Raw genomic sequence first — 115343 nt, 5'->3', positions numbered from 1 at the left:
TGCAATTTGAGACAGCGTAACATCAACATCGCTGTCAGCATGTACATTGTACCAAAAATCATCTCCTAATCTTTCACTAATCGTACTTGATTTCTCTACAACTTTAACCAGCCATTCATGAGTCACTAACATATCATATTATACCCTAATATACGTAAAAACTCTCTTAACCCCTTATTAATGGGGGTTAAGGGGATTAATGAATTCTCAAACCATTTGTGATAGTTGCTGAACCAAAATGGCAAGGTATTTTAAAATTAATACCACCTGCAATAGCTTCTAGCTGTTCAGGAGTCAAGCCTTCATTTGATGGCATGTAAGGTAAAACTATATAAGCAATGTTGGGGGTTTCTTCAACTACATTAATGCTAAAGTCTTCAGGCAGTAATTTTCCTAATTCTTTTTCAAATTCTACCTTGGCAACCGCAGAATTACTAATTAGTTCTTGCTTGAAAGCTTTATCTTTTAATGCAGGAATTATAATTTTATACCCGATACTTTCGCGTTTATTTTCAGTACTCATGACTTTGTTCACTAATATAATTTAGATTTGCTTTCAAAATAGCCTCTTAATATATAATATGTATCAGTCACTCAGTTTATTCACTTTTAAAATTGATTGAAGCGCAAAGAGTACTCGAACGAGGACTAGGCGTGATGAATTACCAGTTTTAGTATAAGCATAGATTTCACGGCAATCGTTACGAGGAGAACTAATTTATGAATGAAACACCAAAGCACATCATTGGCTTGGTATTTTATCCTGGCATGACGGCACTTGATATCATTGGTCTACAGCAAGTTTTCGCAACCGCATAACGGGTGGAGGACCTACTAAAAAACCTGATAAAAACTGGTAATAACCTATAAAATCATTACCATTACCAGGCGCTTCAGAAGAAGCTATTGATTTGCACTCTTTATCTTTGATTCGGTTCTCTGGAATAAAGAGTAGTAAAAACCGAACAACTAAGAAGTTTTGAAAGAAGAAGCACGTCAACTTGTTCAAAAAGGAAAAGTTCAGCGTAACGAGCCAATTTATACATTGTGTAAATTTATTCCTGGTCGTGATTGGGTTTGCATAGAGCTTGAGTTAGAAGAAAATGATTTTCTCCTCCGCGATAAAATTATTGATTTATTTGGTAACGAAGAATGGGATAATAATAACTAATTGTGTTTTTTCTGTTTTTTGTTTATATCCCCGACGAAAACAGAAGTTGTCGGGGATATTTGGTTTTTAAGAGTGTTTAGTTACTTCTAATCGCGTCTTAAGTACAGAATCTGGATTGAGACTAATCGAATCAATGCCTTCATTTATTAAGAATCGCGCGAATTCAGGATAATCGCTAGGCGCCTGTCCACAAATACCAATCTTACGTCCGTGTCGTTTAACGGTGTGTATAGCATTTGCAATCATTCGTTTCACGGCTTCGTTACGTTCGTCAAATAAATGCGCTACTAACTCAGAATCTCTATCGAGTCCCAAAGTTAATTGTGTTAAATCATTAGAACCAATTGAGAAACCATCAAATATTTCACTAAATTCCCCAGCTAGTAATACATTACTTGGTAACTCACACATCACGTAGACTTGTAAATCGTTTTCTCCTCGCACTAAGCCATGAAGAGCCATTTCAGCAAGTACACGCCGTCCTTCTTCTGGGGTTCGGCAAAATGGTACCATTAAAATTACGTTCGTTAAACCCATTTCGTCGCGTACTTTCTTCATTGCTTGACATTCAAGTGCAAATCCTTCGCGATAACGTTCGTCATAGTAGCGCGATGCTCCACGCCAACCAATCATTGGGTTTTCTTCTTTGGGTTCAAATTGGTTTCCTCCCAAGAGATTGGCATACTCATTACTCTTAAAATCGCTTAAGCGGACGATTACGGGTTTGGGATAAAATGCCGCTGCAATTGTAGCAATACCAGCAGCTAATTTATCAATAAAAAATTGCGTTTTATCTTCATATTGAGAAGTTAGTACAGCGATTTTATCTGCTACAAATTTATCATCTAATTTATCAAAATTTACCAATGCCAAAGGATGTACTTTAATTTGATTGGCAATAATAAATTCCATCCGTGCTAACCCTACACCATCATTTGGTATTGCACTAAAAGTAAATGCTTCTTCGGGGTTTCCCACATTCATCATGATTTTTGTTTGGGTAATGGGAAGTTTTTCTAAGGCTATTTCTTCGACTTCATAAGGTATTAAACCTTGATAAACTCTACCAGTTTCACCGTTTGCACAACTTACGGTTATCTCTTGCCCAGACTGAATTACTTTTGTCGCATTACCACAACCAACTATTGCTGGAATTCCCATCTCTCGTGCTATTATTGCAGCGTGACATACTCTCCCACCTGTGTTTGTAACAATTGCACTTGCGCGCTTCATAATTGGTTCCCAATCGGGGTCAGTACGATTTGTTACCAATACTTCACCCTCTTGGAATTGATTAATTTGACGTATGTCTAAAATAATTCGGGCTTTACCTTGTCCAATCATTTCACCAACAGCACGACCAGTTACTAGTTCCAAACCTTTTTCTCGTAATTTATAAGTACGTAAAATATTCTGTGATTTTTGTGACTGTACTGTTTCTGGGCGTGCTTGAACAATAAATAACTCGTGGGTAATTCCATCTTTTGCCCATTCAATATCCATTGGAGTGTAAATACCCCGAACTTTTGAGTAATGTTCTTCAATTAAACAAGCCCAATGTGCTAGTTGGAGAATTTCATCATTAGTCAAAGCAAATGCCGCTCGGTCACATTGCGATACAGGTATATTTTTAGTCAGCTTAGAACCACTTAAATCATAAACCATCTTAATTTCTTTGGTTCCTAATTGCTTCTTGATTATTGGGCGATATCCTTGTTTAAGTGTGGGTTTGAAGACTAAATACTCGTCGGGGTTAACGGCGCCTTGAACAACGTTTTCACCCAACCCGTAAGCTGCTGTGATTAATGCTGCATCTTTGAAACCCGTCTCAGTATCGATAGAGAACATTACACCTGATGCGGCTAAGTCTGAACGCACCATTTTTTGCACACCTACCGAAAGTGCAACATTAAAATGATCAAAACCCTTAATTTGGCGATAAGAAATTGCCCGGTTGGTAAATATTGATGCAAAGCATTTATGACATGCTTCAAGTACTGCTTTCAATCCGTGGACATTAAGGTAAGTTTCTTGCTGCCCTGCAAAACTCGCATCGGGTAAATCTTCCGCAGTGGCACTCGAACGTACTGCAACATCTGTATCCGAGCCATATTTCTCGCATAATTGTTGATATGCTTCGGTTATTGCATTTTCTAATTCTTTTGGAAATGGAGTAGAGAGCATTAATGCACGTGCTTGCTTACCCCTTTGGCACAGATTATTAACATCTTCAACATTTAAATCGGCAAAAATGTCTCGTAATTTTTTCTCTAAATCGGCATTTTCTATGAAGTAACGATAAGCATAAGCAGTAGTTGCAAAACCAGTAGGAACTTTCACACCTTTCTGCGCTAGTTGCTGAATCATCTCTCCCAATGATGCATTCTTACCTCCAACAATAGAGACATCTGCAATATTAACAGTTTCAAACGGTAGAACCAGTGCATGTAGCGAATTTTGATTTACTGTTTGTGGATTTACGGATGTTGATACCATGAGACAATATCCTTTTTAAAGTGATGGAAGCTGGGAACTTAAAAAAGCTACATTTATTGAGAAGGCTCTTGAATTAGACCTGACATTGTTATTTGTACTTAAATAAGTTGAGGAACTTGTGAGGAAGTTGATAACTGTGATAACTTTTGCTGGTTATTTTCCTACATAAATACCTAACGCGCGTGCTGTTTCGACTAAATAACTATTCGCGCTTACAAGCAAGGGACTTTGAGCAAGAACATTAGAAAGAGGTATGGCTTCAACTTTTCCATTGTGCCATCCAACCATCTTACCTGTATCGCCTTGTGCAATTAAATCTACAGCAGCTTTACCATTCTTCAGTTGCAACTAAAATGTTAAAAATTTGAGGAACTTGTGAAGGCGCCAATTAAAGTTTATCAGCAGTTGCAAACTCTGGTTTCTTCTGTTGTATGCTTGTTAACTCCAGAACCTTTTTATAATGTTGGATTTAGATACGAAGATTTCTCTCAAGTGACTGATGAGCAGGTTCGTTGTTTAGTTGAACAGTTCGATTCGAGATTTTCTACGGTCTAAAGGCAGGGTGGCTTAAGCCACCCTACCATTTTACGCGGTTGTGTTCTTCGTGAAGCCTTGGTTCTACCGTTGCAGTTCTTGCTTATTGGGCAACGTAATCAACTGTGCTTTTGTCTAATTCTTCGCTGGCACGTCCTCGCATTGTATCTTGAACATGTTTTTCATGCAAACGTTCTTCAGTCATTGCCTCCCGTGCTTTTTCTTGGAATGTCAAATCAACTTTGACAACATTACGTTGAGATGTTTGAGCTTTTGGTAAAGTTAAAGTCACCACACCATCTTTTACTTCTGCTTTTACTTCCTCGTGTTTGACATTTGCTGGTAATGGGATAATGCGTTGAAATTTTCCGTAACTAAATTCAGAGCGATAAAATCCTTTACTATCGCTCGTTTTTTCCTCTTGATATTCACCTGCAACTGCAACTGCATTTTCACTGACTTGAATGTCTAAATCTTTAGCATCTATTCCCGGTACTTGTACTTTAAGGATAATCTCTTGATCTAATTCTTTAAGCTCAATAGCCGGGTTCCAATTTAGACCATCAAGTGTAGGGAAGACTTTATGCATTTGTTCTGGATGCATAATTTCATCAAACAAGCGATTTACGTTTTGACGTAAAGCATTCAACTCTTTCAATGGTTCCCAGTGTATTAAAGACATATTTATATTCCTCAAATACGCTTTTACTTTTTCATAGTAGAGCCTGATATTGGCTCTACTATCAAGTTAAGATAAAAATTTGAGGAAGTTGTGAGGATTGCGATGAAGTTAAATATTTTTAGGACTTACGCACAAAAACCTGGTTTCTAGGATTTTTGCGTAAGTCCTGATTTTAATGGAAAATAGGATTTTCAAAAGCAACCGCAATAAGGCGCCTTATAAACCGTTTGCTCCCCTCATCGGCGATTAAAACTAATGGCGGACATATTAGCAAAGTTAACAATTGTAAAGGTTGTAAAGGTGCAGTCATAAAGATTTGTTGCAAGGTGGGAGAGTAAATAATTGATAAAATTAATACCCATTCGACTGCAATTCCCAAGCGAAATATCGAAATTCTTTCGGAACGGCAGCCAAAAACTAAAAATTGCGTTGATCAAAATTACTGCCCAGATTGCCCAGCCAGGTTCTGGGGTGGGTTTGTGAAATAAAAGGCAACGTTCCTGCGACCCATAATAAAAGCGCCATGAAGTGAGTTAATTGGTTAACAAAGCGTAATAATAAAGGATGTCTTTGACTTGGTGGTAGTTCATTATACCCGTATCTTACATCTTGCACCAGGCCCAGAAACCGGGCTTCTTGACAAATACTTTGCTAGAAAACGTTGATTTTTCGTACAGAAGCCCGGTTTCTTTAAGCTTATTGAGAATGATGCATTCTGGTGAGGTATTGTTTAATAAGTAGATTAGCTTCAGCATCACTCAGCCCTTGGGGAGTGGTTGTCGGGTAGTTTTAGGTTCAGGTTAAATTTTAAATTTGATGGGCTTGTGAGAAATGTTGAAGAAGAGTTAAGATATGTGAAGAAAATTCAACTATGTGGCGGGCTACTTTGTATTATCAATATGGAAATACATAATAATTTTATGCAAAATACGTTCCCCTGAAACTAAAAGCTCAGAGTTATACAAATAAAGCTTGCATCCCGCTGGCTAACTGTATCTATAAACGATATAGTTTATTTTTACGATCATCAACTATAAAAGTGTAGTTACCATCGCTAAAAATTTAGATAATGAAAATTTTAGTTATCGAGGATGACCTGCTTGTTTGTGAAGTGCTAAAGCTCATCCTTAGCAATCAAAACTATGCAGTTGAGACAGCAGCAGATGGTGAGGCGGCTAAAGATTTAATTCAAACTTACGAATATGATTTAATACTACTTGATGTTATAATACCAAAGTTGGATGGTATTAGCCTTTGCCGTCAAATTCGTGACTTAGGTTTACAAACCCCAATCTTATTATTAACAGGACGCGATAGTAGTCACGAGAAAGCAGTCGGTTTAAATGCAGGTGCAGATGATTATCTTGTTAAACCTTTCGACCAAGAAGAGTTGATAGCAAGGGTACATGCTCTTTTACGTCGTGGTAAAGTGTCTTCACAGCCTGTATTAACAGCTGGAGAATTAAAACTTGACCCGACTACCTGTCAAGTTACTTATGGTGATGAAATCTTAAATTTAACCCCAAAAGAATATGCGCTTTTAGAACTGTTAATGCGAAATAGTAAGCGGATATTTAGTTGCGGAATGATTTTAGAGCATTTATGGTCTTATGAAGAAGCTCCAGGCGAAGAAGCTGTTCGTACTCATATTAAAGGGTTACGACAAAAATTAAAAGCAGCAGGGGCATCTAGCGATTTAGTTGAAACCGTTTATGGAATTGGTTATCGATTAAAAATATCACAACACCAAAAAACTGAAAAATCTACCTCTCAAGTTAAAACTACTTCTTTTAAACAAAAAAATATTTCAACAATTGCTCTATTATGGCATAAATATAGCTCTAATGTTGTTGAACAAGTCAATATTTTAGTAGAAGCTGCTGAGGCTTTGAAGGCTAACAATTTAAATTCAAATTTACGTTCATCCGCACAAAACGTGGCGCATACTTTTGCTGGCTTTCTAGGAAGTATTGGCTTGGACGAAGGTTCTCAAATTGCCCATAAGATTGAGAAACTCTTACAGTTTGAAAATGATTTAGATACATACGATACAGCAAAAATTAATGAATTAGTAAAAGCTTTAGTACAAGAAATTGGGCAGTTTTCACCACTCACACTACACTTAGGGCAAAAAGTACAAAACGAACTTCCATTAGTGTTAGTTCTTGATAATGAGTCAGTAGTTGCGGAACTGCGGAATCAAGCAATAAATAAAGGTTTACAAGTTATTGGTGCAACCGATATTAATACAGCCCGTGCTAAACTTTATAGTACACATCCAAGTATTGTTTTGCTTGACCCGACTGTTTGCGGAAGTTGGGAGGATGTTAGTAGCTTACTGACAGACCTTAAACAACTTAAACCACCTGTACCTGCTGTAATTTTTACAGAGAAGACCGATTTTGCTAGTCGTTTGCAAGCCGCTCGTAAGGGTGGAAATACTTTTTTGCAGAAACCGACTACGCCAACCAAAGTCTTAGAAGTTGTAGCACAAGTATTAGAGCAAGATGAAAATTTTGAGACTAATATTTTAGCCGTCGATGATGACCCCAAAATTCTAGAACTTTTACAAGTTTTACTGTCACCTTGGGGATTAAAAGTACATACTTTGGATAATCCCAAAAACTTTTGGGAAGTATTAGAAGCAACGAAGCCACATTTACTTATCTTGGATGTAGAAATGCCAGATATCAACGGTATTGAGCTTTGTCAAGTAGTTCGTAATGACCCTTATTGGGGTGATTTGCCAATTGTTTTTTTAACGGCTCATACTGTTTCTGATATTATAAATCAAGTATTTACCGTAGGCGCCGATGATTTTGTGAGCAAGCCAATTGTAGGTACTGAACTTATCGCTTGCATTCTTAACCGTTTGGAACGTAATAAATTATTGCGACGTGTAGCACAAAGCCAATCTTCTGTAGACCGCAATTCTTGTTTATACTGGCGTACTATATTTGATGCGGAACCAGAATGCGTAAAAGTACTTGCTCCCGATGGGACTTTACTAGAAATCAATCCAGCAGGATTTGCGATGATTGAAGCAGAAAAAGCTGATGATGTAATTGGTCGCAATATTTACTCTTTAATCACCCCAGAATATCGCGATGCATTTGAAAAACTAAATCAAAAAGTATTTGCAGGCGGTTCTGGAACTTTGGAATTTGAGATAATTACTTGTAAAGGAAACCATCGATGGCTGCAAACTCACGCTGTACCTATGCAGCAACCTGATAAAAGCATAGTAGCAGTCTTGATTACACGTGATATTACCAAACATAAACAAGCTTTATCAGAATTGAAGAAAATCGAGAAGTTGTTCCAATCAAGTTAATCAAAATGAGCGAATAGTTACTCGTCCGTCTTCCATACGCAAAATACGGTCGGCAATATCTAAAATACGGCTATCGTGAGTAACAAGCAATACAGCAAATTTCAGGTATATGAGGTACATAATAATGCCCAAAACCTTGTAGAGACGCGACATGTCGCGTCTCTACATGCACCGCACGTACACTAAATCCGCTGTATTTTACTTCCTTGTTGCTTGGCTAACCTCACAATCTCCTCAACATCTTTTTATAACCTATATAATATATGCCCTTACCGTTAGAGGAAACAAATTATGCCAGTTGAAACACAAGACGCAGCTGAATTACCAGTTATACGTATCGGCAGCGAAGGTGGGGCTGTAACACTTCTACAGGAACTGTTGGAATCTCAAAGCTATCGCACAGGTGGAGTTGACGGAAAGTTTGGTTCAAAAACAGAGCAAGCAGTAAAAAGATACCAAACTACTTTTGGCTTGGTGGCAGATGGAATAGTCGGCGCCAAAACTTGGGCTAAGTTAGGTGACAGACTTATAAATCCCTAGTTTAGGTTTTATAACATGAAACCGCTTGATATAAAACTGACTCGTGACTTATAGCGTCAACGAGGCCAAATCATTACCATCGCGCTACTTGTCGCGTGATACAATAACAAGATTTTACGCACAAACCTTTACTTGTGGAAAGCCGAGAAGTTTCTTATGCCAAATATTATATTACTACATTCAGGGAGAAAAAGGCATTGGCTATTTCACAGAAAGCCAGTCAGAAAAGATTATTCATTCGCTTAAAAAACGCGAACGCCCATCGACTTTAGTAATTAGAGGCGCCTGTACTGGATTCTACCGATATTATTAAGTATTAACCCTGAAGCAAAGATATTCAAGTAGAAACATTTGGTACAGGTAAACTAGATGACGAGGAAATTGTGCAAATATTAGAGAAGCATTTTGATTTCCGTTTAGCTGGTATTATCAAGCAGTTTAATTTGAGATTCTTACCTTTGTTGAGAAAAGATGGTTTTTATGAAAAATTAGCCGCTTATGGTCATGTGGGTAGGATGGATATCCGCTTGCCGTGGGAAATGACAGATAAAGTTGGTCTTTTTTAACAAATATTTGCAAATTGGCATTCTTCACAACTTCCTCAAATTATTTGTCTATAACATAATTGTGAAGTATTGAAGATTTAGCTAATGCTAGTTTCAGAGAACAGCAGGAACTTACCTCAATACCTTTCCGCTTGGGCGTGCATATTAACACTCAGAGGTTTTAAGTATGTTTAATAAAATTTTGGTTGCAGTCGATACTCATGATACTTGCCAGCCAGTTGTGGATAAAGCTTTATTGCTAGCACAGTTGACTGCTTCAAATTTGATGTTGGTCAACGTAATATCACCCTTTGATGAACAGTATCCCCCGATATATGCTTATCCTAATACTGCTGTTCCAGCTTTATACGGAGAAGTTGTGAAGGAATACATTCAGCAATCAGAAAACATTAAACAAGATAAAATTAAGTTTTTAAGGCAACTTTGTCAGCAAGCAATAGACTTAGGTATAGATGCAGAATTTAAAATTTTGTTTGGTGACCCAAGCCGAGTTATTTGTGAAATAGCTCAGACTTGGAATGCTGATTTAATTATTATAGGTCGTCGCGGCAGAACTGGATTAAGCGAGTTCTTTTTGGGTAGTGTTAGTAATTATGTTTTGCACCATGCTCCTTGCTCTGTTCTAACAGTACAACAATCAGTTCAAGCCAATAGTCAAGAATTGCAACAAGTAAAAGCTGCTAATTCTCTGCAAGTGTAACACCAGAAATTACCAAAAGTTTCTAAAGTGTTAGAGTCGGCGAATTTTAAGATTAAATCATTGCGTGCGATTCCATTTTCTCTGAAAATGCCTTTATTGGTATTGTTCAAACGCAGCCTTGAAATTGAGGCAATCGTGAGGAAATTAACAAATATGGCGCCTCTACAATTTACTCACAACATCCTCACATTTATTTTTTAATATCGACTTAGAAATCAAAATACAGAAGTTATTCCCATACAAAGGAAGAACCATGATGATTCCTCGCTGCAACATCCGCAATATCGGTATTTCTGCTCATATCGACGCAGGTAAAACTACCCTTTCAGAACGGATTTTATACTATACCGGAAAAATCCACAAGATTGAAGAGGTGGATAGTGGTGGTGCAACGATGGATTATATGGAATTAGAGCGAGAAAAGGGTATTACTATTACCTCTGCTGCTGTTACCTGTTTTTGGGGTGATAAGCAGATTAATTTAATTGATACACCTGGTCATGTGGATTTCACAATTGAAGTCGAGCGCTCTTTACGGGTTTTAGATGGAGCAATTATGGTGTTGTGTGGGGTTGCAGGTGTACAGTCACAATCTATTACCATCGATAGACAAATGAAGCGCTACCAAGTACCCCGTATCGCTTTTATCAATAAACTTGATCGCCTTGGCGCCAATCCTTTCCGGGTTGTGGATGCATTACGGGGAAAATTGGGCTTAAATCCGGTTGTACTACAATATCCAATTGGCTTGGAAGATGAGTTTGTGGGAGTTATCGATTTAATTGAGATGACTGCCAATTATTTTCAAGGGGATAACGGAGAGATTTGGCAGAAACGACCAATTCCTTTTGAATTGCAACAACCAGCACAAATTGCACGAGACAAACTTTTGGATACTATTTCTATCCATTCGGAAGCAATGATGGCAAAATTGCTTGCAGGTGAAGAGATTCCCCAACAAATGATTTGGGATGCAATTCGTCAGGGAACCTTGACACTAGAATTTACACCAGTGTTAATGGGTTCTGCTGTTAAGAACAAGGGTGTGCAAAATTTACTTGATGCCATCGCACTATATTTACCTTCCCCGATTGAGCGGGGTGGAGTTACGGTGACAGATTTGGCAGCAAATAAACAAGTACAAGTTTATCCCGTTCAGGATGCTGCGGTTGTCGCAATGGCATTTAAACTTATTGATGATGAATTTGGGCAGTTAACTTATACCCGACTTTATTCGGGAGTTTTGAAACCGGGTGACAAATTATATAATAGTCGTACTCAAAAGCAAGTTCGTGTTAATCGCTTGGTGAGAATAGAAGTTGATAAACGTCAAGAGTTAGAAATTGCCGAACCTGGAGAAATAGTTGGTCTAATTGGTGTAAATTGTGCTTCGGGAGATACGTTGTGTTCCCTTGGAACGAAGATGTCTCTGGAAGGAATATTTATTCCGGAACCAGTAATGACAATTGCTATAACTCCCAAGAGCCAGGAAGATATCGAAAAAATTAGCAAAGCTTTGCAGCGCTTTACGAGCGAAGACCCGACTTTGCATGTTACCACAGACCCCGAATCTCATAAAACCCTGATGTCGGGGATGGGAGAACTGCATCTAGAAATATATTTAGAAAGAATGAAAAGGGAATATCACACAGAGGTTTATGTGGGCGCCCCTGCGGTTGCATATCGAGAAACGATTACCCAAGCAGCAAACTTTGATTTTACTTTCAAAAGGCAAACAGGTGGCGCCGGACAATTTGCCCATGTGGTGGGTAGATTGGAACCATGTGAGGAAGCTTTTATTTTTGAAAACCGAGTTATTGGAGATGAAATTCCCCAACAATTTATTTATGCTTGCGAACAAGGGTTTGAAGATGCTTTGAAAACAGGATGGTTGAAAGGTTATCCGATTATGGGGGTGAAGGTGATTTTGTCAGGAGGTTCTTACCATTCAATTGATTCTCATGAAATGGCTTTTAGATTCGCAGCAAGACAAGGTTTTGAAGAAGCATTTGCGAAAGCTAAACCAATACTTTTAGAACCAATGATGCTATTGGAAGTGCAGACACCGAGCCAATTTTTAGGTAGAATTCAAGGTAAATTGCTAGCTCGTCGTGCATTATTGCTCGGTTCGGACACTTTAGATAACGATGTGGTTATACATGCAGAAGTTCCTTTAGCAGAAATGTTTGGATATTCTACTGAGGTACGCTCGCTTTCCCAAGGGATGGCTACTTTTTCGATGGAATTTTTTGAGTATCGGCAATTAGCTGAGAATTTAATGGGTCAAATTTTATGAATATGGAAAATTATCAACAGATACAAAATTAATGAGGTTTTATGAAAATAGATTATTTAATCGCGGGTAGTGGTTTATCAGCATTAGTATTTGCTGCACTAATGGCAAAATCTGGTAAAAAGGTTTTAGTTTTGGAAGCGCATGAGCATCCAGGTGGATTTGGACACACATTTGAATTGGCAAATAAGTATAGGTTTAATGCACAACTGCATTATGTTTGGGATTGTGGTGAAGGACAGACTGTAAATAGAATTTTAAAAAGGTTGAACATGGATAAAGAAGTAACTTTTGAACAGTATAATCCAAACGGATTTGACCAGATGATGATGCCAGGTTACTTGCTCGATATACCCTCAGATAATAATGAGTTAATCAAAAGACTTGCTGTTCTTTTCCCTAACGATGCAGATAACAACAAAAGATTTATTTTGGAAATACAAAAAGTCAGAGAAGGGTTACGTAGCTTAACTTTTCCAATCAATTTTATGAAGCTAATTAAAAACTTTGATGAAGCATTATGCGCTTTAAAGTATTTAAATAGTACACTCCAAGATGCTTTCAATAAATTTAAATTACCTCAAGAAGCACAAACATTACTAGCACTGCAATGGGTTGATTTTTTATTACCACCAGACCAACTCTCGTTTTATGCCTGGGTAATTTTATTTACTGGATACCAACAAGGCGCCTTTTACCCCACAAAACATTTTGAACATGTAATTAACTCATTAGTAAAAGTAATTGAAGACAATGAAGGTAAAGTTCTTCTTAATTATGAAGTTACAAATTTTTTAGTTGATAAGCAAACAGTGACAGGAGTTAATGCAATTAATCGAATAACCCATCAAAACCATGAATTTATTGCCGAAACGACTATTTGTAATATTGACCCCAAAAAGGCTGCTCGCATGATTGGGATAAATAAATTTTCTTTGGCAGTGCAAAAAAAACTAGATTATGAATATTCTCCTTCTAATTTCATGGCTTATTGCGTTGTTAAAGATATCGATTTACGAAATTATGATTTTGGCAATTGGAATAGATTCTATTGTGGACATCGCGACTTGAACGAAGCCTTTTATCAAATGTATGAAAAGCATGACTATTCTAATCCTAGTTTTGCTATTACCACACCGACACTGTTAACCGAACACGAACGCGACTGCCCAGAAGATTGCCAAATTGTCGAATTTTTAACTGTTGCTAACTATAATTATTTTAAAAACCTGAAAGATAATGATAAAAAAGCATATCGCCAAAAAAAACAAGAAATTTTAGACCATATACTTGATGTGGTTGAAAAGAACTACATTCCAAATTTCCGGAAATATATAGTTTTTCACATTACAGGTACTCCGACTACAAACGAGCGATTCTGTTGGTGTCCCCAAGGTAATTCTTATGGTTCTAATTTAACACCTCAAAATATGGGCATTGGTAGATTAACTTATAAGACATCATTAAACCGCTTCTATTTCTGTAATGCTTCATCTGGATACCCAGGATTTGCTCCTACTTTTTGGACTGGGGCGATGTTGTACCAACGATTATCGAATGATTGGTTTTTACCATAATAAATAGGATATTAGTCATGAAAATTGCAATTATTGGTGGTGGCGCCAGTGGTATGGTGACAGCATACTTACTCAATAAAAATGGACATCATGTAACAGTGTTCGAGAGACAACCTGTTTTGGGTGGACATATTCGGACAATCAATAAAAATGTTAAATCTCATCAATTTCCAAATAACTTATTTTTAGAAGGTGGTGTAATCGAATTCCCTTTAAAGTTTTATAACTTCTTCAATTTAATGAAAGAACTAGAGGTAGAGCTAGAATCCGTTGATATTGGCTCGTCATTGTTTCTCAAAGATGGAAGACACTTTCTTTCTGGTTCTGCAATCCGTAAAAATTATACTGGGTTCCAGAGACTAATCGAATTTCTAAGACTCGATACCATTTATGCTCGCTCTACTGGTTTCTGGCTAAAAACACATCTTGCCCAAATTCCAGATTTATACGACAAGCCAATGTCTTATTATTTGAAATCTTCATGCATTCGGAATACTTGGGTAAAATTGCTAGCAATGTATAGTTATTCGATGCCGTTTGAACTCATAGACAATTTTCCCGCAGAATTAGCAATTCCTGTTCTTAGAGATTACATGTATACAGGATGGGTCAGAATTAAAGGAGGGGTATATTCATACATTGAAAAAATATTAGATAAATTTAATGGTGATATCTTACTAAATGTCGAAGTTGCGAATATCTCCAGAAAATCGGATATTGTTAAAATCGAACTAGTTGATGGAGAAGCATATACCTTTGATAAGATTGTGTTTGCCACACCACCTGACCAAGTAATGAAATTATTATCCGACCCAACAGATGACGAAATCAAAAGATTTTCCCAATGGAAGAAAAATGAAGCGCAAACTATATTACATACAGATACATCTATGTACCATCGATACGAGATTAATAAATTTTCGGAATTTGATTTTTTTGAAACTGAAAGTGGGTGGGGATATAATGCCTACCTTAACCAGCTTTGTGGGGTAACATCAGACCAAAAATACAGCTTGGCATTTAACTTAGATAGTATTATTGTACCAAATAAAACCATCCATATTTTCGACCATCATACACCACTATATACCGTAGATTCTTTCAAATATAGAGATGAAGTAGTCATGACTAATGGTGAAAATAATACTTACCATGTGGGAGCATACTTAGCAGATGGATTACATGAAGGCGCCGTTACATCTGCAATTCGGGTTGCAAATGCCATCGGTTATTAGTTATGAACCCATATACAGAGGTGAGTTTTATACTTTGAGATTAGATGATAAATGTGAGGATGTTGTGAGTGCTTCTAGAGCTACCGTTATCTATTAACGAGCCAGGGCAAACAAAATATATATACCTCATCTCTAAACAGTCCTCACAAAATCCTCAACTTATTCCTCTATAAGTAAAAATATAAGGGAATTAAAACCCGTGGGTAAATACCAATAAATTGAGGAGCATTTATATGTTAAAAGCAGCCGATATCATGACAAATGATGTTGCCACAATACGCAGTTCGGCAACAGTGAGTGAAGCTGTAAAATTGATGAGAGCGCGCGATTGGAGAGCGTTAATCGTAGAACGCCGTCATCCTCAAGACGCATATGGAATTATCACTAATTCAGATATTATTAGTAAGGTAATTGCCTATGGTAAAAACCCTTCTAAAGTACGAGTATATGAAATTATGACAAAGCCATGTATTACTGTCAATCCTGATTTAGGAGTAGAATATGTAGCCCGTTTATTTGCAGATAATCATTTGTTGCAAGCACCTGTTATTCAAGGAGAATTAATCGGTATAATTTCGGCTTCTGATATTATTTGCAAAAGCGAGTTCATAGAGCTGCCCCGGACACTTGTACTTGAACAAGAACTACAAGAAGCAATAAAAAAATCTCGTGAAATTTGTGCAAACACTTCTCCACGCTCAGAGGAATGTGCTGCGGCTTGGGATGTGGTTGATGAGCTTCAAGCTGAAATTGCCCATCAAGAAGCAAAACAACTTCATAAAACAGCATTTGAAGAATTTTGTGAGGAGTTTCCAGAAGCTTATAGAGAAAGACAGTTTGATGATTGGTGTAGTGGTTGATAGTGTTTAAAATACGTAAAAATACAGTTATGTATCTCGAAAAAGCAAAATAATTATTAGTTAGCAAGATAGATGTGCTAACAATGATTATCTTTTAGGAGGGGCTATGAAATCTAAATATAATTTTTCAATTGAGCAAGACATTTTTAAAATTTATGTTGTTATTCTTTTAACAGCATTAGCAGGAGCAATATTGTGGGCTAGAAACTATACACTACAAGATATTAATAGTCAACAACCTATTGCTTCGCAAGTTAAAAAAATGCCAAGTACTAAAAATCAAAGCATTCAACCTCCCGCACTAACTAATCCTACACAAGCACCTAAAGTTAACCATCCTGCAATTAATCAACCAACTAATCAAGTTCAAGTTACTGTACCTTTTATAAAGGTAACTCAAAAACCCAAGGTAGCTATTAATCGACTGGAACCAGAAGCTTACTGGCTAAAATTTGAAGGAGAACAAATTAAGTTAGTATCACAAAAAGTGGTTCTGAAAGAAGGAGTTTCTAGAGAGATTGCAATAAAACAAGCATTTAATAGTCTTCTTACTAATTATCAAACTACAGAACTAACTACGACTATTCCCCAAAATACTAAGCTATTGAGTTTAAAAATTGACAAAAATAAGATTCATGTCAATCTCTCAACAGAATTTACAGATGGTGGTGGTAGTGACTCAATGATATATAGAGTAGCTCAGGTCATTTACACAGCTTCAAGTATTGACCCTAAAGCAAAAGTGTATATTTATGTAGAAGGACAATTGCTTGATGAGAATCATCCACTTGGTGGTGAAGGACTAGTTTTAACTGAGCCTTTAACTCGACAACAGTTAGCTGAAGATTTTTCGATTAATTAATTTTTAACAATTGCCCTAGGCTGATAACTAAGGAATTTGAAATATGTTTCACAAAATTTTAGTTGCAATTGATAACTCTGATATTTGCCAGCCCGTTTTTGAAAAAGCTGTATCGCTTGCAAAATTAGCAGATGCTCATCTAATGTTGTTCAATGTCATATCACCCTTCGACGAACAATATCCTTACCCTGCTTATATTAACGGTAATTTCATTGCCCTAAATTTGCATGAAGAAGCGATGAAAGAATATATGGGAGAATGGGAAAAACTTAAACAAGACGGAATTAATTTTTTAAGTCAACGTTGTCAACAAGCAAGAGATATGGGTGTCAATGCAGAATTTACACAGCACCTTGGCGACCCCAGTCGAATGATTTGCGAATTAGCTCGTAATTGGAACGCTGATTTAATTATTCTTGGTCGTCGTGGTCATACTGGTTTGAGTGAGTTACTCTTGGGTAGCGTTAGTAATTATGTATTGCATCATGCTCCTTGTTCTGTTCTAACAGTACAACAACCAATAAAACTTAATACAGAAGAACTCCAACAAGTACAAACAGCCTCTGTCTAATATTGCAATAAGTAAGTAATGAGGACTTCACAATGTTCAGTTGATGAGGTTGTATCTAGTTAAAAAATTCAAAGGAGATAGTGTTGTGAGCAGGAGTGTATTATTTCCTTTTTTAGACAATCGCCCATATATCGCGCGCTCTTACCGTGCAAATATATTACACTGCTTGGTATTAATTTTAGCGTGTTTTGCTGCCGTTTGGTTAGGATTAGTACCATTAATTACACCACCATCTGTAGTCTCAGCCAATGACCTAATAACTGAATTTTCTGCTGTGCGGGCAATGGAGCATTTACGGGTCATAGCTAAAGAACCCCACCCGATGGGTACTCCACAACACCAAGCCGTTGAACAATACTTAGTTAATCAACTGAAGGCGATGGGACTAAAACCCCAAGTGCAAAGCACAACTAGCTGGACTTCGGGACAAGAATGGGTAGGTGAAGGAATGCCAGCTAATTATGTGTGGGCTGGTAATGTTCGTAACATTCTTGTCAGGATACCTGGAACGGCAAACACCCGTGCCATTTTACTAACAGGTTGGTACGATGCTATGCCCACTACACCTGGTGCAGGTGACGGCGCCTCTGGGGTGGCAGTAATTTTGGAAACAGTGCGGGCAATTTTGGCAGGACAACCCTTGAAAAACGATATCATTATTTACCTTGGTGACGCTGATGTAAATGGGTTGCTTGGACCCAAAGCTTTTATCAAAGAACATCCTTGGGCAAAAGATTATGCAGTCGCAATGAGTTTTATTAGTCACGGCACTCATGGCGCCTCAGTGTTGTATTACACGACACCAGAAAATGGTTGGTTAGTAGAGCAAACCCTAAAAGTTGCACCCCATCCACTGCTATATTCTTTTGTTACGGATTTGAGTAAGCTGACAGGAGCAGGTGACTTATCAGAATTCCTTAAGGGCAATACTGCCGGATTAAGCTTTGCTTATTTTATCGATATTTTTGTCAATCACAGTGCCTTAGATAACCCGCAAAGAGTTGAAGAACGTAGCGTCCAACATAACGGTTCCTATGCATTGGCTCTAACGCGACATCTTGGCAATTTACCATTAACAAACCCAATTCGGGCGCCGCAATTAATCACCTTTAACATCTTGCCTAATTTAGTAATTGTTTATCCTGAGACTTTGGTTATGCCACTGGCAGGACTGGCGATAATACTATTTATTACTGTGGTTGTGATGGGTTTGCGTCGTCGGCAACTTACTGTTGGTGGAATTTTTGTTAGCGCTGTTTTATTTTTAGCCAACTTATTCACTATAGTTATACTAACAAGTTTGCTGTGGTCGGCAATCAAGCAATTTAACCCTAAATTTCACATTTGGTTGATAGGAATTTATGATGGCGAACTTTATCTAATTGCCTTCATTGCCTTTACTGTAGCGGTGATGGCTACTCTCTATAACCTTGTACGGGTAAGATTACATAAAAGGCATAGCGCTTTTAATTTAGTTGTGGGGGCACTATTGTGGTGGTTGCTGCTAACTTGCTTAACTAGCTTCGCGATGCCAGCTACGAGTTATTTGTTTACCTTGCCGTTGCTGTTGAGTTTATTAATTTTGGCTTGGGTGTTTTTTGCACCAACTATTGGAATGCATCCTTGGCTGCAAATTATCGCGTTGGTGTTGAATGCAGCAGTAACCTTAGTTTTACTCACACCTGTGATATACCTGCTTTTCATCATGACTACAGGTAGGATGGAGGCAGTATTAAATATACCTTTGATTGGCATTCCCATCCTGTTTGTCGGGCTAATTATAGGTATACTTCTGCCACATTTACTTTTTCTACTTACCAACTTTCGCACTCTTGGGTTGCATCGTTGGTCACTACCTGCTATGGCCGCACTTTCATGTGTATTACTCCTCGGATTTGGGATGGTAAATTCTGGCTTTAGTGCAGAACAGCCACGAACTAACCATATAGCTTACATACTTGATGCCGACAAAGGAAAAGCGACTTGGGTAAGTGCTGGTGAAAAATTAGACACTTGGACACAGCAATTTTTCTCAAAAGGCGCCAAGCAAATTCAGTTTGAAGCTATGCCCAGCTACTTCCCAGGAAGAACTTGGGTTGCATTCGAGGCAACTGCACCCAAAATTAAATTACCTGTACCTCAAGTTACTGTGCTGAAAGATACTACTAATAATGGAGTACGAGAATTGCAAGCGAGCGTCAGTTCACAACGCCAAGCATCCAATGCAATAGTCGATGTATCGGCGCCAGGAGATATTATAGCAGTGACAGTTAATGGCAAATCTGTTGCTTGGAATCAGGTTCCAAATAACTTACGCCGAAATTTGAGATTCATTTACTTTGCAATTCCCAATGACGGTGTTGAGCTAACACTATCGATAAAGTCTAAGAAAGCAATAAATATTAAGGTAACAGATTATTCCTACGGGCTACCGCAAATACCAGGAATGTCAATTAAACCGCGTTCTGCTGATATGATACCCGCACCATTTGACTTTGCAGACCCAACTATTGTTACTAAGTCTTTTAAATTAACATAAATAAAACGGGAGCTAAAGGAGGAATTTATGGTAGAAAATGTTTGGACTCATTATGGCAGATGGTGGGCTGTAATTGTTTGGATAATTATGTATGGTTTATTCTTGGCTTTTATCCCTTTTTATAAAAAGAGTCAGAGTAAACCAGCAAGTGTTTATCTTGCCTTTATTGTAGCCTTTGCCTTAGAAATGTTTGGAATACCAATGAGCTTGTACTTCGTGACTTGGTTATTTGGTTTCACACTTCCCGAAGGATTTTTGTGGGGACATACCCTTGTTAAATATATTGGATTTTGGGGAATGTATGTTGGACTTTTATTGAGTGCAATCGGCGCCTTAATGGTAATTCTCGGTTGGAAGGAAATTTATAGACGCTATTGGAGTAAAAAAGAGGGAAGAGGAAGACTAGTAACAAAAGGTATTTATGCATACATTCGCCACCCACAATATACAGGTTTTCTTCTAATTACCTTGGGAATGCTGGTAGAATGGGTAACAATTCCCTTGTTAATTATGTATCCTATCCTGATAGTTTTATATTATCGACTTGCCAAAAAAGAAGAGAGGGATATGGAGCGAGAATTTGGCAGGGAGTACATCGAATATAAGCGTAGAACTTCTATGTTCCTACCATTGCCAAAAATTAAACAATTTAGGCGAACGAATACACATTAAAAGCAGAAAGCTCTTGCTGCTCTAAAAAAGCTGGTTGTTTCAAAAGCTATTGGTTCGTGTCAATAGTTTTGGTGTGTTGGCGCCTGCCGTGACGGTATAGTAGGGTGTGTGACGCTACGGAAAAATTCCACTTCTTATGAAAAGACTTGTAGCGTCACGCACCGACTAGTCGATGATGCGTCAAAGTAGATGATTTTTTATTTTATTGAAGATTGTAATAGCGCCCGCACCCTAACTACCTGCTTCCCTCACAAGTTCCTCAAATTATTTTTGTATAACATAAATATGGCTACTTAATTAAGTTTAAGTAATTGCAGCACATCCAAAGAAGCGCGGTATCTGTTATGAAAAGAGAAGCAATGGATGCTTTAGAAGCATTAGTTGATAAGTTTACATTGGGTGCCATTTTAGAGTTGCTAGAGCGGATATGCCATAAAAAGGCAGAAAATCTCAGAAATAATTGGGAAGATGAGGCTTTGGCAAAATTATGGGAGAAAGCTGCAAGACAAATTGAACAAATAAATGTTGATATTTAGCTATCAGCAACACCACTTGCCGTGACTTACTCTATGTTTTTTTCTTATTTATTTTTGTACAAAATAATTAGGTGGTGATAAAATTATGGCAAAAATTCTACTTGCGCTTGGTGCATTGCTGACAAGTGTATTGTTAGCGTTAGTCATAGTCGAGGCAAGGAACAACCAAGAAGTTAGAGGGACTTTCAATTAAATGAATACTCAAACTTTTCTTGTGGGGGTGAGCGTCCTCGCTCGCCTCAATTCTGGAACGGGCAAGGATGCCCATTCCACAAGATATTTCTACAAATTAATTTCGACTTTGACGACAGAATTATCATCACTGTTATATTTTAGAAAGCCAAGTTTTTCACAAATCCGTTGCATTCCTCTATTCTCAAGCAGAATAGAGGCGCCAATTCCAGTTAAATTTTCATCACGTCCAATTTGCAGCAGTCGCTTGAGTAATTCTGTTCCTAATCCTTGGTATTGAAAGCGGTCGCTAACTAACATGGCAAACTCTGCTGTATTGCTGCCGTGTATTTTACTCAGGCGCCCGACTGCTAAAATTTCGTGTTGTTGAGTTTTTGGATTTTTATAGTCAGCTACAAGTACCATTTCTCGGTCATAATCAATAAAACAAATCCGTGTGAGACGTTCGTGGGCTATACGCTGAGTCAGTTTAATCAAATGAAAGTACCGAAAATAAACACTTTCTTCGGATAAAGTTTTATGAAATTGAATCATTAACGGCTCATCTTCAGGACGAATAGGACGAATTGTCACGGACATACCGTTTTTCATTGTCCAGGGTGAGACATATTGTGTGGGGTAGGGACGAATTGCGAGTTTTGGTAATTGGGTTTCGCTTGTATTTAAATCGTGGAGGACAATACGAGCATCAAGGGCTACTAAAGAGTTTTGAATTGTTTCTTTTTTGGTTAAATTGATTTCTGATTTTGCTAAAAGAGGGTTAATATCAATTTCTTTAATCCAAGGTTGCTCGACCACAAGTTGACTAAACTGGACTAAAATCTGTTCTAAAGCTTCTATGTTGATGGGTTTTCTACCGCGAACGCCTTTAAGGGCTTTATATATATGGGTTTGCTCCATTAAGAGCCGTGCCAGGGTAGTGTTGAGTGGGGGAAGTCCTAACGCAGTATCTTGAAATATTTCAACTAACTGTCCACCAGAACCAAATAGTAATACTGGCCCAAATTGTAAGTCTATACTGCTACCAAGAATTAGTTCGTAACTATTTTTTAGGTCTACCATTGGTTGGACGGTAACGCCTAAAAAGTTTTGAGTATTGATTTCTTGAATTTGGTAATACGCATTTTTTACAGCTTCTGCATTTTGCAAATTCAAATGTACTCCACCCACATCTTTTTTATGGGTAATATTTTCAGAAAATATCTTGATAACAACAGGATAACCTATTTTTTCGGCTAATTCAACTGTTTGCTGTGGAGTTGTTGCAATATATGTTTCAACTGTGGGAATATCATAAGCAGCAAGAACTTGTTTTGATTCCACCTCTGTAAGTAAAGTTCTCCCAGCTTGCCTTGCTTTTTGAATAATCGTTTCTGCTACGACACGGCTGCATACGGATGTATCTGTATTTTCACAGCCAATTAGTATGGGGGTTTCGTACAAAGAACGCAGGTTATAGCTATAACGCCACATATAGTTAAATACCCGTGCTGCTGTATCGGGAAATAGAAATGTAGGAATCGAAGCTTGATTGAGAATTTCTGCTCCCGCTTGTACATCAGCATCACCCATCCAACTCGCAAGTATAGGTTTACCAATTTTGGCATAAGGTTTTAATAGACGCGCGGTTTGGGTTGGGTTGGTCATTGCTTGGGGTGTAAGAATTACTAGCAACCCGTCACTATTTGGGTCTTTGGCTGCAATTTCAACTGCTTGAATATAGCGATTGGGGTCGGCATCCCCTAATAAATCTATAGGATTACTGTGGTTGCCATGAGTAGGCAATATTTGATTAAGCGCATCATAAGTTTGCTTTGATAATTCCGCCAACTCCCCACCATTTGTTATTAGTGCATCAGTTGCCAAAACTCCTGGACCTCCAGCATTGGTAATAATTGTCAATTTTGAACCCTTGGGACGAGGTTGTTTTGCTAACACTTCTGCCATGTCGAATAAGTCGGAGATGCTATTAACGCGCAATACTCCACATCGCCGCAATGCAGCATCGAATACTGCGTCACTTCCCACTAATGCCCCTGTATGGGAGGTTGCGGCTTTTGCTGCAGCTTCTGTACGTCCAGCTTTGATTAAAATTATCGGCTTGGTCAAGGCAACTTCCCGCGCGGCAGAAAGAAATGAGCGGGCATCACCAATCGATTCCATGTAAATCAAAATACTTTCTGTATTTGGGTCTTCACTTAAGTAATAAATTAAATCCCCCCAACCAACATCAAGCATAGAGCCAATTGAAATAAACGAGCTAAACCCAACATTCTCACGAAAACTCCAGTCCAATATTGCCGTACACAAGGCGCCACTTTGGCTAATAAATCCAACTTTACCAGGTAACGCCATACTACTGGCAAAGGTAGCATTTAAACCAGTATGGGTGTTAATTATACCTAAACAATTTGGTCCAATCAACCGCATTTTGCTTCGACGCACTTGTTCTAACACCTGCTGTTCTAAAAAGGCGCCTTGTATACCCGTTTCCTTAAAACCTGCCGAAAGAATAATTGCCCCTTTAACACCTACATCAACACACTCAGCAATTACAGATGGGACAGTTACAGATGGTGTCGCAATAATTGCTAAATCTACAGCTTCTGGAACGGTGGCAATATTTGGGTAAGTTTGAATACCGAGAATACTGTGATGTTTAGGATTGACTGGAAACACTGTACCGCCAAAGGAGTTGCTAATTAGATTCCAAAGGACAGTACGTCCAACACTATTTTCTCTTTCGCTTGCACCAATAACAGCGATAGTTTTGGGAGCAAAGATAACATCGAGGGGATGATGTTCTTCTCGAAAAATATCATAAGCGCGGTCACTTGCCATTTGTATCGACTTCATAGCTTCTCACTAAGTAAAAAATTAAAAATTAAAAGCTGCTGCATCTGTATAACAGCCGCGATAAGCAAGAACATACAATTCTTTCAAATCGCTAATCAATGGATAGCGGGGATTGGCGCCTGTACATTGGTCATCAAAAGCTTGGTCTGCCATTTTTTCAACAAGATTAAAAAACTCTTTTTCCTCCAGACCCAAAGCTTCTTTTATCGTTTGGGGAATATCAACTTGATGCTTGAGATTTTCCACTACTTCCACTAACCGTTCTACTTTTCATCTGGCGTATCGCCACCTAAATGTAGAAAGTCGGCGATTTGCCCATACCATACTCATGTGGGATTTTTGGTTTAACATAGCTTTGTAAATAGTAAGAAGCGCGCGTTGCACACATTTGCTCTTACTTTGAGTTATAGGCAAATATTTTGAGGAACTTGTGAGGAAAGTTAAAGCATGGGTAGAATTATAGCCATCAAAATTTAGCAATAGTATAGAATAATACCTTTAAATTAAGTAAGTGGGCACTGCCCACCATACCAAATCTACTGCTCTGGGGATGTGTTCCCTAAGAATCTGGTATAGATAAGATACTGCCAGGTCTAGACAATTTTTACATGATTGGGCAATGGGTTGAAGTTGGTGGTAGTGTGCCGATTGTTGCTATGTCTGGACGTAATATAATTCAGCAAATTTGCTATGAGGATAAAAAGGTATTTATAACTACAACTCCTGCTTATGAAATCGTGAAGTCCAAAGTTGTATAGTAGTTGTTAAGTTTTATCAATTATTTTACTTGCTCACAAGTTTTTCACATTCTGATTTTAGCTTTAAGATAGGAAACAAAAGCTGAATATAATATGTTTCGATCTTAGTAGATACCTCACATCACTATTCTAAGGCTACACATGGAGGTGGAATATGATGTTTGATACTTCAATACCTGAAATTATTACGTACATTATTCTCAAAATCAGCTTGTTTATTGTGCTGCTGTTACTTTTGGGCATTTTTACTGCTATCCCTGTTATTTAAAATTTAATCAACTAGAAAAGCTATCTGCTAGTTGTTGAAAAATTTCCTCACAACTTTCTTGATTATTCGATAGGAGGTATAAGCAATGAGTACTGTTATTCAACCTCGTCCAGAGTTGGATTTTGGCAAATTATGGGGTAGTTTTTGCCAATGGATAACAATGCCAGTAAGTTAAAAATGAAAAAAGGTTGGAAGATTAAATAAAATTATTACTTCCTACCTTCTCCCAAAACCCTATTCTCAAAATACTAATTACACAGTAGCAAAAACTTGATTTTGAATTTGGTATTTAAGCTCAGTATCCTGATAAATTTCAGCCCGAAGTGGACTATAAATCATTTCGTACCAAAAATGTCCGACTCGTGTATCAAATTCGTTTGGTTGATTTCGCATAAACAAATGCAGGCATTTGGCAAACTTACCAGGTAACAACTGGCATGAGAAATTGCTAGGGTTTCCCTCATAAGGGTGTACCAAAGACTCGATATGTAAATTAGTAGTTAAACCATAAGCAGGGTAAGGCGGTTCAGTAGAACCTAATGCAAACCAATCAGGTACAGGAAATACTTGCTGTATATCTTGTGTATGTCCCATATTCATGTGAGCAAAATAGTGCAACCCAAAGTTGAGATAAACAACTTCTGGACTATCTATAATCCGATCTTCTTCTGCCTTTGGTTTTCCTTTGACAAATAACTCTTCAATTAGATAGTCGGCGCCTGCGTATAAACTAATTACTCGGTATAGTTTACATATTAAATGCCGATTATGGCCTGTAACTGGGTCTGCACCCATATAATTGAAAGGCTCCGAAGCAATAGTAATACTAGCTCGTACACAACCGCTCGATTGCGATACTAAACTATACGAATGGTTGTACAAATGAACTTGATAGTAAGGTAATTTTGGATCAGAAACACCTGGTAATTGAAGTGCAGCCACCTGCATACACCGTTTCTCTGGGTCTTGACCTAACCATTCACCCCTTGCCGCAGGGAAAGGGTCTAAAATTTCTTGGTGGTCTAGCTGAATACTCGTTGCTGAACCAGAAAACCAATTCCGCTCATTATCTTCAGGCGCAGGTATTAAATTAAACCAGACAATCAGACGACTGTTTGACAGTCTAACTCCACGTTCGCGTCCGTCTGCTCCATAAACCACTTCCACAAATGGCTCACCCGAATTTTGAGGCATTGGCTTTCCTCGGTCTAGTTTAATAAAGCCCGAAACAAACATATCATCTTCTGAACCTGGCGGAATCGGCTTTGATAGAGAGAAAATTAAAGTATCACGCTCCAAGCTCTCTGGGTCAACGTGGTCAACTTGGGCTTTTATTGGTGCGTGTGAAAGGTCACGTAAGTCACTTAATACTAGTTCTTCTGGTGGAATTTGAAATTGTTGATAAATGGGTTGCCAAGGAAGGGTAATAAAACCGCTTCGCCAATAATTCGATGGGTTAAAAACGGCTAATAAATTAATAGATGCCATTGATATAGCCCTCAGTGTTAGTTTTATAATTTACCTACTAGTCAAACGCCTGCTGCGGTTTTCTAGAGATTTTTTGAGATTAAAAAAATAATTTGAGGAATTTGTGAGGAATTTAAAATTTTTAGTTAAATCTGTGCTTTTTGTAGTTTTAACAACCAAACTAAAGCAATACCTGTTATTCCACCAATCACGGCGCCCATTGTTGCTCCAGTCGCAGCGGTGATAAGAGTAGTTAGAACACTTAAACTATCCCTTACCATCCCGGCGCCAACAAATGCTATTACTAAACCCAAAGCCCAAGCAAGAGCATTTACACCTACCCACCAAATTGAAAAACGAATTTGAGTCCTTAGTACAAGCCATTGGCAGAATCCTAGCACTACTCCTAAACCAGCACCAACCAAAACTAATCCTTGGATAAATACTGTTATATTCGAGGTGCCAGCATAAGCAAGTGCCATCAAAGTACTAATAGTTAGCCCAGTAAACCAAGCCAACAAAGAGCCAATTAATGTAGCTACAATCCATTGAGCAGAATGTTGAATATAACGACGAAGAACAAGCCATTGGGCAGACCCTAAAATTATTCCCTCTAAGGCGCCAAGTAAAGTAAAAGTACCCTGAATGTAACCAACACGACTGATTACAATACCTACTACAGTTACTATCGCTAAATTCATTAAAGAAGCAATCGATGTTGCTAGCACCCAACGTTCCCACAAAATTAAGCTATTCCAATGGCTTATACGGCGCCGTTTCATAGTTGCTACCTCACAATTTCTCCCGCTTGGCGTTACGCTATATCTCGGTTATAAGTGATTAATTTGAGGAAATTGTGAGGAGATTTTATACTTAGTGATATAGTTTTCTTGTACTATATCTAGATATATGTGAACCACTTTCATTACTTACTTAGTTGGTAGATAATAACTTGAATGTAAGTTACTACGTTTTACTCCATTAAAATCAATCGCAGGGAATCTAAACATACATACCAAGGCAAGGGTCGGTCTTTAAGTGTCACCCATTTTTCTTTAAATATCTCTGCTTGCAAATGATAATCGCTTTTGCTTTCAGGAGGATTGTGTAATTTTAAAAATAATGTCATTCGGTGCGGTGTTTCGATGCTATTTGCTAACCAACATGAAAATGTATTTTCTTGATTAGAATCGTTGGTGAAAGTAATTTGATGCGCGCGAATGGCAATATTAGAAGAATTATAAGGGATTGGTTCGATTACTCGCAATGTACAACCCCAATCAATAGCTTCTACTTGTTCTAACTGTTTAACAACTGCTGTGGAAAAGTTTTTACAACCTGTAATTTTAGCAACGGTAACAGTTTGTGGTCGTTCAAAAATCTCATGTTTATAACCATATTGTATAGCTTTGCCTTGCTCTAATACCAATAAATTTGAACAAACTCTATAAGCTTCTTCCATATTATGAGTTACGAATAAAGATACACCACCGTAATCAGCAAGTTTTGCAATCATTTCTTGTTCGAGTTGGCTTCGTAAATAAGTGTCCAACGCTGAAAATGGTTCATCTAATAGCAGCGCTTCGGGTTGCGAAGCTAATGCTCTTGCTAATGCGACTCTTTGTTGTTGTCCTCCAGAAAGTTGATGGGGATACCTATTACCTAGTCCTGGTAATTGTAGAGCTATTAAGTGAGCTTCTACTTGTTGTTTAATTGCTTTACTAGAAATTTTTTTTTGTAAACCAAAGGCAATATTTTCTGCTACTGTCATATGAGGAAACAGAGCGTAATTTTGAACTACAAAACCTATCTTGCGCTCGCGTGAAGGTATATTAATTTTACGTTCAGAGTCAAATAGAACTTTTCCATTCAAAGTTATTTTACCTTCTGTTGGTGTTTCTACTCCTGCCAAACAACGTAAAATCATACTTTTCCCGGCGCCTGAACCCCCCAATAACCCTAAAGGTTGGTTGTCTGCATTGAATGATACTTGTAATTCAAAATCTGGAAGTTGTTTATAAATATCAACGATAAGGCAAGAATTCGTAGAGACGCGATTCATCGCGTCTCTACAATTTATCGCGTCTGTATAATTTATTTGGTCTTGAGTAAATTTTTCTTGTTTTTTAGGTCTTACTTTTTTCTTACGTACTTCTTGCCAAACATTTGCTCCAATAATTCCTGATAATGATGTACACATTATTACTAGCGACCAAAACAAAGCCTCGTTATTTGCTCCCCCTTCTACGGCAAAGTAAATCGCTAATGGCATTGTTTGAGTTTGACCTGGAATATTACCTGCTAGCATTAATGTGGCGCCAAACTCTCCTAAGGCACGAGCAAAAGCTAATGTTGTCCCTGCCAAAACTCCTGGTAACGATAGAGGTAATATAATGCGCCAAAATATTGTTGATTGTTTGGCGCCAAGAGTTTTCGCTACCAATAAAAGATTTTCGTCGATTTGTTCAAAAGCCCCTAACGCTGTACGATACATTAATGGAAAAGAAACTACAGTTGCAGCAATTGCGGCGCCGTACCAGTTAAAAACAACACTAAACCCAGCGAATTTATCTAGAAATTGCCCTGCTATTCCATATTTACCAAAAAACATCAACAGCAAAAAGCCAACTACTGTAGGAGGTAAAATCAACGGAGAAACAAATATTCCCTCAATGAACGATTTGCCTTTACCGCGATATCTCAGCATCCAATAGGCAGCAGCAATACCAGCAAAGAAGGTAATAAATGTTGCTAGTAAAGAAGTTTTTACTGATAACCAAAGGGGAGTTAAATCTTGAGGCATAGTTATTTTAAATATTACTAAGGCAGGATAAATCCGTATTTATTGAGAATGCTTTTAGCCTGCTCACTAGATAAATACTGTACAAACTCTGTTGCTGCTCTCACATTTTTACTCTGTTTCAACACTGCCATTGGATACACAATAGGTGAATGATATGTTTCCGAAGCTGCAACGACTATTTTAACTTTGTTAGAAATTGCCGCATCAGTTTGATAAACCAAACCTGCATCAGCATTACCAGATTCTACGGCAGCTAAAACTTGACGCACATTATTAGCGTAAACGAACTTGGATTTCAATTTGTCATAAATCTTTAACTTTTGCAAAACTTGTTCAGCATATTGTCCTGCTGGTACACTCCTAGGTTCACCAATCGCAATTTTTCTAATATTGTCTTTGCTAAGGTCAAAGAAACTTGTTACACCAGTGCTATTTCTAGGGACAATCAATACCAAACGGTTCTTTGCTAAAACGTCGCGAGTACCTGGAACTAACTTTCCTGCTTGCTCCAAAGTATCTACCTGCTTTTTCCCAGCAGAGATAAATATATCAGCTGGGGCGCCTTGCTGAATTTGTTGCAGCAAACCACCAGAGGCGCCAAAATTAAAATTAATTATAACTTCTGACTGACTTTGTTGGTAGTTAGTCTTTATTTCCTCCATCGCATCCTTTAAGCTAGCTGCTGTAGATACCAACAAAGTAGGGTTAGATTGCGCTACCAAAGTTGATATCGAGGGAATTAATAGCGAAGCCCCTATCGCCAGTAACATACTCGCAACCGCAGCACCAATGAAAGCAACAATCTGTCTTCTATTCATCATTGTCGTAAAATTAACGCTTAGTAGTATATTACCAACCTTTTACCAAAATACCAATTAATTTGGTAAAAATTATTTTACAATATCTACCACATAGCACTAAAATTCATTAATAAGATTCCCAATGTTTGGCGCTTATTATTTTTGCATCTTTCTCATCGAGGTAAAATTTGTATATTGGTTCTCTTGTTACCTCACAGCGTAAAGGTTCCAATATTTTAGTAAATGGGTTCCAAACTAAGGTTATATCTCTTTTTGCTTTCTTTTTTTGGAGAGTGCAGGTGATATGTACTGTTGGTAGATGTAATACAATAGCGCTATATAATTCAGCAGAGACTTTGAGTGTGTAGCGTTCTTTGATATCTTCAAGCTTTCTTTCTAGCTCACGATTAGTTGCTTCAATGCGTGCTAACTCTTTATCTTTATCTTCACCTTCTAGATTTTTATTTTTTATCTTGGTGGCAATTTCTGAGCTAATGGTACCGTAATAATTTTTTAATCTGTCTTCGTCTCTTTCTCTAGCTCGATTTAATTTGGCTGACCATTTTTCTAAATCAGTTTTAATTAACTCTGCTGATTTTGTTTCAATTATATTAGATAATTCTAAATCTGAAGTGGTTTCTGGAAGTAAACAATCATCGACTGGAACTAAATCAGATTCCCATAGTAACGCATCACCAATATCGACAGGCGCCACTCCGGTAAATTCATTTATAATAAACGAAACCATTCCGATTCTTTTTTCATCGGCTTCAGCAACATATGCTACATTACAAAATATATAACGAGTTGTTTTTGGCTCGGCGCCGACGTAACGCATTAAGCCATTAAGTGGTACTATCTTTTGAGTAACTAATTTCTCAAACCCAGAAGCTTTCAAATAACTTTCATACTTAACTTCCAAAGCAGTAACACTACCAACACCAGCAAGAATATCCAAAAACTTATTTAAAAGCTCAGAGTGGTAACTAACAAATTGACTGTTAGGAGTATCAATAACCGTGCTAAATACAGTTTCCTCATCAACACCCAAAGAGCTTGCAACCTTTTCTGGTAGAACAACCTGAATAGTTTTCTCATTAACAACTTCAGATAACCCATCACAAACAGAAACAACCTTCTCCAACGTATTAATAATTGGGTCAGATATAATAATCATATAATAGCACTCCTCTTTTATATTTATTCTTTGCGAAATGCAGCGTACTTTGCGGTTCGTTTATCTAAGCTTCAAAATCTTCACCAAAAATTTGCTCATCCAACTCTTGTGTCTCTTTATATTTATCTTTAGCCTTAAGCAAATTATCAGCTAAATTTTCAAAAGCAGTATCTAACTCAGGAAGCGACTGATTTTTTAGCCAAATATCCATGATTATCTCACCAAAATCGAAATCATCATCAACGTTGCCTAAAATAGTCTCAATTTCACCAACCACCAGTTCAAACATATTAATCTTATCATGTAATATTCTCAATATATATTCTTCAATACTATCTTTCTGACAAAAGTTAAAAATAAACACATCCTGAGTTTGCCCAATGCGGTGAATTCTACCGATACGTTGTTCAATTTTCATTGGGTTCCAGGGTAAGTCATAATTAACAATACAATTGGCAAATTGAATATTGCGTCCTTCTCCCCCAGTTTCTGATGCGAGCAAAACATGAACAGTATCCCGAAACGCTTCAATTGCTGCATCCTTTTGTTTTAATGTCATATCTCCCAAAAACTCAGCAAACTCAATACCTGCTTCTGTAAAGATTTGTGCCAAATACGCTGAAGTTGGTCGATGTGTAGTAAAGACTATAGTTTTCTGTGATGATTTTTTTAATAGTTCGACTAAACTTTTAGCTTTTTCAACTTGCTTAATTTGCCCTGCACGTCGAATTAAAGTCTTTAATTCCTCATTATCTAACTTCTTGGAAAGATTTTTTAAAGATTCCGATAGCGCATTTATACTAGAACCTGCGCGCATAAGTAAGTTTGTACGAGATAACTTATCAAGGTCTTCGGAATGTACACGTAAAAAGTTACTCAAATCTTGGTAAAGTTTCTTTTCAGTGTCACTAGGAGTAACAGTAATAGTAGTAGCAAATCTTTTAGGTAACTGGACATCGACTAAAGAACGAGTGTTGCGTATCATGACTTCACGCATAAGACTCCGCAACTTTTCTTGATTTTTCGGTACTCTGCCATTTTTGCTGGAAACGTATTCTCGCTTAAAGTCCGCTTCAGTCTTAAGTAAACCTGGTTTTAATAAAGTGAGTAAATTAAATAGTTCCACCAAAGAGTTTTGTACTGGTGTTGCGGTCAACATGAGAATAAATCTTTTATTTAAAGCATTAACAACTTTCCAGTTTAGGGTATTGCGGTTTTTCAAATGATGTGCTTCATCAACTACAACTAAATCCCAGCTACGTGATGTTACCAAAGGGTAATGTTTTGCAGATTTTGCGGTATTGAGAGATGCTACAATTTTTTGATTAGCTGTCCAAAATTCTTCGGGGTTTTGTTGTCTACTATCATCATCGGTAGTGATGGAAGAAATACCAAACTTGGAAGCTAGTTCTAATTGCCATTGAGAAACCAGCGAAGCGGGTGTTAGTATCAATATTGATTGAATCATTCCTCTGGCTAGGTATTCACTAAGTATTAAGCCTGCTTCAATAGTTTTACCTAATCCTACCTCGTCAGCAAGTAATGCACGTCCTCCTAATTGTCGCAATACTTTTCTAGCTGTTTCTATTTGATACCAGTGTTTGTCAATTGCGGTAAGTGCTGGAAGGCAAACTAACTGGTCGTAGTCTGCCATTAGTGATAATTTGAAGAGTTCGTTACGCGCATTGTAGTATTTTATGTCATCGTGTTGACGCTGTTTTAGAGCTGTCATGGCTCGTGAAGGATTGAAGTTGAAGCTGTATGTGTCGTTCATTCTTCGTAGTTGATGTGGTGTGTGTTGGAAGCCACAACTCATTTTCCTTCATTGTTGCGGTTTGGAACACTAGTATTAAAAATTTTTAACGAAACCCAATATATTTAAATTTAATATGTTGGGTTCCGCAAAGCCTCCACCCAACCTACAATAGTCCTCGGTAGCGGATGAAGACTAGGATTACTGCCCATGAACCTAGTGCTACTTTTGCTGCTACTAGGATGTTGAGGATGGGGAGAATTCCACCACTGAATAGCGCTCCTAGTTCTCCGTGTGGTAGTTCGGCGCCTGCTAGAGTAACGACTGACAGTACAATGAAAACGAGTACTGAAAGTTTTTCTAATATGGCAGCGTGCCATCGTTTATAAATTGCCTGCATCCATTCTGGTGGTGCGGTAATAGCTACGAGACCAATAGCGGTTCCACCTGCTACACCTGCTGCAAAACCACCACCGGGACTGAGGTGTCCTCGAATTGCTAGTTCGATACCTACTAATGCTGCAATAGTTGCTCCTAAACGTGCTAATATTACAGATGGTTTATCTGTGAAATGATGGACTTCAGTAGAAGGCTTTTCTGTTGCTAGTAAAAAGTTGGCACCTAATATGGAGATGGTAAATACTACCACCTCGAAGATGGTGTCATATAAACGATTTCTGAAAATGATTCCCGAAACCGCATTAGATACACCACTATCTTTGACCACTGCATCGACAATAGATATAGGATAGTCTGGCGCCGGATTGGCGATGACAAGCATTTTGATATATAATGCTATCCCTGCTAATACGTAAATCCATTTCATTGCTGTTCCCCCAAATGTGACGCACTTACATAAGTCAGGGTTGTCCCTGGTGATGAAAGTTCGGCTTGCATGATGTCGTAGATGCGTTGCAGTCTGATTACGGTTTGTATTGGTTCTTCATTATTTAATTGTGAGTGGACACAGGTCGCATGTACTTCTTTTTCCATCAACGCGCGATGTAATGCTTGTGTATCAGTGTATGGTACTAACTCCAAACGCATATGGCGTTTGTTAAAAATTGTTCGGATGTTAGCTATAACGTTTTCCAGTTCAGAGGTATTTTTATCTGTTTCTGTTGTCCCTTTTAGCACACCTAAACGCATCACCATTGATGAGCGTACTGCCACAGCATACAAAGTAATGGCAAGCATGGTGCCCATTAATGCTTCGGTCAACGCAACATCTGCGGCGCCTAAAATTCCATACACCATTGCCGCAATTGCTCCTAAAATGCCACGAATGACCAATGCATTATAAGGATTTGCTTGAAGTACTAACATGCAAGCAGACAAAGGTAACAGAGCAATGATGAAATATATATAAGTATCAGTCATTGCTTACCTCACTAGGTGCTGTAGAGCAGTATGCTAGTACGTACCCTAACATGGTGTTCCAAATTGCCAAACAGATAATGCCAAGGATAAGTAGTGGCCATTCATTGGGTCTTTTTAACAATAGTCCTACGAGAATAGCAATTGACCCTAAAGTATCTGCAACCGAAAGACTGTGCAGCTTGTATAATACCGAGCGATTACCCAGTAAGAAAGAAGTTCCCCAAAACCAGAAGACAATTCCTACAGTTATACATGTATAACTTAAGATATTTATCATACATCACCCATTCTCTTGATTACATTTGCTAGCAGCATAAACCCAGCATTACCCACACTTAAAATAATTGCGGCAACGACACCAATCATCCAATCATCACGTAAAACAGAAACGACTAATACTATAATTGCCGTTTTGCTAGAAATACTTGCTAATGCCAGCATTTTTTGCCAGATATCATCGTCTCTCCAAGCTTCATAAAATGGTATAAGTAACGCCAAAATCATTGCAATTAATACTATGTTTAAGTTCATGGACTTCTCCTGCGTCGAATTTGGTGAACTTCGTACCAACCTTCTTCGTGGTATTTTAAAACAATGGTCTTGGGTGTAAAAGTAATTAAAAATACATCCAAGAAAATCATTCTGGGTGAGCGTTTTGATAATACTCGCTCCATAACTACTTCTTCATATTTATGAGGACGAACGAGTAACTCAAACGCTTCTATATATGCTTGTGGAACTACTAATATAATTTTCCACAGCATTGGGAACCAATCTTTTAATGTTTCTCTTGTCGCGTTGGTGCGTGGTAATAAAACAGCGATGCAAATACCAATTATAGTATTCGCGACTGTAAAATTGGCGGTAAGCAAAAACCAAATTAGTAGTCGTAGTACAAAATGTCCAATCATGCGGCAAATCTCATCCAGAACAGCAGAATCAAAGTTAAGCTCATAAAACCAACAAGATGCTCAAATCGCTCAAGCATACGCGGCAGTTTCACAAATGTCCGTTTGAAAATTAATACATACGCCAAACAGCCAATACCTACTATTGCCAGCGCTTTTACGATATTCGCAACGGTATATGCCTCGTAATAAAAAAGATTTGTGACGACAAGGGCGCCAATCAGAAAGATTACTGGTACCAAAAAGTTGGAGCGTACCTCTTCTTGTCGGTTATGCGGCAGAAATATAAATCTGGAATAAGTAATTGCCGTTCCGACTGCGGCAATATTCATGATGATTGATTGCCAAGGCAATAAATTTTTCATGGTTAACATCTTCGCCCCGAAGCCAACCAACAAGGGAGTGCCCGAAATTGATAAGCTGGTAATAACTAGAGCAATCCATACCCCAGTATTAATTGGCTTTTGTTGCAGTAGCTTGAGATCACGGGTTGGCAAGGCGCCTGCTGATAGAAAAAGCGCCGCTTTAACTATTCCATGTGCAAGCGCGTAAAAGCCACCTACTACTGGTGCAGCGAGAATCCAGCCTAACTGCGAAATAGTACTTAGCGCTAGCATACGCTTGGTATCTTTTTCAAAAATGGCGTAGATTACTCCTAAAAGAGTTGCCGAAATTCCAAATATTCTGACAATTGGCTCGATTTCCTCTACAACTAAAGCACAACGTAGCAATGGAAGTATCCCAGTTTTAACGACAACTCCCGATAGTAACGCTGACACAGGAGTCTCTGATTCTGAGTGGGTTAAAGGTAGCCACAATCCCGATACAAAAACCCCTCCTTTTATCAATAATCCCAGAAATATCAGGGCTAATGCTTCTGGAGGCGCCCCACGCAACCCAACAAAATCAAACGAATGATTTGCTTTGTAAACCAACGCGGCGCCTACAAGATAAAACAACATCGCCGTGTTGCTAACAAACAAATAGCTTAAACCAACCCAAAGCGAACGGTCGGTGCGGGGATAAGCAATTAGAAGGAACGCGGCAATACCACTGACTTCTAACGCCACATATAAACTGATAAAATCAGAACAAGCAAAGGCGGCATTGACGCTACCATGCAAAATGATGGTTTGTGCGTAAAAGAAAGTCGATTTATCGGTACGCCAACAGTAGAGTAAAACAGCAGTCGTTACCAGCGCATTGGTTAATATAAAGTAGCCAGTCAGCTGATCGACTAGTAATATGACACCGAAATGGTCTACAAGCTGTAGTTTAATAGGGGAATTTTCGACAAATAGCTTTAACGCATAAGCACCAGAAATAACGGTACCGCATAGTGCGAGAAATTTGTCAAGCTTGGGGAATAGATAAATGACGAACCCCAGAAAAAACGGTAGTGCAATCCATGCGATTGTAATGGTGGTCATGGTGTATTATTCTTCTCAATCTCATTGGTTTCTAATGTCGGATTATCACGTGCCAACTTCATGACACCAACAAGCATTAACGCCTGAATCGAGAAACCGATTACAATCGCAGTTAAAATAATTGCTTGGGGAACTGGGTCGGAATAAGCACCATTTTTGACGGATGAAGAAACAATTGGCGTGAATAAGCCCTCTCGCGATGCAATTAGCACATAATAGGCAATAACCCCTGTACTCATTACATCCATAGAGATGATTTTCATCACCAAATTTTTTTTCAGAATTATGCCAAAAAATCCGCATAACACTGTAGCGAATACGAATGCTTCTAACACGGGAATTGCCTGTTTGGTAGGGTTAGCCGTAATTACCTTGCAAAAAAGATACTAATATTGAGAATAAGTTATGTTAGGTATTCAAAGCAAGAAATTGGTGCCTATAAAAAATAAAACGCGCTCTTTCCATATCTAAATACGAATGTATATAAAATTCTTATGGATAACCATAAAAATATCTATAATCCTTAAAAGTTTTTTACAGACATCTACGATTATAATTAGTAAGGTTTGCTGCGACTACATATTTAGTTAGTATAGATGTATGCCAGTTGTAATTGGGTAACTTTTGATGCTTTCACAATGTATTGAATAAAATCACTCCTCATAATTTACTGAGTATGTTGCAGTAAAAATTGAGAAATTATTTTGTGCTTGTTAGAGAAAGTAAGCGCACGTACTAAATATCCAAATTAAATACTCATCGATATGAAAATGCGAAATGCGTGCAAAGTTTGTAGGGTTACCCTTACCATCGCTTTCGTAACGTTGTAACGCTGTTCGGCTGCTAATAAACATCATATAGTGTTATCTTAGTATTTAGGAAACAATGCATTTGCGTGTAACCAAGGCGCGATAGATAAAAGAGGCGATTTTTGAAGTTAAGTAGCTAAAACTGATGAATCTAGAAACATTGTCAAGATTGCGAAGTTTATGTCCAGATGAAGCAACATTCAAGCAGATTAAACAGATTTTAGCAGGCGAAGTCCAGCACTACGAACAAGAAATCGCAAAAGCGAGTTCCTTAATAGAACAACAGAAAGCATTATTCCATGTAATTACCCGTCTGCGGCAACCTTTAGATTTGGAAACAATTTTTCAAGCTACTGCTACTGAGGTTCGTCAGCTTTTAAAAGCAGATCGGGTGGCAATGTTCCGCTTTTATCCAAATTCAGGTTGGGATGATGGAGAATTTGTTTCTGAAGATGTAGACCCAGCTTTTGGGTCAGCGATGGGACAAAAAATTCATGACCACTGTTTTGGGGAACAGTTTGCAGTTCATTATCAACATGGTCGAGTTCAGGCAGTAGCAGACATCTACGATTATGGATTGAGCGATTGTCATATTAATATACTGTCCCAATTTCAAGTTCGGGCTAATTTGGTTGTGCCACTCCTTTTAGAGCAAAATTTATGGGGATTGCTTTGTATTCATCAATGTAGTGCCGCGCGAACTTGGCACTCAAACGAGATCGATTTTGTTGGCCAAATTGCTAACCATTTAGGGGTTGCGCTCCACCACGGAGAGCTTTTAGCAGAGCTACGAGTCGAAATTATAGAACGACAGCAAGCTGAGAAACGTGTTCAAGGCTTGAACCAGGAGTTACAACAAGCCATTACTGATTTGAAGGTAGTTAACAAAGAACTCGAAGCTTTTAGCTACTCAGTTTCCCACGACCTGCGGGCGCCTTTACGTAGTATTGATGGTTTCAGTTTAGCACTGCTCGAAGACTGCCTAAACGAATTGGATGGAACTGGGCAAGACTATTTACGGCGTATTCGGTCAGCGACTCAGCGGATGGGGCAATTAATTGATGACCTTCTTACTCTATCGCGCGTGACGCGCAGCGATATAAATTTAAAACCTGTGGATTTAAGTATGTTAGCTAGCCGCATCTGCACCAATTTACAACATCAGAGCGAGCGGCAGGTGGAATTTGTAATTCAAAATAACTTGGGAGCTACTGGGGATACTAATTTACTACAAGTTTTATTAGAAAACTTACTTAATAACTCTTGGAAATTTACCTCTAAGCACCCCCAAGCTAAAATTGAGTTTGGAGCAACGCAGAAAGAGGATGGCACTAAGGTTTACTTTGTTCGGGATGATGGTGTCGGCTTTGATATGACGTATAGTGATAAATTATTTGGACCTTTTCAGCGGTTGCACGGGATGCAAGAATTTCCAGGTAATGGAATTGGGCTTGCCACTGTACAAAGAATTGTACACCGACATTCAGGTCGAGTTTGGGCTGAGGGGAATGTGGAACAAGGAGCTACTTTTTACTTTACGTTAACCGAAGAGGCTGGAGCATGAATGTGATTGCAAGTAACAAAAGTATCCTTTTGGTTGAGGATAATCCTGATGATGAGGCATTAGCGATTCGCGCGCTCAAGCGTCATCACATTGGCAATGAAATTGTGGTAGCCCATGATGGTGTCGAGGCTTTAGATTACCTCTTTGGCACTGGAATTTATAAAGGACGCGATATTAATATTAAGCCAACGGTGGTTTTATTGGATTTAAAACTGCCCCGCATCGATGGACTTGAAGTTTTGCGACGTTTGCGAGAAGATGAACGTACTAAGCTTTTACCAGTGGTGGTTTTAACGACTTCTAACGAAGAACAAGATTTGCTCAATAGTTATAGCTTAGGGTGCAACAGTTACATCCGTAAACCTGTTGATTTTATGCAGTTTTCAGATGCAATTCGGCAGTTGGGAATGTATTGGTTACTAATGAACGAAGTACCACCTTTATAGCCAAGTAATGTTGTAGCGAGGCGCCTTTCATGAACTTCCACCTACGTATTATCATTGTCGAGGATTCGGAAGATGATAGCTCAACCATCACTTCAGCAATAAATTCACCTTTTTCACTCATAACCACGCTTATATACGGGCATAATTAACACCACTGTAAAGACGGTTTTGACTGTCAGGGTAACTACTAATTGTAGTTGTAATCTCTAAAATTTTCCTTAGTGCCCCTTGTGTTTCTTTCATATATCACTAGTGGCTCCCGTCCGCTAGTCGGAGGCTTATATCTTGCACCATTTTCAACAAGCTCAAAGAAACCGGGCTTATTGAGAAAAATTTTGCGTGCGTACCTTTAATTTGTCGTTCATATGCCCGGTTTCTCGGACTGGTGCATTCCGGTGAGTTATTCCAATTTCAAGAAGTAATTTGATAAGATGAGAAAATGGGTTTTAGCGTTTTTAATGCGTATAACTCTACCACTAAGCAGCATTACAAAGTTTGTACTTTAATATATTAACTGTCTATCCTAATATATCTTCGATTAAAACGCGATTTTACTCTTCAACAAGCAATTATAAACAACTAACTTTAACTAATAAATCATTAGTGAAAAGAACTATAAACCTTACAGATATAAAAATCTTATATAAGTTAAAAGAAAGATTAATGAATTTCAATACACAGCAACTTAAGTTAGCAAATAAAGTAGTTTTGGCGCCGAACAAGAGTACATTATTAACTTATCGGCTGACATTACCAAGTTGAGTTTATCAACGTGGTAAAAGTGTATTACGATATCGGAAAGGGGTAAAATTCTATTTTGGTAGTGGCTAGGAAACGAGATAAGTGTATATTATTGAAGTGTTATTCAAATTTTATTATTTTTATTAATGTTTTCCTTTGGAGAACGAGCTAAAAGATGGAAAATCAACTGAATTTTATTGGGCGACAATTGGCTAAAATATCAGCTATGGCTTCCCCTGCCTTGTTATTTATCGGTATAGTTGCTCTATCATTCGGTTCTATCTTTATTAAATGGAGCGAAAACGAACTTAGTCCCGATGCTACTGTATTTAATCGCTTTTGGCTAGCTACTATATTTTTTGCCCTATGGCAGTTTGCCAAGGTGATAATACAATTTAAAGCAAGGGAGCCAATACAACAGCAGCCTTATACATATCAAAATTTGTTAATATTGTCAACTTCTGGAATTTCGTTTGCCTTAAATCTAGTTTGCATCGCTTGGTCACTGACTCAAACTAGTGTTGCTATTTCTACTGTACTACATAATTTGGCGCCGATATTTACTAGCTTAGGAGCATGGTTACTATTTAATCAAGGCTTCAACCGCCAATTTGTCATTGGAATGATTATCGCTTTTGCCGGAGCGATTGGCATCGAAATCGAGGAACTCTCTACTGCTACCAGCAATTTAGTTGGAAGTTCAGTCGCAATTTTAAGTGCGATTTTTGCTGCTGCTTATTTGCTAACTGTTGAAAACTTGCGAACCAAATTCGATTCGGTGACGATACAATTATGGATATGTGGAATTTCTGTTATAGTGATGTTACCCTTGGTTTTATTGAGTGGAGATGAAATTTTTCCTTCTACACTCTCAGGGTGGGCTTGGGTGATTAGCCTAGCTTTGGTTTGCCAAATTGTTGGTCAAGGGTTATTGACGTATAGTCTTAATAAGTTTTCCTCGGTTGTTGTTTCCTTGGTTCATTTGTTAGAGCCAATTATTAGTAGCCTTTTTGCTTGGGTAATATTTTGGGAAAGGTTAAGTTTTTCAAATTGGATAGGTTTTGTAATACTGCTTATCGGTTTGTATATAGCTGTCTCTAGCCAAGTTACTGTCGAAACAGATTAACTTCATTATACCTATTATTAAAGCAGTTGATGATTATAATCCGCAAAAAAAATTATTTTGGTGTTGAAATGTGGTAATGAATTAGAGGTAGATATGTTAGTCAATTTAGTAATTTCTCCCGTCGAGTCTTATAAACAAATTTCTCGAAGATGGGAGGATTTTAAACCGTCTCATCAAAGTTTTTAGTCAACATTACCATAATTACTCATGCAAAAATCCAACGTAAAAAACATTTCTCCAGCGACTCGCTACCAAAATGCAGCGATTCAATATTATTTAGAACTAACAAATTCTCCATTCCTACATTACGGGTATTGGGAATCACCACCAGTAGCTAATCAGGAACTGACTATTAGTCAGCTGCGTATTGCTCAAGAAGCTTATTCAAATAAACTTTTAAGCTTTATCCCAGAGGGAGTAAATTCTATTCTTGATGTCGGTTGTGGAATAGGAGGTAATGCTAGTTATTTACTGGAACGTGGTTTTACGGTAGAAGGACTGGCGCCAGATGGACTTCAGGAGGAAATGTTTTTAAAACAAACAAACTGTAAAGCACCATTCCATTTAACCAAATTTGAAGATTTTAAGACAACAAATTCTTACAATCTCATTCTTCTTAGCGAAAGTAGTCAGTACATAGCGGCTTCGGATATTGCTCAGTGTGCATCACGTTTACTTAGCTCTGATGGTTATTTGTTACTTGCGGATATGTTACGTGTTGACGATAAGTATAATGAAGGTATTTTTTCTAATTGTCATGTGGTTACAGAGCTTAATACTGCGTTAGGGCAAGCTGGATTTGAGCTAGTTAAAACTGAGGATATTTCTAGCAAAATTACTCCAACTATTGATTTGTGTATTGACAACTTTCGGACTTTTGGGTTATCGACTGGTAAATATATTGGAAACGTTTTAAATATTGCGGTGCCTCCATTGTACGGAGTTTTTAACTGGGCATTTAAACGCTGGCTGGAAAAACCAATTGTTGAAGGATTACAAGCAAAGTATATTTTTGAAAAACATTTATGTTATCAAATTCAATTATGGCGCCTGGTTAAAACTTAGGCTTGAATTTAATAGGAATGCGCTTGCTAGTCAATGCGGTTATTGAATAGTGTTTATATTTAATGGGATGCAGTTAAATCTACTGTATTCCATTTTGCACTTTTTATAATTATTGTAATTAACTGGAAATTCTGTTATACATATCTCTTGACGCTTGGCATTTTAGTAACTACTATGTCAATGAATATGTACTTTTCCTTACACAGCTTAACTTGGAGGTATCCTTGAATTTCACATCCCTAAAAATGACAAAATTGGCAATAGTTGTAAGTTTTGTCCTTATTGGAAATATTACCACAATAGTTATACCATCAAATGCACAGGTTGCCTCAGAACGTAGCATTAATAACAATGCTGAGTTAAAACAGTTGCTTGATGAAGGACGTAGATTGCTTGATATGGGTGATTATAATGGCGCTATAGACAATTATCAGCGTTCGTTAACTATACAGCCAAGAAATGCTTCAATTCATTCTGGAATAGGTATACTATATGTTAAACAGGGTAACTTGGCTGCTGCTCGAACAGCTTTTCAACGTGCGGTTCAGCTTGCCCCTAATAATCCCGATTACCAATACGCTTTAGGATATATCAACGCTAATTTAGGAGATTATGCGAAAGCAAAAGAAGCTTATCGAAGAACTGTACAATTAAATCGGCGCCATTTTAAAGGATATATGGGTTTAGCGACTGTTCTCACACGTTTAGGTGAAAATACTAACGCAATGTGGGCATATCAAGAAGCTGTAAAAATAGAGCCGAATAATCCTTTGGTTTCTGATTTTCGCAATCAATTAAAAATACTGCAAAATAAAAAATAATATTCTTTGATAAATTGGTGCGTGACGCTACTAATGTTATAACTACGTTTGTATTTTTTGATAGCGTCACGCACCCTACTAATTTGTTGTTCGTAGCTTACGAGTATTATCAACCAAACTTTGAGCAAATTGTCAAATCTTTGAGAAAGTTTTTTGTCTACAAGTTTACCTTCTGGGCTAAAGGCTTTCCAAACTTGCCCAATCTTTATCTACTCTGGTATGACCCATCAAATTGAGCAACAGTTTGTTCTTATAAATTTATTGTTAATCTCCTAATTATTTTTGATACAGACGAAATAAACTCTATCTAAATCATGGGCTGCAACATTACGCTCTACACTGTAACAGTTTACTGTTGTAAAACCAACATTTTTGAGCATAGAAATTATCTCTTCCTGCTCATAACCTCTGACTAACCAAGTATTGTCTGCACGCTGCCAGTTATCCTCGATTAATTGAAAGATAGTAATGTGAATGTTTCCGATTTTTTCTTCAGGTTTATAGAGGCGTTTTAACGCCCAGGCATAATCATCTTTGACATCGCCAATCATAGAATTGTTCCAACTTCCTTCATATGTTTTATCCAAGCGTAAGTCGAACATAAACCAGCCATTTTCTATGAGAGCAGCATATACGTTTTTAAAAACGCTGGATAATTCTTCATGATTAATGACATGGTTAAGACCATAATCTACGCAAACAACTCCATCAAAGTTAAATGGGAATTTGAAAAAGCGCGCGTCTTCATGAATAAATTTACTATTAGGTGAGTTTTCACGAGCATAGTGTAAAACCTCTGCGGAACCATCAATTCCAGTAACTTGATATCCTTTGTTTTGTAGCTTTTGTGCTAATTGTCCCGTACCACAACATAGCTCAAGAATATTTGCCCCTTTAGACAGATGTTTTAGCAATAATTCTTCTAAATGCGGTAGTGCAGTCTCGCTGCTTTCTGGTCCCCAAGCTTCATTGAGTATCCGGGCAAAACTGCTATATTCAGAATAGAGAGTTTTGGAAGACATAAAATGTTTCTCCTGTGTTGATATTGAACTGGAAAATAAAATAATTAGCGTATGTTTGGCTAAAAAAGGTTAACTTAGTGCTACTGTTGTGGTTTCAAAGTTCTCTTGAGTTGTTTGATGACTCTTTGTAGGTAAAAATTCTCCCTTTCGTAATTCTTCGACACTATCCTTAACAGCAGAAAGGACGTAATCAATATCTTCATCGGTATGGGCTGTGGATAAGAAACCTCCATCTCCACGCAATAAAATTCCTCTATCGAGTAGCTGGTAGTATAACAGTTCAAAACTCAATGAAGATGCATTAGCTTCCGCTGATGTAGAATTGCCTGCATATGCACGACCGAAAAGCGAGCCAAAATTTACCATACGGACGGGTAATTCTTCTTTTTCAAAGTAATGATTAAGTCTGTTGACAAATTTTGATGTACGTTCGTTCAACTGCATATGAAGGGCAGTTTCTTTTTTTAAATGCTTAATTACGGCGCCTGCAGCAGCTATAGCTAAGGGGTGTTTACAAAATGTACCGGCAAAAAATGTTGTCTTTACTTGGGGATAGGATAAATCTCCATAATTCCATGTACCACCGTCAATTGTATTTAAATAATCGGATTTGCCAGCAATAATACTTATTGGCATACCGCCACCAATAATCTTGCCGTAGGTAGCTAAATCTGCTTTTACACCGAAATGTGCTTGCGCTCCACCAGAGTGAATTCGGAACCCAGTAACCATTTCATCAAATATTAAAGTGATTCCTAACTCTAGTGTTAATTGTCTCAGTTGCTGAAGAAATTCTTTGGGTTGTAAGTCTGGTCTGCGACTTTGCACTGGTTCAACTAAAACAGCGGCTATTTGTTGAGCATTTTGCTTAATAACTTCGAGTGATTGTGCATTGCCATAATCTAAAATTAAAACATTAGTAGCAAAGTTGGCTGGTATTCCAGGAGAAATTGGTACTATTTTTGCACTGCCATTTTTTCCGTTTACTTCTACTAAACTTTCATCAAAATGGCCATGATAAGAACCTGAGAATATGACAATTTTATCACGCCCTGTTACGGTTCTGGCTAAACGAATAGCTGTCATTACAGCTTCTGTTCCTGTGTTACTAAACGCTACCCGCTCCAGACCTGTCAGTTCATAAATTCCTTCAGCGACTTCACCAATTAACTCTGGTTGAGTACCAAGTTGGATGCCTTTTTCAAGTTGTTCTAATAAAGCTTGTTTGATGAATAGTGGGTTGTGCCCGAATAAATTTGTGCCATAGCCCATAATAAAATCAATGTACTCATTGTTATTGACATCCCATATTTTTGAACCTAACGAGCGTTCGCTTACAATGGGATAATACATTTCTTTGGTCAGCAAATCAAAGCGAGATAATACTTTGTTGTCAGCTAAATATGGACGGTAGGTTTGAGCAAAGCTTTTTGATTTATTAGTACGGTGATTGAAGCGAGAGATTAGTGCTTCTAAATGTTGTTTCTGACGCAAATTTAAGCTTGTTGAAGACATATTTTTAGTATTTATAGTTATTTTTGGATTGTAAAAAACCACTGTTAATCAGATATGAGAAATACGTATTAAATAATTCTTGATTAACTGGTGGACAATTAATCGAAGTTGTTGCAAGATCAGCAAGTGTATCTTGACAGTCTAATTCCAACTCGCTTGTGAGCGTAGTAGCATTATTTGTGTCTTCAGTGAACATAGATATTAGTGGATATAAAGCGTTTTCCTCGAAATTCTTACTACTAAGTAGTTCTGCTTGCCATTTGGACTCTGGAATTTCTACGAGTGGATAACCATAGGAGCGTATGTAGTTCACTATTTGGCGCCAATGTGCAGGTTGAGGGTTTACTAAGTGAAAGATTTTTCCCAATGACTCTTTTTGCCGGGATAAATGAACAATTGCTTGGCTCACATAATCTACAGGGCTAATATTAACAGTAGTGTTACGGTCTGGAACTTTACCAAGTTGAATACAACCTTTAATCGTTCTAAAGGTATGGTCGTTTGTATTGCAGGCGCCTGTTTTGCTGCTTCCTGATATGCGCCCTGGCCTGTAAATGCTGATGGGAAGACCGCGCGAACGAGCAATTGTAACTAATTTTTCTGCAACCCATTTACTTTGTGTGTAGCCAGTAGATGGGACTTGACTATCTTGTTCTCCATCTACAACAACACCAAGAGTAGAAATGAAATGTACAGGTTTAAGCTTAATTTGACTTGCTAATCTTAAAATTTCCTGGGTTCCTAAAACATTAGCCGCTTTGAGTGCAGAGTAAGGATAAGTAAAGTTAACTAACGCTCCATTATGATAAATAGTATCAACTTTACTTGCTAGTAATTGAAACTCTTCTTGAGACAAACCTAACAACGGTTTAGATAAATCTCCAACCACAGAAATAATTCGCTGACTAAACTTTTCATCCCAAAGCAAGTAGGATTCTAAACTGCTTTGAATTTTCTGCTTTCCATATTCAATATTGTTCGCGCGCACTAAGCAGTAAATATCCGCTCTCGTTCGTTGTAAAAGTTCATTAAGTAAAAAAGCTCCCAGAAAACCTGTGGCGCCAGTTAATAAAACAACATTCTCTAAAATATTATGGTTAAAGGTGAACCCATTTGAGCAAATTGTCGGGTCTAAAACAGCATCAGCGATAACTGTTGCAAGGATATTACTAGAGGGTGTTTGCTGATTCTCAATTTTTGCAGCTAATCCTGCGACAGTAGGAACCTCAAATAAAGAGCTTATAGACAAATTTATCTGGAATGCTTTCCTTACTTGAGCAAGCAACTGGGTAATCAGTAAAGAATGTCCTCCCAATTCAAAGAAGTTATCGTGAATACCTACTTTTTCTAAACCCAGAAGATTTGCCCAAATAGAAGCTAACTGTTTTTCTAGTGAAGTCCGTGGCGCCATGTATTGCGCTTCTAAATCAAGATGAGTTTGCACGAGTGCTGGTAGCGCTTGGCGATCTACCTTTCCATTCGGTGTTCTTGGTAGGGTTTTTAGCAGTACAAAAGCAGAAGGCACCATGTATTCTGGTAAGTGTTGCTTTCCAAAATTACGTAGTTCTTTAAGTAGTTCATTAATAGGTGTGGAATGAAGATTATGGCGGCGAAACTCAGAGCTAGTCACTATATACGCTACCAGGCGCTTATCCCGCTGTGCTTCCTGTGTTGCTAAGACTACAACCTCTTGTATAGCTTGGTGTTGCTTGAATATTGTTTCAATCTCTCCTAGTTCGATACGGAAACCACGTATTTTGACTTGGTTGTCAATGCGTCCAACGAATTCTATATTACCATCTGTTAAATAGCGGGCTAAGTCCCCTGTTTTGTAAAGCTTTTCTCCTAAAACCGATGTAAAGGGATTGAGAATAAACCGCTCAAAAGTTAACTCTGGTCGGTTTAAATACCCTCTAGTTAGAGGGGCGCCACCAATATACAGTTCACCCGCAACACCAAAAGGTACAGGTTGTAGTTGATTATCCAATATGTAAACTTGGGCATTTGCAAGGGGTTTTCCCAGAGGAACTGTTTTGGAGGCGAGATTTGAAATATTAGATGAAGAAGGGGTTGGATTCACGTGATAAGTTAGTACACCAACGGTTGTTTCTGTGGGACCGTAATGGTTAAGAATTTGGCAGTTAGGTGCTTGTTGGTGGATAATGTCAATTAAATCCCAACTGCTAGCTTCGCCACCTAAAACTAAACACTGTCGAGGCAATATGGATGATGTCGGAGAAGATGCCATCAGCGTTGCAAGGTGAGAGGGGACAATTTTAAGACAATCGATTGGATGGAAGAGAAAGTAATCTGCTAATGCTTGCGGGTCTGCGGCTCGTTCTTGAGATATTATATGTAAACATCCACCCGTATACAAAGCAGGAAAAATTACTGTGTTACCCAAGTCTGCTGCAAAACTAGAAATTGTTGCAAAACTTGCACCTGGGTGTAGGTTTAATTTTTCCACAATTGCATATAGGTAATTTACAAGTTGCCGATGTTCAACAGCAACAGCTTTGGGTTTACCTGTGGAACCAGAGGTAAAGAGCGCATAAACAAGGTTTTCAGGTTGCACATTTGTTTGAAGATTATCAAAAGGTTCCTGTGCAATAATTTCTCTACTCGTATCTAAGCAGATTATCTGAGCGACATCAGCAGGAAGTTTTTCCACTAAAGACTGCTGTGTTAACAAAATTGATGCTTGAACATCCTGCAAGCGAAAAGCTAAATTGGCTTTTGGTAATATTGGTTCTAGCGGTAGGTAAGCAGCACCCGCTTTAAGGATTGCTAATATTCCAATAATAATATCAAGCGAGCGTTCTACACATAACCCTACTATATTCTCTTTTTCAACACCTAATCGCTTGAGGTAAGAAGCTAGTTGATTTGCTTTGGCATTCAGTTCTGTATAAGTCAAATGTTGGTTTTCAAACACCACAGCTATGTTGTTTGGGGTTTGTTCTACTTGTTGTTCAAACAGTTGATGAATGCACTTATCTTGGGGATAACTAATTTGGGTATTATTAAATTCAACTAATAACTTATGACGTTCTCGAACAGTAAGAATTTCTAATTTACCAACAGTAGTTTCTAAATTTGAGGCAGCGCTGTTTACTAAAGTGTGAAATTGTTCTGCTAAACGTTGAATGTTTTCGTCTGTATATATATTATCATTGTAGTGAAACTGAGCAACGAGAGATTTTGGCTTGTGCAAACAGCTAAGTTTTAGTTTGCAGCAGTCAAGGCAGACGTAATGTTTATAAAGGGATAAAGAAACTTCACTTGTGTGATACTCTTCGGGCAATTCCTCAAAGTCAAAACTAATTGATGAGTCGGCGCCACCAGAAATAGTAAAGTATTCCTGATATTTATCAGCTTGGCTAATCTGTGAGCTAATTTGATATAAAACTTCAGAAAATTTAAATTCTTTATCTATTGAAGAAACAATAGGCAACGATTGAGCTAATAACCCCATTGTCTCATAAACTTCTTCGTATTTTCTCCCCAAAAACAAAGTATTAATAATAATATTTGATTGTGTAGTAAGTCGCGATATGAGTATATGGAAGCAGGTGAACAAAAAGTCCGAGAGCTTCATGTTTGATTTACTAATCGCAGCATCAATTTTTTCTAAGTAATCTGATAAATCTACAGAAAAAAGCTTTTGGGTAAATGGAATAGTTTGATCAATTTTGCTTTCAAAGGGAAGGATAAGTGGTTGTTGAGTTTTCAGGTTTTGGTTTAGCCAGTAGTTTTTTCCAGCTTCTGCATCTTCTTCTAATAGTTCATTTTGCCATTCCGAAAATTGGATATATTGTATCGGTTCCAACAATCCTGTTTCTTCTGATACATAAGCTTGATAAATTTCGTGTAGTAGGTTCTTGAGTGTCCAACTATCTGCACATAAAGAGGGTAAAGTAATTAGCAGTATATGTTGATTCTCTGAAAGGGTTATCAAAAACAAACGCAACGTGTTGTTTTCTAAATTAGAAATAAGACTTTTTTCCTCCTGAAATAATTCATTAAGTTTTAGCTCTTGTTCTTTCTGTTTACTTAAATTAATATTACGCCATGTCTGTGTACTTATATCAGCTATAACTTGGATAGGAATTTTTACACCTGGTCGGTGGTGAAAAGTTGTACGAAATATTTCATGACGATTAATGACTTTTTGTAATGCTGATTTTAATAGTTTTTCGCTAAGGTTTCCAGTAATGAGAATTGCTAGTTGTGAACAGTAGATATAGCCGTTTTGTTGTGACGACCACAGACGTTGTTGTTGGGGGGAAAGACGAAACCCTTCTAATGTTTGATTTTGCATTTTTAATTAATAATTAATTGGTAATTATCCCGATTGTAGGGTGGGCACTGCCCACCTTACTTTGCTATCGCACGGTGCATTGCGGTCAGTAGAGACGTTACATGTTTAGTCTTTACAACTGATGTATTTCTCCCATCGCTACAACAATTTTTCTTTGTCCTTCATAAGGAAAGCGACCGTGTGCCGTTAACATGTTGTCAAGCATTAGCACGTCTCCTTTCTGCCACGGAAAACTAATTGTAGCTTGTTGATAAACTTCATTGATTTCTGACATTACTGCATCTTCAATAGGAGAACCATCACTGTAATAGACATTACGGGGTAAGTTATTTTCACCAAATATTGACAACAAAGATTCCCGAACTGTTGAGTTTAAGCATGATATATGGTGTAACTGAAGCTGATTAAAAAATACTGTTTCTCTTGTATGGGGGTGTTTTGTAACAGCTTGTCGGATTTGACGAGTTTTTAAGCTATTGTTTGCTAGCCATTCAAATTCAATTCTAGCTTTTTTACAATAATTTTCAACTACTGCTTTGTCAGTGGTGCGGAAAAATTCTTGCCAGCTTACGTCTAAACCTTCAATGTAGTTACGAACATACATTAATTGCTGTTTCTCAAGTTTTTCTCGTAACTTGGGGTTGAGTAATTGATAAGCTTTGCGACAATCTACAATTGGTGTTTCTCCTCCGCGCGCTGCTGGTTGTACGCAAAAAAACCATATTTTGAGAGGAAACTGATGTAAATGAGAACTTTCATTGTGGAAAAGAATAGCTTGGTCTGCGGGGTAAGGTGTGGAACCGTAAACTTTATCACTTACTCCCTCGCGCGGTAAATCACCATATTCAGCGAATAAATTTGGACAAATAGCTTGAGCTAAGTTTTCAAACGTTAATACTGAATCAATATTGCAGTTACGAAAGAGAATAGCTCCGTGATGTTGTAACTTAGTTTCTATGAATAGCCTATTGTTTTTAGCCCAATTGATAATGTCAATATCATTAATAGCAGGCTCTATTACTAAGGGTAAGCTTTCATCTGGATCGAGGAAACATGTTTTAATTAATTCTCCTTGTGGTAATTTTACAGCTTTGGGTTTAACCTGCATAAATTTTTTAAGTTTACTCTCTTCTTGTTTAGTTTCTGCCATAATCTGTTTTCTCTTTTCTGCTTCAGTAAGTATTTCTAAAGTGTTGATACGGGTATCTGGCTGGGCAACGATATTATTTAGTAACGTTTCAAAGTGTCCTGTCATGCGTGTTATTGCTGCTGCATCGAACAAGTCAGCGTTGTAATGCCAGCTACCAACAATTTCTTGTTCTGTTTTTGCAACAAATAATGCTAAATCAAACTTTGCCGTTCCATAGTTGACTTCTAGGGGTGTTATTGTTAGGTCTGGCAGTTCTAAATTCTGTTTTGGAACGTTATCCATAACGAATAACACCTGAAATAAAGGTGTGTGGTTCAAATGTCGCTCTGGTTGTAGTTCCTCTACTAACTTCTCGAAGGGCAAATCTTGATGAGCATAAGCTCCTAAAGCGACTTCGCGCACCCTTTGTAACAGTTCTCGAAAACTGGGACAACCACCAAGGTAGGTGCGTAAAACTAAAATATTGACAAAAAAACCAATTAACCCTTCAGTTTCTGCTTGGTTACGATTGGCAACATCAGTACCCACAACAATGTCATCTTGCTTACTATAGCGGTATAGTAGGGTTTTGAAAGCAGCAAGCATTGTTATAAATAAAGTTGCATTTGCTTCGCGGCTAAGGGTTTGAAGTGCTTGCGATAGTTGGACAGATAACTTGAAACTATGGATGATGCAACGATTGGTTCCTTTTTCAGGTCGTGGTTGAGAGTAGGGAAGTTGTAGTACTGATATTCCACCTAGTTGTTGCTTCCAGTACGCTAACTGAAGAGCTAACACATGTGATTGTAGCCACTGTCTTTGCCATACCGCAAAATCTGCGTATTGTAAAGGTAGTTCGGGTAGCGATAGAGGTTTTTTGTTAACTGAAGCTTTGTAAAAATTTACCAGTTCCCCGACAAGCACTCCCATTGACCAGCCATCAGAGATGATGTGATGCATGGTACACAGCAGTATGTGTTCTGCAGAGTTTAACTTTAAAAGAGTAACGCGCGCGAGTGGACTGCAAGCTAAGTCAAAAGGTTGCTCAGACTCCTTTGCTATCAGTCTCAGTACCTGAGCTTTCTGTTCTGCTTCCGGCAGTGTCTGCAAATCTATTATTGGTATAGTTAGTTGCAACTTGGAGGCAATCACCTGTACAGGATACCCATCTATAGCGATAAACGACGTGCGTAAAGCTTCATGACGTTTAATAATTTCGTTAAGACTTGTCTCCAAGGCTGCTATGTTAAGGGAACCCTTCATGTGTAGAGCGTTGAAGATGTTATAGCTATTATCTAGGTGTAACTGCTGGAGAAACCATAGTCGCTGTTGGGCGAAGGACAGAGGTAATTCAATATCCGTTAACCGTGCAACAGGTAGTATAGGCGTCGCTTGCAATTCCTCTTGTTGAGAAAATGCCTGAATTTTGGCGCCTAGTCCTGCTACGGTTGGTTCTTCAAACAAGTAGCGCAGAGGGACTTCCACTCGGTAAACTTTGCGAATACGGGAAATAAGCTGGGTGGCAATGAGGGAGTGCCCACCTAAATCAAAGAAGTTATCATCAATACTAACTTGTTTAACACCGAGAATATCGCTCCAAATCCCCACCAATATCTCTTCTAAAATAGTACGCGGTACTTTAAAATTATGCTGTTCGATTGTTGCTATGTCGGGTGCTGGTAAGGCTTTTCGGTCTACCTTGCCGTTAGGTGTAAGCGGTAGGGCTTCAACAAACACAAAGGCACCTGGTATCATGTACTCTGGTAATTTTTGTTTGAGGAAGTGGCGTAATTCAGGAGATGTTATAGGTGTATCAGTAACGATATAAGCTACTAAGCGTTTGTCACCCGGTACATCCTCTCTAGCTAAGACGACAACCTCTCGCACTACTTGATGTTGAACCAGTGCCGTCTCAATTTCAGCAATCTCAATTCGGAAACCGCGAATTTTAACTTGGTAGTCAGTGCGTCTAATAAATTCAATATTCCCATCAGGTAAATAACGAGCTAAGTCTCCAGTTTTGTATAGGCGCCCTTTTTCCTGACTATATGGGTTGGGAACGAACTTTTGCGCCGTTAACTCAGGACGGTTGAGATACCCGCGCGCTAAGGAGGCGCCACCAATATAAATTTCTCCAGCAACTCCCACAGGTACGGGCTGCAAATTTACATCTAAAATATATAGTTGGGTGTTAAGAAATGCCCGTCCAATCGGTACTAATTGTTCACTCGCTAACTCTGAGTGTGTTGTAGCTTCAAACCAAGAACTATCGATAGTCGCTTCGGTGGTGCCGAAAGAGTTAATCAAACGAGTTTGAGAACCACAAAAGCTACGGAATTTTTGATATTCTTGCCCATACCAAACATCTGAACCGCACACTAGTAGTTTCATAAAATCAAGCCTAAGTTGACTTTGTTCTAAGTACTCTACTAGATTTCGCAACACTGCGGGTACAAACTCAGCACAGTCAACCTGTTGCAAAACCATCAAATTATATAATTCTTTTGGAGATAGCAAAAATTCTCGTTTTGACAGAACTAATTTACCGCCGGAACACAAAGCCCTTACCAAATCACCAGAAAATACATCGAAGGAGAAGCTTGCCATCTGGAGGTGACAAGTTCTGGTTGCTCGCAGTTGGTAAGTTTGTTCCCAAGCAAAATAAGCATTAACCAAACTGCGATGCTCAATCATCACCCCCTTAGATTGTCCTGTGGAACCGGAAGTGTAAATTACATAAGCGAGATTTTCCGGTTGTAATCTGCTATTAACGGGATTTGACGGTGGTTGCTGGGCAATTACATTCCAGTCTGCATCCAAACAAACGATTTGCGCTTCATGATTTGGTAGTAAGTGTCTTATTTGCTCTTGAGTCAATAGTATCGACACATTTGCATCTGCAATCATAAAAGCCAAGCGTTCCTGTGGGTAATCTGGGTCTAGGGGTACATAAGCACCACCTGCTTTTAAGATGCCTAAAATACCTATTACCATTTCTAAGGAACGTTCTACACAGATGCCAACTAGCATCTCTGGTTTCACACCAAGGGATATTAGGTGATGCGCTAATTGATTTGCCTGTTGGTTAAGTTGATCGTAAGTTAATGACTTTGTGTCGAATACTACAGCCACTGCATCAGGCGCCATTACTACTTGTCTCTCAAACAGATGATGAATGCACTGCTGAGTATCAAACTTTGAACTTTGATTGAGTTCTACTAACAAATAATTGCGTTCTGCTGGTGTCAAAATTGACAATTCTTCTAAGCGTTGATGAGGATTGGCAATTATACCTTCGAGCAATGTAACAAGATGCCCTAGCATTCGTTCAATAATATCAGTGTCAAAGCCATCGCCATTAGTGTAGGCAATCTTAAGCAACAACTGTTCACCAGGAACTACACTTATGGTTAAAGGATAATTTGTTTTATCAAAGCTACAAACATTACTAATTTCTAAACCGATAGCAGGTGACTGCAAGGAAGCATCGATTGGGTAATTCTCAAACACCACGATACTCTCGAATAAAGGCAAACCTCTAGGAACTTCACTCCATCCTTGTATTTCCACAAGCGGAGTATACTCATACTCGCGCGCTTGCACTTGTTGGGTTTGGAGTGAGCGCAACCAAGGAACCACAGATCCTTTAGGGTTAACTTTGATTCTAACTGGCAATGTATTAATAAACAGCCCTACCATCGACTCAGCTTTGACTAAAGTGGGGGGACGACCAGAAACCGTAGCTCCAAATACCACATCTTCCTCACCACTGTAGCGACTTAACAGCAGAGCCACTGCTCCCTGAATAAAGGTATTTAATGTTACTTGATGCTGATGCACCAAAGTTTGGAGAGCAACGGTGCTGCTGACAGACAACTTACGCTCTTGCTCACAGTAACTTTTTTCCTGGATAGACAAACGTTGAGAAACTAAGTTTTTCCTTAGTGAGGTAGGAGTTGTGAAACCCTTAAGTATTGAGCGCCAAAATACTTCTGCCTGAGTAACATTTTGCTGCTGTAGCCACTCAATATAATCTCGGTAAGGACGGGGTTTTTCTAAGTAGAGATTTTCACCTTGGCAAAAAGATTTATAATAAGCAATTACTTCTTTTAATAGTAAAGGTACAGACCATCCATCGAGCAGTAGATGGTGATGACTCCAAATAAAATGATAAGTTGTTTCTTGTAGGCGGATTAGCGTGAAGCGCATTAGTGGCGCCTTAGAAATATCAAAACCGCGCGAACGGTCGTTTAATTGTAAAACTTCCAATTGTTTTTGCTGCTCCAAAGGAGAGACACCCCTAAAATCATGCTCCTCCCAAGGTAACGTCACCTGCCGACCTACAACTTGAATAGGTTTTTCTAATTTTTCCCACACAAACGCCGTTCGCAAAATGGGATGAAGCTCCACAACCTGCTGCCAAGCTCGAACAAACGCATCCACATTCAAAGTTCCATTGATATTGAAACTCATTTGCTCAATATATACACCATCTTCAGGAGCATAAAGACTGTGGAAAAGCATCCCCTGTTGCATAGGAGATAAAGGATAAACATCCTCGATATTCTTGTGCTTCATCTTCATTACTTCCTTCTTAGTTAAATGAGATTTGCTCGAACGCACCATCAAGTTCTTCCTGATTCAACTCCACTAGAGGAAAGTCTGAAGGAATAAAGTCACCCGTTTCAGCAGATAGGCAGTGAGCAATTAGCGCTCGCAAAGCTTCGATAAATCCCTGTGCTAGTCCTTCAATAGTGGATTGGCAATATAGACTTTGACTGTAAGTCCAAGATAATTGCAGCCTACCCGACTCAATGCCACCATAAATCTCTATCAAATACGAGCGATTGTTTCGCAAACTTTGAGAGGCACCGCTCGACTCCCGTGCTAACTTAAACAATGAAGATTCAGTTAACACTTGGTCGAACTGACCCAAGTAATTAAAGCTCACCTCAGCTTGGGGCAATGACCGCAATAACGTAGCAATTTCCACATTACTTAAGTATTTTAAAATACCATAACCTATACCCCGATTAGGAATAGCACGTAACTGTTCTTTTACCATCTTTAAAGCATCTCCAGGATAGCTAGCTTTATCAAAATCAAGCCGCACGGGAAACACAGAAGTGAACCAACCCACTGTTCGCGATAAGTCGATATCTGTAAATAGTTCTTCTCGTCCGTGTCCCTCTAAATCAAAAAGTAGCGATTCTTCTCCCGTCCACTGGCTAAATGCCTGTACTAGCGGTGTTAACAACACATCATTGATTTGAGTTCGGTAAGCAGCAGAAACCTGTTGCAGTAAGGCTTGAGTTTCTTCTACACTCAAAGCAACTTCCACGGTGCGCGCGTTTGCTGCTGTATTTTGTCCTCCTAAATAATCTACTCTTAAGGGCGCCACGGGTTGACGTAGCGATGTTAACCAGTAATTTAACTCTTGTTTTAGCGCTGACGATTGGGCATATTCTTGCATCCGGTACGACCATTGTTTAAATGAGGTTGTTTTTGGCGGCAATTTTATAGCTTTGCCTTGAATCAGTTGCTCATAGACAAGCTGGAGGTCTGCCAACAAAATTCGCCAAGAAACTCCATCTATTAGTAAGTGGTGAATGGTGAAGAACAAGCGCTGTACATTTCCTAAATTAATTAGGGCAACTTGCAGCAGTGGAGCTTCTGATAGGTTGAAACTAGCTTGCAACTGCGTCATCGCAGATGCTTGTTCATCTGGGGACATTGAAGAGACATCTAAGTTGGTAATTGATACTTTTGTATAATTATCAATTATCGGGCGCCAACCAGATGCTTCTTTGATGAAACAAGTTCGGAGAATGTCATGATGCTCAATTAAAGACTGCACCGCTGTCTCTAATATTACTGGGTTGATATTTTGGGGAACTTCCAGCAGCACCGCTTGATTCCAGTGATGGGGGTCGGCGAAATCTTGTTCAAAGAACCAGTGCTGAATGGGAGTTAGGGGGAAAGAGCCATTGACTGGGCCTTGTTCAGCTTGGATAAGCTTGGTTGTACTCACTACTGCTGCTAATTGGCTGATGGTCTGGTATTGAAATAACTGTTTGGGTGTAAAATGCAGCCCTGCTTGGTTCGCTTTTGAAATAACTTGCAGACTCAGAATAGAATCTCCACCCAACTCAAAAAAGTTGTCGTTAACACCGACTCGTTGCAGTCCAAGTACTTCAGCCCAAATTTGAGTTAGTTGTTTTTCAATGGTCGTTTGCGGGGGAACGAAAACTGATTCCTGTTCGTAAGCTGGTAGTGCTTGCATATCTATTTTACCGTTGGCTGTGAGCGGTATAGCATTAAGCAATATAAAGATTGTAGGCGCCATATACTCTGGTAACTTTTCTTTCACCCAGCGACGCAGTTTATCCTTAATTTCTAAGTCAGCTTCCTCATAAAAGGAATTAGGCACAATATAAGCCACTAAGCGTTCTTTGCCACGTTCATCTTTTGGTGCTAAGACAACAGCCGCTTTTACTTCTGGGTGTTGAGTTAATATCGTTTCAATTTCTAAGAGTTCGATACGGAAACCACGTATTTTGACTTGACGGTCAATTCGACCGAGAAATTCTAGGTTGCCATCCGGTCGATAACGCACCAAGTCTGCTGTTTTATACAAGCGAGACGCATTTTTATTAACATCTTTACTAAAAGGATTGGGAATAAATTTCTCGGCTGTTAAATCTGGTTGGTTGAGATAGCCGCGCGCTACACCAACTCCACCAATATACAGTTCACCTCTGACACCAATAGGAACTGGTTGCAAATATTTATCCAATACAAAAGTTTGAACATTTGGTATTGGGTATCCAATGGGTATTTGTTGCCCAAAGTCTACTGCTTCTTCCCCTATATCGCACATTGTGGCGACAACGGTTGTTTCTGTAGGCCCGTAACTGTTTACTAGCCTTATAGATGAATTTACTTGCTGTCGCCAAGTTGCTAGTCCCTCGCTACTGGCTCTCTCCCCACCAATAATTACCAATCGCAAAGATTCTGGTAATATTAATCCTAGTGTAGATAATTCCGCGACAATCTCATGCCAAAAGGCAGTTGGTAAATCTAATACCGACACCGACTGTTGATAACACTGTTGTAAGAAATTAGATACGGAATTTAACATTTCTTCAGTTCGCAGTACCAAAGTTGCACCCCGCAATAAGGTAGGAAAGATTTCTTCCGCAGCCGTATCAAAGCTGATAGACGCAAATTGCAATACTCTATCGCTGGCTTTAATCTCATATTCAACAGCAGCCATTGTAGCGAAATTTACCAAAGACCTGTGGGAAATTAATACACCCTTTGGGGTTCCAGTAGAACCAGAAGTGTAAATTAAGTAAGCTAAATTGTCGGGTGTTGCTTCGCTAGTTAAATTAATTATACTTTTTATATTTTCCTGGCTTTCACGGTCAATTTCTTGCCAATCTGTATCCAGACAAATAACTTGGGCATTATCAAATGGTAATGGCGCCACAGTTGATTGTGTCAGCAATATTGGTATTTGTGCATCTGCTACCATATACGCTAACCGTTCTTGAGGATAATTTGGGTCTAACGGTACATAAGCTGCACCTGCTTTGAGAATTCCGAGCAGTCCTACTAACAAATCTAGAGAACGTTCCACGCAAAGGCCAACTAAAACCTCTGGTTGCACACCTTGTTTTTGCAGGTAAGATGCGATTTTATTGGCACGCTGATTTAACTCTCGGTAAGTCAACTGAGAATTCCCATACACTACCGCAATAGCATCGGGGGTAAGCTCTACCTGTGCTTCAAACAACTTGTGAACACACTGCTCTTGATATGCTGCAACATTTTGATTTCCTATCAATAATTGCTGCTGTTCCTTTTCGGTTAACAAAGGCAAGTTTGAAATACGTTGGTCAGGATTAGCGACAATTCCCTCTAGTAAAACATTGAAATGTCCTAGCATCCGTTCAATAGTGGCGCCATCGAACAACTCAGTGCTGTATTCTAGCGAACCCGTTAGCCCAGTATCAGTTTCCAAAATGCAAAGAGTTAAATCAAAAGTTGCCGTTTGACGTTCCTCCTCTAAGGGGGTGATAATTAGCCCTGGTAACTGTAGTGGCTCAGAAGGCGTATTCTGGAGAATGAACATTACATCGAATAGCGGGTTTCGACTCAAAAGCCGCTCCGGTTGAAGTGATACTAATTGCTCAAAGGGTAAGTCTTGGTAAGTGTAAGCTCCTAAAGCAACTTCTCGTACCCGTTGCAGCAGTGAGTTAAAGCTAGGGTTGCCTGCTAAATTAGTACGCAACACCAGGGTATTGACAAAAAAACCAATTAACCCTTCTATTTGAGCGTGGTTGCGGTTAGCAATCGGCGAGCCGACAACTATATCATCTTGCCCACTATAGCGATAAAGTAACACTTTGAACGCTGCTAACAGCGTCATAAAAAGTGTTGCAGATTTTTGAACGGAAAGGGCTTTCAGAGCATCAGTAAGTGTTTTAGGCACTATAAATGACTTTGTTGCGCCTGTGTAAGTTGATACTGCTGGTCGCGGATGGTCGGTGGGTAGCTCTAGGGCAGAGCGAGTACCACCTAGTTGTTGCTGCCAGTATGCAAGCTGAGTTTCTAAAACTTGTCCTTGTAGCCACTGTTGTTGCCAAAGGGCAAAGTCTGCGTATTGAATAGGTAATTCTGGTAACGGAGAATTTACCCCATTACTGAAAGCTTGATAAAGTGCTACCACTTCGTGAATCAACACTCCATTAGACCAACCGTCAGAGACAATATGATGTAACGTGAACAAAAGTACATAATCATCTTGATCGAGTTGCAGTAATGTTGCGCGTAGCAATGGACTTTGCGTCAAGTCAAATCCGTGTTGCGCTTCTTTTTGTATAAGGCGCCTCGTTTCAGCTTCACGTTCGGTTGGTGGAAGATGGCATAAATCCACCACTGGTAATTCTAAATTTATAGATGGAGAAATTATCTGTATTGGTCGTCCGTCGGCAATGGCAAATTTGGTTCGCAATACTTCATGGCGCCTGATTATTTCGTTGATGCAACTAGACAAAACTGCTACATTCAGCTTTCCAGTTAGGCGAACAGCCTTGGGAAGATTGTACAATGAGCTACCTGGCTCTAACTGATCGAGAAACCATAGTCGCTGTTGAGCAAATGACAAAGGTAACTCCCCAATTCGGGAAGCGCGCGCAATTGGTGGAGCTTTTAATTCCATTCCCCCACTCATCGCACTTTGAATGCGTTTTGCTAAATCAATGAGTACTGGTGCTTCAAACAACCAAGGTAACGGTATTTCGATTTGAAAAGCTTCTCTTAGTCTAGATATAAGCTGCGTTGCTAACAGCGAGTGCCCGCCTAATTCAAAAAAATTGTCATGGATGCTCACCTGCTTACACCCCAAAATTGTTGCCCACAACCCAGCTAATACTTCTTCAATAGGATTACGAGGAGGCAATACAGTTTTTTCCGATTCTGTGGTTTTTTCTAGTGCCAGTAAAGCTTGACGGTCTATCTTGCCATTTGGTGTTAGTGGTAAAGCTTTCAAGATTACGAAAGCAGAGGGAATCATATACTCAGGCAGTTTTGCCATCAAAAAGCGACGCAGCTCGTCTTTCAAATCAACTTGTAAATGATGCGTTACTACATAAGCAACCAAACGTTTATCATTATTTTCTGTTGCCCACGTCAAAACTACAACTTCTTGTACCTGGGGGTGTTGCAGTAACGTTGCTTCAATCTCTCCAAGTTCTATACGAAAACCGCGAATCTTAACTTGGTTGTCAATTCGCCCCAGAAATTCCAAATTTCCATCATTGATATAGCGAACCAAATCACCTGTTTTGTATAAACGTTCTCCCGGTACATTACTAAAAATATTAGGGATAAATTTTTCTGCTGTTTCTTCAGGGTGGTTATGATAACATCGAGCGAGATTAGACCCACCAATATACAATTCTCCTGCTACACCTATAGGTACAGGCTGCATCTGCTTGTCCAGCACGTAAACTTGAGTGTTAGCAAGCGGGCGCCCAAGAGGTACTGTAGGTGTTTGTGTCTGTACATCCTTGACTGCATAAGTTAGAACACCCACAGTGGCTTCCGTCGGTCCGTAATGGTTAAATATTAAGCAGTTCGGCGCCAAAGACTGAATTTTCTCAATCAAACTCCAACTAGCAGTATCACCACCCAAAATTAAGCGCTGAGTCGGCAAAATAGATTGAGCGTGAGTAGATGCTAATAAGGCATCGAGGTGAGAGGGGACAATTTTTAGACAGTCGATAGGATGCTTTTGACAGTATGCTGCTAGTGCCTCTGGGTCAGATGCTCTTTCAGAAGATATTATATGAAGACACCCACCCCTGCATAAAGCAGGAAAAATTGCAGTGTTGCCCAAGTCGGCTGAAAATGTTGATACAGTTGCAAAACTAGCATTATTAGGTAACTGTAGTTTATCTGTAATTGCATTTAAATAATTTACCAATTGCCGATGCTCAATAGCTACACCTTTCGGCTTACCCGTAGAACCAGAAGTGAAAAGTACATAAGCTAAATTATTTGCAGTAGCCAAGCAAGTCAAATTCTCGTCGCTTTCGTGAGCAATAAGGTTCCAGTCTGTGTCTAAATGTACTACCTGTACTAAATTAGGAACACTATTAATATCTAACAAATGCTCGTGAGTTAACAGTACAGATACATCAGCATCCTGCAAGCGAAAACCAAGGTTCTCCTTTGGTAATTTAGGGTCTAAAGCTAAATAAGCTCCACCTGCCTTGAGAATACCTAATAGACTAACAATCATATCTAAAGAACGCTCAACGCAAATTCCTACTACTACTTCTTTTTGTACTCCTAACTTTCGTAGGTAGCTAGCTAATTGATTCGCGCGTGCGTTTAGTTCTTTATAGGTTAATTGCTTGTTTTCAAAAACAACAGCAATTTGGTTTGGAGTACGAGTTGCTTGTTCCTCAAATATTTGATGAATACATTTGTTTTGTGGATAATCAACATGGGTTTGATTGAAGTGAATAAGTAGTTCGTCAAGCTGATTTTGTGGTAAAATTTTTAATTTACTTATTATAATTTGTGAATTTTCAACTATATTAGTTAACAGAGTCTGAAATTGTTCTGCTAGGCGCCGAATGTCCTGTAGTGAAAAGACGTTAGTATTATAATCAAACTCCAAATTTAAACAAGCTTCTGTCTCAACACAAGTTAGTTTAAGTTTAAATGGTTCAATTTGGTTACATATTTTCTCAACTAAGAAAGAAACATCATCTAAATTATAATTATTGTTAATGTTAACAAACTCAAAAATTACTGGAAACTTTAGTTCCTTATCTGTTTCCCAAACAAAATAATCTTGCCATTCTAAAACTGCTTGATTAGCTTTATTTACTTGTTCTAAAACTTCTTCAAAACTTAAATTATCTGTTAACAAACAGGAAATTGGTAATACTTTAGCAAATGCTCCCAAGGCATTATTTAACTCTTCATACTCTCTACCATCAAAGACAGTACCCACAATCATCTCTGTATTTCCCGTCAGGCGCCAGAGTAACACCTGCCAACATGAAAGTAAAAATAAATCAATATCTTGTATCTGTTGTTTAATTTTTTGGGTGAGAGAAGCAGGGAGAGTTAAATTAAAAGATGCTACTGAAAACTTATCTGTTTGATGATATTTATCTACAAAATTTAGTGTTAAAGAATTGAGACTAGAGAAATCTAGCTGATTCCAATAATCTTTACCAGATTCTGCTTGTGGTTCTTCAAGTAATTGGTTCTGCCATTCTGAAAATTGAATATATTGTACAACTTCCGTTTGATTTAGTTGCTCGTCGTCTAAATAAGCTTTATATAAATTACTCATTTCCGTAAATAAATTGTGGTGAGTCTTGGTATCAGCACAAAATGCAGGTAAAGTCAAAAGTAGAATATGCTTTTCATTTGATAGATTAAGCAAACTTGCACGTAATAAAGGAGACTTTTCAAAATCAAATTTATGACATCTTTCTTCCTGAGAAATAGTTTCAACTTGTGCTTCTATAAATACACACTCTTTCAAATTAATCTCACGCCAAGCAAAAACACTTTCATTCTCTACAACCATCACCGGAACTTTCATGCCTGGAAGAGAGTGAAACGTTGTTCTCAGAATATCATGACGACTGACTATTTGTTTTAAAGCAAATTTTAAAGCCTCTGGTTTAAGCTTTCCTGCAATACTAATCTGGCTTTGAGTTATACAATTTGAGGATGACTTTTGTAACAACCAAAGATGTTTTTGATGTGGGGAAAGGCGAAAACCGCTGAAAGTTGTAATTGTCATATACTTTTTCCCTTATAATATAATATTTTCATCTCTCTTGTGGAACGGGCATCCCTGCCCGTTATTTAACTATAAATCAATTGTTTTAGGCACAATACTAATAAACTTTTCCCTCTTAAAGGTTTGACGCTCTCTTCGTTGCATATTTTGTTCTTTTTTCTCAGCTTCAGTAAACATTTCTAAAGTATTTATCCGAGCATTGGGTTGCACTACAACATTGTTGAGTAGCGTTTGAAAATGATTAGTCATGCGCGCAATTATAGCAAAATCAAAAAGGTCGGCATTGTATTTCCACTTTCCGACGATTCCTTGTTCTGTTTCGGTGAGAAATAAAGCTAAATCAAACCTAGCAATTTTGTTTTCTACTTCTAATACATTTAAGGTTAGTCCTGGCAATTCCAAAGCTGGCATTGGAGCATTTTGCAGCACAAATAAGACCTGAAATAATGGTGGTATATTGCTCAAATTTCGCTCAGGCTGCAAAGCTTTAACTAATTGGTCAAAAGGCAAATCTTGATGAGCATATGCTTCTAATGTACAAGAACGTACTCTTTTAAGCAACTCTCGAAAACTGGGATTTTCACCAAGGTAGGTACGTAATACTAGTAAGTTGACAAAAAAGCCAATTAATGGTTCTAATTCAGCCCGATTACGGTTGGCAATATCAGTACCAACAACAATGTCATCCTGATTAGTATAACGTTGTAGTAATACCTGAAAACTAGCCAACAAAGTCATAAATAAAGTGACACCTTCTTGACGCGAAAGGGTTTGCAGCGCTTGGGATAAATGAGAAGGAATGACAAAGGTTTGAGAAGCACCTCGGTTGGTTTTAATTTCTGTGCGGGGACGCGCGGTCGGTAATTGTAATATAGGAAGATTATTACCTAATTGCTTTTTCCAGTAAGTTAATAGTGTTTCTAGTGTCTCACCTTGTAACCATTGACGTTGCCACACTGCAAAATCTGCATATTGGATGGGTAATTCTGGTAGTGGAGAAGGTTTTTTGTCTAAAAAAGCTGTATACAGTGCTGCAAACTCCCGCACGAACACACCTATTGACCAAGCATCGGAGACAATATGGTGGATAGTGAACAAAAGTATATGTTCCTGTTCTGAAACGCGCATTATAACGCAGCGCAACAGTGGTGCTTTAGCTAAGTCAAAGCTACGTAGAGATTCTTCATCGATTAGTTGCTGTATTTCTGCTTGCCGATCTACTACTAGTACTTTTACAGTTACATCTGGGGTAATAAACTGAAATGGTTGCCCATCCACTACCGAGAAGCTAGTACGTAATAATTCATGGCGCCTGATTATTTCATTAATGCTCTGCTCTAAAACATCTATATCTAATAAGCCAATAAGCTGCACAGCGAAAATTTCATTGTAATTTAAGCTGCTTTGGTTTATTTGCTCTAACAACCATAGTCTAGTTTGAGCAAATGATAGCGGTAAATAATAATCACGCTCAACACACTTAATCGAAGGAATTTCCTGTTTGATTGAGCTATTAATAACTGTGGCTAGTGCAGCTACAGTTGATGACTCAAACAAACATTGTAACGGTAAATCTATATCGAAGGTTTTGCGAACTCGTGAAACCACCTGAGTAGCTAGCAGCGAATGTCCACCTAATTCAAAAAAGTTGTCATAAATACCAACTTGTGGAACATTTAGAACTTGAAGCCAAATTCCTGCTAATAATTCTTCCACTAGATGACGTGGTGCAACAAAAGTATTTTGTAGCCCTTCTAGATGTAAGTTGCTACTGTTGGGTTTAGGCAAAGCACGACGGTCTAATTTACCATTCGGTGTTATGGGTAGTGTTTCCAGTTGCACAAAGACTGATGGCACCATATAACTAGGTAGTTTATTCTGGAGATGGCGCCGCAGTTGGGTAATTTCTGGTAATTGATTTGATTCACTTAAATTAAATACTACATATGCTACCAAAAGCTGATGGCCAGGTTCATCCTCTCGCACTATCACAACACTGTTATTAACTGCTGGATGCTGGTTGAGTAAAGTTTCAATCTCTCCTAGTTCTATACGGAAACCTCGGAGTTTGACTTGATTGTCAATTCGTCCTAAAAACTCAACGGTTCCATCCGGTAGATAGCGCGCTAAATCACCAGTTTTGTACCAGAGCGAACTTGAATCTTTTTGCAAAGGGTGAGGAATAAACTTCTGTGCGGTAAGTTCCGGTTGATTTAAATAACCACGAGCGACCCCAGCACCCCCAATATGCAATTCACCCATAACTCCTACAGGTACTAACTGGTGGTGTTGGTCGAGAATATATAATTGTGTGTTAGCAATGGGACGACCAATTGAGATAACGCCCTCCTCTAACTTTTGTGATACCTTTTGTACAACTGACCAAATCGTAGTTTCTGTTGGACCATATAAATTCCACACTTCGCTTGAACGTTCCAGCAACTGTTGAGCAAGGCAAGAGTCAAGAGCTTCACCACCGCAAAGAATTTTTAATTGTCTATTCAATTGTCCACCTGTTTGCCACCCAGCAGCTAACAGCATTCGCCAGGTTGCAGGTGTAGCTTGCATAACTGTAACGCTAGAAGAAGTTAATTTTTTTAGTAGCTTAGTTCCATCAATGGTGTCTTCACGACTAACTATAACCAAACGGGCGCCGACAATTAGTGGTAAATATAGTTCTAGTGCAGCAATGTCAAAAGATAATGTGGTTACTGAGAGCAACGTATCTTCTTGGGTTATCCCTGGAGTTTGGCGCATGGAAGTTAAGAAATTAACTACAGCACCGTGGGGAATTTGCACTCCTTTGGGTTTGCCAGTAGAACCGGAAGTGTAGATTACATAAGCTAGGTTTTCTGTAGTGGTGCAGTGGATAGGGTTGCAAGTATTTTCTTGAACTATTTTCTCCCATTCAGTATCTAAGCATACTAATTTCGCTTGATGTTTCGGTAAATTTGCAAGTAAGTTTTGTTGAGTAAGCAGCACCGACACTTGAGCATCTTCTAACATGAAAGCTAGGCGTGCGTGCGGATAAGCAGGGTCAAGCGGTACATATACACCACCTGCTTTAAGAATACCTAGCAGCGCGACTATCATGTCAAGGGAGCGCTCAATGCAAATACCTACAAGTACCTCTGCTCCTACACCTAAAGCTTGTAAATAGTGGGCTAATTGGTTTGCTCTTGCATTCAGTTCTCGATAAGTTAATTGCTCCTGCTCAAATACTACTGCTACCTTATCAGGTGTTTTCTCTACCTGCGCTTGAAATAGCTGATGAATACATACTTGAGGGTAATCAACTTTAGTACTATTCCACTCCACCAATTGTTGATGACACTCTGCCTCAGTCAATAACGGCAAATCTTCTAAATGCTGCTGCTGATTAACAATCATACTTAATAGCAAAGTACGAAAATGTCCTAGCATTTTATTTATCGTACTTTGTTCAAAGTAGCCGCAATTATAACAAATCTCTAGTAATAACTCTGAATCTACCTTCACCGATGCGGTGAGGGGATAATGGGGGTGTATACAAGTACGAATATCAGAAATATTTAAACCGACTTGTGGGGTTTGAGAAAAACCTATGGGGTAATTTTGAAAGTTAAATATGTTTTCAAATAGCGGTGCAACAGATACATCGCTCCACTGTTGAATTTCGACTAAAGGACAGCACTCAAAGCAACGAGTTTCATTTTGCTGTATTTGCAACTGTTTTAACCACTGTAAAAGTTCTTCTTTTGGATTAATGTAAACTCGCATCGGCAGAGTATTTATCAACACTCCCACCATTGACTCAGACCCAGCCAAGGCGCCTCTACCAGATACAACAGACCCAAAAAGCACATCCTTCTCCCCACTGTAGCGACTGAGAAGAATAGCCCAGGCGCCATGCATTACAGTACTCAATGTCAAATGTTGCTGTTTAGTCCAAGACTGTAAAGCTGCTGTTTCTGCCGTTGATAGCTGCAACTGCTGTTGTGTATAGTCTTTATCTTGACTGGAATTGCACTTAGGCTTTTGTACTGTCAAAGAAGTGGGAGCAGTAAAACCTTGCAAGCGCTGGCGCCAGAACGTTTCAGCAGCAACTAAATCTTGTTGTTGCAGCCAAGCGATATAATCGCGGTAAGCACGAGGTTGTTTGAAGTGAAAATCCTTACCTTCATTCAAAGCCTGATACAATTTAAAAACTTCATCCAGAAGTAGAGATGCAGACCAGCCATCTAACAACAAATGGTGACGGCGCCAGATAAACAGGTAATCTGTATCAGCCAACCGAATAAGCGTTAAATGCATTAAAGGAGCTTGAGAAAGTGTAAAACCCTGTTGCTCCGCATTTTGAAAAGCTTGTATACGTTTTTGCTGTTCAAGCTTCGTTATTAGGCGCCAATCGTGTTGTTCGATTGGCAACTTTACTTGGTTATGTACAACCTGAGTAGGCTCTTTCAAACCTTCCCAAACAAAAGAAGTTCGTAAAATAGGGTGATGTTCTACTAACTGTTGCCAAGCTTGCTGAAATATTAAGGGATTAAGATTCCCCTGAATATTACAACTGAATTCATCGCAATACATCCCTGGATTAGAAGCATAAAGACTGTGAAAAAGAATGCCTTGCTGCATTGGCGAAAGCGGATAAAAACATTCAATATTTTTCATTTATCCCTTAGACTCTGTTTGTTCTGTGGTTCTACGATCTAACACTTATCAATTGCCGCCAAAATACTATCAATATCATCTTGACCCCACTGACTAGTTTTAAACTCTATAAAATCAGAAGGAGTGTAACTTTCTACCGAAGGCAACTGACTGTCATCAATCATCAATCGTAGTACTGCTACTAAATCCTCAGCCAAATGCTCGATAGTCTTTCTGTGATGTAGATTTTTGCTGTACGTCCAATCCACTCTTAATTGCTTTTCAACAATGACAGCATGAACTTCTAACAAATGGCTTCTGAGTCCCCTAGTACTTCGGGATAACCCACTAGATTGTTGAGACAATTTAAATAAAGAAGACTGAGGTAAACTTTGTTCCAGATTGCCAAGGTAGAGAAAAATTATTTCTGCTGGTTGTAACGAACGTAGTTTTTCAGTAATGAGTGCATCGTTGCTCAAGTAACGCATTACACCATAACCAAGCCCTTGGTTAGGAAAACTACGTAACTGCTCTTTAACTACCTTCAATACTTGGTCAGTATTCGCAGCTTCTCCAGCTTCCAACAACACAGGAGCAATGTTAGTAAACCACCCTACTGTCCGCGATAAATCTACATCATCAAAAATAACTTCCCTACTATTCCCCTCTAAGTCAACCAACAGTGAGGGTGTTCTTGCCCACTTAGCAGTAGCTTGTACTAGGGCACTCAGCAACACTTCCTCTATTTTAACACGATAAGCACTTGTTATCTTTGTTTGTAGTACCTCAGTTTCTTCAACACTCAGTGTTATTGATACAGTTTGCGCTGATGCAACAGTATTTTCACCATTAGAATTATCAACTGGCAGTGGCAATACCCACTCACGTGATGGCGCCAACCAGTATACCTGCTCTCGTTCTCGTTCTATGGACTGTGCATACTTAATTAACCGTTGCGACCACTGCTTAAACGATGTTGTCTTTGGAGGTAGCTTAATAGCTTTCCCTTGACTTAATTGCTGGTATGCAGTTTGCAAGTCATCGAGCAAAATCCGCCAAGAACCCACATCGACAGCTAAATGATGGATAACAAACAGCAAACAGCTTGGCTTGTGCTGTCCTAAATTAAAGTGAGCAATTCTAATAATAGGCCCATCTGAAAGATTTAAACTTGCTTGTAACTGGTTAGCTGTTGCTTCTAACTCTAATTCTTGCAACTGTGATGATAGGGACGACAAGTCTATTTGTGAGAGCGGTATTACTGCATCAATGTTTGTATCAATTTCTGTATTAAGCTGCTTCCAACCAGATGCTTCTTTGACAAAGCGTAGACGCAGCGCATCATGGTGTATTAATAAATGCTGTATAACCTGCTTCAATAACTCTAAATCAAGATTTTGTTGCAGTTCTAGCCTAATACCTTGGTTCCAGTGGTGCGAGTCAAGTAGATTTTGCTCAAAAAACCAGTGTTGAATAGGTGTTAGGGGTATTTCTCCTTGGACTAATCCCTGTTCGGCAAAAACAGTTTGAGTTCTGCTTGCTATATCTGCTAGTTGGGCAATCGTTGGGTATTCAAATAAATGCTGATTATTAATTCGCAAACCTGCTTTGTTAGCTCTAGCGGTAATCTGAATGCTGAGGAGAGAATCTCCACCTATCTCCAAGAAGTTGTCATATATACCGACTAGTTCAATTCCCAGAATTTCTTGCCAAATATTAGCAATGGTCTGCTCAATTTCATTTCGGGGAGCAACATAATTATTACTTAAATTTGGGCGCCTGTGTAGTGCTAGAGAATTTGCTGTCTGAGAAACTTGTTGCAGCTTACCTTGCGGTTTAATCAATTGAGAAATTCTATTTTGTAAATTAGTAGTGGAAACAACTATTTGATTAATGTTTTTGAGAGATAAAACTCGCTGAAATACTTCTACCCCTTCTTTACTTGTCATAAATAATTCAGTAGAAAATTCTGGTTTTATAGCCAATTGAGCAGCTAATTCGCTAGTTAACCAGTTATCCCAGTTTACACTTATCCAACTTGTACGGCTAGTTTGATTATGCTTGTGAACAAAGGCATCGGCGAACAAGTGTGCTGCTGGATAAGCTGCCATACCCAAAGCACCTACAACAGATGATAGAGAAGATATCAGCACACAGAAGTCAAGCTCTACTCCTTGAAAGAGTTTTTCTAATACAAATAATCCGCGTCCATTAGTTATCAGTTGCTGTTGGCATTCGCTAATAGTAATTTCTCGAATAGTTCTAAATAACTTGATTCCTGCTGCATGAATTACTCCATTAATCTTACCAAAGCGCTGTAATGCTAGAGTAATAACTTTATGCATTTGTGATTCATTGGCAACATCCGCAGTTAAGGTAAGAACTTCTGCACCTAGCGCTTCTAACTCTCGCACTTTTAGGATTTTGCGACTTAATTTATCTGAGTTGTCATGAGTTACCAGCCATTCATCCCAGGCATTGCGCGCGGGAAAATCTGAATATCCTATTAGTATTAACTTGGCTCGAATGCAAGCTAAATACTCTGCAATTTCAAGACCGATACCTCCCAATCCACCAGTAATGAGATATACCCCTTCTGAGCGCAATAAGGGGGTAGCACTTTCGCAACGTATTGATTCAAAAGTTTGTACCCAGCGATGATGACCGCGATACGCTATAACTGGATCCGAAGATGTAGTTATTTCTGTGAGTAATTGGTCTATTAATAGACTTTTTAAGCTAGTGGAAACAACAATATCAATGCAGCGACAAGTAATATTTGAATACTCTTGTGGAATTACTTTAGAGATTCCCTGGACGGTTGCTTTTTCTGGACTTAGCTTTTCAGTACCAGTTACGTCGTATACATTGTTGGTGACAGTTAAGATATCTATTGGCTGATTAATATAATGTTTTCCAAGGGACTGTGCTAGAAATAGTAGACTGTAAAAGCCTAAATTTTGACAACCTTCAAAAAATTCGCTGTTTGAGTTCACTTGTTGACTTACTTGCTCATTTGCTGTAAGGCTCCATAAGTGTACTATGGTATCTGGAAATTTATCCTGCAATTTTAATTGTGCAACTAAGATATCGTAATCATTAGGTTGTTTAGGATTGATAGTGTATTCGCTGTGACTAAGTTTGCTAAACTGCTCTCCTATTACTACTGTGATAACATTATAACCATCACTTTTCAAAAGTTTTGTTATTTGCGTGCCGATTTCAGTATCGACAAATACAAGTATTTGTTCTCTCAATTTAACTGCTTGGGGTGTGGTCGCACTTTTCCAAACAGGAATGTAAAACCAGTCGGCAATATCTGCTTTTTTGCGATTTATTGGTTCAGAAGTTGGATTAGAAGTGAGATCAGAATTAGTTGCTTTCTGGGGTTCTATCCAATATCTTTGTCGTTCAAATGGATACGTTGGTAAGGGAATTCGATAACGACGCTCTGAAGTATTTGAAATATAATATTTATTCCAGTCTATTACAATTCCTGATACCCAGAGGCGCCCGACCGTATTTAGTAAAAATTCGACATCTGATTTTTCCTCCTTGGGATGTCGCACAGAAGAAAGTATCAAGTTTTGTTTCTTCTCTTTCTTTTCTAAATTTTGTTTAGCAAAGGTAGATAAGGTACGTCCTGGTCCTACTTCTAATAAGATACGATTGGGTTCTTGCAGCAATGTAGAAATACCCGCTGCAAATTGCACTGTATTTCGTAAATGCCTTGCCCAATAATTTGGGTTTGTTGCCTCTTGTGCTGTAATCCAGGTTCCCGTCAAATTAGAAACAAACGGAATTTGAGGAGGATTGAGTTTAACTTTCCTAACTTCCGCAATAAATAATTCCACTATAGGTTCCATCATCTGGGAATGGAAAGCGTGAGAAGTGTGCAGATAGCGACACTCAACACCCAGAGAATATAATTTTTCCCTCAGTGTATCTACTGCTTGAACAGTTCCTGAAACTACACATGAATTTAGTGCATTGCAGGCGCCTAGCGATAATTCGCCTAGTAAGGGTTTAATTTCTGCCTCTGGTAAGGGAATAGAAAGCATACTTCCAGTGGGAAGTTGCTGCATTAGGCGCCCGCGTGCGGCAACTAAAGCTAAAGCGTCTTCTACAGCCATGACACCAGCTAGACATGCTGCCACATACTCGCCAATACTATGCCCAATCATTGCTTGTACAGAGATACCCCATGCGAACCATAACTGTGCCAAAGCGTATTCAATTACAAACAAAGCTGGTTGAGCTAGGCAAGTTTGTTTGAGTTTTTTTGCTGCACTTTCCTTCTCAGACTCGTTAGGATAAATTACCGAACATAAATTTAGTCCTAAATAAGGTATGAGTATCTCGCAGCAACGCTTCACCTGGTCACGAAATATTGGCTCAGTTTGGTAAAGTTGTTTAGCCATCTCTACATACTGGGCGCCTTGTCCGGGAAACATAAAGGCGATCTGACCATTGCATGGTTCATAAAGTTGAGTAAGAACTCGTTGCTCCCCTTTGTGCTGCAATACTCTAACTGCATCGTCAATATCTCGACAAACTAACATCCGACGATAATTAAATTCTCTGCGCCCTACTTGCAAGGTATAAGCTACATCCGCTAGATTAAGGTCAGAATTTTGTATCAAATGTTGAGTAAGATTGTACGTAGCAGCTTCGAGCGCAGACTCGGTTTTTGCGGAGATTACTAACAATTGCCAGGGGCGAGAAGGACTAGAAGGTTCGACATTGGGAGCTTCTTCTAAAACTACATGAGCATTAGTTCCCCCCATACCTAAAGAACTAACACCAGCACGGCGTTCTTTACATTTCCATTGTGTTAATTTTGTATTAACGAAAAAAGGACTATTGGCAAAGTCAATTTCCGAATTGGGTTGCTCAAAATTAAGACTTGGTGGTATTAATTTGTGCTTAAGAGCAAGGACGGTTTTAATCAATCCTGCAACTCCAGCGGCAGCATCGAGATGACCGATATTGGTTTTTACGGAACCAATAGCACAAAAACCTTTTTTATTGGTACTGGCACGAAAAACTTGGGAAAGTGCAGCTATTTCAATTGGATCGCCTAAAGCGGTTCCTGTACCGTGGGCTTCTATATAACTAATTGTCTCAGGCTCTACTGAAGCTAACATTATTGCTTCTGCAATCGCAAGAGCTTGACCATCAACGCTAGGCGCCGTATACCCAACTTTAAGAGAACCATCGTTGTTTATTGCGGCGCCTTTGATCACAGCGTGAATGCAGTCACCGTCAGCAATAGCATCCTTAAGTCGCTTTAGCACAACAACTCCCACACCATTTCCAATAGTTGTCCCCTGCGCTTGAGCATCAAAAGCCCGACAATGACCATCAGGAGATAAAGTTCCTCCTTGCTGATACAAATAGCCCGTTTTGTGTGGAACTCGTATTGAAACCCCTCCCACCAACGCTATATCACATTGGTAATTTAGCAAACTTTGGTAGGCAAGAGTTGTTGCAACTAATGAAGTAGAACAAGCCGTTTGAACTGTAATACTAGGTCCAGTAAGATTTAACTTATAAGAAACACGAGTTGTTAAAAAGTCATGACTATTTCCAATTAGCTTTTGGTAAGATTTTGCTGACCCCAATTGGTCTTTATTTAAATCAAAATCCAAATAATGATTTAAACTAGCACCACCATAAACTCCAATCCGAATTTCACACCTTTGAGAATCATAACCAGCACTCTCTAAAGCTTCCCAAGCACATTCTAAAAATAAACGATGTTGTGGGTCTGTGACTTCCGCTTCTTTTGGGTTGATATCAAAGAATAAAGCATCAAATAAATCGATATTTTCTAATGTAGCAGTAGCTTTAACATAATTACTATCATTTAGTACATCTGGCTTGATTCCTGCGAATATTAATTCCTCATCTGTTAAAGTGGAAATTGATTCAACCCCATCTCGTAAATTTTGCCAAAATTCTTCAACATTTTTGGCGCCTGGAAAACGTCCTGCCATGCCAATGATAGCGATTCCTTCTATTAATTCATCATCTTGTGTACCATTCATTTTGCCATACTTCCTTGTTTTTGTTATTTATTAGCGCTCTTTGCGCCTTCGCGGTTTATTTTTTGCCTATTTCTCGCTTCTAATTGCTTTTGTATCCGCGCGCGCGTCGGTTCAAAATCTAATTGCTCACCTGATTTGTCGTTTAAATGCTGCGTTAAGGATTTGATAGTGGGATTTTGAAACATTTCAATTACAGATAATTCTCGATTTAAAATTTCTCGTAGTTTGTGATTAACCTGAACTATCAGCAATGAATGCCCACCTAAATCAAAGAAATTATCATCGATTCCTACTTTATCTAAGTGTAAGACTTCTTGCCAAACTTGGGCAATAGTTTTTTCAATTTCAGATTCAGGTGCCTGATAAGCTGCCGTCAAATCTGGACGCTCTTTTTCTGGTGTAGGTAAGGCGCCTCGGTCTACTTTACCATTGGGTGTAAGTGGTAGTGCTTTTAACACCACAAAGATTAATGGTAGCATATATTCGGGTAGTTTTTTACTGAGAAACTGTCGCAATTCATCAATAAAAATTTCCGTTTCTGGATGAGGAACTAAATAAGCGACTAAACAAAGCTCATTTATAATATTCTTTTTAGCAACAACTACGGCTTCTCGTACTTGTGGATGTTGCCCTAATACCGCTTCTATTTCTCCTAATTCAATACGGAAACCTCGAATTTTTACTTGGTCGTCAATTCTTCCTAAAAATTCAATGCTGCTGTTGCTTCGATAACGTGCTAAATCTCCTGTTTTATAAAGCCTTTCTGTTCCAAAAGGATTAGGAATAAACTTTTCAAAAGTTAATTCTAGTCTATTCCAATAACCACGCGCTAGTCCCACACCACCAATATATAATTCCCCAGCGACTCCAGTAGGAACAGGTTGTAGATATTTGTCTAAAATATATAGTTGTATATTGGCTATTGGGCGCCCAATAGGAACAATTTTATCACTACTACCTGGTTGACAGTGCCACGCAGTCACATCAATAGCAGCTTCCGTTGGTCCATAAAGATTATGTAATTCTGCGTCTAAACGTTCAAAGAAGCGTTCTTGCAAGTCAAAAGGTAATGCTTCACCACTGCAAATCACACGTTTGAGACTTTTACATTTATCTAATCTCGGTTCCTCTAAAAACACTTGCAACATCGAAGGGACGAAGTGAAGTGTAGTTATTTGTTGTTTTGTAATCACCTCGACAAGATAGCTCGCATCTTGATGTCCCCCTGGTTTAGCTACAACTAAACTGGCGCCTATTAACAATGGTAAGAAAAATTCCCAAACTGAAACATCAAAGCTAAAAGGTGTTTTCTGTAACACCCGGTCAGATGCTGTTAATTGGTATGTATCATGCATCCATAACAAGCGGTTACATATACCTTGGTGCGTGTTCATTACGCCCTTGGGTGTTCCTGTAGAACCAGAGGTGTAAATTACATAAGCTAGGTTTTCCGGTTTAACGTCGCTGACAGGGTTGTCTAAGCTGTAATCTGTAAAGGCTAGAGATTCAGTATCTATAGATACTTTAATGTCCACTCCACAAGAATTATCCTGTGAGTTTTTCACCAACAGCACCGACACTTGAGAATCTGCCAACATAAAGTCTAAGCGTTCTTGTGGATAAGTTGGGTCTATGGGTACATAGGCGCCACCTGCTTTCATAACGGCTAGTATTCCTACTACCATTTCAATAGAACGCTCCATGTAGATACCAACTAACGTATCTGGTATTACACCTAGCTGTTGCAGATGATGGGCAATTTGATTTGCGCGCTGGTTTAACTCTTGATAGGTGAATTGTTGATTTTCAAAATAAAGTGCGCTCGCTAGAGGTGTCCGTTCTACTTGTTTCTCAAATAATTCATGGAGACATAGATTTCTTGGGTAATCTACTTGAGTATTATTCCACTCGACTAGCAATTTTTGACGTTCTACATCACTCAAGAGTGGTAAGTGTGAGATGTGTTCGTCAGAATTAACAACAATACCTTGAAGTAAAGTCTGGAAATGTTCTACCATCTGCATGATAGTATTTGGGTTGAATAAATCGCTGTTGTACTCCAACGTTCCCATCAAACCTACTTCGCTATCTATCATGGATAGTAAAATATCGAACTTCGCGGTTTCACTGTTGAACTCTCTTGTTTCCCAAGTTAAAGTTCGTAGCGTCACATTCGAGAATGCGGAATTTTGCAGTACAAACATCACCTGAAACAAAGAGTGATAACTCAAGTCCCGGTTTGGTTGTAATTCGACTAGTTTCTCGAAGGGTAAATCTTGATGAACATAAGCATTAATTGCACATAAACGCACCCGCGACAGCAACTCTTTAAAACTGGGATTACCATTTAGATGGGTACGCAGCACTAAAGTATTAATAAAGCAACCGATTAAACCTTCAAATTCCGTGCGATTGCGGTTAGCAATGGGTGAACCTACGAGGATATCCTCCTGACCTGTATAGCGGTAAAGCAAGGTATTAAATGCCGCTAACAAGGTCATAAATAAAGTGGCCCCTTCTTGCTGACTCAACTGTTTGAGAGCATCAGTTAAAGCTTTGGGTAATATAAATTGGTGTTGCGCTCCCCGATAACTTTGGACTCTTGGACGGGCACGGTCTGTTGGTAGTTTCAGTACTGGAAGTTCCCCCCCTAACTGTTGCCTCCAATAAGCTTGAAGACTTTCTAACACCTCGCCTTGCAACCAGTTTCGCTGCCAATAGGCAAAATCTAGATATTGTATGGGTAATTCTGCAAGCTGGGGTGACTTTCCGCTTTCTAAAGCTTGATAAAGCACTGACAGTTCTTGAATTAAAACTTTGATCGACCAACCATCGGCAATGATATGGTGCAGCGTTAGTAACAGTATTGATTCCTGTAAGGACAAACGTAGGATTTTTGCGCGCAATAAAGGAACTTGTCCTAAATCAAAAGCTAACTGCGCTTCCTGCAACGACAACTTTTCCACCTCAGCCTGCCGCTGTGCATCAGGTATGTGATGTAAATCTATTTCCGGTAACGTAATACTTACAAAAGGAGTAATCTTCTGAACAGGATTTCCCTCCTCCACCACAAAACTCGTCCGCAAGATTTCGTGGCGCCGAATCACTTCATTAATAGAGCGAACTAACAAAGAGGTATCCAGATATCCCTTCATCTTCACAGCTACAGGAATGTTATATGCACCAGTTTCTGGTTGCAATTGATTAATAAACCACAGTCGCTGTTGAGCAAAGGAAAGTGAATACTGTCCAGTATTTCTTTCAACTCTTGAAATTGTGATAGATGTACTAGGAAGTGTATTAATAACTTGGTCAAGAATCTGCCTTGCTAATTGAGTAATAGTCACACCGTCAAACAAATCAGCAACAGATACATTTACTCTCAAGTCCTCCTCAACTCGGTTTTTTAACTCAAAAACCTTTAAGGAATCTATACCAAAACTACTTAAAGACTGCTCACGATTTATTCTAAGATGTGTAACTTGCAGTACTCTTACTACTAGAAATTCTAGGTACGACTCTATTCGCTGCTGCCTTTGTTCTGGCTCTACTGCAAGTATCTCTTCCCTCGTTAACTGCTGTTCCTCTCCGACCATATCAGTGTTATCTAAAACACTACTACCAATCACTTCCAGAGTACCTGCCAAAAATTGTGCCTTTGTTGCACGACGTTGAATTTTACCACTGCTCGTCTTGGGTATAGCGCCAGCTTTAATTAAAACCACGGCATACGCTTGCACCTCATGTTCTTCTGCCACAGCTTGTCTGATAGCAGCAGTAACTTCTTCGACATTGGGTTTGGCGCGAAATTCTACCTCTTGTATTACTACTAAGCGTTCTTCACCACCTTCTTCGATTGCAAAAGCCGCACCACTTCCTTGACGTAATATCGGGTGGCTGCGCTCGGCAGTTAACTCAATATCTTGAGGATAGAGATTACGTCCTCTAATAATAATTAAATCTTTGGCTCGACCAGTAATGAACAGCTCACCATTGTGTAAAAATCCTAAATCTCCCGTTCGTAAAAATGGTCCCTCACCTGTGTCTTTGAGGTAAGCATGAAATGTTTGCTCTGTTTCCTCTAAACGGTTCCAATAACCTCGTCCAATACTGGCGCCAGATACCCAAACCTCTCCCACTTCATCAGGGGAACAATGAGTAAGAGATTCTGGATTGACAATTACTATGTGTTGTTGTGATAGGGTGCGACCGCAACTTAGTAAGCGACTTAAGGAATTTTGAGAGTCATTCTCATTAACAGGCATCTCCACAACTTGATGCGCTTCTAATGCAGCTTTGTCCAGGGTTTTCGCAGTGGGTAAAGCTGCTTTCACACTACCAGAAACCATCAAAGTTGCTTCCGCCATACCGTAGCACGGGTAGAAAGCTTCTGGGCGAAACCCACATTCGGCAAAGGTGGCAGCAAAATGCTCTAAGGTTTGCGCGCGAATTGGCTCTGCACCGTTGAAAGCAACACTCCAACTACTCAAGTCAAGAGTTGAGCGTTGTTCATGAGTGATTTTATCAATACAAAGTTGATAAGCAAAGTTGGGAGCGCCGCTAGTAGTTCCGCGATAATGAGAAATAGCCTGTAACCAACGATATGGACGTTGGAGAAAAGCAGTTGGTGGCATCATGATACAAGGGAAACCACCGTACAAAGGTTGGAGTACACCACCAATAAGTCCCATGTCATGGTAAATAGGTAGCCAAGTAACAAACTTACTACTCTTACAATGTTCCATACAAAGGTAAGTTGCGGCAGCATTGTGTAACAAGTTGCCATGACTGAGCATTACGCCTTTTGGCGTACCTGTGGAACCCGAGGTGTATTGCAGAAATGCCAGCGTATCTTGGTGTATTAAAGGCGCCTGCCAAGAACTCTCAAGACCTGGTGCAAGGTTATCAGTTGTTAACCAATGTCCTATATTAATATCAATATTTTTATTAATATCAATATTTTCAGCTAGTAAAGACTGAATTTGGGAGAAAACCTTTGTTGTAGTTAAAACAATAGCCGCTTGTGCATCTTTCAGCACCGACAAAATTCTTTTGGTGTTACGTTGGTTCCGTGGCGGATAAGCTGGAACTGCTACCACTCCTGCATATAAACAACCAAAAAAAGCTGTAAGATAATCTAACCCAGGCGGATACAGCAGTAAAGCTCGTTCTCCTGCCATGCCCATTGCTTGCAATTTTGCTGCGAGCGCGCGACAACGCCTGTCCATTTCTTTATAAGTCAGGCATTCTGCTTCTGTTTCGCCATCTGCCAGAAAAGTATAGGCTACTTCTTGTGCTTGAGTAGAACCTCTGTAGCGCAAAAGTTCAATAACAGTAGAAAAATCATGAATGCCTTGAAGGGCACTGGTACTCTGAGTAATTTTAATTTCACGCATTTTCATGCACACCTAATCTGGATACGACCCTAGTACATTACGCCTTGAGAGCTGTACCAGCGTTTTATACATTTATTCACTACACCAGGCTTACAACGAACACTGATTTTTGTTTAAATCAGCGTTTATTAGAAGCCATGAGCAAAAATTCAAAGTCTTATAAAGTCTTATTAGAATTTATCCTCAATAATACTTCTACCACCTTATTGCAATTTTATGTCTTCAAATATTTATCCTTAAAGAATCTTAATATAAATTTGGTATAGTCATAAGTTATTTTCTTGTAAATAAATACATCTTTAGATAGATGCATATGAAATAAAAATAAAATTTATCGAAATTAATTACAGAATTTATTTAGTACGTAAACACTACAAAACATTGAGATGATTACAATTCAAGGCTTGCAGCACAATGCCAGCAATTGATTTAATATTATGCCAGTCAATAGTGGTATTTATAAGGTATTCTGATAGATACGAGGGATTTAAGTTAGTTAATAAATATAGTCAACAAGTTTGTATACTAGGTGACTATATTATGGTAATAATATAGTTTATCCTGAGCAATATTAATACCAATCAATACTAATAAGTTACTGAGCTATCAGCTAAGTCTTGAGTATCTATAGTGTTTTTATTTAGGTGTGAGCAAAATAAATGAAACTACAGTTGTTGGTTCAAAGCCTGTTGTTCACAGGCTCGATTGTCTTATTTTTAGGTACTCCTGCGTTAAGCGAGGAGATTATAGCTGCGTCCGAAAAGCATAAACGCGAATTCGAGCCGATTAGAAGTGTCCCAAAACTAGTACAGGCGCCAACATCGGCAATAGCGATTACAGGAGTCAAGCTGAATTTCACTGGTCAGGAACTAGAGATAATTTTACAAACTGCGGGCGCCGACAAGTTACAACCTGTAAATCGTAGCGAAGGAAATAATTTTATTGCTGATATTCCCAATGCTCAGTTACGTTTGTCATCTGGTAACGAATTCCGTCAAGAAAACCCGGCTGGTGGAATAAGGGTAATAACTGTAACTAATGTAGATGCAAATACTGTGCGGGTAATTGTAACGGGTGAGGCAAGTCAGCCAAAAGCTGAGTTGTTCGATAGCAATGAAAGTCTGATTTTTGGAGTAGCAGTAACCGGAACGACGCCGACACAAGAGCAACCAGAGGTGCCACCCAAACCAGAACAACAAAAGCCAACGACAGAAGTAAAGCCAGAACCAGCAGCCGAAACTGAGACTCCAGAAAAACAACCATCAGCTGAAGCGGAGCAGCCAATTGAACTGGTAGTAACGGGTGAACAAGACAGCTATCGAGTTCCAGAGGCGACGGCAGGAACTAGAACAGATACTCCATTGCGTGACATTCCGCAAGCAATTCAAGTTATTCCCAGACAAGTTATAGAAGATCAGCAAGTAGATCGCTTGAGTGATGCATTGCGTAACACAGCTGGTGTCACAAGCGATAATTCACCACGCTCTGCTTTTGAAGGCTTTACAATTCGTGGCTTCACTAATCGCAACATTATACGTAATGGTTTGAGAGATGATACTAATCTTACGGGTGGTTCGGGAATTGCCAACATCGAGCAAATAGAAGTTCTAAAAGGGCCAGCAGGTGCTTTATTTGGTCAAGGTGGAGCAGGTGGCACTATCAACATTGTTACTAAAAAGCCTTTGAGTAACCCTTTCTACTCAATACAAGGAAGCATAGGTAATTATGATTACTATGACGGTTCTATTGATTTAACAGGGCCTCTTAATGACAGTAAAACTGTACTGTACCGCTTGAATGCGTCTGCTTTAAGTACAGGAACATTCGTTGATTTTTTTGACATTGAGCGTTACTTGGTTGCTCCGACTTTAACTTTTAAGCTAGGGAATAACACTCAGTTAAGTTTAGAGGCAGAGTATTTAGACACTAAACAACGCAATGACCGAGGTTTGCCTGCTATTGGTTCAGTCCTACCAAATCCCAACGGCAATATTCCCATTAGCCGTTTTGTGAATGAGCCATCGATAGATAGAAATGATCGCCGGGTGTGGAGATTTGGTCATAATTTAGAGCATAATTTCAGTGAAGATTGGAAATTACGAAATTCATTCCGAGCCGCATTGTTAAAAGTTGAACAAAACTCAGTTTTCCCAACAGGACTATTAGAAGACAATCGCACTCTAGAACGAGGTTTAGTAACTACGGGTGAGCGAATTCAAGAAACTTATATTTTAGAAACAAATGTTGTAGGTAAATTTAGAACAGGGAGTATTGAGCATCAACTGTTGGTTGGGGTTGATTTATCTAGAGATTATTCTCAAGCAACTAAAGATAACTTTTTCCGAGAAATTCGCCCTTTGGATTTGTTCAATCCTCAATACGGTCGTGACAATATTGGCCCGATAGTTGAAGAAATTCCTAGCGAACCAGTGACAGCTGATATTTTAGGTATTTATCTTCAAAATCAAATAGCCCTTACTGAAAACCTAAAGATTCTTTTAGGTGGACGCCTTGATATTGTAAGTCAAACATTAAACTTCAGCGATGGAACCCAAGATTTTCAACAGGACGAAGCATTTAGTCCTCGTTTAGGTATTGTGTATCAACCAAGCAAGTTTGTTTCACTTTACGCTAGCTACAGCAGTTCATTTCAACAGGTAACGGGGACAACCTTTGACAGAAGGCTATTCGAGCCAGAACGTGCAACACAGTATGAAGTCGGTGTTAAAACGGATTTAACTGATACGCTATCTGCAACTTTAGCTTTTTATCAAATCAATAGGTCTAATGTTCTTACAACTGACCCAAGAGACGTTAGTGGTAACTTTTCTATCCAAACAGGGGAGCAGAGAAGTCGAGGCATCGAGTTAGATGTAGCAGGTGAAATTTTACCAGGATTGAAAGTTATTGGTGGCTATGCTTATACAGACGCGCGAGTTACTGAAGACAATGATATAGAAGAAGGAAACCGTATTAATAATGTCCCAGAAAATGCCTTTAGCTTATGGACTACCTATGAAATTCCACAAGGTTCTCTACAAGGTTTAGGATTTGGGTTAGGATTTTTCTATGTAGGAGAACGAGAGGGCGACCTTGAAAATTCCTTCAAATTGCCGAGTTATGTACGTACCGATGCTGCTCTGTTTTACCGTCGGGATAACTTTCGAGCCGCTCTCAATATTCAAAATTTATTTAACACCGATTATTTTGAGTCCGCTGAAAATGACCTGCGAGTATTTCCTGGTTCACCAACAACTGTGAAATTTACGCTCGGTTGGCAGTTTTAATAAGGGAGGCGCCGACAACAAGGGGATGAGAATTAACTCTTCCCCATTCCTAATTTTGAATTTACAATTCTTAAATTACCAACTCTCAAAACAAGATTTATGGATACTTTTTTTTGTGCAGAAGAATCACGCCAAGCAGGAGAAGACCCAATTGGAACAGCAGATACTTATAAAATGTACGTGCTATTAGAATGTCCTACTCCCTGGACAGAAACTGCTATTAATTCTAAATTTATACCAGATAATTTGAGAATTTTGTATAAAGAAATTGCTCAAACAGAATTATCTGTAAGACTATTATTAATTTACAACGAACGTCTTTATCAAAAGGGTTCTACAAAATGCATAATTTACAATAAAAGTCAAGAAGTATCAGCAAATTATATAAAACATGAGTTTGAAGTTTCACATATTCAAGATGTAGCTCCCGTTTTAAAACAATATTTTATTGATGGAAATATTCACAGTAAAATCATTAATACTCAAACTAGAGATATTTTAGTTTGTACTCATGGCAGTAACGATAAATGCTGTGCTAAATACGGTAATCCCTTTTACCGTCAAGCGTTAGCTACTGTCGCTGATTTATCTCTAACTCATGTTCGCATCTGGCAAGTAAGTCACTTTGGTGGTCATCGCTTTGCACCCACTGTTATTGATTTTCCAGAAGCCAGATACTACGCTAGACTCGACCAAAATTCATTTTTCTCTATTTTAACACAAACAGGTAATACTGAATATTTAAATCAATGTTTCAAAAATAATTATCGAGGTTGGGGAATATTACCAGAACCAGCACAAGTTCTGGAACGAGAATTGATTTTATTGTATGGTTGGGATTGGTTTAATTATAAACTCATTAATTATCATCTGCTTGCACAAAATGAAACTGGTAATTACCATCGTATTGAAATCAGCTTTGTAAAACCTAATAATTATCTAATTCGTGTTCAAGCAGATGTAGTTGAAGATGAGAGTAAAGTTATTTATTTAATTGGAGAATGCAATGGTACAGAATTAGAAAAAACTCCTCAATTTACTGTCAAAAATATTATTTATGTTTAAACATAATTGAGATAATACTAATGATTAATCATAGGTATCGTTATATTAAACTATTTATCTTAATTTTTCTTCCTTTACTTCTATTTACTGGCTGCTATAGTAAAGTTACTCAAAACTCGTACTCTCATAAAATACAATCAGCAGCACCTGAATGCAGAACAATTAAGCACCAACTAGGTGAAGCTTGTATTCCCATTGATCCCCAACGTATTATTGTTGTGGATCAAATGATTTTAGAAGGAGTACTAGCACTTGGTATTAAACCAATAGGAGCAGCAGAACCAGAGCGCATCAGTAGCACAGGAAGACATTTATTAGACAAGAACAAGGATACAATTTCTATTGGTAAAGAAAGCCAATTAAATATAGAAAAGATGCTGCAACTGCATCCTGATATTATTTTAGGGCTAGAAATTGCCACAGATAATTATAATTTGTTTTCTCAGATAGCACCTACAGTTTCGCTTGAATATGTTCAAACTGCTTGGAAAGATACTTTTCAACGTCTGGGTGAAATACTTGGTAAAAGCGAACAAGCTGGACAAGCATTGGCTCAATATCAACATCGGGTAGAAAAATTGCGGGCAGCTTTTAGCACTCTGAAAGCGAAAACGAAAGTTTCTGTAAGTAGATTTTATGCAGGATTAAAGACTACTGAGTTTCGCACATCTTTTTCATTTCCTGTAAGTGTTATAGAAGAGGTAGGACTTTCAATACCCTTAATGCAGCGTCAGCTTACCACTAGCCCTGACCAGACTTTTGTACAAGTTAGCTTAGAGCGTCTCGACCTACTAGATGCAGATGCTATGTTTGTAGCGCTAGACCCAGGTTCTGAAAAAACCTTTAAAAAATATCAGAATAGTCAAGTTTGGCGCCAACTAAACGTGGTTAAGAATAAACAAGTTTATACAGTTGATTCTAGTTACTGGATATTTGGCAACCTTTTATCAGCTAGGACAATATTAGATGACCTGGCTAAATATTTATTGGAGGTGAAATAAGTATATTAATGACACAAGATATTGGTTCCCAAAGCCTACGTAACTTTATCATTGTCTGGATAGGTCAATTAGTTTCAAATATTGGTAGTAATATGACTACCTTTGCGATTGAGATTTGGGCATGGGAATTTACGGGTCAAGCAACTACACTCACACTGGTGGGTTTCTTTAGTTTGTTACCGAGCATTTTTATCACTCCCATCAGTGGTGTAATTGTAGATAGATGGAATCGTAAATTGTTGATGATAGTAGGTGATACAGTAGCTGTGGCATTGACAGCTATTATCCTTTTACTATATTTAACCAATAATTTGCAAGTTTGGCATCTTTATGTGACGGGTGCAGTTAGTGGAACTTTTAATCAACTTCAGGGACTTGCCTACTCTGCTTCAGTTGGGTTAATGGTACCTAAGCAACATTATGCACGCGCCACAAGTATGGAATTTTTATCAAATTATGGTGGTAGTATTATGGCGCCTGCTTTAGCTGGATATTTGTACTATATAATTGGCTTAGTAGGAATTTCGCTTATTGATATCTTTACGTTTGTCATTGCTATTAGTAGCGTATTGCTGGTTCGCATTCCCAACCCTATATTTACGCCAAAAGAACCCGAAAGTCGTGCAAATATCTACCAAGAACTTAGCTTTGGTTGGCGCTACATTCAAGCAGATAATAATTTACTAGTTCTACTAATTACAACGTTATTGTTCTGGTTGCCTCATGATATTGGTAATGCACTTTACACGCCAATGATTTTAGCACGCACTAAAAATAATACTTTGGTTCTAGGTAGTTTAGCCTCAGCCGCTGGTCTAGGTGGTGTAATAGGAGCATTGATCTTTAGCACTTGGGGTGGTTTTAGGCGCCGTATCAAAGGAGTTTTAGTTGGTATGGTTGGTGCAGGTTTGAGTAAAATCGTCTTTGGTCTGGGTAATAGTGGTTTAATTTGGATTCCCGCTCAATTTTGCTCCTCTTTAAATTTCCCTTTAAATGGTAGTTCTGAAACAGCTATATGGTTAGCAAAGGTTGCACCGAATGTACAAGGTCGTGTTTTCGCTGCCCGTTCGCTACTTTTGCAATTGGTTTCGGCTGTAGCTTCCTTAATAGCAGGACCACTAGCTGATAATGTATTTGAGCCAGCAATGATGCCAGGAGGCAGTCTAGCAGGAGTTTTTGGTAAAGTATTCGGTACTGGAAAAGGTGCAGGTATGGCACTTATATTTACTTTATGTGCGGTATGTATGCTAATGGTTGGAGTTTGTGGATACCGCTCCCGTTCCCTGCAAAATATCGAATATACTCTGCCAGATTATGATCCTACTTGAATATTTTGCGCTCCTCTAAATTGGCTGTAATTTCTTTTCGTGTTCGCCAAACTGGGCGTAACTTTTTCTCTTGCATCATTGGCAATTGCTGTGTAGCATGTGGTGAACCTGGTTGAGTTGCATTACCGTAGCCAGTCAGTGCCATTGCTTTTACAGGTTTAGAAAACTCAATTGCAGCAACATAAGAATCACCTGCAACTGGTTTAAACTTACCTTCAGAGTCGGGAGCGAAATCAATTACACGGAAAATACCAAGGTCTCCATCACCACCATTGCCAGGTAAATCTACATTGCCATGTTTTAAACGGAAAACGTCTCCCCAAGCAACATCTAGCTTTCCATAAGTTTTTTCTACTTTTGCTGCTGCTGTTTCCAGTAATGCAACGGCGCCCTTTGAATTTGCTAAACCATCAGGTGTAATACGTGGTAAGCGTTCAATCCAAGGTTTACTAAAAGCTTTATCAAAATCTAGCTCAACAGCCCAGTTTGCAAAAAGAACCGCTCCTTTGCTATCTACATTTGCTTGTCTATCCCATGTCTCTAAAACAGTAGCCGCGCGCTTTGCCACTTCATTGCCATATTTCCGCGCTGCTGGAATTAAGTCATCTAAAATTCGGTCAGCTAATTCCATGCGCGTCGAATGTTTATACGAAATCATTTCATCAAACGAGATTTTTTTATCTTCGTCTAACATTCTTGCAGAACGCTGCGCGCGGAAATCCATAGAACGCGGCGCCATATAAAGTGGATAATCATCTGCTTTAATAGCTAGCGGAAAGGTAGTAGTCCAAGGTGGGTCATTGGCATTCTGTAACCAACCACTTGGGGGGTCAATGACGCGCGGTAAATCTTGGTAAGGATGAATTTTTGTCCATAAAGTTTTCGATGTATCACCAGGTATAATACCTTGCCAGTATTTAAAATCACCTTGCGAATGTACTGGAACTTGTCCGTTAAATAAATGCATGATGTGACCCTCTCGGTCTGCATACATCACCGTAAACATTGGCAATTGCAGGCGCCTAAGTACTTCTTGAAACTGTGAGAAATTCCGCGCGCGTCCCATATCCCACCATTGTTCTAATGTTCCAGGACGGTTAAGACCAACAACCCGCAGCGCTATAGGTTTACCATCTTTTTGAGTAACAATAGGGCCGTGAACGGAACTTTTGATTTCTAATGGTTCAGAACGCAACGTCCCATTCTTCTGCTTTACCTTCAGTTGGGTAGTTTTTGTTTCAAAAGGACGAACTTTACCGTCAAAAATATAACCATCACCACTTAGCTTGAGTTCATATGCATCCCACCCATCGTGAGTATTTACCGTATGAGTCCAGCCCAAATTATCATTGAAGGCAATATTTAAAACAGGAATTCCTACCAAACTTGCTCCGTAAGTATTAATACCCGGCGCCGTTATCTGTGCTTCATACCACAGAAATAAATCTGACCAAGGTAGGTGTGGGTTAGCTAGAAGCATTGCATTACCACTTGCGGTACGTTTTGGTGCAATTGACCAACCGTTAGACCCAGCTTTTGATTTTTGTTTACTTATACCTAAAACTTGTTCTGGGTTAACCATGAACGTAAAATGTAACACTCGTTGAAGGTGAGCGAGTATGTCTTCTCCTTTTACTGGCAATACAACTTCAACAGAATCATCAATCAAATTTGGATTTTCTTTTACATAAGCATTTATGCCTTCTGCAAAACCGTCTAGATAGCTGCGGAAACTCGGATTTTGTGCTTCATACCAAGACCGCGCACGACTTGGTACTCCCATAGTTAGAGTCCATTTGTCAGATTCTAAGTATTCTTCTCCCCAATATTCGGCGCCACGTCCTCTTGCTTGACCATAAAGACGTAAAAGCAAGTTCCCGTGACTCTGCATCTGTGACCATCCAAAAGCATAGAATGCATTTCGGACATCTTTACCGTAAATATGGGGTACTCCGTAAGTATCCCAAAGTATTTCAGTACTTCTTGGAGGGGCGCCTATGCTTTGGCATCCCATTACCAAAGCAAAAATGACAACAACAATAAAAGGTAAAATCTTAAATGATTTTCGTCTGCATACTCTAATTATATAACGTTTGTTCAAACAGAACAAAATTACTCTTGGAGGAATTAAATACACCCTACTTATAAACATTACATTATGGTAAAGAATGGAATAGATTACAAAGCTAAAACAATACTTATGTATTAAATGAGAGCAGACATCTTAGGCATTATAAAATTTACGATTTTAAGTCTTGCCTTGAGTATTGCTCTTATTTATCCCTCTGAACAGAATAAAAACAATTAGAAATTTTGTCAATTGATTTTAACCCCTCTTAACAATTAATATCTACTAATTAAGTGGGTAGGATTATATGATACTTATTTAAGATGGTATTATTTGTTTTATTTTTTACAAATAAACTCTTATTGTCCAGTGATTACCGTAATCTTTTCTTTTAAAATTGTTATAAATAATACTAGTTAAAAATTGTAGTCTAATTTTAAATAATATTTTTAGATTTACTTTTAAAAAATAAATGATAAAATATATCAACTAAAATCTAGTACTCTAGAAACGAGAAGCAAATCATGAACAATGGGAGATATATCAAATAAATTGATAAGCAAAATACAAATCTGAAAACAAGACCCGATGAGGTAAGTAAATTTTTTAACTATTTAAGGGACAGGAAGTTGCTTGAAACCTTGTAAGATGGTGGCGCCAGTACAAACAGAAAAGCGACCCACTTCACCATTAATAAACCATTTAAGGATAACAGCCGCAAGTAACGCCCATAAAAGACTATAGCCGTAGAGTGCAGCAATCCTTGGCGTAAATAACAACTCTCCAAGTCAGTTATTAGTTAACGTCACCCCAAGCGAGCAATTTAATTCAAGGTACAAAAGATAAAGGTAGTATCTCCTGGTTGAGTTTCTGCAGTATCGGCGCCAAAGTATTCTGTGGGGAAAATGTCAGAAATCATAATTGCTTGGTTGTCTGTTACCTCAGATAGCAATATTTCCCTTTTGTTTCGCGTAAACTTGGGTGAACTCAGCGCCAAATAGTAAAACTTGGGCTGAAAAAAAGACCCAAATTAGTACGATAACAAAAGAACTTGCGGCACCGTAGCTAGAACTAATACCGCTATTACCTAAATATAAACCGATTAACAATTTACCGATTGTAAATAGGATAGCAGCAAAAATTGCTCCTATCCAAACATTGCTCCAAGCAATTTTGATATCGGGTAATATTTTGTAAATAAGAGCAAAAAGAAACGTAGTTGTGCTAAAAGAAATAATAAAATTTAAACTTTGTAAAATCATAATCCATCCCGGAAATAAATGACCAAAAAAGTTAGCAATTCCAGCAAGGACAGCACTAATAATTAAAGAAACTAGAAGCAAAAAACTTATGACTAATACCATTGCAAATGATAGCAACCGATTTTGTAAAAAATACTTAATATTTAAACCTGGTTTAGGTTTAACATTCCATACTGTATTTAATGCTTCTTGGAGTTGTCCAAAAATACCCGAAGCTCCAAATAACAGCGTCACAATTCCAAATATCGTGGCAATAGTTCCACGCGAACCTGGTTGTTGAGCATTTTTAATTATTGCTTGAATTGCTTCTGCTCCTTCTTTGCCAATAAGACCTTGAATTTGTCCTACAAGTTCGTTTTCGGCAACTTCTTGACCAAAAACTGCGCCAGCAATTGTGATTGCAATAATTAATAATGGAGCTAAAGAAAAAATTGTATAAAAAGCTATACCTGCTGCCCATACAGATGCTTTGTGTTCTTGCCACGCAGTGACAGTCTTTTTGAATATGACCCAAATATTTTTTAGTTGCATCCTTATTATCCCTAATATTTTTTGCCAGGTTTTTTTCTAGATTATCTGTAAATAGTGGTATCAAGCTTCGTCCTTTAGGTAGAAGAAATTGCCAAGCAGCAGTAAATGGTCTATCAAAAGATAGTATAAACAGTGCAATAAGCTATTGTACAAAGTTCATTAAACATTATTCTGATGACTTTGATATTGATAATAATTACAAGCTTTTTGCTAGTTCCAATTTTAAAAACATTAAACGTACTATCATTCATTATTGATAACAGTAATTTCTGGATTTTACGTTTTGAAAATACTTCATAAAGCTTTGGGTTTGGGTTAAATTGTTTATCTATATTAATATTAAAGTTAGTACTTTTTACTAACAATTATATTGAGTAAATTTTTACAAAAAAAGTTTGATTGAATTACGTTTTATTAATATAAAAATCTAAATAATTTGTAATAATCCGCTCTTGTAGAAGGCGTATTAACCTGGTTTCTACAGTACCGTATAAAAATACAATCTGCTGTAATTTTTTATAGTTCATATAGTCATGCTGCATCTATCCGAAGATAATAAGTTTTGTACCGGAAGATATAAATAAAAAAACATTATCTATTTTGCTTGTAAAATAGTTGATTAATCCACGAGTTTTCCACTATTGATATTTAGAATTATTAGCAATACTCAGTTAAGCAATTGCGAGCATTTCCATACCATAGAATAGTTTTCCGGAGGAAAGATAGAATGCGTTATATCTTAATTATCACAATGTCAATCTGCATCCTATTGTCAGGTTGTGAATTCTTTATTCCTCATACCAGTGATGCGCTTTCTCAGACGAAGCAATTGCAGGAACTTCAAAAGCAAACGAAGCAAGTTGAGCTACAAACAGAAGCATTAGAACGATTATCTAACTCTGCCGAAAAACTTGCTAAAAGTCAAAAATGAAATAACTATAAAATGAAGAGGATGCAAATTGACATAGTACAAAGTTAAGGTAGTATCAAATTTAGTAGCAGGCGCCAGATGCTAAATATGAAATATCCTATTTTATACTAAATACCCAAAAGCCCGTATCGATGACGAAATAACGGAAACGACCATTATTTCCATCAATTAATATGTTGGTAACAGTACCAATTAACTCATCCTTGGCATAAACATGAAAATTTTTAATGTCAAAACTAGCCAAATTTTCGTCACGATAATCAGGGTAATATTTTTCCAATTTGTACAAAGTCATTTTTCCTCCAGTAAAATCTTTTTGAATTTCAAGAGCTAGTAAGTTCAAGGTAAAAATTTTACTCAATAAAATATATAAAAATCTCCAATAATAAAATATTTGGGAATTATTTTAAATATAAATATTTGTACATTTTTAGTGTTATAAGTCAATTATTCCGGTAAATTTGATTCTATAAAAGTAAAATTGAGCCGCTCAACTGAAGAATGAACTTCTAAAACGGAATGTATTTTTAAGCTTAAGTCTCAATAGTGGAAAAGTCGGGTAGAATTTAAACACACTTTATAAAATACTGCCTACGTTCGTATCGCGGCGTTAAACCAAAATTGATTGAAACTTTAGTAAAATAGACTCGTCAATGATATCGATATCGCTCAGGTAAACTTTACAAGCACACTTACTAGTGTAGTTTTTGGGGGTAATGTTTGAGTTTATTTCGTAGGTCTTACAAGCAAATTCTACCTAAAGGTAGGCGAGCGCATTTGAAAAAGCGATTTTATGCTGCTGGAATGTTTGTATTTGTCGTGCTATCTCTCTCCAGCGGATTAGGCTACCGTTTTTATAATCAACCAAAACTAGATGTGGGTAAAATCGCCCCGCAAACGCTCACTGCACCTAGTTCTGCTCATGTTGAAGATGTAAAAACGACAGAGGAAAGACGTAGGGAGACGCGTAGTGGTACTTTGGCGGTATGGGTTGTCGATCCAGAAATTAATCAGCAAATTCACTCTTATCTCCAGCAATTACTGGCAACAGGCGCCCTAATTCGCGATAAGTTGGGCAATTTTCCCTTAACCAAGACTACAGTATTATCCACAGCGACGCAAATTTACCTGCGACAAGCACCAGAATCCCAATGGCAGACAGTATTGCAAACCTTAGAGAAAAATAGAAATCTAAATGGCTTAAATTTATCCCAACAGTTAGCAGTCAAGCAACTGCGAACTTACCGTAAGTATAACTCCTCTCAAGCTTTCTCTCAACTATTAAAAGCGCTCATCCAAGCTCGTCAGCGTTATAATATTGCCCTAAGTAGTCTTAGGGAAAATGCGCTCGCTCAACCAAAAACCCTTTACGATGTAACTTTGTTGAACCTGTCTGATGCAGATTGGCAAAAAACTCAAATCCAAGTACGTCAAACTTTAGACCGAATATTAGCACAGGGGATTCATCCTGAAGTATCCAAGGATAACCTGAATTATGCCATCGAGATGCAGGTAAGTGCTTCTGTCCCTAAAACAGCACAACCTTTAGCAAGGCAATTGCTATTAAAGGTGATCGTTCCCAATTTAATTAAAGACATTGAGCAAACGAAGCTAATTGCAGAACAAGCAGCACAAGCAGTAGAACCGACGATAGTCGCGATTCAAAAAGGTGAAGTTATTGTTAAGGCTGAAGACAAAATTACTCACGCTAATTTTGTACTATTAGACCACTTTAACTTGAGTCAACGCGGCATCGATTGGCTGCATTTGATTCGTTTTAGTGGGATGGTGGGATTGGCAGTGGCTTTTTTCAGGCTGGTAGAAAAACGGTTTTCGTCCAAATTACGAAGTAGCGATTATATCTTGATTCTGCTCCTTACCCTTAGTGCGCCGTTGCTAATAGTCTTGACCAAATCATTTACAGGTTTAGCAGCCATCGGTTTGCTCGTTGGTAGCTTCTACGGCGCCTCAATTGGGGGTACTGTGATGGGGTTACTGGCGATATTACTCTCAATCGGAACGGAACTTAGCTGGCATGATTTAATACCTAGTGCAGCTGGCGGAATTGTTGGCGGATTGATGGCAGGACAATGGCGATTCCCCGGTAGAGAAGCACTGCGAACGCGAGAGGAATTAGCTAGCTTGGGAATCTTAATTGGGTTGACGCAGGGAGTTGTTTATTTGTTGGTAAACACTGCGCTCGCTCCCCTTTGGTATAATGTCTTGGGTATAGCAGTTCTCAAAAGTTTGGCAGGATTGATTTGGAGTATTTTAGGACTAGGGTTAAGCCCCTACTTAGAAGCTTTATTTGATTTGGTGACACCAATTCGTCTGGCTGAATTGTCTAATCCCAACCGACCTTTATTAAAACGCCTAGCTCATGAGGCTCCTGGAACTTTCCAGCACACACTGTTTGTCGCAACTCTGGCAGAAGCTGCGGCACGGGCATTACATTGTAATGTGGAACTGGTGCGGGCTGGGACATTATATCATGACATTGGTAAAATGCATGACCCTTTGGGATTTATTGAAAATCAAATCGGAAGCCCCAATAAACACGATGCTATTAATGACCCCTGGAAAAGTGCCGAAATTATCAAAAAACATGTGAGTGAAGGGTTGGTAATGGCTCGTCAGTATAAGCTGCCTACTGCAATTCAAGCGTTTATTCCCGAACACCAGGGAACCATATTGATTGCGTATTTCTACCATCAAGCACAGCAGCAAAAAGAACAAAATTCTCAACAAATCTTGTATGAATCAGATTTTCGTTATGATGGCCCCATTCCCCAGTCCAAAGAAACGGGAATTGTCATGCTGGCTGATGCGTGCGAAGCAGCGTTACGTTCGCAAAAAGATATAACCCCAGAAGCAGCCCTGGCAATGGTAAATAAAATCCTGAAAGCACGTTGGCAGGATAATCAGTTAGTTGATTCAGGGCTAAAACGGGCAGAAATGTCTCAAATTGCTCATATTTTTGTTCAAGTTTGGCAGCAATTTCATCACCAACGCATCGCCTATCCTAAACTCTAGATTTAGCTGAGGTTATTAGCAGGCTACAATGTATCTCAAATGAGAAGTAAACGTTATATACAAGAATCGCATCAACTAATGATAAATCCTTAGTCTCGTTGCCAAATTCAAGACTTCGACCAGAAAAGTTTAGGATCAGGCGCCGAACCTCAGTGGGTGGATAAGCTAAAGCAACAAGGCGCCAAAAGCCAAACCGCGAATTGGTAACATCAACGGTGCAACAATCATAGCTCCAATAATCACCGCAGTGCTATTACTGAGTAAACCAAAGCTAGCAATAGCACAAGAGCCAATGATTAAAATTATGTAAGTTGGGTCTGGGTTGGAATCGTCGAGCAATTCTGTTTGTAGCTTTTGTATCTGGATTGGGTCTAATCGATGTCATTTAAAGTTTTTGAAGCGGTTACGAATAGCTACTAACAAAGCTTACTCCTTAATTTCTGACTCGATATTAGCTTTGACATCTAATTAGATTTCTATTTTTGGAATTAAGTCATCTATCAATGTAAATAAATATTAATATTATAATTTCTACCATTTGGAGGATAATTAAAGTAAAATAGGCGTTTCTCTTGTTACTTCTTCAACTTGACTAACCTCAAATATCAAAGTAAAAGGCTGACCCATTTCTTCTTGTACAAACTTTTCTAATAAGCCAACTAGTTTGGGAGTCACGGGTACTCTTGTCCGCACAATCAACCGAACTATTGGTGGGTTAGCTAACCAGTTGGTGTTGATTTTGAGCAATTCCAAACGCTGAAAAGTAATAGTTTTAGTCAGCAGTGCGTTTTTAAGACTGCTTTCTATATTTGTTTGTTTAACTAATTGGGCAAAGCTAACACTTAGAGGCAACAGCAAAATAGCCGTGAGCAATAATGTCCAAAAAAGCGCGGCGCCTGCTCGCTGTATGCGAGAATAACCTATGATTACAAACGTCAGCATACAGGCAAGAGTAATACCTAATAAGTTGGTAAAGTAAAGTAGAGCTGCTCCCTGACTAAGCGACCAATTGGAAGAAGCTAAACCCAAACCCATAACACAAATAGGTGGCATTAACGCAACGGCGATCGCAGTACCCACCAGACTACCAGAAATTTTGGGTTGTACCTTGGCATAACCGCTTATGCTACCTGCCGTCACTGCAATCCCTAAATCTAGTAAGGTGGGTTTAGAGCGGGATAACACTTCAGTGTCAAAAATCGAAATTCCGACTAGTAGCTCTAAAGCATAAGCTAACCCAATTGATAGTAGAGTTCCGAATACAATAGCTATTAGTCCTCTGCGAAAAAGTATGATATTACCTGTAAGGGCGCCTAGGGCAAGTCCCCTAATTGGCAGCATTAGAGGGGCAATAATCATTGCTCCAATAATAACGGCAGTACTATTAGTAATTAAGCCAAGGGTTGCGATAATACAAGAACCAACAGTCAAAATTAGGTAAGCTGGTGAAAGTGTAGACTCGTTTAACAATTCGGTCTGTAACTGCTCTAACTGAGTTGCGTCAACCTCTGAGTGGTTGAAATTTTTAATGAAATCACTAACACTGCCAATCATTTATCAGTTCCAACATTATGACTTTAGTCTCAACTTGTTAATTATGACTGTTTTGTTCTCATATCTGCCACAAGCAGAATAATATGATTAAACTTAGCCTATAACTTTCGGGGGAGTTCTAAAATGGCGATTGAATCGGCAATTCGAGAAGTTGTGATTGAAGACAATCTTAAGCAATTTCTTCTAGTACTTTTGGTTTCTCTGAGTGTAGCAACGCTACCACAGATATTCAGCTGGTTTCGTCGCATCCCCTATACGCTGCTACTAGTTATTGTTGGGTTAATGTTAGCACTGGTAGATGTGCGATTAATGAAGCTTTCTCCCGGCTTAATTTTATTAATTATTTTGCCGCCTTTATTATTTGAAGCTGCTTGGAACTTTAAATAGACAGAATTAAAGCAAGATTTATTGCCAATTTGTTTGTATGCCATTGGTGGGGTAATAATTTCTATTGCTGGAGTAGCGATTAGTTTAAATCAAATAGCGGGACTTTCTCTGACAACTGCTTTACTAATTGGAGCTTGCCTTTCTGCTACCGACCCTGTTTCTGTGACTGCATTATTTCGGGAATTGGGAATTGAAAAAAGGCTTTCGGTTTTGATGGAAGGTGAGAGGGGAGCATCCAGTTTTGGCAGAAACACCAAAACCTTCGGCGCCAAGATATAAACACTTTAACTCTAAACATGGTTAAGTACAGTACTAACTACAAATACTACAAATTTAGTACAATACTCCTTCAATCTCTACTTAGTTAATTAATAATTCTTCTCAATATCCCTCAAAATATTAACTAAAAAATAATACTAACAAAAACTACATCCAACAAAAGCGGAGGTTACTGCATGACATTATCACTATCTTATTAATTGCTGCTCTAAAACCTGCACGAAGCCAATTAAAATTTGAACTATTGTCCAGCCAATTAAGCAAATAGTTGCTGATTTGCGAGTACTAATATCCAAGCCTTGACGGACTGCAACAATTACCGCCGGCGCCATTAGTAAGTTTCTGAAGTGAGCTATCTGGACGTACAAGCGCGTGCATACGTTCGTCATAAATTTCAATATCAGGCATAATTAAATAAATTTCTCCTCTATCAAAATGTTGTACAGGTTAACGTCAGCTTCCACCAAACAAGAATGACCGCTATGAGGTAAAGTGATTAAATGAGAATTTGTAAAAATAGATGTCAAGCGTTGCGCCTCTGCAACTGAAGGTAAAAGTCGGTCTTTAGTACTTGCAATTAGCAACACGGGCTGGGTGATTTGAGATAGTTTTTTTTCGTCCACATCAAACTCTCTTATTAAAGATAGACGCTGATTCGCAGTTTTTTTCGGTGCCGAACGAGTTGAATTTAGTAATGCTTGTCTAGCAGCTTTTGAAAGTTTATTTAAATGAGCCAGGAAAGGTAAAGCTGCAAATGATGAGATTTTATAAAAAAAGTAGGTGTAAAAGGAAATAAAAGTGAGCCGAACTTGAGCCAAGGTACCCGATTAAACGAAGATGCAGAATTAATTAAAATAACCTTTGTAAAATAATCGGGGTGTCTTTCTAAAACTTTCAGTGCTAAACAACAACCAAATGATTCACCACAAAGGTAAATATCTGAACCTGGTGCTTTTTCTAGTTCTCTCTCAGTTAAAGATGCCACTTCAAAAGTCATTTTGTCCCAGTCAGTTAGATTATTGGGTGGAATAACAAAACAACGAACATCAAAAACAGTTTCCAAACCCGCTGTTTGAAGACACATTAGTTCCTTTCCCGTCTCATCCATTCCTGGCAGAAATATAAATAGTGGATGGGATGGATTGCCTGGTCGAGGAGTTAAAAAATAACAATTACTGCTTTTAGAATTCATTTTTTAGTTATTATGTGCTTTGAGGTTTTGATAGTGCCTGTAGTTCTTCCCAACTGTAGTGTCTTAGTAATTCGATAGGTTTATTATTGGCGCCTAAATTTAATCCACTTGGTTCATAGCCAATTTTTAGTTGTTAATCGCAAAGCAACGTAAGTAAAAATGAAACTTAAAAAGATTATGCTCTCCGACAACAAAAACACAATAAACCCGAATATTGCTTTACCGTGATGGTCATGAGCTATGCCACCACCAGTTGGTAAAAACCGTTTCAGCTTTTTTGGCAGGCGCCGATGCAACCGTTCAAAACTAGTAAAATAGCAGTTAACTCTGTTTGCAAATTAAATGGACATTCATTTATTATTTTTTTAATATAATAAGTGCAATTTTTAACGCACTCGGACAGTTAAAAATCGCACTATGCAGCTACTTATCTGACTAATTTACTCCTCGCAGTTTACGAGTATTATCAACCAAACTTTGAGCAAATTGGTCAAATCTTTGAGAAAGTTTTTCGTCTACAAGTTTACCTTCTGGGCTAAAGGCTTTCCAAACTTGCCCAATTCCTATTTGCTCAGGTATAACCCATGCATGTACCCAACGCATAATTACCCGTAAGTCGTTAAGTGCGTTACTGTTGGGCTGTCCACCTAAAACGCTAATTAATCCTGTTACTTTACCAGACAACTGGTCAAAGCTCATTAAATCAAGTGCATTCTTCAAGACTCCGCTAACACTACCGTGATATTCTGGTGTCGCTAAAACCAGCCCATCAGCATTTTTGACGGCATTTTGTAATTTCTCAACATCAGGATATTCTGAATAATCGTCTCCACCATTACAAAATGGCAACTGCATCTGTCTTAAGTCTAATATTTCTACCTCAGCGCCGAGCGCTTGAAGTCTCTGTGCAGCTACTTCTAAAGCTAACTGCGAGTAAGAGTCTGTTCTAAGGCTGCCTGCAATACCTACTATTTTCACCATAATCTACCGTCACTCACTAAACATCTTTTAAAACTTCAGTTCTTACTTAATATCGCTTAATTTCTGAATTAAACGAACTCGTAATGATTATGAGTTTATTGTAGCGAGTAAACATACAGTTGTCAAATGGGCTTAAGAGTAGGCGCCGAGTCACACAGAGTGCAGTATAAAATTTAATTAAGGTGAGGTGAAAGGCGCCTTTTGGATATGGTGTTTGATAGAGTCAAGGTCTATGTAGCGGTCGGCAACGTTAATTAAGCTATCACTGGTCATGGAACGTAAACTTACAACCTCTACTCGGACACCTTGAAAACTAATGGCATTTGCTGCATAAGCAAGGTCTCCGTCACCACTAACCAAAACAGCTGTATCGTAGTGTCCAGCTAAAGTTATCATGTCAACTGCAATTTCTACGTCTAGGTTAGCTTTTTTAGAGCCATCTGCAAGCTGGATTAAATCTTTGGTAATTACACGATAGCCATTTCGACGCATCCACAACAAAAAACCCTGTTGCTTTTCATTGGTACGGTCTACTCCTGTATAAAAGAATGCACGTAGTAGCTGTGATTTTTCAATTAAAAGAGAAAGTAGTTTAGTGTAATCGACTTCAATACCAAGTTGTAATGCTGCATAAAAGAGGTTTGACCCATCGAGAAAAATCGCAACACGACCACGATTTATATTATTGAAGATACTGACATCGCTTTTGTCTTCGGGTGTAGCAACAGTTTCTTCGTGCGTACTAGGGAAAATAAGATTTTGTAATTCATAAGGCATTTCTGACCTTAGCGATTGTTCTTGATTCATTTTTATGATATGATTATTATTAGTAAAGTTCATATATACTACTAAATTAATTCGTTTTTTGGCGTTTTTTAAATTGTAAAACAATAATCCATACCGGAATATTAATCCGGTAGGAAAAAAATAAATATTTAAGAAACTTAGCAATAAATCGTTACATCCTCACCAGACTCTGCGAGATAAGTTAAGGCTTTAAAGCGAAGTTCAACTAATTGTTCGTAGAAAGGATTTAGTTTACAAAGAGGGGGGATATGAAAAATGGTACGTTTGAAGAGTGTAATATTTCGTTCAAACGGACAACTGGCAGGTATAAGTTGGCAGAGTGTATGTGCTTTTTTATAGTTGTTGACTTTGATTGATTCCAGCCATTGACGAATTGGTAGTAGGATTATCTGTACGATAGGATTTACGAGAATATTCATTTGGGTAATAGGTAGAGTGTTTAGAATAGGTGATTTGTTGCTTTTTCAAGCTGGTAGCAATAATTTTTCAATTAGAACACGTTCTGTATTTGATTTGCTGTCCATCAATACGTTTTTTACATCTTCATTTACTAATAGTTGTCCTTGAGATGCACTAAAATCTTTACCGGGAATAAATCCTGCTTTTAATAATTTTTGAATTGTTAACCCAGTCACTGCTTCTAGTAAATAGTCACAAGCTTTTAAGTGTGAAAAATTTTCTATAGTCCAATGAAAAGTAGCTATATCTATTTCAGATAATTCAAGTATTGCAGCCGTAAAAACATTAACTGTATAATTACTTCCCAATAGTGCGATAAATGCCTTTTCACAACTTTCAACCCGTGTCTTATTTTGCGTTTTTAAAGCATTAATCGTTTTTGTAAGACTGAAATTAAATAACTCTGAATCATTTGTCGTATACATAATTTCACCACCTAATTTTATAATGTATATTTATTTACATCAATACTAGCGCCTAGCTAACTCTTACTTGCTTCTGACGTTATAACTCAAATATGCAGAAGTTGTGGAGATACAAATAAATTTACATAACTTAACATTTCATCTATCCTAGGACAGATGAAATTTGGGTAGCTAGCTTCATAGCCTTAAACGGTTTGGTAATAACTGCTCGCACTCCAAGTTCAGCAAATCGTCGTTGGTCTGCGGGCTGTACCTTAGCTGTTAATAAAATTACTGGTATAGACTGCGTTGCAGGATTCGCTTGCAATGCATTAAAGGTAGCAATGCCATCCATATCGGGCATCATTACATCTAGTAAAATAACATCGGGCTGTTCTGCGCTAGCCTTTTCTAATCCTTCACTTCCAGAAGCAGCTGTCGAAACTTCCCAACCACCTACTGCTTTGAGAGCAAGTTCAGCAACTGCTCGAATATCAAATTCGTCATCAATGATTAAAATGCGTTTCATTATTTTCATTACCTCGAATCATACGGTTGAGCAAAATAATTACTCGCTGCTCGAATTCCTGTGGAGAAATGCGTCCTTTGGTAAGGTATATGGTTTGTCCTAATTTTAATCGTTGCCGCTCGCTTTCGTTTAAGTCTTGGGCTGTATATACAACTAAAGGCACACGGCATAAACTATTATGTTGCCGTAACCAATCGACTACAGCAAAACCATCATATTCTGGTAATCCTAGGTCAAGCACTAGTAAATCAGGAATTATGTGCTGACTGACTTGAAGTGCTTCTCTTCCTGTGGGTGCATGATAGGTTTCGATTCCGTGACGGTTGAACATGGCAATTAGTACCTGCGCTAAATCTTGGTCGTCTTCTATAATCAAAACTTTGATACTTTGATTATTTTTAGCTAACGCTTTTTCTAATGCTTGGCACAATAATCTTAAATTTGGTGGCTTTACAATCCAGTCGCTGACACCAGGGGGTAAACTTTGGTTGGGAAGTAAACCACTAAGAATTATAATTGGGATATTTTGCGTATCTGTCCGCTGTTTGAGTAGTGCTAAAGTTTCCCATCCATCCATACCGGGCATCATTAGGTTAAGAAGTATTACGGCAGGATGTTGTTGAATTGCCATTTCTACAGCTTCTAATCCTGATGCGGCTGTTAACACGCGATAACCTTGCCGTTGTAGCATGGTTTGAACGACTGCTCGAATATCGCTGTCATCGTCACACTGTAATATTAATGGGGCGCCTGCTTCTTCTATATTTACATCACAATGAGCTTCTGGCAGCAGTGGTAGGGTAAAAAAGAAAGTACTACCAACACCTAATGTACTAGATGCCCAAATTTGCCCACCGTGATGTTGTAAAATACTGCGACAAATAGCTAAACCTAATCCAGTTCCTCCTTTTTGACGCGAGTCAGAAGCATCGACTTGCTGAAAGCGTTCAAATATCGATTCGAGTTTATCAGCAGGTATACCTCTTCCTTGGTCTTGCACCTTGAAAAGAATGTGGGGAGATAAAGTATTTAGTTGCGAATCTTTAATTTCTGCACTTAAACAAACTGTGGCGCCTTTGGGAGAAAATTTAATAGCGTTGCTAAGTAAATTTGTAAAAACTTGAATAATACGGTCACTATCTGCCCAAATATTCGCTTTGAGGGGAGAAACAGATAAAACTACCGACTCTTGAAGAGCCATTTCTTCTACAACTTCTGCTGATTGCGTCATTAAATCGGCAGTATTACAGATTTGTTTGGTCATTTGAATTTTACCAGACTCAATCCGTTCAATATCAAGGATGTCGTTGATTAAACGCACTAGTCTATCTGTATTATTAGCGGCAATATTTAACATCCGCTTTTGCTCTTCGGGTTGAGTTTGTAGAATACCACTTGCGAGTAAATCTAAGGCGCCTGATATTGAAGTTAATGGAGTTCGTAACTCGTGACTAACGACCGAGACAAATTCATCTTTAAGACGTTCGACTTCTCGACGGTCACTAATATCCTTCATAAAACAGTAGTGCCCAATAAATTGTTGTTGCGGGTTGTAAGCTGTGAGCATCATTACCTGCTTGTCAAAAACCGAGTTATCTTTCCGCACACCCTTGACCTCAATTTCGACTTTCCCGTTAGTTAACATATACTGGTAAGCAGCAATCATTCTTTCTTGGTCATCAGGATGGATGGTATGCTGCCATTCCATACCGATTAATTCCTCTGGTTGATAACCAAGCATACTGGCATAGGCTGGATTAACTTTTATATATCGAGCAGAAGTGTCTAACTGAGAAATACCTTCTACTGCACTTTCGAGAGCAGCACTCATCGTCCGTAGTTCTTCTTGAGAACGAATTAATTCTTGACGCTGTATAATTTCTTGTTCTAATAGTTGAGCTTGAGACAAAGCAATGCCTATTTGGTCTGCCAAATGCTTTAATAATGTTAGCTCAAACTCAGTCCACTGACGTGGCGCCGAGCATTGGTGAGCAATTAATAAGCCCCAAAGCTTTTCCCTAACAAAAATGGGTACTACTAAGTTTGCTTTAACACTAAATTGCTTGAGAAATTCGACGTAACAAGGTAAAATACTACCATTATCAACATCGGTGACGGCGGTAATTTCTCCTTTGCGATATTTCTCTAGATATATCCGTTCAAAACAAGGGTCAAAAATATCCTGACCAAGGGTGACTGGCCAACCTGAAACTACCGACTCTTGAACAACTCTCCCCGAACCATCTGAATTCAGCTTAAAGATTAATACCCGGTCTGCTTGAAGAATTCTTTGCACCTCAGTAACGGTAGTTTGAAGAATTTCTTCAATTTGTAAAGAAGTGCGAATTTTCAGCGTTACTTCTGCAAATAGTCGCGACCGCAAATTTTGGCGCCGTAATTCCTCTTCTGTCTGTTTAATATTAGTAATATCTTGATTAACGGCAATGGCGCCATGTATATTGTTTTCAGCATCCAAAATTGGCAAGGCTGAATTGAGTACGGTTTTATAGCTACCATCGAAACATTGAATTTTAATAACTTCATTAATTGAAGTTTCCCCATGTATAACTGCCCTATAAAGTGCCCATTCTTCTGGTTCTATCTCTTTACCTGTTGATTCCCACCAGCCTTTATACTCACAATATTGCTCTATACCAATATACTTGGCGCCTGCCCAAATTTGCTCTCCTGCGGGGTTCACTCGCAAGATTTGACCGTTTTTATCAACAATCCAAACACCTACAGGTAATATTTCTAACACAGTCCGTAGCAATTGCTCATTTTCCAAAAGCGCTGATTCTGCCTGTTTACGCTCGCTAATATCACTACCAATACCTAAAAAGCCTGTAATATTATTTTCACTATCACGTAAAGCAGTTACTGACAACAACACAGGAAAGTGAGAACCGTCTTTGCGAATGTAAGACCATTCACGCTCGTCTATATCTCCACGACGTGCCTTAGCAACAAAAACCTCAAAACCTGGTTCAATTGTAGTAGATAATTCCTGCGATAATTCTTGCGAGCGCTGTAAAATTTCCGAAGAGTTGTGAATAATTGCAGGAGTAGTTTTGCCAATTACGTCAGCAGCAGTATATCCCAAGCAATTTTCTGCTGCTGCATTAAAAGTCCGAATCGTACCGTCTACAGTTGTGGAAATAATTGTATAGTTTGCACTATCTAAAATTGCCTTCTGTAGTGTTGTAATTTCTTGTAGTGCTAACTCTGTTCGTTGACGTTCGTCAATTTGTGCTTGTAATGCTTGATTTGCCGTCGCTAAATCTAAAGTTCGTTCTCTAACTCGAATTTCTAATTCGTCGTGCGTTCGACGTAAAGCTTCCTCTACTTTTTGACGTTCAATAATTTGCTGTTGCAACTCTTGATTTGCTGCTTTTAATTGTGCAGGACTCGGCAACACTAAAGCTTGAGGTATTAAACATACCATAATTATTGCTGTATACGCTGAAATCAATGCTGTAATTGCTTTGATTGTCCCTGATAACCAGTAAATTGGATACCAAAGCGTCCAAATTTCCATGAAATGGGTAGTTCCACAAGCAACGATAAAAGCTGCAAATAGTAGAAAAACCCAGTTAAAAGGTAAATCGTCACGCTTTTTAACAAAATAAAACAACGTTATAGGTATGGAATAATATGCTAAACCAATCAGTGCATCAGAAATGACATGTAGTGATACCAATCCAGGTTTCCATAAATAACAATGTCCGTGGGGAATAAAGTAGCTTGTAGTAAAAAAGTTATGTAAAAATTCTGACATATGACCTCCCCAGATAGTAGAAACCGGGTTTCTAATTATTTAACAATCGATTTTGTGCTACTGCTTTCGACTGTTCGAGAGCTTCATTAGCGACTCGGTATAAAGTATCAATATCGGCGCCATCTTCAGGATACTGGACAATGCCAACGTTAAAATTAACACAAAATTGTTTGTTACAGGAGACGTTACATGTAACGTCTCTACATGATGTGGCAAGATTTTTAATGACTTCAGACAGGCGCCTAGTACCCTCAACTTTAGTCATACCACACATTCCAATAATAAATTCGGTACCACCCCAACGACCGACTACATCCTCGTAATGAAAATTTAACCTTAAAATTCGACCTAAGCGAGATAAAACAGCATCTCCCACAGCATAACCATACTGCTGATTAATTTGCTTAAATTTATCTACCTCTACAATCGCAAAACAAAACTGTTGATTATAATTAGTACTCCACTCTATACAGCGATTTAATTCCTGAATAGACTTGGGGCGATTAGCAATACCAGTTAAAACATCGGTTTCTGCTAAACTCTTTAGTAAGCGAGTTCTCTCTAAACGATTGAGAATACGTGTTACTAATTCTACTTTCACAATTGGCTTTATTATATAATCGTCGGCGCCTGCTGCAAATACATCTTGCCTTGTTTTGGTATCATTATGTGCCGTTAAAAACAGAATTGGGACTGCACTATAACGAGTGTCACTACGTACAACTTGGCATAATTCGATACCATTAATTTCAGGCATTTCCACATCTAAAATTAATAAATCGGGATTTACGACCGTCATTACCTCCCAAAAATGAGAAGGATTATCGAGGGTATAAACTTTTAAACCCCAAGGTGTAAGCAAAGTTTGCAGAGCAGTTAATATTTGTGGGTCATCATCAACAACCATTACCTTTGCTTCTGGGGAAGGAGTATTCTTTAATACTTGAGTAACAGCTTCTAGTACTTGGGTTACTGACATAGGTTTTTGCAAAACTCCACGTCCACCGAGACGCGCAATTTTAACACGGTCAATCAAACTATCTTGTGCGGTAGTTACAATAACTGATAATGGAGGAGTGCGACTAGTTAATTCCACCAGTAACCCAAGAGCTTTTTCTGCGGTATCACCACAAGAAAGGTCAAGCAATACAATATCAGGACACATATCTACAATCAGCTTTTTAGCTGTAATAACATCGGGAGTAACTTGTACATTGATACCCCAGCTAGAAGCTATAGCAATTAAACTACTTGTAAATTCCGCGTCTTCATCGACAATCAGTAGTAAAGGACTTTTATTTAAAGTTTCGTTTGAAAACATTTCAGGAATTTGTTCACCATTCATGCTTTGCAGACAGTCACGCAAGGTACCAACTAATTCGGAAAAGTGAATTATTTGGGGAGCATCCAGTGTTTTGCCATCGGCAAATAAAGATTCTATTTTACTAGCGACATAAGAACCTTTATCGGAACCAAACATTCCTAGGGAACCAACCAGTTTGTGAGCTTCTTGCTTTACATTTAATAGCACTTCGTCACCCAGCAATTTATTCTGTAATAAAGTAGTCAATGCTTCTTCAATTACAGTAATACGCTGACTAAGAGTTTCTGCTACCTGCTCCCATACTTGGGAGACACCAGTCCTAATTTGACTTTGTTCTGCATATGAAGGGGTTTGAGTTGCTAATTTTGGGTTTTTTTGCTTTTCGACTTCTTTGTGTTTCCGTGTTCCTGCTTTCGTGAGTTCTTCCTTCTCAACAGTTTTAAGACGATAGCCAATACCGTATACTGTCTCTATTACATCACTCTTGACTCCCGCAGCTTTAAGTTTTTGACGTAATCCCTTAATATGTGAGCGCACGGTATCATCAGAAGGAGGTTCTTCAAATGACCATAAATGCTGAATCAACATTCCACAGCTAAATACTCGCTGTGTATTGCGAAGAAAAAGCTCAAGTAAACTATATTCCTTGGGTGTTAAATGTAAAAGTTGACCATCGCTCATTACTTGGCAAGTGCTGGGGTCAAGTTGTAAGTTCTGCCATACAAGCATTGGTGGCAAGGTAGAACCACCTCGACGCAGTAAAGCACGTATCCGAGCTAATAATTCTTGAAAATCAAAAGGTTTAGCTAAATAATCATCGGCGCCTGCATCCAAACCCATAACTTTAGTAGTACTATTGTCTTGGGCAGTTAATAAAAGAATTGGGGTTTTGTTACCAATAGAGCGTAATCTTCGACAGAGACTAATTCCATCAAGCTTGGGTAACATGACATCGAGCAATATCAAATCATAGCTAAAGCAGTCCATCAGTTCCCAAGCAGCTTCACCATCTGTTGCGAAATCAACAGTATAATGCTGGTCATTCAAAATTTTGACCAACCTTCCCACAATTAAATCATCATCTTCAACTACGATAATTCTCATAGTCAATTGTTATATGAATTACATATTATTTAATAATCACGACTATTAAATTTGTTATTTAATTCTGGTCTAATTAGCGATAATCAAACCCTTTTTAATTTTAGCCAAGTAAATACATCTTCAACACACAGTGCAAGATTTATACCTGGTAATACTGACAAAATATCCGTCTCGCTTAACATGCTTGGTAAATTATCTAGTACTAAAATACTGCATAATTATCGGTTCTTTGGCATCAGGAAGTTTGAGAAATTCTTCCAGAGTAGTTATTGAAGTTAAAATCGTCATAGTAAATTTTTGATGTATACATTTATTATTGTAGGTATTGAATCACGTAAATACATTAACATTTATTTACATTAGGGAAGTGCATGAAACGGCGCCTAACATCATTCTTATTACGATTAACAGCAAGCGTGCTGGTACTATTAAATTTACATGCCTGTACACAAGCACCTATTGTAGAGAATGTACAAAATGCAACAGTACAAGCACCAGTTTTAGTACGTGCAAAGGCGCCTCCAGCAATACGCCAAGCAAATAATCTATTTACATGGCGTAATGTTAATATTCAAGGAATGGGTTATGTTACAGGTTTAGTAATTAGCCCAAGTTCGCCTTATGATGTATATGTTCGTACAGATGTAGGTGGCGCCTATCGTTTCGACCGTAAGAATAAAACATGGTTTCCTTTAATGGACATGTTTGACACTAATTTCGCTGGTGGTGGAATTGGAGTAGAAAGTATTACTGTTGATGGATTGACAAATCGTGTTTATGCTGCTGTAAATGGGAATAATTCAACTTTTACAGAAAAAGATAAACTCAAATATAAATATTCAGGTGAAATATTAGTATCTAACAATAGAGGTAATACATGGCAACCAACAGGTTTAGGAAAACATGATGTTTTCGTCGGGCCAAATAATGCATACCGTTCAGATACAGGTGAGAGAATAGCAGTTGACCCAAATAAACCAGAATTGATTTACTTTGCTTCACGACGCAATGGTTTGTGGAGAAAAGACGGGAATGCAGAATGGAAGAAGGTTACAGGGTTGCCAGAAGCTAGTAGTTTACCAGAATATCAAAAAGATGGTAAAGATAATAAAGATATACCTGGTTTTACATTTGTTGTATTCGATAAAGCCAAAAATATATATGTAGGTGTTCATGGTAGTGGAGTTTGGCGCAGTAGTGATGGTGGTAATTCATGGCAAAATATTAGTAATGAAGGCGCCAAAAATCCGGTACGTGCAGTAGTTGGTAATGATGGAACATTATATGTAGCGTTTGGGACTTGGGGTGGTAACGGTCAGAATACATCGGGAAGTATCCGTAAGTATAGTAACGGTAATTGGACATCTATCACACCTGATGGGGAAGGAAGAGTATATTCAGCTATTACCGTACACCCAAATCAACCCAACACAATAATGGCTGTTGCCGACAAGTTTGTTTATATGTCCACCAATGGTGGACAAACTTGGGATAAGCAAACTATGTATATGGGTGCCTATGATGCAAACAATCCTTCATATAAAATTAATCCTACTGCACCAGGGTACTATCAATTTTATGCTTCAACAGGCGCCGCATCAATTACATTTGACCCCAGTAATGCAAAAAAAGTGTGGTGGACAAACGGTTGGGGAGTTGCAAGCAGTGATGATGTGACAGTAAAAACTCCTGTTTATCAATGGTTGATGAATAATTTGGAAGAATTAGACTTAAATATGGTGCGAGTACCACCCAAACCGAAAGCACAAGGTGGTGCAGATTTATTAAGCGCTACACAAGATAAAATAGGGTTTCGGCATGTAAGTCGCTATGAAGTACCAACAAAAGCTATCAGTCCCCAAAATATAGCTATTAATCCTAGTTATAAATGGGCAAACCCTGACTGGAAAGTATATCCCGTTCCTTTTCCTCACGTAGCAGGCGCCACAGGAATGGATTTTTCGTATAATAATCCTGACCATGCAGCATTTGTAGGTTTTCATCAATGGCAAGGGTTTTGGGGAATACATGGTGTAACTAGTGATAACGGTAGAACTTGGAGAGCATTTGAGTCTATCCCTACAGAAGAACTTTGGAAAAGTGATAAGTCAGGAAAAGAGAAAGTTTATGCAATAGGTGGACAAATAGCTATGTCCCCAACGAACCCAAAAAATATGGTATGGGCGCCAGCTTGGGGAACTTGGACGCACTATACTAACGATGGTGGAAAAACTTGGCGCCTTGCACGTAATCTAGATTATAATCCCCCACCTCAACCGTTTGATGAGAAGAATAACGACCATTTACATTATCAAGCTTTACCAAAGTCTTGGTCGAATAGTATTAGTCCGTGGTTGAGTTCATATATTTTGGCAGCAGATAGAAAAGACCCTCAAGGTAAAACTTTCTATTATTATGATGTTAGTGGGTTTTATTATAGTAATGATGGTGGCGCCAGTTGGAGTAAGAGCAAAGCAAATAATTTACCTGGTTGGTTGATTCGTCCTGCTATTATAAGTAACCCGACAAAACAGGGTGATGTGTGGATGAGTTTCGCGCGTAACCCTGAAGATGTAAATGGTAATTCGTTGTATCGTTCTACTGATGGTGGAAAGTCTTTTAGTAAAGTTACGTCAGTCAAAACCTGTGAATTTGTGACTTTCGGTAAAGGTAAATCTAATAAAGTTCCGTATATTTACATATTCGGTCGTGTTGGTAATGCTTCCTTAGACGCGATATACAAATCTGAAGATATGGGCAAGTCTTGGAGTCGTATTAGTGACCCTGATGTTTTACAGTTTCCTGGAATTACTTATATAGAGGGTGATATGCGTACACCAAACTTGGTATATGTAGCTTTGACAGGACGGGGGATTATGGTGGGTGAAAGTTGGCAACGGATGTAACGGATGTAACGGATAGTTGATTATATACAAGAGGATGTTTTACAAGTAAGAGAAAGTATAAATTGTCATTCTTGTCTTGTGGAGCGGGCATCCTTGCCCGCCCATTATCACAACTGGTGTAATATTGCTAGATACATTTGATTTCTTTTGTCTGACTGTGTATGGTGTTTTCGTGTCAGTACCCACTGTTGCCATAATTGATGACGTTTATCGACCAGCAAATTTGTCAGAGTTGGCAAATTCTCTGTAAAGTCTTTACCAAACACATCTATTAACCAGTCTTCCAAAACATCGCTGTTGTAAATTTCTCCTAATATATTTTGGACATTCTTAACTTCGGTAAGATGCTCTGCGTAATTTGATCCGTAAAATTCGGTAAATAATTCCATTTGAGAGCGTAGACGTTTAGCTTGTTTGCGTAAACTGTGGAGAACTTCATAGTTAGAATCTAAACTTTGCTCAATCTGTAATTTAGTCATTCCTCTCAGATAACTTCTTAATAAAGTAGTCGAAGTCATAACTCTATTATTAGGTATTAGTAAATACAAATTTACTTATATGTTTGTATAATATCATAATACATGGAGTAATATAAAATAATTTGTAAACGTAAGGACTATAAATTTTATGACGGTCGTACAAGAACAAAGATACTTTTCACCTGAAGAATACTTAGAACTCGAAGTTAATTCTCAAGAGCGCCATGAATATATTAATGGTACAATAATTACGATGACAGGCGGAACACCAAATCATAACCAGATTGCTCTTAACCTAAGCGGTGCTATGAACTCGCTTTTGAAGCGTCATCACCGTGTCTTTATGACAGACTAAAGATTATGGATACCTAAAAAGGAAATTCATACTTATCCTGACGTAATGGTAATGGTAGTTAGAAAGCCTTTAGAGCTTCAAGAAGGGCGTAGAGATACGGTTATTAATCCACTAATCATTGCTGAAGTATTATCAAAATCTACAAAAAGTAACGATAAAGATGAGAAATTTACTGCTTATCGGACAATCGAAAGTTTTGAAGAGTATCTTTTAATTGACCAGTATACAATACATGTTGAGCAATATTATAAAACTGATAATAATAAATGGATATTTTCCGAATACGACGATGAGAATGCAACGATTTCGTTAACTTCTGTCAAATTTGAAATTACTGTCGCGGATATTTACGATAACGTTGAGTTTGAATCAGAAAAATGGGCAGCAGAATGATAACGGGTAATGAATATGTTAAAATTGATTATCTGGAAAAGCGTAACACCCAAATTTTAGTTCAATAAGTCTCGCATTGAGAAAACTATGCAAGTTCAACTAAAACAAATTGTTGTTCCTGTCGGTCAGCAACTTATAATGACTGATGTCAATTGGCAAATGTATGAACAATTGCTAGAAGAGTTAGGTGAAAAACGGGGTTCACGCATTAATTACAGTGGTGGAGTCTTAGAAATTATGGTGCCTTTACCCGAACATGAAGATGATAAAGTCATAATTGCCGACTTGGTAAAGGTACTTCTTGAAGAACTTGAAATTGAATTTAGAAACTTAGGGTCAACAACCTTTAAAAGTCAAGCTATGAAGCAAGGTATAGAAGCTGATGACTGTTTCTATATCGAAAATGAAATAGCAGTTAGGGGAAAGAAGCGCATAGATTTAAGTGTAGACCCTCCACCAGATTTAGCACTTGAAATTGATATTACTTCCCGAACTCGGTTTGATAACTATAAAGTGTTAGGTGTAAAAGAATTATGGCGATTTAACGGAACGCAATTAGAAATTAATGTACTGCAATCTGGTGAATATGTCCAGGTGAATGAAAGCCCTAATTTTCCTAATTTTCCCTTAAGTGAATTAATTCCACAATATCTAGAGCGCAGTAAAATCGAGGGGAGAAATAAAACAATGAGAGCTTTTCGTACTTGGGTAAAGACAAAAATTTAAGAAAGATAATTAAAATATTTAAAATATTATTGTTTAGCTGCTTTTTCTTTGCGTTCGCTGTGGCGGTCGGTAAGATGATCGACTTTATCGCGTAAGAGTACGGTAAACTTATATAGTTCTTCCATAACATCAATAACTCGGTCGCGTAATGGTGAGTCTTTCATTGTGCCGTCTTCGTTAAATTGTTCGTATGCTTTAGGTACCGAAGACTGGTTAGGAATTGTAAACATTCGCATCCAGCGTCCTAGAATCCGCAATGTGTTTACTGCGTTGAATGACTGAGAACCACCACTGACTTGCATTACTGCTAACGTTTTACCTTGAGTTGGACGAATTGAACCGATGTTAAGGGGAATCCAATCAATTTGATTTTTCAGAATTCCCGAAACATTACCGTGCAATTCTGGTGATGACCACACTTGCCCTTCTGACCACATACTTAGTTCGAGCAATTCTTGGACTTTGGGATGCGTATCGGGGACACTTCTATGAATTGGTAATTCTCTTGGGTCGAAAAATCGAACTTCGGCGCCGTATCCTTCAATAATTCGTGCTGCTTCTTCTGCTAAAAGACGACTATAGGAACGTTCGCGTAATGAGCCATACAAAAATAAAATTCTTGGTTTGTGGTTAAACGTTGTCATCATTAAAATACTTAAAAATAATAAAATACTTGTACGGTGTGTGATGCCACGTAAAAATTGTAACGTATCAATAATACTTATGGCATCACGCGCCGAAGTACCAATTATGACTCAAAATTGTTTCTGCTTACGCAATACTTCTGCAATAGTCAAATCTAATTGAGGTTTACCCGCATATACTGTTCCTATTTTGCCAGTATTTAGCTGAACATAACCGATACGATATGCTTCATCTGGTAATGGCACATAACCTAAAGAACTTACAACCGAAGGCGCCTTTTGTAAGTAATAGTTAACAAATTGGTACGCTTGCCCTTTATTTTTAGTGTACTCAGGATTAATGTAAATAAATAACGGTCTAGATAAAGGCTGATATGTATTGTTCTCTACTGTTTTCGTTTCAGGTAATACAGCACCTTTACCGTTATTTACAGCTACAAGTCTTAACTTATCTTTATGTTCTTGATAATACGCATATCCAAAATATCCTAAAGCATCCGGGTCTTTACTGACACCGTTTGCAATCACATCGTCATCTTCGCTAGCTGTATAATCAGTACGACTAGCTTTAGCTTTTCCAACTGTTGCTTCAGTAAAGTAGTCAAAGGTACCAGAGTCTTTACCAGCACCGAATAATTTGATGGGTCGGTCGGGCCAAGACGCACGGATTTGTGACCACTTAGTAATTTTACCTTGGGCGCCAGGTTCCCATAACTTCTTCAATTCATCTACAGTAATATCTTTTGCCCAGGTATTCTGAGGATGAACAACTACCGAAAGAGCATCAAAAGCAACAGGAATCTCAATATAAGCAACATTATTTTTTCTACAAGCTTCCATCTCTTCGGTAGTTATCGGTCGAGAAGCATTGCTGATATCTATTTCTCCTGCACAAAATTTCTTAAACCCACCACTCGTACCAGAAAAGTTAACCTGAACTTGCACTTTATTTTTTTGATTCGCAGCATATTCTTTACCAATCGCTGCTGTTATCGGATATACCGTACTTGAGCCATCTATTTTAATTGTGGTAAGAGTATCAGAATTACTTACTTGAGTTAAATTCGGCGCCGTTCCTGTCTGAGCAGACTGGTCAGACGTAGAGGTACAACTCGCCAACGCCAACATTCCCGCAATCAAAGTCAAATTCTTCACGACGACGTTCATTTACTTCACTCCTAGAGAGTAGTACCAAAAGTATACACATATTATTTCAAATAAACTTGATGCATAATTATGGATAATAGCAAAAAAACATAAAACTTATCAAAAAAAATTGATGTTTAGTCGATAGCGACTAATGAATGTGTATTTTGCTACTTAAATATATAAGTGGATACAAAACTTATCAATTTTTTTTGAAATAATGGACAATAATGCATCAAAAAAAGTTGATTAGTATGTATACTAGGTAATTGTTCTTGCTTTATTTTCACGTTAAAAAATAAAGTTGCAGCGATTTAATTATTCATTAACTGTTTGTTAACCAATAGTTAATTATTTGGGAGAATTCATGGCGGTAAGAGTTGGAATTAATGGATTTGGTAGAATTGGGCGCCTTTCGTTGCGAGCAGCTTGGGGTTGGTCGGATATTGAGTTTGTGCATATTAATGAAATTAAAGGTGGAGCTGAGACAGCCGCTCACTTGTTGAAATTTGACTCAGTTCATGGACGCTGGGGACAAGAAGTGGTAGCCAAAGAAGATAAAATTCTTATAGATGGTAAGGCATTGACTTTTAGTGAGTTTAGTAAGCCTGGTGATGTAGACTGGGCAAGTTTGGGAGTAGATATTGTTTTAGAGTCTTCTGGCAAGTTCCGAACACCTGATACTTTGGCGCCTTATTTTGAGAGAGGAGCTAAGAAAGTGATTGTTGCGGCGCCAGTGAAGGAGGAAGCTTTAAATATAGTCATGGGGGTAAATGACTATCTTTACGAACCTGAGAAACATCATTTATTGACGGCGGCATCTTGTACTACAAATTGTTTGGCGCCTGTAGTTAAGGTAATTCATGAAGGTATAGGCATTAAGCACGGGTTAATTACTACAGTGCATGACCATACCAACACCCAAACTATAGTAGATGCACCTCATAAAGATTTGCGACGAGCTAGAGCTACAAATATGTCGTTGATTCCAACTACAACGGGTTCAGCAACAGCAATTGGTTTGATATATCCCGAACTTAACGGTAAGCTCAACGGACTTGCTGTGCGTGTACCTTTACTTAATGCATCATTAACAGATTGTGTATTTGAAGTGGCAAGACCCACTACGAAAGAAGAAGTTAACAGTTTACTTAAAGGCGCCGCGAATGGTGAACTTAAGGGTATTCTCGGATATGAAGAATTACCACTAGTCTCAATCGATTATAAAGATGACCCTCGCTCATCGATAATTGATGCGCTTTCCACGATGGTAGTAGACCAAACTCAAGTCAAAATTTTAGCTTGGTATGACAACGAATGGGGCTATGCAAATCGCATGGTTGAACTCGCACGCAAAGTAGCTCTTACTCTTTAACACTCAGCACTCAGCACTCAGCACTCAGCACTCAGCACTCATCACTCATGACAAACACTAATTTAAGAAACTATATCT

Annotated in this window: 79 protein-coding genes and 7 pseudogenes (2 of these 86 only partly in view); 34 read left to right on the top strand and 52 right to left on the bottom strand. The window is 38.4% G+C overall.

What is annotated here, in order from left to right; genetic code table 11:
• On the bottom strand, positions 1-132 hold the 5' end (the start) of the coding sequence (locus tag DSM106972_RS23555) for a type 2 lanthipeptide synthetase LanM family protein (RefSeq protein ID WP_127082986.1). It extends 3063 nt beyond the left edge of the window; 132 of the gene's 3195 nt are visible here — the first part of the coding sequence; the start codon lies at positions 130-132; its stop codon lies off the left edge, out of view.
• 64 nt (positions 133-196) lie between these two features.
• Positions 197-523, bottom strand: coding sequence for an NHLP leader peptide family RiPP precursor (locus tag DSM106972_RS23550; RefSeq protein WP_127082985.1), 327 nt, complete (start codon positions 521-523; stop codon positions 197-199).
• Between the two features lie 456 nt (positions 524-979).
• Between DSM106972_RS23550 and DSM106972_RS23540 the strand changes: the two genes are divergently transcribed.
• Complete coding sequence (locus DSM106972_RS23540; protein WP_127082984.1) at positions 980-1171, top strand: DUF4327 family protein; 192 nt, start codon at positions 980-982, stop codon at positions 1169-1171.
• Positions 1172-1237: 66 nt separating this feature from the next.
• On the opposite strand, the gene ppsA is transcribed toward DSM106972_RS23540, so the two are convergent.
• Together ppsA and DSM106972_RS23530 are read right to left on the bottom strand one after the other, a co-directional pair.
• Positions 1238-3667, bottom strand: coding sequence for a phosphoenolpyruvate synthase (ppsA, locus tag DSM106972_RS23535; RefSeq protein WP_127082983.1), 2430 nt, complete (start codon positions 3665-3667; stop codon positions 1238-1240).
• A gap of 153 nt (positions 3668-3820) precedes the next feature.
• Positions 3821-4015, bottom strand: coding sequence for a hypothetical protein (locus DSM106972_RS23530; RefSeq protein ID WP_233787302.1), 195 nt, complete (start codon positions 4013-4015; stop codon positions 3821-3823).
• Between the two features lie 27 nt (positions 4016-4042).
• Between DSM106972_RS23530 and DSM106972_RS52625 the strand changes: the two genes are divergently transcribed.
• On the top strand, positions 4043-4222 hold the full coding sequence (locus DSM106972_RS52625; protein ID WP_186538602.1) for a hypothetical protein: 180 nt from the start codon (positions 4043-4045) through the stop codon (positions 4220-4222).
• A gap of 82 nt (positions 4223-4304) precedes the next feature.
• On the opposite strand, the gene DSM106972_RS23520 is transcribed toward DSM106972_RS52625, so the two are convergent.
• From DSM106972_RS23520 to DSM106972_RS53720, 3 genes are all read right to left on the bottom strand, one after another.
• Positions 4305-4883, bottom strand: coding sequence for an Hsp20/alpha crystallin family protein (locus tag DSM106972_RS23520; RefSeq protein WP_127082982.1), 579 nt, complete (start codon positions 4881-4883; stop codon positions 4305-4307).
• 172 nt (positions 4884-5055) lie between these two features.
• The gene (locus DSM106972_RS53725; protein WP_233787301.1) at positions 5056-5262 is read right to left on the bottom strand and encodes a cation transporting ATPase C-terminal domain-containing protein; all 207 of its coding nucleotides are present in this window, start codon (positions 5260-5262) and stop codon (positions 5056-5058) included.
• A 38-nt stretch (positions 5263-5300) separates the two neighbouring features.
• Complete coding sequence (locus DSM106972_RS53720; RefSeq protein ID WP_233787300.1) at positions 5301-5498, bottom strand: cation-transporting P-type ATPase; 198 nt, start codon at positions 5496-5498, stop codon at positions 5301-5303.
• Between the two features lie 454 nt (positions 5499-5952).
• On the opposite strand from DSM106972_RS53720, the gene DSM106972_RS23510 reads away from it, so the two are divergent.
• The gene (locus DSM106972_RS23510; protein WP_127082981.1) at positions 5953-8217 is read left to right on the top strand and encodes a response regulator; all 2265 of its coding nucleotides are present in this window, start codon (positions 5953-5955) and stop codon (positions 8215-8217) included.
• Here the strand turns inward: DSM106972_RS23510 and DSM106972_RS23505 are convergent.
• A pseudogene (locus DSM106972_RS23505) lies at positions 8218-8313 on the bottom strand (ABC transporter ATP-binding protein); the annotation flags it as partial. It abuts the gene before it with no gap.
• A 195-nt stretch (positions 8314-8508) separates the two neighbouring features.
• Between DSM106972_RS23505 and DSM106972_RS23500 the strand changes: the two are divergent.
• The 13 genes and pseudogenes from DSM106972_RS23500 (at position 8509) to DSM106972_RS23440 (ending at position 21168) form a co-directional block, all read left to right on the top strand.
• Positions 8509-8757, top strand: coding sequence for a peptidoglycan-binding domain-containing protein (locus DSM106972_RS23500; protein ID WP_127082980.1), 249 nt, complete (start codon positions 8509-8511; stop codon positions 8755-8757).
• A gap of 43 nt (positions 8758-8800) precedes the next feature.
• Complete coding sequence (locus DSM106972_RS53715; RefSeq protein WP_127082979.1) at positions 8801-9070, top strand: hypothetical protein; 270 nt, start codon at positions 8801-8803, stop codon at positions 9068-9070.
• Between the two features lie 22 nt (positions 9071-9092).
• Positions 9093-9323, top strand: a pseudogene (locus DSM106972_RS23490) (methionine adenosyltransferase domain-containing protein); the annotation flags it as partial.
• A gap of 166 nt (positions 9324-9489) precedes the next feature.
• Complete coding sequence (locus DSM106972_RS23485) at positions 9490-10023, top strand: universal stress protein (protein ID WP_127082978.1); 534 nt, start codon at positions 9490-9492, stop codon at positions 10021-10023.
• A 256-nt stretch (positions 10024-10279) separates the two neighbouring features.
• A complete protein-coding gene (gene fusA, locus DSM106972_RS23480; protein WP_127083058.1) occupies positions 10280-12319 on the top strand; it encodes an elongation factor G in 2040 nt (679 codons plus the stop codon).
• A 41-nt stretch (positions 12320-12360) separates the two neighbouring features.
• A complete protein-coding gene (locus tag DSM106972_RS23475; protein ID WP_127082977.1) occupies positions 12361-13893 on the top strand; it encodes a phytoene desaturase family protein in 1533 nt (510 codons plus the stop codon).
• A gap of 17 nt (positions 13894-13910) precedes the next feature.
• Positions 13911-15128 carry an FAD-dependent oxidoreductase gene (locus tag DSM106972_RS23470; protein WP_127082976.1) on the top strand — a complete coding sequence of 406 codons (1218 nt, stop codon included), beginning with the start codon at positions 13911-13913 and terminating at the stop codon, positions 15126-15128.
• 233 nt (positions 15129-15361) lie between these two features.
• Entirely contained in the window at positions 15362-15988 is a 627-nt protein-coding gene (locus DSM106972_RS23465; protein ID WP_127082975.1) for a CBS domain-containing protein, read from the top strand.
• 106 nt (positions 15989-16094) lie between these two features.
• Entirely contained in the window at positions 16095-16850 is a 756-nt protein-coding gene (locus tag DSM106972_RS23460; protein WP_127082974.1) for a GerMN domain-containing protein, read from the top strand.
• Between the two features lie 43 nt (positions 16851-16893).
• The gene (locus tag DSM106972_RS23455; protein WP_019496970.1) at positions 16894-17421 is read left to right on the top strand and encodes a universal stress protein; all 528 of its coding nucleotides are present in this window, start codon (positions 16894-16896) and stop codon (positions 17419-17421) included.
• 85 nt (positions 17422-17506) lie between these two features.
• A complete protein-coding gene (locus DSM106972_RS23450) occupies positions 17507-19960 on the top strand; it encodes a M28 family peptidase (RefSeq protein WP_158632868.1) in 2454 nt (817 codons plus the stop codon).
• 27 nt (positions 19961-19987) lie between these two features.
• On the top strand, positions 19988-20632 hold the full coding sequence (locus tag DSM106972_RS23445) for a methyltransferase family protein (RefSeq protein WP_127082972.1): 645 nt from the start codon (positions 19988-19990) through the stop codon (positions 20630-20632).
• A 344-nt stretch (positions 20633-20976) separates the two neighbouring features.
• Complete coding sequence (locus DSM106972_RS23440) at positions 20977-21168, top strand: hypothetical protein (RefSeq protein WP_127082971.1); 192 nt, start codon at positions 20977-20979, stop codon at positions 21166-21168.
• A 282-nt stretch (positions 21169-21450) separates the two neighbouring features.
• Here DSM106972_RS23440 and DSM106972_RS23435 read toward each other — a convergent pair whose 3' ends face one another.
• A complete protein-coding gene (locus tag DSM106972_RS23435) occupies positions 21451-24216 on the bottom strand; it encodes a bifunctional acetate--CoA ligase family protein/GNAT family N-acetyltransferase (protein WP_127082970.1) in 2766 nt (921 codons plus the stop codon).
• Between the two features lie 21 nt (positions 24217-24237).
• Complete coding sequence (locus DSM106972_RS23430; RefSeq protein WP_233787299.1) at positions 24238-24471, bottom strand: hypothetical protein; 234 nt, start codon at positions 24469-24471, stop codon at positions 24238-24240.
• Between the two features lie 353 nt (positions 24472-24824).
• Between DSM106972_RS23430 and DSM106972_RS23425 the strand changes: the two genes are divergently transcribed.
• Positions 24825-24974, top strand: a complete 150-nt coding sequence (locus tag DSM106972_RS23425; RefSeq protein ID WP_186538600.1) for a hypothetical protein — start codon at positions 24825-24827, stop codon at positions 24972-24974.
• A 520-nt stretch (positions 24975-25494) separates the two neighbouring features.
• Here the strand turns inward: DSM106972_RS23425 and DSM106972_RS23420 are convergent.
• From DSM106972_RS23420 to DSM106972_RS51515, 14 genes are all read right to left on the bottom strand, one after another.
• Complete coding sequence (locus DSM106972_RS23420; protein ID WP_127082969.1) at positions 25495-26730, bottom strand: hypothetical protein; 1236 nt, start codon at positions 26728-26730, stop codon at positions 25495-25497.
• Between the two features lie 125 nt (positions 26731-26855).
• Positions 26856-27491 (bottom strand): hypothetical protein, encoded by a 636-nt coding sequence (locus DSM106972_RS23415; protein WP_127082968.1) that lies wholly within the window; start codon positions 27489-27491, stop codon positions 26856-26858.
• A 191-nt stretch (positions 27492-27682) separates the two neighbouring features.
• Complete coding sequence (modB, locus tag DSM106972_RS23410) at positions 27683-29512, bottom strand: molybdate ABC transporter permease subunit (RefSeq protein ID WP_127082967.1); 1830 nt, start codon at positions 29510-29512, stop codon at positions 27683-27685.
• A 17-nt stretch (positions 29513-29529) separates the two neighbouring features.
• Positions 29530-30330, bottom strand: coding sequence for a molybdate ABC transporter substrate-binding protein (modA, locus tag DSM106972_RS23405; RefSeq protein ID WP_127083057.1), 801 nt, complete (start codon positions 30328-30330; stop codon positions 29530-29532).
• Between the two features lie 109 nt (positions 30331-30439).
• Entirely contained in the window at positions 30440-31489 is a 1050-nt protein-coding gene (locus DSM106972_RS23400) for a hypothetical protein (protein ID WP_127082966.1), read from the bottom strand.
• Between the two features lie 64 nt (positions 31490-31553).
• Positions 31554-33263, bottom strand: coding sequence for a DEAD/DEAH box helicase (locus tag DSM106972_RS23395; RefSeq protein ID WP_127082965.1), 1710 nt, complete (start codon positions 33261-33263; stop codon positions 31554-31556).
• A 145-nt stretch (positions 33264-33408) separates the two neighbouring features.
• Positions 33409-34068: a Na(+)/H(+) antiporter subunit B gene (locus tag DSM106972_RS23390; protein WP_127082964.1), complete on the bottom strand. Its 660-nt coding sequence runs from the start codon at positions 34066-34068 to the stop codon at positions 33409-33411.
• The gene (locus DSM106972_RS23385) at positions 34065-34622 is read right to left on the bottom strand and encodes a DUF4040 domain-containing protein (protein WP_127082963.1); all 558 of its coding nucleotides are present in this window, start codon (positions 34620-34622) and stop codon (positions 34065-34067) included. Before DSM106972_RS23385 ends, DSM106972_RS23390 begins: the two co-directional genes overlap by 4 nt.
• The gene (locus DSM106972_RS23380) at positions 34615-34899 is read right to left on the bottom strand and encodes a monovalent cation/H(+) antiporter subunit G (RefSeq protein ID WP_127082962.1); all 285 of its coding nucleotides are present in this window, start codon (positions 34897-34899) and stop codon (positions 34615-34617) included. Before DSM106972_RS23380 ends, DSM106972_RS23385 begins: the two co-directional genes overlap by 8 nt.
• Positions 34896-35153: a hypothetical protein gene (locus DSM106972_RS23375; RefSeq protein ID WP_127082961.1), complete on the bottom strand. Its 258-nt coding sequence runs from the start codon at positions 35151-35153 to the stop codon at positions 34896-34898. Before DSM106972_RS23375 ends, DSM106972_RS23380 begins: the two co-directional genes overlap by 4 nt.
• Complete coding sequence (locus DSM106972_RS23370) at positions 35150-35533, bottom strand: Na+/H+ antiporter subunit E (protein WP_127082960.1); 384 nt, start codon at positions 35531-35533, stop codon at positions 35150-35152. The genes DSM106972_RS23375 and DSM106972_RS23370 overlap by 4 nt, the downstream gene beginning before the upstream one ends.
• The gene (locus DSM106972_RS23365; protein ID WP_127082959.1) at positions 35530-36960 is read right to left on the bottom strand and encodes a cation:proton antiporter; all 1431 of its coding nucleotides are present in this window, start codon (positions 36958-36960) and stop codon (positions 35530-35532) included. The genes DSM106972_RS23370 and DSM106972_RS23365 overlap by 4 nt, the downstream gene beginning before the upstream one ends.
• Entirely contained in the window at positions 36957-37295 is a 339-nt protein-coding gene (locus DSM106972_RS23360) for an NADH-quinone oxidoreductase subunit K (RefSeq protein WP_127082958.1), read from the bottom strand. Before DSM106972_RS23360 ends, DSM106972_RS23365 begins: the two co-directional genes overlap by 4 nt.
• Positions 37296-37673: 378 nt before the next feature.
• On the bottom strand, positions 37674-37817 hold the full coding sequence (locus DSM106972_RS51515; RefSeq protein ID WP_158632867.1) for a hypothetical protein: 144 nt from the start codon (positions 37815-37817) through the stop codon (positions 37674-37676).
• Positions 37818-37914: 97 nt separating this feature from the next.
• On the opposite strand from DSM106972_RS51515, the gene DSM106972_RS23355 reads away from it, so the two are divergent.
• The 5 genes from DSM106972_RS23355 to DSM106972_RS23335 all read left to right on the top strand — a co-directional run bounded on the left by DSM106972_RS23355 (position 37915) and on the right by DSM106972_RS23335 (position 43532).
• Complete coding sequence (locus tag DSM106972_RS23355) at positions 37915-39333, top strand: GAF domain-containing protein (protein ID WP_127082957.1); 1419 nt, start codon at positions 37915-37917, stop codon at positions 39331-39333.
• A complete protein-coding gene (locus DSM106972_RS23350; RefSeq protein WP_127082956.1) occupies positions 39330-39779 on the top strand; it encodes a response regulator in 450 nt (149 codons plus the stop codon). The genes DSM106972_RS23355 and DSM106972_RS23350 overlap by 4 nt, the downstream gene beginning before the upstream one ends.
• A 916-nt stretch (positions 39780-40695) precedes the next feature.
• A complete protein-coding gene (locus DSM106972_RS23345) occupies positions 40696-41646 on the top strand; it encodes a DMT family transporter (protein ID WP_127082955.1) in 951 nt (316 codons plus the stop codon).
• A 207-nt stretch (positions 41647-41853) separates the two neighbouring features.
• The gene (locus DSM106972_RS23340; RefSeq protein ID WP_127082954.1) at positions 41854-42711 is read left to right on the top strand and encodes a methyltransferase domain-containing protein; all 858 of its coding nucleotides are present in this window, start codon (positions 41854-41856) and stop codon (positions 42709-42711) included.
• 245 nt (positions 42712-42956) lie between these two features.
• Positions 42957-43532 (top strand): tetratricopeptide repeat protein, encoded by a 576-nt coding sequence (locus DSM106972_RS23335; protein WP_127082953.1) that lies wholly within the window; start codon positions 42957-42959, stop codon positions 43530-43532.
• A gap of 78 nt (positions 43533-43610) precedes the next feature.
• Here the strand turns inward: DSM106972_RS23335 and DSM106972_RS53710 are convergent.
• The 9 genes and pseudogenes from DSM106972_RS53710 to DSM106972_RS23290 all read right to left on the bottom strand — a co-directional run.
• Positions 43611-43759: pseudogene (locus DSM106972_RS53710) on the bottom strand (NADPH-dependent FMN reductase); the annotation flags it as partial.
• Positions 43760-43804: 45 nt separating this feature from the next.
• Entirely contained in the window at positions 43805-44554 is a 750-nt protein-coding gene (locus DSM106972_RS23325; RefSeq protein WP_127082952.1) for a class I SAM-dependent DNA methyltransferase, read from the bottom strand.
• A gap of 69 nt (positions 44555-44623) precedes the next feature.
• Positions 44624-46069, bottom strand: coding sequence for an aspartate aminotransferase family protein (locus tag DSM106972_RS23320; RefSeq protein WP_127082951.1), 1446 nt, complete (start codon positions 46067-46069; stop codon positions 44624-44626).
• Positions 46070-46073: 4 nt separating this feature from the next.
• Positions 46074-50390 (bottom strand): non-ribosomal peptide synthetase family protein, encoded by a 4317-nt coding sequence (locus tag DSM106972_RS23315; protein ID WP_127082950.1) that lies wholly within the window; start codon positions 50388-50390, stop codon positions 46074-46076.
• Positions 50391-50502: 112 nt separating this feature from the next.
• Positions 50503-56097 carry a non-ribosomal peptide synthetase gene (locus tag DSM106972_RS23310; RefSeq protein WP_127082949.1) on the bottom strand — a complete coding sequence of 1865 codons (5595 nt, stop codon included), beginning with the start codon at positions 56095-56097 and terminating at the stop codon, positions 50503-50505.
• 16 nt (positions 56098-56113) lie between these two features.
• Positions 56114-63859: a non-ribosomal peptide synthetase gene (locus tag DSM106972_RS23305; RefSeq protein ID WP_127082948.1), complete on the bottom strand. Its 7746-nt coding sequence runs from the start codon at positions 63857-63859 to the stop codon at positions 56114-56116.
• A 69-nt stretch (positions 63860-63928) separates the two neighbouring features.
• A complete protein-coding gene (locus DSM106972_RS23300) occupies positions 63929-68512 on the bottom strand; it encodes a non-ribosomal peptide synthetase (RefSeq protein ID WP_127082947.1) in 4584 nt (1527 codons plus the stop codon).
• A 38-nt stretch (positions 68513-68550) separates the two neighbouring features.
• Positions 68551-74541 (bottom strand): type I polyketide synthase, encoded by a 5991-nt coding sequence (locus tag DSM106972_RS23295; protein ID WP_127082946.1) that lies wholly within the window; start codon positions 74539-74541, stop codon positions 68551-68553.
• Between the two features lie 23 nt (positions 74542-74564).
• Entirely contained in the window at positions 74565-79937 is a 5373-nt protein-coding gene (locus DSM106972_RS23290) for a non-ribosomal peptide synthetase (protein WP_127082945.1), read from the bottom strand.
• 659 nt (positions 79938-80596) lie between these two features.
• Here DSM106972_RS23290 and DSM106972_RS23285 point away from each other — a divergent pair.
• The 4 genes from DSM106972_RS23285 to DSM106972_RS23270 all read left to right on the top strand — a co-directional run bounded on the left by DSM106972_RS23285 (position 80597) and on the right by DSM106972_RS23270 (position 86618).
• Positions 80597-83224, top strand: a complete 2628-nt coding sequence (locus tag DSM106972_RS23285) for a TonB-dependent siderophore receptor (protein WP_127082944.1) — start codon at positions 80597-80599, stop codon at positions 83222-83224.
• A gap of 99 nt (positions 83225-83323) precedes the next feature.
• On the top strand, positions 83324-84289 hold the full coding sequence (locus tag DSM106972_RS23280; protein WP_127082943.1) for a ferredoxin family protein: 966 nt from the start codon (positions 83324-83326) through the stop codon (positions 84287-84289).
• Positions 84290-84309: 20 nt separating this feature from the next.
• Positions 84310-85290, top strand: a complete 981-nt coding sequence (locus DSM106972_RS23275) for an iron-siderophore ABC transporter substrate-binding protein (protein ID WP_127082942.1) — start codon at positions 84310-84312, stop codon at positions 85288-85290.
• 8 nt (positions 85291-85298) lie between these two features.
• On the top strand, positions 85299-86618 hold the full coding sequence (locus DSM106972_RS23270; RefSeq protein WP_127082941.1) for an MFS transporter: 1320 nt from the start codon (positions 85299-85301) through the stop codon (positions 86616-86618).
• On the opposite strand, the gene DSM106972_RS23265 is transcribed toward DSM106972_RS23270, so the two are convergent.
• On the bottom strand, positions 86611-88632 hold the full coding sequence (locus DSM106972_RS23265) for an acylase (RefSeq protein WP_411675328.1): 2022 nt from the start codon (positions 88630-88632) through the stop codon (positions 86611-86613). The two genes, DSM106972_RS23270 and DSM106972_RS23265, sit on opposite strands and share 8 nt — an antisense overlap.
• 995 nt (positions 88633-89627) lie before the next feature.
• Positions 89628-90479 carry a YihY/virulence factor BrkB family protein gene (locus DSM106972_RS23255; protein WP_127082939.1) on the bottom strand — a complete coding sequence of 284 codons (852 nt, stop codon included), beginning with the start codon at positions 90477-90479 and terminating at the stop codon, positions 89628-89630.
• A gap of 751 nt (positions 90480-91230) precedes the next feature.
• On the opposite strand from DSM106972_RS23255, the gene DSM106972_RS23250 reads away from it, so the two are divergent.
• Positions 91231-91410: a hypothetical protein gene (locus tag DSM106972_RS23250; protein WP_233787298.1), complete on the top strand. Its 180-nt coding sequence runs from the start codon at positions 91231-91233 to the stop codon at positions 91408-91410.
• A 97-nt stretch (positions 91411-91507) separates the two neighbouring features.
• Here the strand turns inward: DSM106972_RS23250 and DSM106972_RS23245 are convergent, their stop codons facing one another.
• On the bottom strand, positions 91508-91705 hold the full coding sequence (locus DSM106972_RS23245; RefSeq protein ID WP_127083056.1) for a PRC-barrel domain-containing protein: 198 nt from the start codon (positions 91703-91705) through the stop codon (positions 91508-91510).
• A 482-nt stretch (positions 91706-92187) separates the two neighbouring features.
• On the opposite strand from DSM106972_RS23245, the gene DSM106972_RS23240 reads away from it, so the two are divergent.
• Positions 92188-94443: an HD family phosphohydrolase gene (locus tag DSM106972_RS23240; protein WP_233787297.1), complete on the top strand. Its 2256-nt coding sequence runs from the start codon at positions 92188-92190 to the stop codon at positions 94441-94443.
• 174 nt (positions 94444-94617) lie between these two features.
• On the opposite strand, the pseudogene DSM106972_RS23235 reads toward DSM106972_RS23240, so the two are convergent.
• Together DSM106972_RS23235 and DSM106972_RS23230 are read right to left on the bottom strand one after the other, a co-directional pair.
• A pseudogene (locus tag DSM106972_RS23235) lies at positions 94618-94809 on the bottom strand (TIGR00341 family protein); the annotation flags it as partial.
• A 183-nt stretch (positions 94810-94992) separates the two neighbouring features.
• Complete coding sequence (locus DSM106972_RS23230) at positions 94993-95997, bottom strand: DUF389 domain-containing protein (protein WP_127082937.1); 1005 nt, start codon at positions 95995-95997, stop codon at positions 94993-94995.
• Positions 95998-96120: 123 nt separating this feature from the next.
• On the opposite strand from DSM106972_RS23230, the pseudogene DSM106972_RS23225 reads away from it, so the two are divergent.
• Positions 96121-96609, top strand: a pseudogene (locus DSM106972_RS23225) (cation:proton antiporter domain-containing protein); the annotation flags it as partial.
• 242 nt (positions 96610-96851) lie between these two features.
• Here DSM106972_RS23225 and DSM106972_RS51510 read toward each other — a convergent pair.
• The 11 genes and pseudogenes from DSM106972_RS51510 to DSM106972_RS23180 form a co-directional block, all read right to left on the bottom strand.
• Positions 96852-97052, bottom strand: a complete 201-nt coding sequence (locus tag DSM106972_RS51510) for a hypothetical protein (protein ID WP_158632866.1) — start codon at positions 97050-97052, stop codon at positions 96852-96854.
• Between the two features lie 21 nt (positions 97053-97073).
• On the bottom strand, positions 97074-97286 hold the full coding sequence (locus DSM106972_RS55405) for an alpha/beta fold hydrolase (RefSeq protein ID WP_325052204.1): 213 nt from the start codon (positions 97284-97286) through the stop codon (positions 97074-97076).
• Between the two features lie 101 nt (positions 97287-97387).
• A complete protein-coding gene (locus DSM106972_RS55400) occupies positions 97388-97855 on the bottom strand; it encodes an alpha/beta hydrolase (RefSeq protein ID WP_325052203.1) in 468 nt (155 codons plus the stop codon).
• A 116-nt stretch (positions 97856-97971) separates the two neighbouring features.
• Positions 97972-98097 (bottom strand): annotated as a pseudogene (locus tag DSM106972_RS53705) (cytochrome c oxidase subunit 3); the annotation flags it as partial.
• Positions 98098-98290: 193 nt separating this feature from the next.
• Positions 98291-98836, bottom strand: coding sequence for an NADPH-dependent FMN reductase (locus tag DSM106972_RS23210; protein WP_127082936.1), 546 nt, complete (start codon positions 98834-98836; stop codon positions 98291-98293).
• Between the two features lie 177 nt (positions 98837-99013).
• The gene (locus tag DSM106972_RS23205) at positions 99014-99643 is read right to left on the bottom strand and encodes a LabA-like NYN domain-containing protein (protein ID WP_411675327.1); all 630 of its coding nucleotides are present in this window, start codon (positions 99641-99643) and stop codon (positions 99014-99016) included.
• A gap of 137 nt (positions 99644-99780) precedes the next feature.
• Positions 99781-100062: a Mo-dependent nitrogenase C-terminal domain-containing protein gene (locus DSM106972_RS23200; RefSeq protein ID WP_127082934.1), complete on the bottom strand. Its 282-nt coding sequence runs from the start codon at positions 100060-100062 to the stop codon at positions 99781-99783.
• A 45-nt stretch (positions 100063-100107) separates the two neighbouring features.
• Entirely contained in the window at positions 100108-100527 is a 420-nt protein-coding gene (locus DSM106972_RS23195) for a hypothetical protein (protein ID WP_127082933.1), read from the bottom strand.
• Positions 100528-100669: 142 nt separating this feature from the next.
• Positions 100670-101035, bottom strand: a complete 366-nt coding sequence (locus DSM106972_RS23190; RefSeq protein WP_127082932.1) for a response regulator — start codon at positions 101033-101035, stop codon at positions 100670-100672.
• Positions 101013-104813 (bottom strand): PAS domain S-box protein, encoded by a 3801-nt coding sequence (locus DSM106972_RS23185; RefSeq protein WP_127082931.1) that lies wholly within the window; start codon positions 104811-104813, stop codon positions 101013-101015. Before DSM106972_RS23185 ends, DSM106972_RS23190 begins: the two co-directional genes overlap by 23 nt.
• Before the next feature lie 31 nt (positions 104814-104844).
• Positions 104845-107241: a response regulator gene (locus DSM106972_RS23180; RefSeq protein WP_127082930.1), complete on the bottom strand. Its 2397-nt coding sequence runs from the start codon at positions 107239-107241 to the stop codon at positions 104845-104847.
• 371 nt (positions 107242-107612) lie between these two features.
• On the opposite strand from DSM106972_RS23180, the gene DSM106972_RS23175 reads away from it, so the two are divergent.
• Positions 107613-110147: a WD40/YVTN/BNR-like repeat-containing protein gene (locus tag DSM106972_RS23175; protein ID WP_127082929.1), complete on the top strand. Its 2535-nt coding sequence runs from the start codon at positions 107613-107615 to the stop codon at positions 110145-110147.
• 107 nt (positions 110148-110254) lie between these two features.
• Here the strand turns inward: DSM106972_RS23175 and DSM106972_RS23170 are convergent, their stop codons facing one another.
• Positions 110255-110626, bottom strand: a complete 372-nt coding sequence (locus DSM106972_RS23170) for a CHAD domain-containing protein (RefSeq protein WP_233787908.1) — start codon at positions 110624-110626, stop codon at positions 110255-110257.
• 148 nt (positions 110627-110774) lie between these two features.
• Between DSM106972_RS23170 and DSM106972_RS23165 the strand changes: the two are divergent.
• Together DSM106972_RS23165 and DSM106972_RS23160 are read left to right on the top strand one after the other, a co-directional pair.
• A pseudogene (locus tag DSM106972_RS23165) lies at positions 110775-111374 on the top strand (Uma2 family endonuclease).
• An 87-nt stretch (positions 111375-111461) separates the two neighbouring features.
• Positions 111462-112100: a Uma2 family endonuclease gene (locus tag DSM106972_RS23160; RefSeq protein WP_127082927.1), complete on the top strand. Its 639-nt coding sequence runs from the start codon at positions 111462-111464 to the stop codon at positions 112098-112100.
• Between the two features lie 26 nt (positions 112101-112126).
• Here DSM106972_RS23160 and arsH read toward each other — a convergent pair whose 3' ends face one another.
• Positions 112127-112744, bottom strand: a complete 618-nt coding sequence (gene arsH, locus DSM106972_RS23155; RefSeq protein WP_127083054.1) for an arsenical resistance protein ArsH — start codon at positions 112742-112744, stop codon at positions 112127-112129.
• Positions 112745-112855: 111 nt separating this feature from the next.
• Positions 112856-113911 (bottom strand): PstS family phosphate ABC transporter substrate-binding protein, encoded by a 1056-nt coding sequence (locus tag DSM106972_RS23150; protein WP_127082926.1) that lies wholly within the window; start codon positions 113909-113911, stop codon positions 112856-112858.
• A 346-nt stretch (positions 113912-114257) separates the two neighbouring features.
• Here DSM106972_RS23150 and DSM106972_RS23145 point away from each other — a divergent pair, with 346 nt between their 5' ends.
• Together DSM106972_RS23145 and arsJ are read left to right on the top strand one after the other, a co-directional pair.
• Complete coding sequence (locus DSM106972_RS23145; protein WP_127082925.1) at positions 114258-115265, top strand: ArsJ-associated glyceraldehyde-3-phosphate dehydrogenase; 1008 nt, start codon at positions 114258-114260, stop codon at positions 115263-115265.
• Between the two features lie 47 nt (positions 115266-115312).
• Positions 115313-115343, top strand: partial view of an organoarsenical effux MFS transporter ArsJ gene (gene arsJ / locus DSM106972_RS23140; protein ID WP_127082924.1) — the beginning only. Its footprint extends 1217 nt past the window's final position; 31 of the gene's 1248 nt are visible here — the first part of the coding sequence; the start codon lies at positions 115313-115315; the stop codon falls past the right edge of the window.

Source organism: Dulcicalothrix desertica PCC 7102, from assembly GCF_003991905.1.
Lineage (GTDB): Bacteria > Cyanobacteriota > Cyanobacteriia > Cyanobacteriales > Nostocaceae > Dulcicalothrix > Dulcicalothrix desertica.
This window is presented reverse-complemented; position numbering and strand designations above follow the sequence as displayed.

Bases quoted from the DNA above. Each gene is read 5' to 3' on its own strand.
- DSM106972_RS23550 (WP_127082985.1), bottom strand. From the start codon at position 523: ATGAGTACTGAAAATAAACGCGAAAGTATCGGGTATAAAATTATAATT.
- ppsA (WP_127082983.1), bottom strand. From the start codon at position 3,667: ATGGTATCAACATCCGTAAATCCACAAACAGTAAATCAAAATTCGCTA.
- DSM106972_RS23520 (WP_127082982.1), bottom strand. From the start codon at position 4,883: ATGTCTTTAATACACTGGGAACCATTGAAAGAGTTGAATGCTTTACGT.
- DSM106972_RS23510 (WP_127082981.1), top strand. From the start codon at position 5,953: ATGAAAATTTTAGTTATCGAGGATGACCTGCTTGTTTGTGAAGTGCTA.
- DSM106972_RS23500 (WP_127082980.1), top strand. From the start codon at position 8,509: ATGCCAGTTGAAACACAAGACGCAGCTGAATTACCAGTTATACGTATC.
- DSM106972_RS23485 (WP_127082978.1), top strand. From the start codon at position 9,490: ATGTTTAATAAAATTTTGGTTGCAGTCGATACTCATGATACTTGCCAG.
- fusA (WP_127083058.1), top strand. From the start codon at position 10,280: ATGATTCCTCGCTGCAACATCCGCAATATCGGTATTTCTGCTCATATC.
- DSM106972_RS23475 (WP_127082977.1), top strand. From the start codon at position 12,361: ATGAAAATAGATTATTTAATCGCGGGTAGTGGTTTATCAGCATTAGTA.
- DSM106972_RS23470 (WP_127082976.1), top strand. From the start codon at position 13,911: ATGAAAATTGCAATTATTGGTGGTGGCGCCAGTGGTATGGTGACAGCA.
- DSM106972_RS23465 (WP_127082975.1), top strand. From the start codon at position 15,362: ATGTTAAAAGCAGCCGATATCATGACAAATGATGTTGCCACAATACGC.
- DSM106972_RS23460 (WP_127082974.1), top strand. From the start codon at position 16,095: ATGAAATCTAAATATAATTTTTCAATTGAGCAAGACATTTTTAAAATT.
- DSM106972_RS23455 (WP_019496970.1), top strand. From the start codon at position 16,894: ATGTTTCACAAAATTTTAGTTGCAATTGATAACTCTGATATTTGCCAG.
- DSM106972_RS23445 (WP_127082972.1), top strand. From the start codon at position 19,988: ATGGTAGAAAATGTTTGGACTCATTATGGCAGATGGTGGGCTGTAATT.
- DSM106972_RS23440 (WP_127082971.1), top strand. From the start codon at position 20,977: ATGAAAAGAGAAGCAATGGATGCTTTAGAAGCATTAGTTGATAAGTTT.
- DSM106972_RS23435 (WP_127082970.1), bottom strand. From the start codon at position 24,216: ATGAAGTCGATACAAATGGCAAGTGACCGCGCTTATGATATTTTTCGA.
- DSM106972_RS23425 (WP_186538600.1), top strand. From the start codon at position 24,825: ATGATTGGGCAATGGGTTGAAGTTGGTGGTAGTGTGCCGATTGTTGCT.
- DSM106972_RS23420 (WP_127082969.1), bottom strand. From the start codon at position 26,730: ATGGCATCTATTAATTTATTAGCCGTTTTTAACCCATCGAATTATTGG.
- DSM106972_RS23415 (WP_127082968.1), bottom strand. From the start codon at position 27,491: ATGAAACGGCGCCGTATAAGCCATTGGAATAGCTTAATTTTGTGGGAA.
- modB (WP_127082967.1), bottom strand. From the start codon at position 29,512: ATGCCTCAAGATTTAACTCCCCTTTGGTTATCAGTAAAAACTTCTTTA.
- modA (WP_127083057.1), bottom strand. From the start codon at position 30,330: ATGAATAGAAGACAGATTGTTGCTTTCATTGGTGCTGCGGTTGCGAGT.
- DSM106972_RS23400 (WP_127082966.1), bottom strand. From the start codon at position 31,489: ATGATTATTATATCTGACCCAATTATTAATACGTTGGAGAAGGTTGTT.
- DSM106972_RS23395 (WP_127082965.1), bottom strand. From the start codon at position 33,263: ATGAACGACACATACAGCTTCAACTTCAATCCTTCACGAGCCATGACA.
- DSM106972_RS23390 (WP_127082964.1), bottom strand. From the start codon at position 34,068: ATGAAATGGATTTACGTATTAGCAGGGATAGCATTATATATCAAAATG.
- DSM106972_RS23385 (WP_127082963.1), bottom strand. From the start codon at position 34,622: ATGACTGATACTTATATATATTTCATCATTGCTCTGTTACCTTTGTCT.
- DSM106972_RS23380 (WP_127082962.1), bottom strand. From the start codon at position 34,899: ATGATAAATATCTTAAGTTATACATGTATAACTGTAGGAATTGTCTTC.
- DSM106972_RS23375 (WP_127082961.1), bottom strand. From the start codon at position 35,153: ATGAACTTAAACATAGTATTAATTGCAATGATTTTGGCGTTACTTATA.
- DSM106972_RS23370 (WP_127082960.1), bottom strand. From the start codon at position 35,533: ATGATTGGACATTTTGTACTACGACTACTAATTTGGTTTTTGCTTACC.
- DSM106972_RS23365 (WP_127082959.1), bottom strand. From the start codon at position 36,960: ATGACCACCATTACAATCGCATGGATTGCACTACCGTTTTTTCTGGGG.
- DSM106972_RS51515 (WP_158632867.1), bottom strand. From the start codon at position 37,817: ATGATGTTTATTAGCAGCCGAACAGCGTTACAACGTTACGAAAGCGAT.
- DSM106972_RS23355 (WP_127082957.1), top strand. From the start codon at position 37,915: ATGAATCTAGAAACATTGTCAAGATTGCGAAGTTTATGTCCAGATGAA.
- DSM106972_RS23350 (WP_127082956.1), top strand. From the start codon at position 39,330: ATGAATGTGATTGCAAGTAACAAAAGTATCCTTTTGGTTGAGGATAAT.
- DSM106972_RS23345 (WP_127082955.1), top strand. From the start codon at position 40,696: ATGGAAAATCAACTGAATTTTATTGGGCGACAATTGGCTAAAATATCA.
- DSM106972_RS23340 (WP_127082954.1), top strand. From the start codon at position 41,854: ATGCAAAAATCCAACGTAAAAAACATTTCTCCAGCGACTCGCTACCAA.
- DSM106972_RS23335 (WP_127082953.1), top strand. From the start codon at position 42,957: ATGACAAAATTGGCAATAGTTGTAAGTTTTGTCCTTATTGGAAATATT.
- DSM106972_RS23325 (WP_127082952.1), bottom strand. From the start codon at position 44,554: ATGTCTTCCAAAACTCTCTATTCTGAATATAGCAGTTTTGCCCGGATA.
- DSM106972_RS23320 (WP_127082951.1), bottom strand. From the start codon at position 46,069: ATGTCTTCAACAAGCTTAAATTTGCGTCAGAAACAACATTTAGAAGCA.
- DSM106972_RS23315 (WP_127082950.1), bottom strand. From the start codon at position 50,390: ATGCAAAATCAAACATTAGAAGGGTTTCGTCTTTCCCCCCAACAACAA.
- DSM106972_RS23310 (WP_127082949.1), bottom strand. From the start codon at position 56,097: ATGAAGCACAAGAATATCGAGGATGTTTATCCTTTATCTCCTATGCAA.
- DSM106972_RS23305 (WP_127082948.1), bottom strand. From the start codon at position 63,859: ATGACAATTACAACTTTCAGCGGTTTTCGCCTTTCCCCACATCAAAAA.
- DSM106972_RS23300 (WP_127082947.1), bottom strand. From the start codon at position 68,512: ATGAAAAATATTGAATGTTTTTATCCGCTTTCGCCAATGCAGCAAGGC.
- DSM106972_RS23295 (WP_127082946.1), bottom strand. From the start codon at position 74,541: ATGAATGGTACACAAGATGATGAATTAATAGAAGGAATCGCTATCATT.
- DSM106972_RS23290 (WP_127082945.1), bottom strand. From the start codon at position 79,937: ATGCGTGAAATTAAAATTACTCAGAGTACCAGTGCCCTTCAAGGCATT.
- DSM106972_RS23285 (WP_127082944.1), top strand. From the start codon at position 80,597: ATGAAACTACAGTTGTTGGTTCAAAGCCTGTTGTTCACAGGCTCGATT.
- DSM106972_RS23280 (WP_127082943.1), top strand. From the start codon at position 83,324: ATGGATACTTTTTTTTGTGCAGAAGAATCACGCCAAGCAGGAGAAGAC.
- DSM106972_RS23275 (WP_127082942.1), top strand. From the start codon at position 84,310: ATGATTAATCATAGGTATCGTTATATTAAACTATTTATCTTAATTTTT.
- DSM106972_RS23270 (WP_127082941.1), top strand. From the start codon at position 85,299: ATGACACAAGATATTGGTTCCCAAAGCCTACGTAACTTTATCATTGTC.
- DSM106972_RS23265 (WP_411675328.1), bottom strand. From the start codon at position 88,632: ATGGGATGCCAAAGCATAGGCGCCCCTCCAAGAAGTACTGAAATACTT.
- DSM106972_RS23255 (WP_127082939.1), bottom strand. From the start codon at position 90,479: ATGCAACTAAAAAATATTTGGGTCATATTCAAAAAGACTGTCACTGCG.
- DSM106972_RS23250 (WP_233787298.1), top strand. From the start codon at position 91,231: ATGTCAATCTGCATCCTATTGTCAGGTTGTGAATTCTTTATTCCTCAT.
- DSM106972_RS23245 (WP_127083056.1), bottom strand. From the start codon at position 91,705: ATGACTTTGTACAAATTGGAAAAATATTACCCTGATTATCGTGACGAA.
- DSM106972_RS23230 (WP_127082937.1), bottom strand. From the start codon at position 95,997: ATGATTGGCAGTGTTAGTGATTTCATTAAAAATTTCAACCACTCAGAG.
- DSM106972_RS51510 (WP_158632866.1), bottom strand. From the start codon at position 97,052: ATGACGAACGTATGCACGCGCTTGTACGTCCAGATAGCTCACTTCAGA.
- DSM106972_RS55400 (WP_325052203.1), bottom strand. From the start codon at position 97,855: ATGAATTCTAAAAGCAGTAATTGTTATTTTTTAACTCCTCGACCAGGC.
- DSM106972_RS23210 (WP_127082936.1), bottom strand. From the start codon at position 98,836: ATGGTGAAAATAGTAGGTATTGCAGGCAGCCTTAGAACAGACTCTTAC.
- DSM106972_RS23205 (WP_411675327.1), bottom strand. From the start codon at position 99,643: ATGAATCAAGAACAATCGCTAAGGTCAGAAATGCCTTATGAATTACAA.
- DSM106972_RS23200 (WP_127082934.1), bottom strand. From the start codon at position 100,062: ATGAATATTCTCGTAAATCCTATCGTACAGATAATCCTACTACCAATT.
- DSM106972_RS23195 (WP_127082933.1), bottom strand. From the start codon at position 100,527: ATGTATACGACAAATGATTCAGAGTTATTTAATTTCAGTCTTACAAAA.
- DSM106972_RS23190 (WP_127082932.1), bottom strand. From the start codon at position 101,035: ATGAAACGCATTTTAATCATTGATGACGAATTTGATATTCGAGCAGTT.
- DSM106972_RS23185 (WP_127082931.1), bottom strand. From the start codon at position 104,813: ATGTCAGAATTTTTACATAACTTTTTTACTACAAGCTACTTTATTCCC.
- DSM106972_RS23180 (WP_127082930.1), bottom strand. From the start codon at position 107,241: ATGAGAATTATCGTAGTTGAAGATGATGATTTAATTGTGGGAAGGTTG.
- DSM106972_RS23175 (WP_127082929.1), top strand. From the start codon at position 107,613: ATGAAACGGCGCCTAACATCATTCTTATTACGATTAACAGCAAGCGTG.
- DSM106972_RS23170 (WP_233787908.1), bottom strand. From the start codon at position 110,626: ATGACTAAATTACAGATTGAGCAAAGTTTAGATTCTAACTATGAAGTT.
- DSM106972_RS23160 (WP_127082927.1), top strand. From the start codon at position 111,462: ATGCAAGTTCAACTAAAACAAATTGTTGTTCCTGTCGGTCAGCAACTT.
- arsH (WP_127083054.1), bottom strand. From the start codon at position 112,744: ATGACAACGTTTAACCACAAACCAAGAATTTTATTTTTGTATGGCTCA.
- DSM106972_RS23150 (WP_127082926.1), bottom strand. From the start codon at position 113,911: ATGAACGTCGTCGTGAAGAATTTGACTTTGATTGCGGGAATGTTGGCG.
- DSM106972_RS23145 (WP_127082925.1), top strand. From the start codon at position 114,258: ATGGCGGTAAGAGTTGGAATTAATGGATTTGGTAGAATTGGGCGCCTT.